Here is a 115343-nt window from a genome sequence, read left to right as displayed (position 1 = left end):
GCGGTGCAGATAATTACCGTCCGGGCCGAAGTGGTTGTATACCACGTCGAGAAACACCATCAGGCCGAGACCGTGCGCGGCGTCGATCAGCGCCTTCAACTCGTCGGGGCGGCCGTAGGCGGAATCGGGCGCGTAGGGCAGCACGCCGTCGTAGCCCCAGTTGTGGCGGCCGGGGAAATCGTTCACCGGCATCAGCTCGATTGCGGTGACGCCGAGCGCGGCAAGTGCCGCGAGGCGCTTCTGCACGCCCGCATAGCCGCCCATGGCGCCGACGTGCAATTCGTACAGCACCGTTTCCTCCCAGGGCCGGCCGTGCCAGCCGGTGTGCTCCCAGCGATACGCGCGCGGGTCGATCACTTCGCTCGGTCCATGCACGTCCTGCGGCTGGAAACGCGAGGCCGGATCGGGCACGACCTGGCCGTCGTCGAGCCGGAAGCGGTACAGCGTGCCCGCGCCGCTCTCGACACTCGCCTCGAACCAGCCGTTGCCGGCCGGCGTCATGTCGTGCGCGCCCTGCGCGGGACCGTTTTCGATCAGCACCTGGGCGCTTTTGCACGACGGCGCCCAGAAACGGAAACGCGTGCGCGGCCTGGCGCCCGTCGCGCCGATCAGCTGCGCGCTGAACGGCAGGCAATGCGCGTGATGATGCGCATGAGGATCAATCGGACTTTCGGACATGATTCTTCACCCTTCGAGAATCGGCTATCGAACTGTCTTGCAACGTGTTTGCCGCAGTGGTCGCCGGTTAGGGCGACACATCGCCTTCCGGCGCTTCCGCGCCGGCCTCGCCGCCGGCGCGAGGATCGGGCGGCAGCGCGCTCAGCAGCCGCGAGCCGTGCCGCGCGCCGGCTTTCCAGCCGGCCTGCCAGTCCGCCTCGCCGCTCGGCTGCGCGGCCAGCATCACGAGCGTGTGCGCGCCGACTTCGACTTCGGCCGTGGCGAGCCGCCGCGGCGCGTCGTCCGGGGCCGCCGTGTCCAACAGCACGTGCCATTCCAGATGCGGGGCGGGCGGAACGAACTGCCGCGGCTCCTCGTGCGCGTTGAGCATCAGTAACAATACTTCCGTTTCGCCATTCAGGCCCGGACCCGCGCGGCGCAACGTGAACGCGCGGCCTTCCGGGTCTTCCCAGGCTTCGATCGTGAGCGGGTCGCCGTGCTCGTCGAACCAGCCGACGTCGAACAGGCCCGGCAGCACCTCGCGGTCACCGAACAGAAAACGCGTTTCGCGCAGCAGCGGATGGCGCTTGCGCAACGCGACCATGCGCGCAACGAACTCGGTCATACGCCGGCCTTCCGGCGAATCCGCGAGCGGCCAGTCGAGCCACGATATTTCGTTGTCCTGGCAATACGCGTTGTTGTTGCCGAACTGCGTGCGCAGTGCTTCGTCGCCGGCCAGCAGCATCGGCGTGCCGAGCGCGACCAGCAGCGTCGCGATCAGCGAACGCGACACACGCCGGCGCGTGGCGAGAATCGCGGGGTCGTCGCTCGGGCCTTCCACGCCCCAGTTGCGGCTGCAATTCTCGTTGTGGCCGTCGTTGTTGTCTTCCTGATTCGCCTCGTTGTGCTTCTGCTCGTAAGCGGTGACATCGGCCAACGTAAAGCCGTCGTGTGACGTGATGAAGTTGATCGACGCCCACGGTTTGCGGTGCCGCCGGTTGAACAGATCGGCCGAGCCCGTCAGGCGCGCGGCGAGATCGGGCCGCAGGCCCGCGTCGCCGCGCCAGAAGCGCCGCACGGTGTCGCGAAAACGATCGTTCCATTCGCTGAAACCGGGCGGATGATTGCCGAGCTGATAGCCGCCGGGGCCGATGTCCCACGGCTCGGAAATCAGCTTGCGCTGCGACAGGAGCGGGTCCTGGCGCAACGCGTCGAAGAGGCCCGAGCCCGGATCGAAGCCGTGGCTCTCGCGCCCGAGCGTCACGCCGAGATCGAAGCGAAAGCCGTCGATGTTGAACGCACTCGACCAGTAGCGCAGCGAATCCATCACCATTTGCAGCACGCGCGGATGCGCGAGGTTCAGCGTGTTGCCGCAGCCGGTGTCGTTGATGTGGTGGCGCTCGTCGCCGGGAATCAGCCGGTAGTAGCTCGCGTTGTCGAGCCCGCGCCACGAGATCGTCGGTCCCATTTCGTTGCTTTCGCAGGTGTGGTTGTAGACCACGTCGAGCATCACCTCGATGCCGGCCGCGTGCAACTGCCGCACCGCGATGCGCATTTCGTCGAGCCGGTGCGAACTCAGATACGACGGCTCCGGCGCGAAGAACGCGGCGGTGTTGTAGCCCCAGTAGTTGCGCAGCCCGCGCTCGACCAGAAAGCGGTCGTTCAGAAACGCATGCACGGGCAGCAGTTCGACCGCGGTCACGCCGAGCTTCAGCAGATGCTCGATGAACTCGGGCGAGGCCAGCGCGGCGAAGGTGCCGCGTTCGTGCTGGCGCAGGTTGGCGCGCAGCATCGAGGTGCCGCGCAGGTGCGTTTCGTAGATCACGGTGTCGCCCCACGGCACGTCCGGGCGCCGGTCGTGCGAGGCGTCGAATGCCTCGTCGATCACGACGCACTTCGGCATCGCGGGCGCCGAGTCGCGCCGGTCGATCGACAGGTCCGCGCGATTCGAATGCATGCGAAAGCCGAACAGGGCATCGGACCAGCGGAATTGCCCGACGAGCTTGCGCGCATACGGATCGAGCAGCAGCTTGTGCGGATTGAAGCGATGCCCGTATTGCGGCTGATACGGCCCGTGCGCGCGAAAGCCGTACGCGGTGCCCGGATGCGCGTTCGGCAGATAGCCGTGCCAGATTTCGTCGGTGCATTCGGGCAGCGCGAAGCGGCGTATCTCCTTGCGGCCGGTGGGATCGAACAGGCAAAGCTCGATTTTCTGCGCGTTCGCGGAGAACACCGCGAAATTCACGCCGAGGCCGTCCCAACTCGCTCCGAGCGGATACGGCGCGCCGGGCAGCAGCCGGTCGGGCATGGCATGCGACATGGTTCCCCTTTCCTGTTCTGACTTATGAGCGCGAAGCCCGGGTTTTCATGCCACGGGCGCGTGGCGCATGTGTCGGCGAGTCCTCGCGAACCGCGCGCCCGTGGTGCGGCAGCTTCGTCAATCCGCGCGCAATACGATCGTCGCGAGCGGCGGCAGCGTCAGCGCGGCCGAGTACGGGCGGCCGTGGCTCGGCACATGGTCGACGTGAATCCGGCCGCCGTTGCCCATGTTCGAGCCGCCGTACACGCTCGCGTCGGTGTTCAGCACTTCGCTCCAGTGTCCGCCGCGCGGCATGCCGAGCCGATAGCCGAGACGCGGTACCGGCGTCATGTTGCACAGCACGACGCACTCCGCGCCCGCGCCGTCGGTGCGGCGATACGCGAACACGCTGTTCGCGCTGTCGTCGCCGATCAGCCATTCGAAGCCGCCCGGTTCGCTGTCGAGCCGATGCAGCGCGGACTCGTCGCGGTACAGGCGGTTCAGATCGCGCACCAGCAGCTGCACGCCGTGATGCAGCGTATCGTCGAGCAGATGCCAGTGCGGCGAGCCGTCGTGATCGAACTCGGCCATCTGGCCGAATTCGCCGCCCATGAACAGCAGCTTCTTGCCCGGATGCGTCCACATGAAACCGAAATACGCGCGCAGATTCGCGAAACGCTGCCAGCGGTCGCCGGGCATCTTGCCGAGCAGCGAGCCCTTGCCGTGCACCACCTCGTCGTGCGAGAGCGGCAGCACGAAGCGCTCCGAGTACGCGTACACCATGCCGAACGTCATGTCGTGATGATGGTATTGGCGATACACCGGGTCTTCGTGCAGGTAGTGCAGCGTGTCGTGCATCCAGCCCATGTTCCACTTGAAGTCGAAGCCGAGGCCGCCGTCGTCGAGGCGCGCGGTCACGCCGGGCCAAGCGGTCGATTCCTCGGCAACCGTGATCGCGCCGGGCACGCCCGGCACGTAGCGGACTTCGTGATTGAGGCGCTTGAGGAACGCGATCGATTCGAGATTCTCGCGGCCGCCGTGGATGTTCGGCACCCACTCGCCGGCCGCGCGCGAATAGTCGCGATAGAGCATCGAGGCCACCGCGTCGACGCGCAGGCCGTCGACGTGATAGCGCTTGAGCCACGCGAGACCCGAGGCGATCAGGAACGCGCTGACCTCGTTGCGGCCGAGGTTGTAGATCATCGTGTTCCAGTCCTGGTGGTAGCCCTCGCGCGGATCGGCATGCTCGTAGAGCGGCGTGCCGTCGAAGTCGACGAGACCGTGCGCGTCGTTCGGAAAATGCGCGGGCACCCAGTCGAGAAGCACGCCGAGCCCGGCTTCGTGTGCGCGATCGACGAAGCGCGCGAACTGCTCGGGCCTGCCGAAGCGCGCGGACGGCGCGAACTGCCCGAGCGGCTGATAACCCCACGAGCCGCCGAACGGATGCTCGGCAATCGGCATGAACTCGAGGTGCGTAAAGCCCATGCTCGTCACGTAGGGAATCAGCCGCTCGGCGAGTTCGTCCCAGTCGAGGCCGCGCTGGCCTTGTTCGGCGATGCGCAGCCACGATTCGGCGTGCACTTCGTAGATCGTGAGCGGCGCGCTCGCGGTCTGCCGGTCGGCGCGGGCTTGAAGCCAGTCGTGGTCGGTCCACGGAAACTGCTCGACCTCGTCGACGTACGCGACGACCGATGCCGTGCCCGGCGGTCTTTCGGTCTGCATCGCGCAGGGGTCGGCCTTCAGCGGCAGCGGATGACCGTCGCGCGACAGCAGTTCGTACTTGTAGCGCGCGCCCGGCCCCACGCGCGGCACGAACAGTTCCCACACGCCGGCCTGATGGCGTAGCCGCATCGGATGACGGCGGCCGTCCCATGCGTTGAAGTCGCCGACCACCGACACGCGCCGCGCGTTCGGCGCCCACACCGCGAAGCGCACGCCGGGCACGCCGTCCATGTCGATCGGCCGCGCGCCGAGACAGTCGAGCACCGCATACGGATCGCCGCGCGCGAGACGTTCGAGCGGTTCGTCGCCGAGCACGGGACCGAACGAGTAGGTGTCCTCGACTTCCTGCACGACGCCATGCCAGTCGATCCGCAAGCGGTACGGTTGCGCGGACGCGACGCGGCCCGCGAACAATCCCCCGCGCAACGGTTCGAGTTCGCCGAGCGTCGCGCCGTCGGCGCGCGCAATCACGCTGACCTGCGCGGCGTTCGGCAGCAGTGCGCGCACGACCGGTCCGGCGTCCGTGCGATGCGGGCCGAGTTGCGAGAACGGATCGGGATGGCGCGCTTCGACGAGCGCGTCGATATCGACCGGTTGCAGGCCAGCGGCCGGATCATGCTCATTCATAGTCGCCCTCGGCCGGGTTAGGCGGCGCGGCGTCGCGCGGTGCCTCGCTGGATGGATTCGACGGATCGTGACCCGGCGGCGTGCCGGGGGTGCCGAGCAGGCGGTCCGCGAGCGCCGCGAGGCCGCGCACCGGCAGGCTGAGCCACGTCGGCCGGTTGGCCGCTTCGTAGCGGATCTCGTAGGCGGCCTTCTCGATCAGGAACAGGTCGAGCAGCGCCTGCTCGGATTCGGGCGCGACGAGCGGTGTCGGCGCCTGTTCGACGATCGCGCGGTACTCGGCGAGGAACGTTTCCGTGGCTTGCACGCGGAAGCGTTCGAACAGCGCGCGCTTGCGGTCCGCGGTCTGTTGCGGCGCGCTCTCGGTGGTCGATTGCGCGGCCGCGCTCGCATACGACAGCGAACGCATGAGACCGGCCACGTCGCGCAGCGGGCTCGATTTCTGCCGACGCTCTTCGAGCGAACGCGCGGGCTCGCCCTCGAAGTCGATCAGATACGCGTCGCCCTGCGCGACCAGCACCTGGCCCAGATGGAAGTCGCCGTGAATGCGGATGCGCAACGCGCCCGCCGCGCCGGACACGAGCCCGCCGACCGCCGCGACGAGCCGCTTGCGCCGGTCGAGCAGGCTTTGCGCGAGCGCCTTGGTGTCGGCATCGAGCATGTCGGCAATGCGCGGCGCGAGCAGATCGAGCGCGCTCGCGAGCATCGCCTGCGTTGCGTTGACCCATGCCTTGACGTGTTCGGCGCTGGCTGGTTCCGGCGCGAATGCGGGGTCGTCGGTCGGGCTCGCGAGCGCGACGTGCAGCTCGCCGAGCCGTTTGCCGATGATGCCGGCGAGTTCGCCGTAACCGTCCAGCAGGATCGCCTCGTTGTCGCGATCGGGCGCGGTTTGCGTATCGGTGTCGATCGCGATCGCGAGTTCGTCGACCGAGCGGCGCAGATAATCGAGCGACCAGTTCCACGCGTCGCCCTGATTGTCGATATAGCCTTGCAGGATCGCGAGCGTATGCGGCACGCCCTCGGGATCGACGCGCACCACTTCGCCATACAGCGGCGCCGTGTTCGCATAACCGAGCTGCGTCAGATAGCGGCTGATTTCCGCTTCCGGATGAATGCCGCTGACGAGCCGGCGCACGAGCTTCAGCACGGCGGCATCGGCGACGATCAGCGAGCTGTTGCTCTGCTCGGCCGCGAGCCAGCGAATCTCGGGCCGCTCGCCGAGAGCGTCGAGTTCGGCGAAGCGCCCGGTCGGCAGGAATTGGATCTCGCTCTTCTGCACGGTCGGCACGACCGCGCGTTCGCGCAGCTTGCGCAGCACGTTGTGCGCGAAGATCGGCAGCGAGAACGCGTCGGTCAGATAGCCGACGTTACGGCCGCGCCGCACGCGCGCGAGCGCCAGTTGCAGGAACAGCGGCGTGGTGGTTTCGCCGCCCCACGTGAGCGCGATCGGCACCACATAGCGCTCGGTATGGGCGCCGACGTCCACTTCGATTTCGGTGAACGCGAAGCCGCCGTTCGGAATCGTGGTCAACGCGGCGAGCCGCACCGCGTGCATCTTCTGATCCTTCGAGGCGAACCAGCGGCGCCGGCTCAGCCATGACGGCAACACTTCCGATTCGAGCAGGCGCACGTTCTCGGGCGTCGGGCCGGTTTGCCCTTCGCGGATCACGATCGTGACGAACTCGGGCAGCGGCTCGGAATGCGCCTGCGCCCACGTCGGACGCTGGCTGCCCTCGCAGAGCAGGAACCACAGGAAGCCGTACGGCGGGAACGTCAGCAGATAGGTGAGCTGGCCGATCGCGGGGAACACCGAATCGGCGGTCATTTCGATCGGCACGGTGCCGTTGAATTCGGACAGGTCGAGTTCGACCGCCTGCGGCGCGCGCGAGAGATTGGCGACGCACAGGATCGGCGGCTCGCCCGGCATCTCGCGCAGATACGCGAGAATCTTGCGGTTCTCCGGCTTCAGGAAGCGGATCGTGCCGCGCCCGAAGGTCTGCTTCGCGCGCCGCGTCGCGAGCATGCGGCGCGTCCAGTTCAGCAGCGAATGCGGGTCGCGGCTTTGCGCTTCGACGTTGACGGCGTCGAAGCCGTAGAGCGAGCCCATCACGGGCGGCAGCACCAGCTGCTCGGGGTCGGCGCGCGAGAAGCCGCCGTTGCGGTCCGACGACCATTGCATCGGCGTGCGCACGCCGTCGCGGTCGCCGAGATGGATGTTGTCGCCCATGCCGAGTTCGTCGCCGTAATAGATGACCGGCGTGCCCGGCATCGACAGCAGCAGCGAATTGATGAGCTCGATGCGGCGGCGGTCGCGCTCCATCAGCGGCGCGAGGCGGCGGCGAATGCCGAGATTGAGGCGCGCGCGGCGATCGCTCGCATAGGTGTTCCACAGATAATCGCGCTCGGAGTCGGTGACCATTTCGAGCGTGAGTTCGTCGTGATTGCGCAGGAAGATCGCCCACTGGTTCGATTCGGCGAGGTCCGGCGTCTGCTTCATGATGTCGGTGATCGGAAAGCGGTCCTCGCTCGCAATCGACATGTAGATGCGCGGCATTAGCGGAAAGTGGAACGCCATATGGCATTCGTCTTCGTTGCCGAAGTACTCTTTCACGTCTTCGGGCCACTGGTTCGCTTCGGCGAGCAGCATCCGGTTCGGGTACTCGGCGTCGATGGTCGCGCGAATCTTCTTGAGGATCGCATGCGTTTCCGGCAGGTTCTCGTTGTTGGTGCCTTCGCGTTCGACGAGGTACGGCACCGCGTCGAGCCGCAGCCCGTCGATGCCCATGTCGAGCCAGAAGCGCATCACCTGCAGCACTTCCTTCATGACCGCCGGGTTGTCGAAGTTCAGGTCGGGCTGGTGCGAATAGAAGCGATGCCAGAAATACGCGCCCGCGACCGGATCGTGGGTCCAGTTCGACGGCTCCGAGTCGATGAAGATGATGCGCGTATCGAGGTACTTCTGATCGGTATCGGACCACACGTAGTAGTTGCGATAGTTCGAGCCGGCCTTCGCGCGGCGCGCACGCTGGAACCACGGGTGCTGGTCGGACGTATGGTTGATGACCAGCTCGGTAATCACGCGGATGCCGCGTGCGTGCGCCTCCTGAATGAAGTGCCGCACGTCGGAGAGGTGCCCGTAGTCGGGATGCACGTTGCGGTAATCGGCGATGTCGTAGCCGTCGTCGCGGCGCGGCGACGGATAGAACGGCAGCAGCCAGATCGCGTTGACACCGAGTTCGGCGATGTAGTCGAGCTTGGCGATGAGGCCGGGGAAATCGCCGACGCCGTCGTTGTTCGCATCGAAGAACGACTTGATGTGCACCTGGTAGATGATCGCGTCCTTGTACCAGAGCGGATCGTCGCTCAGCGTGGCCGGCTTGCCGCGCCGGCGTGCATGGGGGTGCGCCTTGGCGCTACTGGCGGCCGCGGCCGTATGCGCCTCGTGCGCGGTTTGGGCGGGATCGTCACGCTTCATGTTCCACCTTCCATCCAGGTTGGGTTGCCAGCGTCTGCGTGAGATGCGCTGTCCGGATCGGGGTCGGTCTCCTGCGGACGCTCGGCGGGCAGGCCGCCGAGCGGTGCGATGCGCCAGATCGAGAACGGCTGCCCCGAGCGGAGCCGCACGTGCTGCCAGCGTCCGTGCCATTCGAAGCGCGCGCCGCTCATCTGGTCGGTGACGTCGAGCGCGCCGTGATCGTGCAGATGCCAGCGCTGGAACGTGTCCCACGACAACTCGACATCGGCGCCCTGTTCGTTGAACGGATCGAGATTGATCGCGACGACGATCACGTTGTCGCGTGCCTCGGTGGCCTTCTCGAAGAACAGGATATGGTCGTTGTGCGCGGTGAGGAACGTGAGGCCGAGATGCGATTGCAGCGCCGGATTGGCGCGGCGAATCCGGTTCAATGCCGTGATCTCGCCGACGATGTTGCCGGGCCGCTGCCAGTCCCATGCGCGCAACTGATACTTTTCGGAATCCAGATATTCTTCGCTGTTCGGCAACGCGGCGGCTTCGCACAGTTCGAAGCCGCTATACACGCCCCACAAGCCGGCCAGCGTCGCGGCGAGCGCCGCGCGAATCAGAAAGCCCGTGCGTCCCTGCGCCTGCAGATGGCGCGGGTTGATGTCGGGCGTGTTGACGAAGAAGTTCGGCCGGTAGAAATCGCGCGCGCCCGTTTGCGTGAGTTCGGTCATGTACTCGATGAAATCGCGCTTCGACTCGCGCCACGTGAAGTACGTGTACGACTGCGAGAAGCCGATCTTGCCGAGCCGGTTCATCATGCGCGGCCGCGTGAACGCTTCGGCGAGAAAGATCGCGTCGGGGTAGCGCGCGCGCACGTCGCCGATCATCCACTCCCAGAACGGCAGCGGCTTCGTGTGCGGATTGTCGACGCGGAAGATGCGCACGCCCGCCTCGATCCAGAACAGGATCACGTCGCGCAGCGCGAGCCACAGGCCGGGCTTCGCGTCGCGCGCATAGAAGTCGGGATTGACGATGTCCTGATACTTCTTCGGCGGATTCTCGGCATAGCGCAGCGTGCCGTCGGGACGCCACGCGAACCATGTCGGATGCTCCTTCAGCCAGGGGTGATCGGGCGAGCATTGAATCGCGAAGTCGAGTGCGATTTCGAGGCCGTGCCCGTGCGCGGCGGCGAGCATCGCCTTGAAGTCGTCGAGCGTGCCGAGCTGCGGATGCACGGCGGTATGGCCGCCTTCGGCCGCGCCGATCGCATACGGACTGCCCACATCTCCGGGCTGCGCGGTCAGCGTGTTGTTGCGGCCCTTGCGGTTCGCAAGCCCGATCGGATGGATCGGCGGGAAGTACAGCACGTCGAAGCCCATCTCGCGGATGCGCGGCAGTTTCGCCGTGACGTCGGCGAAGGTGCCGTGGCGCGCTTCGTCGTCGCTCATCGAACGCGGGAAGATTTCGTACCAGCTTGCGAAGCGCGCGGCGGTGCGTTCTGCGTCGATCCTGTAGATCACCGGGGCGCGGCTCAGGAACGGACGATGGCGCGCGGCCGTCATCGCCTGCGCGGTGGCCGGCGCCAGGATCAGCGCGAGCTTCTGTTCGGCGCCGGCCTTCGTGAAGTCGCGCACGATCCGTTCGAGCGCTTGCTTCTGCGCGCCGTCGGCTGTTTCGACTTCGGCGAGCACGAGCGCGAACAGATGCGCGGCTTCGTCGATTTCGATCTCGACGGTCTGCCCCGCCTTCAGCTTCTTCTCGATGTGCTCGACGAGCGAGGCGAAGTCGTCGCGCCAGGCGATCACGGTGAACTCGTAGCGGCCGATCCGTTCGAGCGGAATGCGTGCGCTCCACAAGTCGAGCCCGGCCGGCGGCGCGGGCGACATGAGCGTTTCGTGCCACGCGGTTTCGTCGGCGGCGCGCCAGAGCACGGCGGCCGCAATCTTGTCGTGCCCCTCGGCGAAAATCGCCGCGCCGATCTCGGCGCGCTCGCCGACGCTGCGCTTCGCCGCGAAGCGGCCCTGCTCGACCGACGGCGAGACGCTTTCGATCGCGACGCGCGGCGCGTCGATTGCTTCGAGCACGGTCTTGTGGCCGCTGTGCTGGCTGTTCGGTTTGTCGATCGGCGGCGCGAGACAGATCGGCTGCTCGGCGAACGCGCGCCAGAGCCGCACGGCGCCAGGCGCGAGCGCGAACGGTGCGAGCGCCGCGGGTTGACTCTCCTGTTGCGCCTCGGTATGCGCAGCGGGAGCGTCGACAGGTGGTGCAACAGGTGGTGCAAAAAGCGGCGCAAAGCGCGTGAAGCCGCCCGGCACGCCCGCGAGGAAGCGCGCGGGATCGACGCGCAGCGGCGCGCCGAGTTCGGGATTGACGACGATCAGCATGGCCTCGCTCGCATCACGCAGATCGGCCTGCTCGGCGCGCAGCAGCACCGCGGCCGGCGCGTCGGGCCCGGAGAGCGGGCGCAATTCACCGTTCGCGTGCAGCACGGGCGTATGGCGCGCGATGTCGTTGGCCTGCGTGATCGCGGCTGTCAGGTCGAAGCGCCGCGCCTGCGCCGCGAGCGCGAACTGTGCGGCATCGCCCCGTGTTTGCGACAACGGTTCGGTAAGGCCGTACTCGAAGCCCATCGGCATCATCCAGCCGCTGCCGATCGCTACTGACGTGAACAGCGCGCGCCGGTACGCGCGCTCGACGAGCGCGGCGTCGTGCGCGTCGCCGAATTCGGCGGCGAGGCGCGTGCCGTACGGCGCTTCGGGAAACGCGATCGGCGTGCCGATCCGCGCGAGCGCCGCGTGTTCCTCGGCCATCCAGCTTGCCCGAAAGTCCCACCAGCGCACCGAGGAAAACACGCTGTCGAAGCCGGCTGGTTCGAGCGCGGGCAGATCGCCGCGCGCGAGGCCCGGCGTCGCGGCGAGAAAGCGCACGTGCGTATGCTTCGCGCGCACCGCCTCGCCGAGATGCCGCCATACGCCGGCCGGCACGCGATGCGGCGAGTCGCAACGGAAGCCGGCGACGCCGGCATCGGCGAGCGCGAGCAACTGCTGCGCCCACCAGACGGTTAGCGCGGCGCTCGTCGCCGGGTCGTCGAAGTTCGCGTAGGCGACGTTGTCCTCACGATGCGCGTGACGCGGATCGAGCCGCGCTTCAGCGGATTCGCGCGCGTGGAACCACTCCGGATGGTCGGCGTAAAGCGCGCCGTCGGCGGCCATGCGGTCGATCACGAGATCGACGAGCAACGCGAGGCCGTTGCGGCGCGCGGCATCGGCGAGCCAGCGCAGCGCGTCGTGAGCCGGCTGCTTCGCCTCGAACACCGGATGCAGCCGCGCATGATTGCCGACCACCTGCCCATGACCGGCCTGGCCTGGCTCGAACAGGCCGCCGATCAACGCATGATCGAAGCTCAGCGCGGCCGCGTGAGCGAACTGCGCGGGCCAGGCATCGAGCGGCCCGACGAGAAGCGAATGGAAAAAATAAATCCGTGGCGCGTACCCGTTTGGAGATTCCATCGGTCGTTTCCAGAGTTGTCCTGCTGCGGTGTGGATGCAATGGCATGCGATCACAGCGCTCATCGGGCTTCCCGGGCGGATACCACGCAGGCGTCAGCGAGGGCGCGTACTGGTCAAATGTAGTGCATAGATCGTCACGCCGCTGGCCAGTCGCGGGTGTTTCGACGCCAGATGCCGGTTGCACGAGGCTGCTCAGCACTCGTGGCGGAAGGGAGCAAGCGTTGTGCCAATGAGGGCCTCGCGAGGACGAGGCAGCGGCGGGGGCGAGTGTCGAGGGGAGGTGCGCGGGAGTCCGCACGGGATTGCGCGCAAGCCGGTCGCGTGCGATGAAGCGCGCATGGCATGCGTAGCGCGCCGGCTGCCAGCGTGTAAAACGGGCGGGTGCCGTGCGGGTTTTACACGCAGCGGATCAATGCTTCGGCGCGTGCTGCAAAAAGCGGAGTGTTCGGACTGTGTGGCACGCATGTGGCGTTCGCATGAAGTTCATGCGAACGCCACATGCAAACCCATGCAGACCGTCTCACGAACCGAGCAGGCCTGCCGCGATGTTCACGCACAAGCCCAGCACGGCGACGTTGAAATAGAACGACAGGATCGATTGCGCGAGCGTGGCCCGGCGAATCGAACGCGAGCGCAGCACCACGTCGGAGGTTTGCGACGCGACCGCGATCGTGAACGAGTAGTACAGGAAGTCCCAGTAGTTCGGCGTGAGCTTGTGATCGGGAAACAGCAGCGCGGTTTCGTGCGCGTCGGTGTCGTAGTAGAGCCGCGCGTAGTGCAGCGTGAAGATCGTCGGAATCAGAAACCATGCGCCGAACATCGTCAGACCCGTCAGCAGATAGTGCCAGGCGGTCGACGCGCCCGCCGTGCCCTTTGCCGAGGCGAGTTCGAGCACGATTGCGGCAATGCTCGCGACTGTCGCGAGGCAGATCACGAACAGCACGACGCCCGCGTTTTCGTCGTCGCTCAACGCGCGTTCGCGCACGCGGTTCTCGTCGGCGAGGGCCATGTGCAGCCAGATCATCAGCAGGTAGCTCCAGACGGCCGCGTCCCAGCCGATCAGTGCGCGCGCCATCGAACTCGTATGCGCGGGCACGAGAAGCGCAACGACGATGCCGATGAAAAGACCGATGACCGTACGCGGACGATTGCGAAGAACCTGCGGATAGTATTTCATGAACATGTGGTCGGGATGAATGACGGTTGCTGTCGCGGATTTTACTCGCGCGGCGCAGATCATTTGTCGAATCGGCGGATCACAGGCTATAGTCTTTCGCAGTGGCCTTGCACGCCGCTTTCAGTTGAAAGGCGATTGGCAGACACCGCCACGCGGTTGCCGTCGCGATATCGCATGCAGCGCGGCGCGCAAGATGCTGCATGCGGTGCGTGCGAACGTCACGCGCAAACACGAGACCGCTCGAGCGGCGCAAAGACCAGGTTTGGGGAAGAGAGCAACCGAAGCAGCACGCGAGCGGCACCCTGCCATCGCCTCGCTGCTCGTTGAGAATGACTCATCATCTGGAGCCCCCAATGACAGATGCTGCTGAGAATAACGATGCGCACCGCGACGTGACGCCTCGGCCTCGCGCACCATCGTATCGCAACGTGATACATCCGCCGGGCGGGCCAGGGCCGTCGTCGGCTGGACGCCGGACCTGGGTGCTCGGCTCGTGCACGGCGGCCGCGGCGCTCGCGTTTGCGGGCGCGAACCGCTCGCTGTCGTGGATCGCCCCCGCTTTCGCCGATGCCGCCAGTGCCGCCGCTGCGCCTTCCGCCGGCGGCGGGCTCGATGCCTTCCTCGCGCTCTCGCGGCACCTCACGGGCCGCAGCGGCTTCGATGCCGTGCTCGGCCAACGCGTCTACGACGCACTCGCCCAATCCGACAACCAGTTCGCGCAGAACGTCGCCGCGCTCAATACGTGGCTGCAGGCTCATGGCGGCGTGCCGTCCGATACCGTGACGCAGGTGTTGCAAAGCGACCAGCCCGCGCTCGCGAAGTCGGTCGGCGCGATCATGCGCGCGTGGTATCTCGGTCTCGTCGGCGAGATGCCGCATGTCGAGGTGGTCGCCTATGAAAAGGCGCTGATGTTCGAGCCGGTCAAGGACGTGCTCACGATTCCGTCCTATTGCCGAGACGTGCCGTTCTACTGGACGCAGAAGCCGGCGTCCGCCTGAGCGGCGTTGCGCGCGCGGAGCAAGGAAAAAAGCGAAGAAAAGCGCCGCAGCAAGGGCGCTGAAGAGGGCAACGATGGCAAACACACATTCCGCCGATATCGTCGTAGTCGGCTCGGGCGTCGCCGGTAGTCTGGTCGCGCATCAACTCGCGCTCGCCGGTGCCTCGGTGATTCTGCTCGAAGCCGGGCCGCGCATTCCGCGCTGGCAGATCGTCGAGAACTTCCGCAATTCGCCGGCCAAGTCCGACTTCGCGACGCCGTATCCGTCGACGCCTTATGCGCCGCATCCCGAGTACTCGCCCGCGAACGGCTATCTGATCCAGAAGGGCGATTATCCGTACAACTCACAATATGTGCGGCTGGTCGGCGGCACCACGTGGCACTGGGCCGCGGCCGCGTGGCGGCTGCTGCCCTCGGACTTCCAGTTGCACAAGCGCTATGGCGTCGGGCGCGACTGGCCGTATCCGTACGAAACGCTCGAACCGTGGTACGTGGCGGCCGAAGTGCAGCTCGGCGTGTCCGGGCCCGACAGTTCGATCGATCTCGGTTCGCCGCGCTCGAAGCCGTATCCGATGCAGCAGTTGCCGCTCTCGTACATGGACCAGCGCTTCAGCGACGTGCTCAACGCGCAGGGCTTCAAGGTCGTGCCCGAACCGGTCGCGCGCAACAGCCGCCCCTACGATGCGCGGCCGACCTGCTGCGGCAACAACAACTGCATGCCGATCTGTCCGATCGCGGCGATGTACAACGGCGTGATCCACGCGGAAAAGGCCGAGCAGGCCGGCGCGAAACTGATTCCCGAGGCGGTCGCGTATCGCGTCGAGGCGGACGACAAAGGGCTCATCACCGCGGTCCACTACAAGGACCCGAACGGCAACAGCACGCGCGTGACGGGCAAGCTGTTCGTGCTCGCGGCGAACGGCATCGAAACGCCGAAGCTGATGCTGATGTCGAGCTCCGATAAATTCGCGCACGGCATCGGCAACAGCTCCGACCAGGTGGGCCGCAACCTCATGGATCACCCCGGCACCGGGGTCACGTTCCTCGCCAACGAACCCTTGTGGCCCGGCCGCGGACCGATGGAGATGACCTCGATCGTCAACTTCCGCGATGGCGCGTTCCGTTCCGACTACGCGTCGAAGAAGCTGCATCTGTCGAACGGCGTGCCGACCATGAGCGTGACCGCCGACCTGCTGAAAAAAGGCCTGACCGGCGCGGAGCTCGACCGGCAGATTCGCGACCGCGCCGCGCGCACGCTCAACATCAACAGCTTTCACGAACATCTCGCGGAGCCGCAGAACCGCATCGTGCCGTCGGCCGATCACAAGGACGCGCTCGGCATTCCGCAGCCCGAGATCTACTACTCGATCAACGACTACGTGAAGAAGAGCGCGGCCAACACGCATGAACTCTATGCGCGGATCGCGGCGCTGTTCGGCGGCACCGAAATCTCGTTCGACGATACCTTCGCACCGAACAATCACATCATGGGTACGACGATCATGGGCAGCGATCCGGCGACTTCGGTCGTCGACGCGGACTGCCGCACGCACGATCACCCGAATCTGTTCATTGCCAGCAGCGGCGTGATGCCCACCGCGGCCTCGGTGAACTGCACGCTGACGATCGCGGCCTTGTCGCTGAAGCTGGCCGACAAACTCAAGCGCGAAATCTGAGCCCCGACCGGAGAGCCACCATGCTGAAGAACCTCTCTCTCGCGCGGCCGGACCCTGCGCACAGACATGCGGCGCGGCGCCGCCGCTTTGGCGCCGCGCTGGCGGTCGCGTTCCTGCTGTTCGCGTTGTCGATGGCGTGGCGCGAGGTGTCCGGCCAGGGCGAGCCATTGAGCGACGAATTGCCGATCACCCAGGCCCATGCCGACGACGCCATGCAAGCGTCCGATGCCGGGGCCGTCGCGCTCGCCGGCTCCGCCGCCAACGGCGATCTCGTCAAACGCGGCGAGTACCTGACGCGCGCCGCCGATTGCGCGGCCTGCCACACCGCGGACAAGTCGCGTCCGTTCGCGGGCGGCCTGCCGATCAGCACGCCGTTCGGCACGATCGTCACGCCGAACATCACGCCCGACCCCGACACCGGCATCGGCCAATGGAGCGACGCCGACTTCATGCGCGCGATGCACGAAGGCATCGGCAAGGGCGGCGAGCGGCTGTACCCGGCGTTTCCCTACACGGCCTATACGCGCGTGACCGATCAGGACGTGCTCGCGATTCGCGCGTACCTGAACACGCTCACGCCGATTCACTACACGCCGCCCGCCAACAGCCTCAAGTTCCCGTTCAACCAGCGCTGGCTCATGGTGTTCTGGAACCTGTTCAACTTCAACGAGGGCCGCTTCGTTCCCGATCCGAAGCAGAGCGCCGAATGGAATCGCGGCGCGTATCTCGTCGAAGGGCTCGCGCATTGCGAGGAGTGCCATACGCCGCGCAATTTCATGCAGGGGCTGCAGACGAGCGCGCGCTTCTCGGGTGCGGTGCAGGCAGGCTGGCACGCGTTCAACATCACGCCGGACAAAGTGAGCGGCGTGGGCGACTGGCACGACGACGAACTCGCCGCGTATCTGTCGACGGGTGCGGTGCCGGGCCGCGCGAATGCGGCTGGACCGATGGGCGAAGTGGTCGCGAACAGCACGCAGTATCTGACGCCGGTGGACCTGCGCTCGATCGTCGTCTATCTGCGCTCGCTACCGGCCGTGAGCGGCGGCGAGACGCGCGGGCGCCACCAGTGGGGCATGCCCGCCGCCGACGTCACCGCGTTGCGCGGGGCGAAGATCACTGGCGCGAGCGGCGAGGTGAGCGGCGCGCAGCTGTTCATCGGCAATTGCGCGACCTGTCACAGCTGGACCGGCGAGGGCGTGGGCGCGAGCGCGCCGGGCGCGTATCCGTCGCTGATCCACAATTCGACGGTCGGCGCGAGCGATGCGAACAATCTCGCACTGGTGATCCTGTACGGTGTGAGCCGCACCACCTCGCACGCGGACGTGCTGATGCCCGCGTTCGGCGGCCATCTCGACGACGAGCAGATCGCCGCCATCACGAACTACGTGACGAAGCAGTTCGGCAATCCGCAGGCGACCATGACGGCAGCCGGGGTCGCGAAGCTGCGCGCGCAGCAGTGACACGGCGAGACGATGGCGTTGCGATGACGCCGTGGCTGCGTGGTCGTGTCGAGGTCCACGGGCGAAGGTGCCGGGCCGATGCCGGTCTTGTATCGTTTTGTGACAATTTCGCGCGTTCGGACACAACGATACGATGGGCGCCGCGCATACGATACCGCGTCCGCCGCATTATCATGAACAGATGGATTCCACACCCGCCAACGTCGTTCAGCATCACGCAGCCAACGAGCTTGGCCGCGATTTCGTGGTCGGCGATTTGCATGGCTGCGTCGATGCGCTCCGTTATCTGCTGTGCCAGATCGCGTTCGATCCGGCGCGCGACCGGCTGTTTTCCGTCGGCGATCTCGTCGATCGCGGCGAGCATTCCGAGCAGGCGCTCGCACTGCTCGCGAAGCCGTGGTTCTTCGCCGTGCTCGGCAATCACGAGGACACGCTGTGCGCGGTCGCCGATGGCCGTTTGCGGCGGCAGTGGTGGTACGGCATCGGCGGCGCCTGGGCCGCGGACGTGCCCGACGAGCGCCTGCGCCACTACGCGCAGCATCTGCGCACGCTGCCGCTCGCGCGCACGATCGGCAGCGGCAAGGACCGCTTCAACGTTCTGCATGCCGAATTTTTCGGCTCGGACGCCGATCTCGACGCGGGGAATTTCTCCGCCGAAAAGCGCCAGCAGTTGCTATGGGGGCGTGAGCTCGCGCTCGGCAACAGCGACCCGCTGCGGCAACGCGGCTTGTCGCTGACCTACTGCGGCCATACGCCGATGCGCGACATCACGCAGATCGGCTCGCAGGTGTTTATCGACACCGGCGCGTTCGGGCCCGACGGCAAGCTCACGATCGTGCAGCCGCTGGCGTTGCGGCGCTGGTCGATCTCGGTCGAAGAAGCGCGGGCGGACGGGGCGGCGGCGCTGGCACTGCCTTGAGCATGCCGTCTTCCGCCGCACGGCGTTGCGTTTGCCGTGCGGCTTGCCGCTTGCTTCGGCCCGCGGTTCGTCGTTACCCCACCTGATTGAGCTCGAACACCATATCCACGCTCGTGCCGTTCCAGTTGTATTCCAGATACGCCGCGTGATGGCAGTCGCGCAGCAGCGTCGTGCGAAACGCGGCGAGGCATTCGCCCGCGCCGTCGCGCACCGACGGATAGGCGATGCCCGGCGCGCCCGCCTGTCGCACTGCCCGGCCGAGCGCCTGGCCGGCCAGGTAGTCGTGCGGCGAGAGCACGGCGGGATCGAGCGCGGCATCGTGGCGCAGATCGACGACCGTGCCTTGCGCGACCACGGTGTAGAGACGCATCTGCTGACGTAGCGGCGGTTCGGCGGTCGCGGCGAGGAATTTCCCCGTGTGATAGCGCGTTTCGGCGATCGCCGTCGCGCGCGAGCGGGCGCAGTAGAACACGCCGTAGGTGCCGTCCGAAAAGCGGCTGCCGAGCGGATTCAGATGCGTGAGCGCAGCCATGATCGGCCCGTAGCCGGGCCCGAAGCGGCGCTCCTCGCGCGGCACGAGATCGAGTTCGCCGACTTCGGTACGCAGACGGTCGTTGGTCATTGCTTCGAGCGCATAGAGCGCGTCGAAATCTTCGGGGGAAGCGACCCGGTCGAACAGATTGACGGCCGGAAAGCGGGTTGGAATGACGCGATACGCGGGCGACCAGTCGAGCGCGGCGCTGGTCCAGCGGTCCTGCCAGTTCGCTTGTGTCACGCCCAGCCGCCTCGCATTGCGTCGAGATACTGGCGCACGGCCACGAGATCGCTGATATTGCCCGCCAGCATGCGGTCCAGCGCGCGCCGGCCGCCGAACGGCGGCGCGCTGTTGGGGCGCTTGATCCAGGTATCGGCGGCGCTCGGTTGCGGCAGCAGAATCTGCAATGCCTTGTAGATGCCGAGCAGAAGCGACAGGCGCTCCAGCGTGTCGCGCCCGAGGCGCGCCGTTTCGGGCGACGCCTTCCATTTGAAGAACGTCGAGCGGCCCGGCGAGCCGAGCAGGACGATCTGCTCGTCGGCGTTCAGGTCCCAGTCGCGCGCGATGTTGAAGAACGCGCGCAGCCCCGCAGCCGACATTTGCGTGAGCGTGGGTTCCGGGGCGGGCCGTCGTAACGGCGACTCGGGCGGAGTGAGGCGGGCAGCGTGAGCCATGATCGGGTGAGTCCCTATATGTACTTTGAATGGATATTAGTCCATAAATGGATTTTTGCAAGAGAATATAATCGCGGCTCGTTTTTGCAGTCGTCGATCAGGAGAAGCAGGAGATGCGGGTTCGAGCAGTAGCAGCGGCGCTGGCCGTGTGGTGTGTGTCGGAAGCGGCCATGGCGGCGGGTTATACGGAAACGTGGAATCCGCCCGAGGCGAGCGGGCATGTCGTCAGCGGACATGTCACGAAAGCGGTGCGGCAAAAGCCGGGTGGGGCGAAGGGTAAGGTGGCCGAGGCCAAGGCCGGTGGGAAGCGCGGCGGCGCGCATGGGAAGCAGGTGGCGAGCGTTCGGCACGGGGCGGCGCATGGCGCGGCGGGTGGCGGCGTTCACAGCAGCAAGCTCGCGGCGCATGGCGCTGGCGCGAAAAAGGTGGCGGCGAGCGGGGCTGCGAAGGGCGGCATGAAGTTGGCGGCCTTGGGTAGGGGCCGAGCGCATGCGGGCGTGAGCGCGCAGGCCGTGAAGCAGCGTACACAGCCACATGAGCAGCCACATGCGCAGCTTGCGCGTGCGAAATCGACGCAGGGCAAGGTGATGCACGCGGACTTTGCGCCGGGGCATACGGTTCGCCCGCATGTCGCGAAGGTCGCGGCGAAGCCGGTGGCGGCGAGCACGAATCCGGTCGCGCCGGCCGTGCAGACTGCGCCGACCGCGTCCGTGAACGTTGGCGACATCGCGCCGATGGGCACTGCGCCTAATCCGGCGACCGCTCGCAGCGGCTCGTTGCCGCCGATTATTCACTGAGCGTTATTTTAGCGGGGACGTGTTGCGGCCGACGCGTTGTGCCGTCGCCCATCCGATCTGTTTGACGGCAAACGGGGCGTGTGCCGGGCGCGAAGCGCGTACTTGCGAACGCAGTGTTACCCCGTCGCTAACCCATTCGCCAGCAACCGCAGCGTTTCCGCCGAGCGCGGATCGCGCACGCGCGAATGCAGCGTCACGCGCGATTCCGGCAGCTCCGGCAAGCCGAGCCGCGCACCGACGTCGACGAGACCGCGCGGCGCAACCCGGCGCGCGAGCGGCGAGACGGCGAGCCCTGCCGCCACCGCCGCGCCCACCGCGGCCATGCCGCCGCCGACAAACACTTCCTGCCACGCAACCCCCGCCGCCGTCAGCGCGCGCAGCGCGACGTCGCGCACCTTGCACGGCGGGCTCAGCAATGCCAGCGCGAGGGGCTCGCCAACGCGCGGCAGCCACGCGGGCGAGGCGAGCCAGCCGAGCGGTTCGCTGAAGAGCGTCTGCGCATCGTCGCGCGGCGGCTCGTCCGCGCCATAGCGGATGATCGCCGCGTCGAGCCGGCGCTCGTCGAATTGCGTGAGCAGTGCCGCCGACGTCCCCATATGCAGCTCGATCACGAGCCCCGGATCGTGCGCATTGAGCCGCCTGAGCAACTGCGGCAGATCGGGACCCGCGACATGCTCGCTGAGCCCGAGCGCGAGCCGGCGCCGTTCCACCGACAGCGCGCCCAATGCGCGCTCGTGCGCATTCAGCAGTTCGCGCGCCGCGCCGAGAAACGCGTTGCCATCGGCGGACAGGCGCACGAGGCGCGGCGTGCGTTCGAGCAACGGCTTGCCGAGATGCGCTTCGAGCCGCTTCAGCTTGAGGCTGACGGCCGATTGCGTGGTGTCGAGCGCGTCGGCGGCGCGCGTGAAGCTGCGCAGATCGGCGACGAGCACGAATGCCCGCACCGCATCGAGATCGAGCACTTTCATTTCCAATGAATATGGATGAAATAGGCGAAGATATCTGTTTATTATGACTGAGCGTGCCTAAGCTGTGTTTAACCCAACACCGCAACAGGAGTCGATCATGCCGCTCACCCGAATCTCACTGCGCGCCGGCAAGCCGGCCGAATACCGCGAAGCGCTGACCGCGGGCATCCAGCGCTCGCTGGTGGACACGTTCAACGTGCCGCCCGACGACATGTTCATGCTGATTACGGAGCACACGCCGGGCAACCTGATCTATGACCGGCAGTATCAGAACATCGAGCGTGGCGACGATTTCGTCGTGATCCAGTTGACCGTGAGCAACACGCGCACGATCGAGCAGAAGAAGGCGCTGTACCGGCGGATCGTCGATGAACTGGCGAAATCGCCGGGCGTGCGGCGCGAGGATGTGTTCATCAACCTCGTCGAGGTGGAGAAGGAGAACTGGTCGTTTGGGAATGGGGGGGCGCAGTATGCGACGTAGGCGCGTGCGGGGCAGAGCATCTTCGATGCTCCGCCCCTGCGATTATCCGGTTCAAGCCCCTCAAGCCATTTGAGGCTCAAACGGAAACTGCTCGATCTCCCCGCCGCGCGCCACCACCACCGTGCTCTCCGGAATTTCCTCCCACCAGTCCGGCAAATCGGAGAGCGGTTCCGACAGGACCAGAAACGCATCTTCACCGACCATCGCGATGCGCGGATCGTCGGGATACAACTCGTGCAGATGATGGAACGACGTGCTGTGATACAGCGAGCGTGATTGCTGTTCACTCGAATAACGCACCGCCACGATCTGCTCGCCGTCGGTTGCGCAGACGGTCATGTTCAGCGGTTGATCCACGCCGTGGCGGCGGCCGGTTTCCTCGACGAACGCCACCATGCGCCTGAGCGCGGTGACGGGCGCCAGTTCGAGACCGAACGTGAGCGCGAGGAAGAACAGCACTTCGGAATCGGTCGATCCCTCGACCGACGGGAACAGTTCCGGGTCGATCGCGACCATCAGATCGCGACGCAGCGCCGGATAGTTGCGCACGAGGCCGTTGTGCGCGAACAGCCACCGGCCGTGGCGAAACGGATGACAGTTGGTTTCCTGCGAAGGCGTGCCGGTCGCCGCGCGTATGTGCGCGACGAACATCGGCGCGCGAATCGCGCGCGCGGCTTCACGCAGATTGCGATCGCTCCACGCCGGCTGAATGCAGCGATAGCGGAACGGAATGTCGGTCGGATGGCCGTACCAGCCGATTCCGAAGCCGTCACCGTTGGTGGTCGTGTTGCCGAGCCGCGAATGCAGGCTCTGATCGATCAGCGAATGCTTGGCGTTGAACAGCACCGTTTCGAGCTGAAGCGGTTTGCCGGAATAAGCGAGCCAGCGGCACATGAAATGTCTCCTGTCGAATACGCTTCTATCTGGCGGCCGGTTGCAGCGTCGTGATCGTGATCCGCACACCGATGCGCGGCAGCAGCGACGACGATACACGGATTACCGCCCCGGCACCTTTCAAGCCGAAATAATGGGCAAAAATTTCCACGCGGCGGCGGATCGGCATGCCGTAAGCGCTACTCATGGTCGACAAAGACCGTGTCGTTATAATGATTCGCGGTCCTTTCCGGACCCTAGCCCTCGCCCCGGCCCTTCAACTTCTCCCGCCATGCCCACCGACCGCACCGATCCCCCTCGCGAATCCCTCGAACTCGGCGGCTCCGTCTGGTTTCAAGCCGGCACGCAGACGCTCGGCGGCGCGGCGCGCATCGCGCTGCTCGCGGCGATCGGCGAAACCGGCTCGATCACGAGCGCGGCGAAGGCGGTCGGCATCAGCTACAAAGGCGCGTGGGACGCCATCGACACGATGAACAACCTCGCGGGCGAACCGCTCGTCGTGCGGATGACGGGCGGCAAGGGCGGTGGCGGCACCACGCTCACGCCGCGCGCGGTGAAGCTGATCGCGACGTTTCGCGCGGTCGAGCGCGAGCATCGGCGTTTTCTCGAACGCGCGGGTGCGGCGATCGAAGGTTTCGCGACGGACTGGGACCTGATCGGCCGCATCGGCGTGAAGACCAGCGCGCGCAACCAGTTCTACGGCACCGTTTCGGCGATTACGCGCGGCAGCGTCAACGACGAAGTCACGCTCGCGCTGCCCGGCGGCCAGGCGATTGTCGCCGTGCTCACGCACGAGAGCACCGAGGCGCTGGGGCTCGTCGAGGGCGCGGCGGCGTTCGCGCTGATCAAGGCGTCGTGGGTCGTGCTGCTCGTCGATGGCGCAGACGGCGCGCCGCTCAGGCTGTCGGCGCGCAATCAGTTGCGCGGCGCCGTGCAGAGCGTGAAGCGCGGTGCGGTGAGCGCGGAAGTGTCGCTGGCGCTCGACGGCGGCACGGTCATGACCGCGGTCGTCACCAACGAAAGCGCCAACGCACTCGGTTTGCAGGAAGGCGCGAGCGCGGTGGCCGCGTTCAAGGCGTCGAGCGTGATACTCGGCGTGAAGGACTGAGCGGTGGCAGGGACGGCGAGACCGCGCCCTTACGACTCGCTGCGCACATACCCCGCGAACGGATGGTCTTCGCGCACGCGGCCATCGTTGACCTGCACGACCTGATCGCCGAATGCCGCGACGTCGTCGGGATCGTGCGTAATCAGCACCATCGGAATATAGAGCCGCGTTTGCAGGTCCGACAGTTCGCGCCGCATGCGCTGGCGCAGCGCGCTGTCGAGCGCGGAAAACGGCTCGTCGAGCAACAGCAGGCGCGGCTGCGCGACCAGCGCCCGCGCCAGCGCGACGCGCTGCTTCTGCCCGCCGGACAGCTGCACCGGGTGATTGCCCGCGACGCCCCTCAACTCCAGCGCCTCGAGCCAGTAATCGACCTGCGGATGCGAGCCGCGCGCGCGCGGATTGAACCAGCCCCGGCGCAGCCCGAAGCCGATGTTCTGCCGCACGTTGAGATGCGGGAACAGCGCGTAGTCCTGAAACAGATACGCGATCTTGCGCGCCTGTGGTTTCTGATCGACGCCGCTCGCGCTGTCGAACAGCGTGGTGCCGTGCAGCGTGATCGATCCCTCGTCGGGGCGCAGCAAACCGGCAATCGCCTGCAGCGTCAGGCTCTTGCCCGCGCCGGACGGGCCGAACAGCACGAGCCGCTGGGTGTTCGCGCGGAACGAAACGTCGAGCGTGAAGCGGCGCTCGGCGGTCTCGAAGGTCTTGCGGATGGCGACGTCGAGCGGCATGTCAGCGAGACCTCAGAAGCGTGTGCTGCGGCACGAGCCGCCCCGCGAGCAGCAGGATCGTGACGCACGTCACCGAGGTTACGAGCACGAGGAAGTTCGCGGTGCTGTCGTCGCCGGCCTGCACGGCCGAGTAGACCGCGACCGAGAGCGTCTGCGTGCGGCCCGGCAGATTGCCGGCGATCATCAGCGTCGCGCCGAATTCGCCGAGCGCGCGCGCGAACGCGAGCAGGCCGCCGGCGAGAATGCCGCGCGCGGCAAGCGGCAGCGTCACGCGAAAGAAGATCGCCGCTTCGCTGACGCCGAGCGTGCGCGCCGCGCGCTCCAACTGCGGATCGACGCCCTCGAAGGCGGCGCGCGCCGACTTCAGCACGAGCGGAAACGCCACCACTGTCGAGGCGATCACCGCGCCCTGCCATGTGAACACGAGCTGGATGTCGAAGCGGTCGAGCCACGCGCCGATCACGCCGCGCCGGCCGAGCAGCACAAGCAGGTAGTAGCCGAGCACGGTCGGCGGCAGCACGAGCGGCAGCATCAGCAGCGAGTCGATCACGTCGCGCGCGCCGGAGCGCCAGCGCGACAGACCGAGCCCCGCCGCGACGCCGAGCACGAGATTCAGCGCGGTGGCCCAGCCCGCCACCTTCAGCGACAGCAGCAGCGGAACCCAGGCCTGTTGCATGACGTGTGCTTTCCCGTCGATCAGTGCGCGGGCTTGAAGCCGTACTTCGCGAGCACGGCCTGGCCGGCCGGCGACAGCACGAAGTCGATGAACGCCTGGGCGTCGGCCGCGTGATGGCTGCCGTCGACCTGCGCGATCGGATAGGTGATCGGCGTTTGCGTCGGCAGGCTCAGCGCGACCTTGACCTTGTCGGGCATGATCGCGGCGTCGGTGCCGAACACGAAGCCCGCGTCGACTTCGCCGCGCGCGACGTAGTCGAGGCTCTGGCGCACGTTCGCCGCGAGCACGGCCTTCGCGTTGACCGCGTCCCACACGCCGGCGGCCTTCAGCGCGCCCTGCGTATAGCGGCCGACCGGCACCGAAGCCGGATCGCCGAACGCGACGCGCTTCACGTTCGCGGTCGTCAGATCGTTGAGGCTCGCCGGGGCGAAGTGGCTGTCGTTCGGCACGATCAGCACCAGCGAATTGGCCGCGAAGTCGCGCCGCGTGGACGGCACGATCACTTTTTGCGAGGCGGCCATGTCCATCGCCTTCTGGTCCGCCGAGGCGAACACGTCGGCCGGCGCGCCCTTGACGATCTGCTGCATCAGCACGTCGGACGCGCCGAAGTTCAGCAGAACCTTGGTGCCCGGATGCTGCTGCTGGAACGCGTCGCCGACTGCCTTGAACGCGTTGGTCAGGCTGGCGGCGGCGGAGACCACGAGTTCGTCGGCGTGGGCGTTTACGCTGACCACAACGGAGACGGCGCTTGCGACGCAAAGCGCGTATTTCTTCAGATGGCGGGAGAGTGTCATGAAGGACCTGAAAGTCTGACGTGGACGGGAAGCAGCGGTTTAAAAACGCTATCGTAATATATGCGCGGTTATAGCGGTGTGCGCATGACCGGCGATCGAGGCTGACGCTTCATTTTCGGCGTGCAGCGCTCGTGGATCGGGACAGGATCGGCGGGGAACCGGGAACTGCGAGGAACGCTCGCAGCAAACCCGAAGAGAGCGGCGCCGTGCCGCTCAGACGTGAGACGCGTGCTGCGGCGCGAGCGTATTGAGCGTTTGCGACAGCGGCAGGCTGGCCGGACGAATCTCGCGCGCGGCCTTCCACTTGGCGCGGATGAACGGCCGGTCGTGGCCGGACACCTTCAGCGCGATATGCGTGACCCAGCGCTGCGTCGGCACATGCACGTCGTGCATCGCGATGGCGAGCACCATCATGCTGACGGCGACCGGCAGCGCTGCGAGGCGCCCCGGCTCGGCATTCCACGCGATGCGCACGAACAGCAGCGCCGCGAGCGCGCCGACGATGCAGCCGGTGACCGCTTCGGACGGCGAATGCGCGCTCAGCACGACGCGCGACAAACCCACCGCGATGCCGGCGGCCAGCCCCGCCAGCACGCCGAGCAGACGGATGGCGGGCCGCGCGGGCAACAGCATCAGGAACATCGCGACCGGGTAGACCGCCGTGGACAGCGTCGCGTGGCCGCTGACGCCAGTGAAATCGAGTTCCCGCACGCCGACGCCCCAGCCGAGGAAGGCCAGCTTGGTCACCGTCACGATGCCGATGGCCGCGCCGAGCAGCAGCAGCCAGCCGGCCGCGAGCCGCCACGAGTAGCCGACCGCCAGCCAGAGTGCGATGGCGAACGCGAGCGGCAGCGTGAGGCCGGCGCCGCCGAGGCTGGTAATCGAATACCACAGGTGGATCGGTAAGTCGGGCATGGCTAAAGTGCGACGTGGGCCGCGTGAAATGAGGTGGGTGGGTAGCCGAACCGGCGCGCGGCCGGCACGGACGCCGCTTTCGCCCGGGTCGGGACCTTCGGCATTAACCGCCAGTATAGACGGGTGTCGCTCGCCGGTCTTGCCGCGCACCGCGCATTTACGCGCCAAATGTTGGCTGGCGAACGGGACGTCGTGCCAGCTTGCGCGGTGCTTACCGGGTGCCTGTCGTGGACGTCGACGAGCAGCGGTTAGGGTTCGACGGCAGGATGGCAACAAGGTTCGCCGGAGAGAAAATCGGACTCGGCATGATTGTCAGTCCTCGGCAACGCATGAAAAATGATGTTATTGTGCATTGCACAACTTCGTGTGAACTCGCGTTTTGCGCCGGTTTGCACTGTCCCTTTTTGCGAGGTTATCGCCGATGGCAAAAAGCCTGTCGAAAATCTGGCTGCGCGGTTTGAAGCGCCTGCTCGCGATTCAAACCGAACATGCGCAAAAGTCCACCCGACGCGCACCGGCGCGACCCGTGCGCGCCGCCGCCAACAAACCGTCGAGCAAGGCTCGTCCGCTCAAGCCGGCCGACGCGCTGCGCACGCCCGTGAAGCGCGAGTCGCGCGTGCGGCCGCGCGCGGCCGCGTGGGCGAGCGGCTCGTGGACGCGCTCGTTCCACTCCGCGCCGGTGGCGCCGGGGCGGCTCGTCAATCATCTGCAGTACGGGCTGTATGTGCCGTCGGGCCATGCGCTGGAAGCGATGCCGCTCGTCGTGATGCTGCACGGCTGCACGCAATCCATCGACGAATTCGCCGAGGGCACGCGCATGAATCTGCTCGCCGATCGCTACGGCTTTGCGGTGGTGTACCCGGAGCAGTCGAAGCACGCGCACTCGCACCGCTGCTGGCACTGGTACGACGCCAGCGACAGCGCGGGCGGCGCCGAGGCGCGCGCGGTGGTGTCGCTCGTCGACGAGCTCGTCGCGCAGCATGGTTTCGACCGGGAGCGCGTCTACGTGGCCGGGATTTCCGCGGGCGCGGGCCTGACGGCGCTGCTGGCGCTCAACTATCCGGATCGTTTCGCCGCGGTCGCGCTGCATTCCGGCCCCGCAATCGGCGAGGCCCGCTCGGGCATCGCCGCCATGGACGTGATGCGGCGCGGCGTGCGCCGCGAACCGGCCGAGCTCGTCGACGAAATGACGGACGTTGCGCAATATCCGGGCATGCCGGCGCTCATCATCCACGGCGACGCCGATCACGTGGTCGCGCCCGTCAACGCGGACCAGCTGGCGGCGCAGTTCCTGCGTCTGAACCGTCTCGTCGACGCCGACGGCGCACGCCGGGCCGGCGAAATGCGCGAAGACCGCAAGGGCGGCGTAGTGATGCGCGACTATCTGCGCGGCGGCCGGCGCGTGGTGCGGGTGTGCCGTGTGCAGGGGCTCGGCCACGCATGGGCGGGCGGCGACGACGCATTGCCGTTCCATTCCGCCAAAGGTCCGGACGCGAGCGCCATGCTGTGGGAGTTTCTCAGGCATCAGCGCCGCACGGATGCGGGACGTGCCGTGGAAGGCCTGGCGGCGTCGTCGGCCGGGAGATGACACCGGAAGCGCGCCTCGAAAATGAGCAGTAGCGCGGAACTAGGGTTTTCCCTATAATACGGGTTATCCCTTAGTTGTAACGCACAGCCTTCATTTCCGAGGTCGACCATGTATCTGCTTAGCCGTCTGTTCCTGTTTCTGACCAAATCGCCGGACCAACTCGCAAAAGAGCGCGCCGACGACTACCTCTCCGAAGCGACCGATCTCTACGATCTCGAATTCCGCATGCGCAAACTGGACCGCGAAGGCAGCGTGCGCCAGCCGTCGTGGATGAGCCAGCACTACGGCTAAGCAGGCGCGAGCGTCGCGATAGTCGGAAAAACATCGGCGTGTGGTGAGGCGCCGATGTGCGGGGCGAGCCGCTCAGGTATCGCGAACCGCCACGGGTTTTTCAGCGTAGTTGCCGCCGGGCAGCCTGCGCGCCCAACGCCCAACCAATCGGCTCCGCGTCAAGCAGCCGGATTCAACTGCCAGAGCGCGTAATTCAGTAGCGCCGCGTACGCGACCCAGATCACGTACGGCATCAGCATCACACCGGCCAGGCGGTCCCGTCGCCAGAAGACGCCGGTCAGCATAACGATCAGCACCAGCAGAATCACGATATCGGTTAATGCCATTTCCGGCCGATGCAGACCGAAGAATAGCCACATCCACGCGGCGTTGAACACCAACTGAACCACCCACAGGACGATTGCCGCGCTCAGGCCATCGCGCTTCCATACGCGCCACGCGGAAAACGCCATCAGCACGTAGAGTACGCTCCAGACCGGCGGGAAGACCCAGTTCGGCGGATTGAACGCGGGCTTTGCAGTCCCGCGTACCAGGCCTCCGGCAAGGACAGGCTCGCGGCCCAGCCGGCCGCAAGCGTCAGAATCAGAAACACGAGCAGCGACGGCAGACGGCGCATCTTCATCCCTCCAGGCGTTTTTCTTCAATGATGTAAGCGGGCACTCACTTTCCGAAACGGGCCAGTGTACGCAGGCGCGCCTGCGCATGATCGACGATCGGCTCGGGATAATTCCCGCCCAGCACCACGCCGAATTCCGCCAGCCGTTCCGCGCCCGCCAGCCACGGCGCGTGAATCCATTTTGCCGGCAGCTTCGTAAGCTGCGGGAGATAGCGTTGGATAAAGCGCCCGTCCGGGTCGAATTTTTCGGATTGCGTGACCGGGTTGAAGATGCGGAAGTACGGCTGCGCGTCGCAGCCCGTTGATGCCGCCCACTGCCAGCCGCCATTGTTCGCGGAGAAATCGAAGTCGTTGAGCCGATCGGCGAAATAGCGTTCGCCGCGGCGCCAGTCCACGCCGAGATCCTTCGTGAGGAAACTCGCCGTCACCATTCGCAAGCGGTTGTGCATGTAGCCGGTGCGGTTCAGTTGCAGCATGGCCGCGTCGACGAGCGGATAGCCGGTGCGGCCGTCGCACCACGCGGCGAATGCGGCGTCGGCTGCGGGGCCTTGTTCCCAGCGCAACTGCTCGTATTCCGGCTTGAACGAGGCGCCCTTTGCGAGGCGCGGATGATGCGCGAGGATCATGAAATAGAAATCGCGCCAGATCAGTTCGGAGAGCCACGTCGCCGCGCCTTGTCCGTCGGGCTGTAGCGACGTTTCGTAGGCGAGCCGCGCGAGCGTGCGGATCGACACCGTGCCGAAGCGCAGATGCACTGACAGATAGCTCGGCCCCTTCGCGGCGGGAAAATCGCGCCGCTCGGCATAGCTGTCGATGCGCGTCAGGAAGTCGTCGAGCAAATGCCGGGCGCCGCTCATGCCGGCAGGCAGCTTCAGGTCTGCGAGATTGCTCGGTGCGAAACCGAGCTGGCCGAGCGTGGGCAACTGCCGGTCGAGCTTGCGCGGCAGCGCCGCGAGATGCTTCGCGTAGGTTTCCACGGGGTACGGCTTCAGGTCGAACGCATCGAGTTGTTTGAGCCACGCGTTCCTGTACGGCGTGAACACCGTGAACGGTTTGTGCTGGCCGGTCAGCAGTTCGTCGCGCTCGAAAATCACCTGATCCTTGAACGTTAGCCACCGACGCCCCGCTTGCGCGAGGCGCACGCGCACGGTTTCGTCGCGTTCGAGCGCGACCGGTTCGTAGTCGTGATTCGCGAATACGGCATCGACGCGCAGTTCCGCGGCGAGCTTCGGCACCTGCTCGGCCGGATCGCCGTACAGCACGACGAGACCGCCGCCGTGTGCGCGCAACGCGTCGCCAAGCTCGCGCAATGACTCGAGAATGAAGTCGATGCGACGATCCGGAGCCCGCTCGCCCGGATGGCGCGCCTGCCACGCGTCGATCAACGGTTGCAGGATCGTCGTGTCGAACACGAATACGCACCAGACGCGCTCGCAATGCTTGAGCGCGTAGTACAGCGCCGCGTGGTCCGTGCTGCGCAGGTCGCGGCGGAACCAGACGAGGCCGGTATCGAAGATGTCGTTCAGGCGGCGGGCGAGTGTCATCGAGCGCGTCGGTCGGAATGAAGGGGGCTCGAAAGCCAGTGCAGCAGATTGCGTGCCCCGTGCGCCCAATGCGTCAGCGCCCGCCCCTATTGTGCAGGGGCGGGCGCTGTTCGCGAGCGCGCGAGGGTGTTGCGCCGGCGGCGCTCATTGGCGGCGTGCTTATCAGCACCATCGCCTATGCTGCCATGAGCAAAGGCCGCCGCAACGCGCAACGACTAACGCAGCGGCGAACCCAGCTTAAGCGACGTGCAGACGCACCGCGACGTTGTTGCGCGTGGCGTTCGAGTACGGGCAGACCTGGTGCGCGGCATCGACCAGTTCCTGCGCCGCATCCGCGGCGAGGCCGGGCAGCGAGATTCGCAGATCGATGTCGAGCGCGAAGCCGCCCTTGTCGTTCGGGCCGATGCCGACCTCGGCCGAGACCTGCGTGTCGGCCGGCAATGCCTGCTTGCGCTGGCCGGCGACGAACTTCATCGCGCTCAGGAAACAGGCCGAGTAGCCGGCTGCGAAGAGTTGTTCGGGGTTCGTGCCCGCTGCGCCGTTGCCGCCCAGTTCACGCGGTGCTGCCAGCTTCACGTCCAATGCATTGTCCGACGATACTGCGCGGCCGTCGCGGCCACCGGTGCTCGTTGCGCTTGCCTTGTAGAGGATGTTCATGGTGCTGCTCCTTAGCTGGGTTGTCAGGGTTTGCATGCTTGCCGCTTCGTGTTGCTTTCCGGTCCGGCCGGGTGGTTGCGAGGTAGTTACGAAGCGGCATGTCGTTAAGATAGTACACAAATGATTTGTGTGCAAATTAAATTTGAGCGGATACCGGAACAAGTCTTTTGCTGTGATTGCACTACTGGTCCATGTAATCGTTGAGCGTCGTGCGCAAGCGCGTCAGGTCGTCGCGCAGACGCAGCAGAAAGTCCGGCGTCTGCTGGGTCGCGCAGAGAATTTCGGCAGGCACCTCGCGTGCCTGGCGCTTGAGCGCCTTGCCCGCGCTGCTGAGGCGGATATAGACGATGCGTTCATCGTCGACGCCGCGCACGCGCTCGACGAGGCCTTGCGCTTCGAGGCGCTTGAGCAGCGGTGTGACGGTGGCCGGATCGAGATTCAGGCGCGCGGCCATGTCCTTGACCGCGACGTCGTCGGCTTCCCATAGCACGAGCATGGCCAGATATTGCGGATACGTGAGTCCGAGCTTGTCGAGCAGCGGCTTGTACGCTTTCGTCATCGCAAGCGAGGTCGAGTAGAGCGCGAAGCAGAGTTGCTCGTCGAGCGTGAAAGGCAGGATGGGGCGCTGTGTCATGGTGCATCTCGGCTGAAAGAGCGTACGAATGAATTGCACGCAAACCATTGTGCCGCAAATCGATGCGGGCCGGTGAGCACAGGCAGAGGCACGGGCGGGGAGCGGCGGGTAGCGCGAAAGGCGGCCGCTAAAGCAGGAAAGCGAAGGAAAGCCGCGCGAAGAAAACGCGGGCATCCCGACGATGCCCGCATGCAAGCGGTCGATCAGGCCGCCGGTTTGGTCGGCAGATCCGGCGTTTGCGGTGTCTGCACGCCGAAGCAGCCGCGGTAGGTCGCGTAGAACGAGCAGTACAGCATGGTCGTGACGATCATCGTCGCGGGCATCAGGACCGCGAACGCGAAGTCGGCGGCGCCGAGCGCCTGCATCACCGCGGACAGACCGAACGACACCAGCGTCGCGACCGCGAACCACAGCGCCACGAACACGACGAAAGCACCGCGATTGCGCCAGCAACTGACGACGCTGAAGAACATCGCCTTGACGGGCGGCACGTCGTGCCAGGCGGCGAGAATCGGCGAGAACCAGAACAGCATCGCAACCGGCACATAGAACGCGAGCGCCGTGAGCACCGCGAGCGGGATGTTGCTGTTGACGATCGCGTCCTGATCCAGCTGCGCGCCGCCGAGCATCACCTTCAGCAGCATGCCGCCGTCGGCGAGCGCGGAGCCGGCCAGCACAAGCGCCATCGCGACGACATACAGCGCGCCGAGCACGAGCAGCCGCCGCGCGACCACCGGGCCGTACGAATGAAAGCCATCCACGAGGATGGTCGGGAACACCGGCTTGCCCGCGATCGTGTTGCGGCACGCGGCCATGAAGCCGACCGCGACGCCGGGAATGAACAGCAGCGGCAACACGCCGCCGATCACCGGAATCTGCGAGACGAGCGTCATCACCAGCACATAGGTGAAGAACAGCGTCAGGAACGCGAGCGGATTCTTACGGAACAGCCAGATACCTTGCCGGAACCATACATAGCCGGTTTTCGCGGGGACTTCGATCAGTTGCATGAGGTAGGGATGCCTGGATGCGCGACGCCGGCGAGGCGTTCGCGCAGAATGCGTTCGAAATGGCCGGGATCGTGCGGCTTGAGCAGCTCGGCCGCGCGCGGCAGGTGAAAATCATACAGGCGCGAGACCCAGAAACGGTACGCACCCGCTCGCAGCATGTCGCCCCAGTGGCGGTTTTCCTCGGCGGTGAACGGCCGCACCGTCTGGTACGCGCGCAACAGCGCTTCGGTGCGCGCGGCGTCGAGCTTGCCGGTCGCGAGGTCGACGCACCAGTCGTTGACGGTCACCGCGACGTCGAACAGCCACTTGTCGCAACCGGCGAAATAGAAGTCGAAGAAGCCGCCGAGCCGCACTTCGTGGCCCGTATCGGGCGCCGCATGCGCGAACATCGCATTGTCGCGGAACAGGTCGGCATGGCACGGGCCTGCGGGCAGCGCCGCGTAATCGGCCGAGGCGAAGAACGCTTCCTGATGCGCGAGCTCGGACGCCAGCAACTCGCGCGGCTCGCCTTCGAGAAACGGCAGGATGGTCGGCACGGTCTCGCGCCACCACGGCAGGCTGCGCAGATTCGGCTGATAGCGCGGATAGTCGCGGCCCGCGAGGTGCATGCGCGCGAGCATCTGCCCGACTTCGACGCAGTGCTCGACGCCCGGCGCGAGTTCCGGCTTGCCTTCGAGCTTCGTCACGATGGTCGCGGGCTTGCCGAGCAGCATGCCGAACAGCGCGCCGTCGAGGCGCGGCATCGGGTCCGGCACCGGCACGCGGTGCGCGGCGAGGTGGCGCATCAGGTCCAGATAGAAGGGCAACTGCTCGGCGGTCAGCTTTTCGAAAATCGTCAGCACGTATTCGCCGCGCGTCGTCGTCAGGAAGAAGTTGCTGTTTTCAATACCGGACGAGATGCCGCGAAGCTCGACGACATCGCCGAGATCGTAGTGACGCATCCATTCTGCGAGTTGGGATTCGTTGACAGCGGTGAAGACAGCCATGCGGGAAACGTCGGATCAGGTTGCTCGGGCTGGCGCGATGCGGCCAGTGCGAAGTGTGGCGAATGGATGTTGCGAATACGGTGTCGAACGATGCGGCGGGACGCGGGCGATTCCGGCTGGACTCGCCGGCAAACAGGACAAGCGCGACGGGCGCATTGCCGCATGTAGCGCCGGAGCAACCCGCCAGCCACCGGAATCAGGCGCGGCGGCCCACGACAGCCGCGCCCACGCGCATCGGCTCAATAGTGCAGATTCACCGAAGGCAAGCGCGTACTCGGACGGCCGCTGTCGTGGACAGTGGGCGAGGTGTCGAGCGGCGAGCTCATCTGATAGCGCGTGCCGAAATTCGAGTGCACGTTGATTTCGACCGGCTTGCCCTTGTCGCGGTATTCGGTAATTTCGGTGCCGTTCGGGCTGACTTCGTGGAAGCTCGGCGTGCGCGGAACGTTGATGTCGACCTTCGAGCTGACCTCGGCGCCCGGACGGTTGATCTTGTCCAGGTCGGGCAGACCGGCCCGTTCATTGGCGGACTGGGGCGCGTCGGCGGGCGGCGGTTCGTCGACGGGCTGGGCAGCCATCGCGGCGTTGCCGAAGGCGAGGGCCAGCGCAACGGCGACGGGAAGGAGCGGCTTCATGGTGATTCTCCGATGGGATGCGCCGATTCTAGCAAATCCGGCCTCGCGTACGGTCGCGAAGCCTTATTTTGCGCCGCTTTCGCGCGCCGCGCGCGAACCGTGCCGGGAACGCCGCGAGGCCATGTGGCGCGCGCGTGTTCCGTGGTAATGTCGTCTCATCAATAGGGGTGAACGATGATGAACAACGATATCAATCAGCGCGCGCTGCAGACGCCCGCCAACAGCTTCCCGACCGAAGGCTTCGACGACGCGGCCGAGGCCGTCACCCGCCTCGCCGCGATCTACGAGGCGAACACGTCGTTTCTGCGCGATGCGTTCGCGCGTTATCGCCGCAACGAACTGTTCGAGCGCCGCGTGCGCGCGTGCTATCCGTTCGTGCGCGTGCGCACCGAGGTCAACACGCACGTCGATTCGCGCCGCTCGTACGGCTTCGTCGCCGGGCCGGGCGTGTTCGAGACGACGGTCACGCGTCCCGATCTGTTCGGCGACTACTATCGCGAGCAGTTACGCCTGCTCGCGAAGAACCATCATGTGCAGATCGAGGTCGGCGTGTCGGACCAGCCGATTCCGATTCACTTCGCGTTCGCCGAGGGCATTCACCTCGAAGGCGATCTGGACCGCGAGCGTCTGTTCCTGATGCGCGACATCTTCGACACGCCGGACCTCGCGCTGCTCGACGACCGCATCGTCAACGGCACGTACGAGCCGATGCCGGGCGAGCCGCATCCGCTCGCGCTTTTCACGGCGGCGCGCGTCGACTTCTCGCTGCATCGGCTGAAGCACTACACGGCGACCTCGCCGACGCACGTGCAGAACTACGTGCTGTACACGAACTACCAGTTCTATATCGACGAGTTCGTCAAGTTAGGCCGCACGATGATGGCCCGTACCGACGACGAGCAACTGCGCGCCCATCGCAGCGAATACACGTCGTTCGTCGAGCCCGGCGACGTGATTACCTATAACGAGAATCTCGGCGAGCAGGCGCAGGAAGGCGCGCCGCCGCCGCGTCTGCCGCAGATGCCCGCGTATCACCTGAAGCGCGCGGACGGCAGCGGCATCACGATGGTCAACATCGGGGTCGGGCCGTCGAATGCGAAGACCATTACCGATCACATCGCGGTGCTGCGTCCGCATGCGTGGATCATGCTCGGCCACTGCGCGGGTCTGCGCAACACGCAGCGTCTCGGCGACTACGTGCTCGCGCACGGCTATGTGCGCGAAGACCATGTGCTCGATGCCGATCTGCCGCTATGGGTGCCGATCCCGGCGCTCGCCGAAGTGCAGGTCGCGCTCGAGCGCGCGGTCGCGCAGGTTACGCAGCTCGACGGCGTCGAGTTGAAGCGCGTGATGCGCACGGGCACGGTGGCGAGCGTCGACAACCGCAACTGGGAACTGCGCGATCATCGCGAGCCGGTGCAGCGGCTGTCGCAGAGCCGCGCGATCGCGCTCGACATGGAAAGCGCGACGATCGCCGCGAACGGCTTCCGCTTCCGCGTGCCTTACGGCACCTTGCTGTGCGTCTCGGACAAGCCCTTGCATGGCGAACTGAAGCTGCCCGGCATGGCAGATCAGTTCTATCGCGCGCAGGTCGATCAGCATTTGCAGATCGGCGTGATGGCGATGGAGATCTTGCGCACGAACGGGCTGCACCGCCTGCATAGCCGCAAGCTGCGCAGTTTCGCCGAGGTGGCGTTTCAGTAGGCCAAGGGCGAGCGGGTTGCGTCGGCCCGCTCGCGCTGCGCGAGCGTTGCCTCAGTCTCGCATCACACCTGCCCGAAGCCGGTCAGCCCGATCAGGCTGCCGGCCGCCAGCAGCCAGAGCGGATGAATGCGCGTCTTCGTCGCCAGCACGGCGGTGAACGCGGTGATGGCCCATGCGATCGCGTTCGGGTTCGATGCTTTCGCGATCAGCGCCGCGCTGGCCGCGACGATGCCGGCCGTCACCGGCACGAGCCCGAGTTGCGCATAGCGCCGCCACGGGCGGTCCTTGAAGCGATCCCACGCATGCAGCGCGAGGACCGTTACGAGCGACGACGGTCCGAACTTCGCGATCGACGTCACGAGCATGCCGGCCCAGCCGGCCACATGCCAGCCGATCAGCGTCACGATCATCAGGTTCGGCCCCGGCGCGGCCTGCGCCAGCGCGAACAGCGCGCTGAATTCGCTGGCCGGCATCCAGTGATGCACCTCGACCACCTGCCGCTGCATTTCCGGAAGAATCGTATTGCCGCCGCCGAATGCGAGCAGCGAAAGCTGGCTGAAGATGATGGCGAGAGAAACGAGCGTGTCGTTCATCGTGCGTTCCTCGCTGCGAGATAGATGCTGATCGGCGTGAGCACGAGCATTGTCGGCAGAAGCGGAACGCGCAGGATCGCAATCGCGATGAAGCCGAGTACCGCGATCAGCGCGGCCAGCGGCTGGTTGCGCAACGGCAGCACGATCTTGATCGCCATCGCGATCAGCAATCCCGAGGCCGCGGCCGCGAGTCCCGCGAACAGATGGCGCACGTGCGGATCGTTCTGCGTGTGCTCGTAAAGCACGCCGAGCCCGATCACGACGAGCGAGGGCCCGGCGATGAGTCCGAGCAGGCCCGCGAGCGCGCCGGGCACGCCGCGAAAGCGCATGCCGAGCGCGACCGCGAGATTGATGACGTTGCCGCCCGGCAGGAATTGACAGAGGCCGAGCAGATCGGTGAATTCGTCGGCGCTGAGCCAGCGGCGCTGTTCGACGATCGCGCGGCGCGCGAGCGGCAGGGCGCCGCCGAATGAAATCAGCCCGAGGCCGAGAAAGCCGCCGAAGATTTCCCGCGATGTCGGCGTGGGCGCGAGCGCGGGTTCGGACGAGGTGAGTTCGTGGTTCATATCGCGAGGCTTCGAGTAGAAGCTCAGCAGGTTAGCGCCGAACCGGCGGCCCGCAAAACGATTTTTACGCGAACGAGTCGTTCGCGCGCGCGAGCCGCCTATAACCCGCCCATAACCGTAAGCGCGCCGCAAACTGCCCTGCAAAACGAAAGCGGGCGGCCCGAAGGCCGCCCGCCAGATGCGTGGCGATGCGCGTGATCTCACGCGCAAGGCTCAGGCTATTCGCGTGGCATCACGCGATTACAGATAGAACATCCTGTCCTCATCCGACTTGGCCGGATGCGCCTCGCCTTCCTCGCGGTCTTCGTAGAACTTCAGCACCGCTTCGAGCACCTGGTCCGGATCGTCGATCACCTGCATCAGATCGATGTCGGTCGGATTGATGAGGCCCATCGGGATCAGCGAGCTCTTGAACCACCCGAGCAGTCCTTCCCAGAACTCGGCGCCGACCAGGATGATCGGCACGTGGCGCGACTTCTTGGTTTGAATCAGCGTGAGTACTTCGGCCAGTTCGTCGAGCGTGCCGAAGCCGCCCGGCATTACGATGACCGCGTCGGAGTTCTTCACGAACGTGACCTTGCGCGTGAAGAAGTGGCGAAAGCGCAGCGAGATGTCCTGCCATTGATTGCCCGACTGCTCGTGCGGCAACTCGATGTTCAGACCGACCGACGGCGCCTTGCCCGCATGTGCGCCCTTGTTGGCCGCTTCCATGATGCCGGGGCCGCCGCCGGAGATCACCGCGAAGCCTGCGTCCGACAGTTTGCGGGCGATCTGCGTGGTGAGTTTGTAGTAGGGCGAGTTCGGTTTGAGGCGTGCCGAACCGTAGATGCTGACTGCCGGGCGGATCTCCGAGAGGTATTCGGTCGCCTCGATAAACTCTGCCATAATCGTGAACATCTGCCACGATGCGCGGGCTTTTTTGGCCGTTGCGCGCTCTTGATCTGCGAGCGATCGCAGACTCGGAATCACTTTTCTCTTAGTCATAATGCCTGAAGAACGAAGCCTTGAAGGTAAGACCCTGCTGTTGGTCGACGGTTCGAGTTATCTGTACCGGGCCTACCATGCGATGCCTGATCTGCGCGGTCCCGATGGTGGCCCGACGGGTGCGCTCTACGGGATCATCAACATGCTGCGGCGCATGCGCAAGGAAGTCACGGCAGAGTATAGCGCGTGCGTGTTCGACGCCAAGGGCAAAACGTTTCGCGACGACTGGTATCCCGACTATAAGGCGAACCGTCCGTCGATGCCCGATGATCTCTCGCGCCAGATCGAGCCGATTCACGTCGCGGTGCGCGCGCTCGGCTGGCCGCTGCTGATGCTCGAAGGCGTCGAGGCCGACGACGTGATCGGCACGCTCTCCACCGCGGCGGAAAAGCTCGGCATGAACGTGATCGTCTCGACCGGCGACAAAGACCTCGCGCAACTCGTGTCGGAGCGCGTCACGCTCGTCAATACGATGACCAACGAAACGCTCGATCGCGACGGCGTGGTTGCGAAGTTCGGCGTGCCGCCGGAGCGCATCGTCGACTATCTGTCGCTGATCGGCGACACAGTGGATAACGTGCCGGGCGTCGAGAAGTGCGGCCCGAAAACGGCCGTCAAGTGGCTCACGCAATACGACTCGCTCGACGGCATCGTCGAGCATGCGAGCGAGATCAAGGGCGCGGTCGGCGACAATCTGCGCCGCGCGCTCGACTTCCTGCCGATGGCGCGCAAGCTCGTGACCGTCGAGCGTCATTGCGATCTCACCGGCCATCTCGAGTCGATCGAGGAAAGCTTGCCGAGCCTTCCCGAGTCGCGCGAAGAATTGCGCGACGTCTTCACGCGCCACGGCTTCAAGACGTGGCTGCGCGAAGTCGAAACCGCCGCCGAAGAGGGGCCGGCAACCGACGCGCCGCCCGCGCTCGCGGTGGATCAGGAGCGCCACTACGACACCGTGCAGACGTGGGAGCAGTTCGACGCGTGGCTCGAAAAAATCGACGCGGCCGCACTGACTTCGTTCGATACCGAAACCACCTCGCTCGATCCGATGATCGCGCAGATCGTCGGCCTGTCGCTCTCGGTCGAAGCGGGCAGCGCCGCCTATGTGCCGCTCGCGCATCGCGGGCCCGACGCACCCGTGCAACTGCCGCGCGACGAAGTGCTCGCGAAGCTCAAGCCGTGGCTCGAAAGCGCGCAGCACAAGAAGGTCGGCCAGCATCTGAAGTACGACGAACAGGTGCTCGCGAACTACGGCATCGAAATGCGCGGCGTCGAGCACGACACGCTGCTCGAATCGTACGTGCTCGAATCGCATCGCACGCACGACATGGACAGCCTCGCGCTGCGTCATCTCGGCGTAAAGACGATCAAGTACGAAGAGGTCGCGGGCAAGGGCGCGCAGCAGATCGGCTTCGACGAAGTCGCGCTCGAGCAGGCCGCCGAATACGCGGCCGAAGACGCCGACATCACCTTGCGTCTGCATCAGGCGATGTATCCGCAGATCGCCGCCGATAAATCGCTCGAACGCGTGTATCGCGAGATCGAGGTGCCGACCTCGCGCGTGCTGCGCAAGATGGAGCGCACGGGCGTGCTGATCGACGCGGAGAAGCTGCGTCAGCAAAGCAGCGAGATCGCCACGCGGCTGATCGAACTCGAAGGCGAGGCGTACGAACTCGCGGGCGGCGAGTTCAACCTCGGTTCGCCGAAGCAGATCGGCCAGATCTTCTTCGAGAAGCTCGAGTTGCCGGTGGTCAAGAAGACGCCGAGCGGCGCGCCGTCCACCGACGAAGAAGTGTTGCAGAAGCTCGCTGAAGACTATCCGCTGCCGAAGATCCTGCTCGAACATCGCGGCCTCTCGAAGCTGAAGTCGACCTATACCGACAAACTGCCGCGCATGGTCAACCCGCAAACGGGCCGCGTGCACACCAACTATGCGCAGGCCGTCGCGGTGACGGGGCGGCTCGCATCGAACGATCCGAACCTGCAGAATATTCCGGTGCGGACCGGCGAAGGCCGCCGCATCCGCGAGGCGTTTATCGCGCCGCCGGGCCACAAGCTCGTGTCCGCCGATTATTCGCAGATCGAATTGCGCATCATGGCGCACATCTCCGGCGACGAATCGCTGATGCGCGCGTTCTCGCAGGGTGAGGACATTCACCGCGCCACCGCCTCGGAAATCTTCGGCGTGACGCCGCTCGAAGTGTCGAGCGACCAGCGGCGCGTCGCGAAGGTCATCAACTTCGGCCTGATCTACGGCATGAGCGCGTTCGGCCTCGCGTCGAACCTCGGCATCACGCGCGACGCGGCAAAGATGTATATCGACCGCTACTTCGCGCGCTATCCGGGCGTCGCGCGCTACATGGACGAGACGCGCACGAGCGCCAAGGCAAAGGGCTACGTCGAAACCGTGTTCGGTCGCCGCCTGTGGCTGCCCGAGATCAACGGCGGCAACGGTCCGCGCCGCCAGGCGGCCGAGCGTGCCGCGATCAATGCACCGATGCAGGGCACCGCCGCCGACCTCATCAAGATGTCGATGATCGCCGTGCAGAAGTGGATCGAAGACTCGAACATCGGCACGCGCATGATTATGCAGGTACACGACGAACTGATTCTCGAAGTGCCCGACGCCGAGTTGTCCGAGGTCCGCAAACGTCTGCCCGAACTGATGTGCGGCGTCGCCGCGCTGAAGGTGCCGCTCGTGGCCGAGGTCGGCGCGGGCCTGAACTGGGAGGAAGCGCATTGACATGCCTGTGACACAGGTACGATGAGTGCACGATAACGTCGTGCGCATGTCACACATGGGTTTTGGCGACTTGTGGCATCCCGTGAGGGTCGAGGACAATCGGGTCAGGACGGCGCATTCATGCGCAGCGTCGCGACAGATAATTCATCGGCTACACGGAGAAGTGCAATGCATCGATTTATCGTCGTTGGCGGAGGTGCGGGCGGACTGGAACTGGCGACACGCCTGGGTGATCGCTATGGCGCCGGCAAAAGAGGGAGCAGCGCGCGGGCCGTGGTCACGCTGGTCGACCGCAATCCGACGCATATCTGGAAGCCGCTGCTGCACGAGGTGGCGGCCGGCAGCATGGATCCGTTCACGCAGGAACTCGAATACGCGGCGCAGGCGCGCTGGCACGGCTTCGAGTTCCAGCAGGGCGAGCTGACCGGACTCGACCGCGCGAACCGGCGCATCACGCTCGGCACCGTGCTCGACGACGACGGCGCCGAACTGCTGCCCGAACGCCAGCTCGAGTACGACACGCTGGTCATCGCGATCGGCAGTACCACGGCTTTCTTCGGCGTGAAGGGCGCGGCCGAATTCTCCCTTGCACTCGATACCGTCGGCCAGGCCGAGCGCTTCCGCAAGCGGCTGATCGCCGCGTGCATGCGCGCCGAGCATCAGGCGTACGAGCCCGTCGAGTCGCGGCCGGGGCCCGGCACCTCGACGTCGAGCGAGCCGCGCATCCAGGTGGCGATCGTCGGCGGCGGCGCGACCGGTGTCGAGTTGTCGGCGGAGTTGCGCAATACGGCGCAGGTGCTGTCCGCGTATGGCTTGCACAAGCTCGATCCGCGGCACGACGTCGGCATCGTGCTGATCGAGGCCGGGCCGCGCATTCTGCCCGCCTTGCAGGAGCGCGTTTCGACGGCCACCGCCGAATTGCTGACCAAGCTCGGCGTCAAGCTGATGATCGGCGAAACGGTGGCCGAGGTCGCGCCCGGCTATATCCGCACCGCGAGCGGGCACACCGTGCGCGCCGATCTGACCGTGTGGGCGGCGGGCATCAAGGCGCCGGCGGTGCTGAGCCAGCTCGACGGGCTACCGGTCAACCGGCTCGGCCAGCTCAACGTGCGCCGCACGCTGCAAACCGAAATCGACGACAACATCTTCGCGCTCGGCGATTGCGCCACCTGCCAGTGGCCCGGCAACGAGCGCAACGTGCCGCCGCGCGCGCAGGCCGCGCATCAGCAGGCGGCCTTTTTGCTGAAGGCGCTGGCGGCGCGGCTCGACAACAATCCGCTGCCGGAATTCACCTATCGCGATTTCGGTTCGCTCGTGTCGCTCGGCCACTTCAGCGCGGTCGGCAATCTGATGGGCGGGGTGATCGGCGGCAACATGCTGATCGAGGGGCTGTTCGCGCGCTTCATGTACATGTCGCTGTACCGGTTGCACATCGCCGCGCTGCACGGCTATCCGCGCATGGTGCTCGACACCTTCGCGCATTGGCTGCGCCGTACCACGCTGCCGCGCGTCAAGCTGCACTGACGACTGCCCCGACGCGGGCGGACGTTCTCCTCAGTCGAATCTGCAACGGGATGCGCCCAGGGCGTATCCTGTTGCTTCCCACCCTTCATCGAGGAGCGCCGCATGCTGAAACCCGAAGTCGACGCCCTGGTCCCGCACGTTCCCTTCAACCGGCGTACCTTCATCAAGACCGCGCTCGGCAGTGGTTTCGCGGCGGCCGTGCTGCCGGTCTCGGCGCAAACCATCCATACCGACAGCGACGGCCTCGAAGCCGGCGAAGTCGCGTTTCATTCGCAAGGCACGCTGATCCCGGCCTATCGCGCGCGGCCATTGGGCAAGACGCATCTGCCGGTGATCCTTGTCGTGCATGAGATCTTCGGCGTGCACGAGCATATCGCCGACGTTTGCCGGCGCTTCGCGAAACAGGGCTATCTGGCGATCGCGCCGAACCTGTACGAGCGCGAGGGCGATCCGACCGTCTACACGAGCATGCAGCAACTCAACGAGCAACTGGTCAGCAAGGTGCCCGACGAGCAGGTGCTGGCCGACCTCGACGCGGCCGCCGCGTGGGCCGGCGAGAACGGCGGCGACCTGAAGCGGCTCGGCGTGAACGGCTTCTGCTGGGGCGGGCGCATCGCGTGGCTGTATGCCGAGCATAATCCGCGCGTGAAGGCGGGCGTCGCCTGGTATGGCCGCGTGACCGGCGCGAAGAATGCGATGACGCCGGCCAATCCACTCGATCTCGTCGCCGATCTGCATGCGCCGGTGCTCGGCCTGTATGGGCGCGAGGACCCGAGCATTCCGCAGGACACGCTCGCGCAGATGAAACAGGCCATCGCGCAAGGTCCGCAGGCGGGGCGCGGTTCGCAGTTCGTCGTCTATGACGACGCGGGCCACGCGTTTTTCGCCGATTACCGGCCGAGCTACAGGAAGGCCGATGCCGAGGACGGCTGGCGTCGCACGCTCGTGTGGTTCAGGCAGCACGGGGTGGTTTGAGGCACATGGTGCTGTCAGGCGGTAACGACGGGGTTGACGCAGTCCTCGTGCCTCGTTGATCCGATAAGTCGGACGAAAAGGAAAAGGCCATGGCCGCGTTGAGACGGCAATGGCCTTTTTAGTCGGCTTTCCTGGCAGGGCTAATGCATTGGACTAACGCGTGCCTCACTGTGGCTGCGCCCGCCCATCGCGGCTTGCTTGCCCGCAAGCTCGGCTCAGCTCAGCTCAAGGATTCGGCCCCGTCGCGACCGGCCGCTTCGGGTCCGAACTCCATTCGCTCCACGACCCTGCGTATAGCGCGGAGCCATGCATGCCGGCGATTTCCATCGCGAGCGAGTTCACGCAGGCGGTCACGCCCGAGCCGCATTGCAGCACCACGTGTTCCGGCGGCGTGTCGCCGAGCAGCGCGTGGAATTCCTCGCGCAGCGTGTGCGCCGGCTTGAAGCGGCCGTCGGCGGTGAGGTTGTCCTTGAAGAAGCGGTTGAGTGCGCCGGGGATATGGCCGCCGACGCGATCGAGCGTTTCGTTCTCGCCGCGATAACGGTCGGCCGCGCGTGCGTCGACCACGACGCGCTCCTTCGAGCCGAGGTTGCGCTCGACCGTCTGCGCGTCGACGGTTACGGCGAGCGGCGCGGCCGCGCTGAAGTCGCCGGTGTTCTGCGCCGGCACGTCCGGCGTCAACGGTTGGCCCGCGGCCTGCCAGGCTTGCAGGCCGCCGTCGAGTAGCGCGACCGCATCGTGCCCGAGCCAGCGCAGCAGCCACCAGATGCGCGCGGCGTACATGCCGCCATGCGCGTCATACGCGACGACCTGCTGGCCTTGCTTGAGTCCGCGCGATTCCAGTGTCTCGACGAGCCGTGCGCGGTCCGGCAGCGGATGCCTGCCGTTCGAGCCGGTCTTCGGCCCAGACAGGTCGCGGTCGAGATGCAGATAATGCGCGCCCGGCAGATGGCCGGCGAGATACGCTTTCTCGCCCGCTTCGGTATCGGCGAGGTCGAACCGGCAGTCGACCACGAACACGCTGCCCGGCGCGGCGGCGAGCCGCTCGGCAAGATTGGTCGCGGAGATCAGGGTGGTGTAGTGGGTGTGGGGCATGACGTTTCCTCGATACGTGCGATGGTGGCTCCGGTTGCGCGGTGGGGCGCAGCGGGCGGAGAGCCGGTCTATGTCGGTAGTCTAAACAAAAAAAGACGGGCCGCAGCCCGTCTTTCCTTGTCTTGCCCATTGTGCCAACGAGTGGCGCTGCTTGCAGCGAATCAGACCGTGCCGAGTTCGCGACGCAGGAACTCGTGGAAGTGCTGCATACCGTCTTCCATCGGGCTCTGATACGGACCCACCTGCGATTCGCCGCGTTCCATCAGCGCGCGGCGGCCGGCGTCCATGCGCTCGGCGATCTCGTCGTCTTCGCGGGCCGTTTCCATATAGGCGGCGCGCTCGGCTTCGACGAAGTCGCGTTCGAACAGCGCGATTTCCTCGGGGTAATAGAACTCGACCACGTTGGTGGTTTTCTGCGGACCATGCGGAATCAGCCACGACACCACGAGCACGTGCGGATACCACTCGATCATGATGCCCGGGTAGTACACCATCCAGATCGCGCCGAACTCGGGCGGGTTGCCGCCGCGAAAGCGCAGCACTTCGTCGTGCCATTTGCGGTACGTCGGGCTGCCCGGCTGCTCCAGATCCTTGTGCACGCCGACCGTCTGCACGCTGTACCAGTCGCCGAACTCCCACGTCAGGTCGTCGCAATTGACGAAGCTGCCGAGGCCCGGATGGAACGGCGCGACGTGATAGTCCTCCAGATAGACCTCGATGAAGGTCTTCCAGTTGTAGTTGCACTCGTGGACTTCGACGTGATCGAACATGAAGCCCGAGAAGTCGAAATGCCGCTTCGTGCCGAGACGTGCAAGGTCTTTCGCGACGTCGCGGCCCTGTGCCTCGAACAGCAGGCCCTGCCAGTTCTGCAGCGGCGTCGCGCCGAGGTTCAGGCACGGGTTGTCGGCGAAATGGGGCGCGCCGAGCAGTTCGCCCTTCAGGTCGTACGTCCAGCGATGCAGCGGACAGACGATGTTCTGCGTCTGGCCGCGGCCGTTAAGCATGATGGCCTGGCGGTGGCGGCACACGTTCGACAGCAGTTCGACCTGCGACTGCTGGTTGCGGACGAGCACCCGCCCCTCGCGTTCGCTGGGCAAGGCAAAATAATCCCCCGCTTCGGGCACCATGAGATCGTGGCCGATGTAGCGAGGACCTTTCTTGAAAAGGGTGTCGATTTCGCGCGTAAGAAGCGCTTCGTCAAAGTAAGCCGTGACTGGCAGCTGGCTGTGAACAGACCGCAACTGCAATGCATTGCTCAGATTGGACATTCCCACTCCCGATGAAGACGTGAAAGCAGTGAACAACCCAACCATCGAAGATTCGATTTAGGGAGCCGGAGATTATACCAGTTTCTCGCTGTCAGGGGCACTTAAGTGACTGATTTGGGTCAAAAATGTCCGATTGGTTCGGCATTTTCGCCGCAGATTCAGCGGTTTTTTTCTGCGAGACTTCAGGCTCGAAGCCGCTGCAAAGCAGGGTCGAAGCGGGGTAGGGCGGCGAGGCGAAGGGGGCGAGCGGATCGGAAACGCCGCTTTTGCCGTAGAATGTCCGACTTGTTTTAATTTTGCGACTATTCATGGCGAAGACCGCATCGAAAGATACTGCCGCCGCGTCGGCCGAAAGCGGCGATACCACGCCGCTGCCCGGCAACTATGAGGCCGCGCAGGCCGAACTGGAAGAGCTGGTGGCGCGCATGGAAGGCGGCAGCCTGAGTCTCGAGGAGTCGTTGGCTGCCTACCGGCGCGGGGCCGCGCTTGTCGCGTTCTGCCAGCAGCAGCTCGAAAAGGTCGAGCAGCAGGTGCGCGTGCTCGACGGCGAAACGCTGAAACCACTGCCCATGAATACCGCAGGCACAGCCGCTGAAAGCGGGGACGATCTATGACATTCGAACAATGGACGCGCTCGGTGCTCGAACGCGTCGAAACGGCGCTGGAACATTACCTGCCGGCTGACACGACCACATCCGCCAATCTGCACGAGGCGATGCGCTATGCGGTGCTCGGCGGCGGCAAGCGCGTGCGGCCGCTCCTGTGCCACGCGGCCGGCGAGCTGACCGGCGCGCACGCCGAATGCCTCGACGCGGCGGCAGCGGCGCTCGAAATGATCCACGTGTATTCGCTCGTGCACGACGACATGCCGTGCATGGACGACGACGCATTGCGCCGCGGCAAGCCGACGGTTCACGTCAAATACGACGAAGCGACCGCGCTGCTGGTCGGCGACGCGCTGCAATCGCAGGCATTCGTCACGCTCACTTCCGACGTGCTGGCCCCGCCGCAGCAGGCCTCGCTCGTGCGCGAACTCGCGCTCGCGAGCGGCTCGCTCGGCATGTGCGGCGGGCAGGCCATCGATCTGGCGAGCACCGGCCTGACGCTGGCGCGCCCGCAACTCGAAACGATGCACCGTATGAAGACCGGCGCGCTGCTGCGCGCGGCCGTGCGCATGGGTGCGCTGGCCGGCGAAACGCCGGACGCGCAGGCTCTGGCGTCGCTCGACGCCTACGCCGCCGCGATCGGCCTCGCGTTTCAGGTTGTCGACGACATTCTCGATGTCACGACCGACTCCGCAACGCTCGGCAAGACCGCCGGCAAAGACGCGAAGCTCGGCAAGTCGACCTACGTGTCGATTATCGGGCTCGACGCGTCGCGCGCGCTTGCGGCGCAACTGCGCAGCGACGCCCACGCCTCGCTCGCGCCGTTCGGCGCGCGCGCGCAGCGTCTTGCCGAATTGGCCGACCTGGTGGTGAACCGGGTCAGCTAAACGCGAAAGCCCGCCGCCGCGCACCTTCTGTCCCCGGGGTGCATGTATGAAGTGCGGGCGCGTAAGTTTTCCTACAATGGAACGACGATGTACGACTTGCTGAAAACCATCGACGACCCGGCGGCCCTGCGCCGCCTCGATCGCCGCCAATTGCAACCGCTTGCAGACGAGTTGCGTGCCTTTGTGCTCGACAGCGTATCGCAGACGGGCGGCCATCTTTCGTCCAATCTCGGCACGGTCGAGTTGACCATCGCGCTGCACTATGTGTTCGATACGCCGCATGACCGGATCGTCTGGGACGTCGGTCATCAGACCTATCCGCACAAGATCCTGACCGGCCGCCGCGAGCAGATGCACACGCTGCGCCAACTGGGCGGCATCTCTGGCTTCCCGAAACGCGACGAATCCGAATACGACACCTTCGGCACCGCGCATTCGAGCACGTCGATTTCGGCGGCGCTCGGCATGGCGGTCGCGAGCAAGCTGCAGGGCGACAACCGCATGGGCATCGCCGTGATCGGCGACGGCGCGATGACGGCCGGCATGGCCTTCGAGGCGATGAACAACGCGGGCGTCGAAGACGACGTGCCGCTGCTCGTGATCCTCAACGACAACGACATGTCGATCTCGCCGCCGGTCGGCGCGCTCAATCGCCATCTCGCGCGCCTGATGTCGGGCCGCTTCTACGCGGCCGCGCGCGCGGGCGTTGAACGCGTGCTGCGCGTCGCGCCGCCGGTGCTCGATCTCGCGCGCAAGCTCGAAGAGCACGCGAAGGGCATGATCGTGCCGGCCACGCTGTTCGAGGAATTCGGCTTCAACTACATCGGGCCGATCGACGGCCACGATCTCGACTCGCTGATCCCGACGCTGCAGAACATCAAGGAACTGCGCGGTCCGCAATTCCTGCACGTCGTCACGAAGAAGGGCCAAGGCTACAAGCTGGCTGAGGCCGATCCGGTGCTGTACCACGGCCCGGGCAAGTTCAACCCGGCCGAGGGCATCAAGCCGGCCGCGACGCCGTCGAAGAAGACCTACACGCAGGTGTTCGGCGAATGGCTGTGCGATGCCGCGGAGCTCGATTCGCGTGTGATCGGCATTACCCCGGCGATGCGCGAGGGCTCGGGCCTCGTCGAATTCGAACGGCGCTTCCCGGACCGTTACTTCGACGTCGGCATCGCCGAGCAGCATGCGGTGACGTTCGCGGGCGGCCTCGCCGCGGACGGCATGAAGCCGGTCGTCGCGATCTACTCGACGTTCCTGCAACGCGCGTATGACCAACTGATCCACGACGTCGCGCTGCAAAACCTGCCGGTCGTGTTCGCGATCGACCGCGCGGGTCTCGTCGGCGCGGACGGCGCCACGCACGCGGGTGCCTACGACCTCGCGTTCATGCGCTGCATCCCGAACATGACCGTGATGGCGCCGTCGGACGAAAACGAATGCCGCCAGATGCTGTACACGGCGTTGCAGCAGCCGAATCCGACGGCCGTGCGCTATCCGCGCGGCGCGGGCACCGGCGTTGCAACGGTCAAGCAGATGGCCGCGCTGCCGCTCGGCAAGGGCGAAGTGCGCCGCGAAACCTCGGCGCCGGCCGGCAAGCGCATCGCGATTCTCGCGTTCGGCACGATGGTCGCGCCGTCGCTCGCGGCAGCCGAGCAACTCGATGCCACGGTCGCGAACATGCGTTTCGTGAAGCCGCTCGACGCCGAGCTCGTGCGCCAGCTGGCTGAAACGCACGACGCGATCGTCACCGTCGAGGAAGGCTGCATCATGGGCGGCGCGGGTTCGGCCTGCGTCGAAGCCCTGCTCGAGAGTGGGGTTATGCGACCCGTACTACAATTGGGCCTCCCCGACCAGTTCATCGATCACGGGGACCCGGCCAAGCTGCTCGCCGCGTGCGGTCTCGACGCCGCGGGCATCGCCCGGTCGATCCGCGAGCGTTTCCTCGCAAGCGGCACGGTCGGCGGTCAGTCGTCGGTGAAGCGCGTCGCGTAAAGCGCTGCCGCGCGTCAGGCCGCTCCGCTGTCGTTTTTCATGCGGTGGCGGCCGCGACAATCTCCTGTTTGAGCTGACGGGCGTAACGGCCCGTCTTCCAACGCCGGCGGAAGCCGGCGTTCGCCGTTGCGCGTGCTGATCCGCGCGGCCGCCGGGCGTTTCGAAGTCGTCGCGTGACAGTTTCCGATGCGGCGAACCGGGAGCGGCCCGGCGCTTTCCAGAAAGGACAAAAAATGAATCAGATGAACCCCGCCTTTGTGATGCCCGACGTGCAAAGCACGCCCGACACGCGCCAGATCCCGATTCAGCGGGTCGGCGTCAAGGGCGTGCGTCATCCGCTGACGGTGCGCACGCAAGGCGGCGAAGTGCAGCCGACGGTCGGCACGTGGAATCTCGATGTGCATCTGCCGGCCGATCAGAAGGGCACGCATATGTCGCGCTTCGTCGCGCTGCTCGAAGAGAACAAGGCGCCGCTCGAGCCGGCCGCGTTCCGCTCGATGCTCGCGGTGATGCTCGAAAAGCTGGAAGCCGAGGCGGGCCGTATCGAGGTGTCGTTTCCGTACTTCGTGAACAAGACCGCGCCGGTGTCGGGCGTGCAAAGCCTGCTCGACTACGAGGTCACGCTGACGGGCGAGACCCGCAACGGCGCGACGCGGCTGTTCCTGAAGGTGCTGGTGCCGGTCACGAGCCTGTGCCCGTGCTCGAAGAAGATTTCGCAATACGGCGCGCACAACCAGCGCTCGCATGTGACGATCGACGCCGAGCTGGCTGGCGACGTCGCCGTGGAAGAGCTGATCCGCATCGCCGAGGAAGAGGCGTCGTGCGAACTGTGGGGGTTGCTCAAGCGCCCGGACGAGAAGTTCGTCACCGAGCGCGCGTATGAGAATCCGAAGTTCGTCGAGGACCTCGTGCGCGACGTCGCGCAGCGCCTCAATACCGACGAGCGCATCGTTGCCTATGTGCTCGAGGCCGAGAACTTCGAGTCGATTCACAACCACAGCGCCTATGCGGTGATCGAGCAGGACAAACGCCTCGCTTGATCGCTTCTGCGACGGTCCGCCCCGTTTCGTTGCGGGCGCATTGACGCAAAAAAGCCGCTTTAAAGCGGCTTTTTTTATCGCCCCGGGATTCGCGGCATTCGCTTCCGGCGACTCAGCGCGCGAGCGAAGTCAGGTCCCAGCGCGGCTTCACCGTGAACGCGTAGTCGTTGCCGGCCTGCTCGGGCCAGCGCTGCAAGCGCAGCGCGCCGGCCAGCGCGATCATCGCGCCGTTGTCCGTGCATAGCGACAGGTCCGGGTAGTGCACGTAGAAATTGCGTTTCTTCGCGGCGGCCGAAAGTGCTTCGCGCAGTTGCCGGTTCGCGCCGACACCGCCCGCGACCACCAGCCGGTTCAGCTTCGTGCGCTTGAGCGCCGCGAGCGACTTGGCCGCCAGTACGTCGACGGCGGCATCGACGAAACCGCGCGCGAGGTCGGCCTTCGCCTGCTCGCAGATATTCGCGCCGCCGAGCCGGTTCGCGTGTGTGAGGACCGCGGTTTTCAGCCCGCTGAAGCTGAAGTCGAGATCGCCGGAATGCAGCATCGGACGCGGCAGCACGACCGCGCCGGGCGTGCCGAATTCGGCCATGCGCGAGACTTCCGGGCCGCCCGGATAGCCGAGGCCGAGCAGTTTTGCGGTTTTGTCGAAGGCTTCGCCGGCGGCATCGTCGAGCGTTTCGCCGAGCGTCTCGTAGACGCCGACGTCGGTGACGCGCATCAGTTGCGTATGACCGCCGGACACGAGCAGCGCGACGAACGGAAACGGCGGCGGTTCATCGACGAGCAGCGGCGACAGCAGGTGCCCTTCGAGATGGTGAATGCCGACGGTCGGCTTGTCCCAGGCCATTGCCAGCGAATTGGCGATGCTCGCGCCCACGAGCAGCGCGCCTGCCAGCCCCGGCCCTTGCGTGTAGGCGATCGCATCGATGTCGCCGCGCGCGACGACCGCGTGTTCCATCACCTCTTCGAGCAGCGGCAGCGCGCGGCGAATATGGTCGCGCGACGCGAGTTCCGGCACGACGCCACCGTACTCCCGGTGCATGGCGATCTGCGAATGTAAGGCGTGCGCGAGCAGGCCGCGCTCGGTGTCGTAGAGCGCGAGTCCGGTTTCGTCGCAGGAGCTTTCGATGCCGAGAACGAGCATGATGAATCGCTTGAAGGCGGGCACACGTAACGCGGGCCCAACAGTGAAAGGTAAGCCTAAAAGTATAGCAGCGCGGGCAAGCAGGCGCTGCTACTGGCGGCCTTCGGGGCTCGGCCACGAACGCGCGGACCCGGCAGGTACAATGCGGCCCCATGGAATCTTTCGATATCGCGGTGATCGGCGCGGGCGCGGCCGGCATGATGTGTGCGGCCGTGGCCGGACAACTCGGCCGGCGCGTGGCGTTGATCGACCACTCGCAGCGTCTCGCGGAAAAAATCCGCATTTCCGGCGGCGGCCGTTGCAACTTTACGAATCTGTACGCGGGGCCGGCCAACTATCTGTCGGCGAATCCGCACTTTTGCCGTTCCGCGCTCGCGCGCTACACGCCGCGCGACTTCATGGCGCTGCTCAAGCGCCATCGCGTGACATGGCACGAAAAGCACAAGGGGCAACTGTTCTGCGACCAGTCGAGCGACGCGATCATCGACGTGCTCAGGAACGAATGCGACGCGGGTGCGGTGGCGTGGCGCGCGCCGCTGTCCGTCGAAGCAGTGAGCCACGACGGGCAGCGTCAGTTCACGCTCGGCACGCCGGCGGGGACGATCGCCGCCCGCGCGCTCGTGATCGCGACGGGCGGCCTGTCGATTCCGAAGATCGGCGCGACCGACTTTGCCTACCGGCTTGCCAAACAGTTCGGCCACAAGCTGATCGACACGCGTCCCGCACTGGTGCCGCTGACCTTCGCGCCGGCCGACTGGGAGCCGTTCGCGGCGTTGTCGGGCGTGTCGCTCGAAGTGCAACTCGCGACCGGCAGCAAAAAGACCGGTGCCGAATTCACCGAAGATCTGCTGCTCACGCACCGCGGCCTGTCGGGTCCCGGCATCCTGCAGATTTCGAGCTACTGGCAGCCCGGCGAGCCGGTCCACATCGATCTGCTGCCGGAGCGCGATGCCGCGGCCGCGTTGCTGGAGGCGAAAAGCGGCACGAAGCGCCAGATCGCGAATCTGCTCTCGGAGTGGGTGCCGCAGCGGCTCGCGCACGTCTGGCTGGAGACTCACCAGATTCCCGCCGAGGCGCGCGTCGCCGATTTGCCGGACAGGACGCTGCGGCGCATCGGTGAGGCGCTGTCGCGCTGGACGCTCACCCCGAACGGCACCGAGGGCTACCGCAAGGCCGAGGTGACGCGCGGCGGCGTCGATACGCGCGGCCTGTCGTCGACGACGATGATGAGCGCGCGCGTGCCGGGCCTCTATTTCATCGGCGAAGCGGTCGACGTGACCGGCTGGCTCGGCGGCTACAATTTCCAGTGGGCGTGGGCTTCGGGGGTGGCGGCCGGTCAGGCCGCCACCGACTATGCACGAGGGGCTTGACGGCGCCATCGCTTTGTGAGAAAGCTCTGCTATACTCATCAACCTTTACAAAGTTCCGTTATTGAAAAATGACGACCATCCGCGTAAAAGACAATGAGCCGTTTGAAGTTGCCATGCGCCGTTTCAAGCGCACCATGGAGAAAAACGGCTTACTGACGGAACTTCGCGCTCGCGAGTTTTACGAGAAGCCCACGGCCGAACGTAAGCGCAAGAAAGCGGCGGCGGTGAAGCGTCATTTCAAGCGTCTGCGTGGCCAGATGCTCCCGAAGAAGCTCTACTGATTCTGGCGTTGCCGCGCTCCGCTTCACACGCGGTGCGGCAGCATCCAAGCCGATGGTGGCACGACAGGTGCCGTCACGGAAAACCCGGCCCATCGGGCCAGCCGGCAGGGTCGCATCCACCAAACATATTGCGCCAACCCGCTTGAGGAAGAGGTCCCAAGCGGGTATTCGTGTTGATGCCGCGGTATGGCCGCCATCGACCCGCCGGTTTTTCAACTTTCAACGCATTCAGGTGAGTGATGAGTCTCAAAGACCGGATCAACGACGATATGAAAGCTGCCATGCGGGCGCGCGAGACCGAGCGTCTCGGCGCGATCCGCCTGCTGCTCGCGGCGATCAAGCAGCGTGAAGTCGATGAGCGCGTCACGCTCGACGAAGCCGGCGTGACTGCCGTTGTCGACAAGATGATCAAGCAGCGCAAGGATTCGATCAGCCAGTTCGAGGCTGCCGGCCGCACGGATCTGGCCGACAAGGAAAAGGCCGAACTGGCCATCCTGTCCGCTTACATGCCGGCGCAGATGTCCGAAGCGGAAATCGTTGCCGAAGTGCAGGCCGCGGTCGCGCAAACCGGCGCGGCCGGTCCGCAGGACATGGGCAAGGTGATGGGCGTGCTCAAGCCGAAGCTCGCCGGCCGGGCCGACATGACGGCCGTCTCGGCGCAGGTCAAGGCCGCGCTCGCGAAGTAATTCCTGTGGTTTGCCCGGACCGCGCGCGCCGTGTTCGAAAGCGGGCGCGGCGCCGGGTTGCGGTGTCGAGCCTGAGTACCCGTACCGGGCTTGGATTTTGAAGCTTTCCTGGCAGCGTCATTTACTGTGATCCCACCGTCATTCCTGCAGGACCTGCTCAACCGCGTCGATATCGTCGACGTGGTCGGCCGGTACGTGCAGCTGAAAAAGGGCGGCGCAAACTTCATGGGGCTTTGTCCGTTTCACAACGAGAAGAGCCCTTCGTTTACGGTTAGTCCGACTAAACAGTTTTATCACTGCTTCGGTTGCGGCGCGCATGGCACGGCCATCGGTTTCCTGATGGAGCACGTGGGCGCGTCGTTCCCCGAGGCGGTCAACGAGCTCGCGCAGTCGGTTGGCCTGACCGTGCCGAACGAGCCTTCGCCGGGTTACGGCGGCGGCGGTTCGGGCGGCGGCTATGCGCCGGCGGCGTCGAAGGCCGTCACCACGGCGCTCTCCGACCTCATGCAGACTGCCTGCGACTTTTATCGCAAGCAGCTGCGCGGCGCGACGGGTGCGATCCAGTACCTGAAAAAGCGCGGCTTGACCGGCGAGATCGCCGCGCGTTTCGGCCTCGGCTATGCGCCGGACGGCTGGCAGAACCTCGAGGCGGCCTTCCCGAACTATCGCGACGACGGGCTCGTCGAGGCGGGTCTCGTGATCGTTAGCGAAAAGTCCGACGGGCAGGGGCAGAACCGCCGCTACGACCGTTTCCGCGAGCGGATCATGTTCCCGATCCGCAACGTGAAGGGGCAGGTGATCGGCTTTGGCGGGCGCGTGCTCGACGGCGGCGAGCCGAAATATTTGAATTCGCCCGAAACGCCTTTATTTAACAAAGGCAGCGAGCTGTACGGCCTGTTCGAGGCGCGTCTCGCGATCCGCGAGCAGCATTACGTGCTGGTCGTCGAGGGCTATATGGACGTGGTCGCGCTGGCCCAGCTCGGTTTCCAGAACGCGGTCGCGACCCTTGGCACGGCCTGCACGCCGATTCATGTGCAGAAACTGATGCGGCAGACCGATACGGTCATCTTCAGCTTCGACGGCGATTCGGCCGGCCGGCGCGCCGCGCGCCGCGCGCTCGATGCCTGCCTGCCGCACGCCGCGGACAACCGCACGATCCGCTTCCTGTTCCTGCCGGCCGAGCACGACCCGGACAGCTACGTGCGCGAGTTCGGCACCGAGGCATTCGCGGAGCAGGTCGAGCGCGCGATGCCGCTGTCGCAATTCATGCTCAACGAGGTGCTGACCGGCAAGGAGCTCGATCAGCCGGAAGGCCGGGCCCGCGCGCTGTTCGACGCGAAGCCGCTCTTGCAGGCGCTGCCGGCCAACGCCCTGCGCGCGCAGATCATGCACATGTTCGCGGACCGGCTCGACGTGCCGTTCAACGAAGTCGCGGCGCTCTGCGAGGTCGATGCGCGGATCGCGGCCGCGGCGCGCGAGGCGCCGGCCCGCAAGGACCGCCGCAGCGTGACCGGGATCGAGGAGAAGACGCTGCGCAATCTGGTGATGTATCCGCGCACGGTCGCGATGCTCGACAGCGAGGCCGAAGAGGCGCTGCTCACGGTGACGCGGCATGGGGAACTGTTCGGGGAAGTGACCACGCATGCGCGCGCGCTCGGCGATTCGGCGGAATTCCAGTTGTTGTCCGATCTCTTGCGAAATGGCGCGAACGCCCCAACTTTCGAGGAAATCTTTCGCAAAATTCTAGACTATGATGAAAACGTCCGGGATTTGCTGCTGAAAGACCCACAGGACTCGGCCGTCATCGAGGAACGGCGCGAACAGGAGCGGATCGTCGGCGAGGAGCTGAAGGCTGCGATTCTGAAGATGCGGTATGACGCTTATTGCGATCGTCTCGAGCAGCTTTCGCGACAATCCCGGCATTCGCCTGAGGAATTCGCCGAGCTCTCGGAACTCAACCGGAAACGGGCTGACATGAAGCGTCAGCTCGGGCTCTAACGGAGAGGCCGAAAGCTCGGGTGGTATAATAAAAAGTTTCTAGCGGTTTGTTTTTCAAGGGTTTTCCTAGCAAAGGCGAAAGGCGATGCGATGGCAAAGACGACAGGCGGAAATCAGGCAGCAGGCACACGCTCGCAGGAGCGCACCGCGAAGGTTACCGAGGCCAGGCTGACTTCATCCGCCAGAAAATCGTCTGCTGTCAGCGTTGCGCCGGCCGGGAAAAAATCGTCGACCACTGCGGCCGCGCAGGCGGCTTCGGTAAGGGCGGCGAAAGCTGTACCACCGTCGGCTGCGAGGCGGCCGGGTGTCGGAAGCGCAAGGGAAGCGGCTGCCGCTGATGACGATGCGGTAGCGCGCGTGACTCCAGTATCCACGGTTCAACCGGCTGTTGTCCAACAGCCGGAGGTCGAGATTACAGCCGGTACGACGAACTCCATGACGAAAAAGCTGAACGAAGTATCTGTCGACGACGATGCAACCCAAGCCGAAGAAACCGCTGCCGCCGCGCCGGGCAAGACGGAGAAGGTCAGGGCTCGCGACCGTCGTGCAAAGGAAAAAGCGCTGCTGAAGGATGCGTTCGCGTCGTCGCAGCCGGGCACGGTGGAGGAACTCGAAGAGCGCCGCTCGAAACTGCGCGCGCTGATCAAGCTCGGCAAGGAGCGCGGCTTCCTCACGTACGCTGAAATCAACGATCACCTGCCGGACAACTTCACCGAGACCGAGGCGATCGAGGGCATCATCAGCACGTTCAATGACATGGGTGTGGCGGTCTACGAACAGGCCCCCGACGCCGAAACGCTGCTGCTCAACGACAACGCACCGGCCGCTTCGTCGGACGACGAAGTCGAAGAGGAAGCTGAAGTCGCGCTGTCCACCGTCGATTCCGAATTCGGCCGCACCACCGACCCGGTCCGCATGTACATGCGCGAAATGGGCACGGTCGAGCTGCTCACGCGCGAAGGCGAAATCGAAATCGCCAAGCGCATCGAAGACGGCCTCAAGCACATGGTGATGGCGATCTCCGCGTGCCCGACCACGATCGCCGACATCCTCGCGATGGCCGAGCGCGTCGCCAACGACGAAGTGCGCATCGACGAACTCGTCGACGGTCTGATCGACGCCGACGCGGAAGACGCCGACGGCTTCTCCGCGCAGGAAGCGGAAGCGATCGAGAACGAAGACGAGGAAGCCGAGGAAGAAGACGAAGAGGACGAGGAAGAAGACGATGGCGCGGCGCAAGCCACGGCCAACGCCGCGCAGCTCGAAGCGCTGCGGCGTGCGTCGCTCGAAAAATTCGCGCTCATCAGCGAGTGGTTCGACAAGATGCGTCGCGCGTTCGAGAAGGAAGGCTACAAGTCCAGGTCGTATCTGAAGGCGCAGGAAACCATCCAGAACGAGCTGATGACGATCCGCTTCACCGCGCGTACTGTGGAGCGTCTGTGCGACACGCTGCGCGCGCAGGTGGATGAGGTGCGCCAGGTCGAGCGTCAGATCCTGCACACGGTCGTCGACAAATGCGGCATGCCGCGCGCGGAATTCATCGCGCGTTTCCCGGGCAGCGAGACGGACCTCGAATGGTCCGACAAGATCGTCGCCGAGGGGCACGCGTATAGCGCGATCCTCACGCGCAACATTCCGGCGATTCGCGAACAGCAGCAACGTCTGCTCGATCTGCAGGCGCGCGTGGTGCTGCCGCTGAAGGACCTGAAGGAAACCAACCGGCAGATGGCGGCCGGCGAACTGAAGGCACGCCAGGCGAAGCGCGAGATGACCGAGGCGAACCTGCGTCTCGTGATCTCGATCGCGAAGAAGTACACGAACCGCGGTCTGCAGTTCCTCGACCTGATCCAGGAAGGCAACATTGGCCTGATGAAGGCGGTGGACAAGTTCGAATACCGTCGCGGCTACAAGTTCTCCACCTATGCGACGTGGTGGATTCGCCAGGCCATTACGCGTTCGATCGCCGACCAGGCGCGCACGATCCGGATTCCGGTTCACATGATCGAAACGATCAACAAGATGAACCGCATCTCGCGGCAGATTCTGCAGGAAACCGGCCTCGAGCCGGACCCGGCAACGCTGGCCGAGAAGATGGAAATGCCGGAAGACAAGATCCGCAAGATCATGAAGATCGCGAAAGAGCCGATCTCGATGGAAACGCCGATCGGCGACGACGACGATTCGCATCTGGGCGACTTCATCGAAGATACGAACACGGTCGCGCCGGCGGATGCCGCATTGCATGCGAGCATGCGCGATGTCGTGAAGGACGTGCTCGACTCGCTGACGCCGCGCGAGGCGAAGGTGTTGCGCATGCGCTTCGGTATCGAGATGAGCACGGATCACACGCTCGAAGAGGTCGGCAAGCAGTTCGACGTGACGCGCGAGCGGATTCGTCAGATCGAGGCGAAGGCGCTGCGCAAGCTGCGTCACCCGAGCCGTTCGGACAAGCTGAAGTCGTTCCTCGAAGGGAATTGAGCGTAGCGGGCTTCGAGAGGTAATCAGTGATGTAGTTTGAGGGGCCTCCTTGTCGTTTCGCATAGGCGAAGCGGTCACGGCGGCCCCTTTTTCGTGTAGTATGTCGGCCAATCGACGAAACAGGCCCGGCCTTCACGACCGGGTCTTTTTCTTCTTGGGCTGGACGCCGTGTTGGTTGCAGGCAGTGGACTCATAATCCACCTCCGAAAGGACACCGTGGGTTCGAACCCCACCCGGCCCACCATTTACTCTTCCGCTGGACTCCCGGGCGTTCCGCCTGATTCTCCGAGGCCCATGCCGGACAGGCATTCTGGGCAGTCTTCAGCTCCTTGGTCTACCGTGTTGGTTCATTGACTTCCGACATTCTCTGAGGGTAGTTTTGGGGGTACGCTGTTCTTCGCGACAGGAGATACCCCCATGCCCCTCTCCGACGCAACAATCCGCAGTGCCAAGCCCAGCATCAGACCGATCAAGCTTTATCGATGTGCTGTCGACTGCAACGACGCCTTTTCGCGGCGGCAGTATCGCGTTCAACAGCTATGAGGCGAACGTGCGATACGATCTGACTGCCGCACTGACGCTGGCAGCCTCTTACAATTACACGGATGCCGGGTAGAACGAGGCGGTTCCTCCTGTTGATATCACTATCAGAATACTGCCCATCGCTGTCCTATAGATACAGCGCGGCTAGCTACCGCGCCTGTGACTGCCGCAAATAAACGCTCCCTGTCGTGTGACGTGAAAATCGTCCAGGCGATGCGTGCAAGCTTGTTGGGCAAACCGAGCTTGTAGGGCAGGTACCAGCGCACACAAAGAACAATGATTCCACGATCAAAACACCGATCATCGAACAATCCTTTCACACCTTTGCGCTTGCGGATCATCGCCTGCCGAGTCATTGAGCGGGCTGCGTTAGCTGATTCCAACGACTTATTTGCACCAGGTACTTCTGTGCTGTGGGCGATCGTCGCACATTGTTCGTGCTTCTTAATTATTGGACGATGATGAGCCAGTTATGCTCACACGCGTTGTGTCGTTGTGGTAACTGACGAATTTTTCAAGCAGGCGCAGAAATTGTTCGCTTTCTTTATTGGTGAACGGTTCAAGTAGCGTCTTCATTTCATATTCCGCCAATTTTTGCGCCTCTCGGAATATTTTTTTTCCTTCATTCGTAAGCTGTATCTCGATCTTTCGAGCATCCTCCGTGCTTTGTGTTTTGGTCAGCAGTCCGCGATCCGTGAGCAGCTTGACAACGAGTGCCGTCGTAGAACGATCCAGACCAATCAGGCGTGATATGCCGATCTGACTGAGTGAGCCGAGGGTATTCACGATGTATAGCACTCCGTACTGACTCGGTGTGATGTTCACCGGCAGGCAAGCCTGGACGAACAGATCAATGGCGATCTGATGTGCACGTCGGAGCATAAAACCTGGTCGGGAATAAAGCTCGGTGAGCATGGCACCTTCAGCATGCTTATCGGGATTAGGTTTGGTCATTTTTAAAATTGATCGCGTAGGTAGCGCGCCTCATTCTAACTGACCTCGGCGCCATCCACGGCCGCAAGTAGGTACATACCCCAGGGTGATAGGAATTTGACTTGCATCAAAGTCTCTTAGTACTATTCGGCAGACGTCTGTCGTTTTTGGGGCGACAAATCTTGAGGTGAGGAAAGCTGCATGAACAAGGAATGTGAAGTCGCGATCATCGGCGCGGGCAATGGCGGGTTGACCCTCGCGCTGGCCCTGCATGAAGCCGGTATCAACTGCCGTGTCTACGAATCGGTCCCGGAACTCAAACCGCTCGGCGTAGGTATCAACATCCTGCCGCACGCGACCGGCGTGCTCGGACGCCTGGGCGCGAATGAGGCGCTTTCGAAGATTTCGATTTCGACGCAGAACGCGTCGTTCTTCAACCAGTACGGCCAGCACATCTATACCGAAGCACTCGGCACGAACGCCGGGTATGCCACGCCGCAATTCTCGATTCATCGGGGCGAACTGCAATTGGCGCTGTTGAAGATCGTCGAGGAGCGGCTAGGGGCGGATTCCGTGGTTATGGATCGCCGCTGCATCGGCGCAACTACCGTGGGCGATGAAGCACATGTGCAATTCGAGAACGTAGCGGGTGAGAAATTCACGGTGAAAGCCAGCGTCGTGATTTCCTGCGACGGCTTGCATTCGGCGTTGCGCAAGCAGTTCTACCCGGATGAAGGTGCTCCGCACTATACGGGCGTGAACATGTGGCGCGGCGCGCTGAACTGGTCGCCGTTTCTCGATGGCGCGACGTTCGCACGTGCCGGTGCGCTGACGGCCGACACCGGCAAGATGGTGATCTACCCGATCCTGAGCAATCCGGACGGCACGCAACTGATGAACTGGGTCGCGGAAACCGTTTCGCCGCAGCCTGCAATGCGCGACTGGAACAGGCAGGGCAGCCTGGACGACTTCTTTCCGGTCTTCAAGGACTGGCATTTCGACTGGCTCGACGTGGCAAAGATGATCGAGTCGACCCAAAACGTTCTCGTGTTCCCGATGGTGGATCAGGAGCCGCTGCCGCGCTGGACGCATGGGCGTGTGACGCTGCTGGGCGACGCCGCACACCCGATGGTACCGCGTGGTTCGAACGGCGCCGGTCAGGCAATCATGGATGCGGAATATCTGACGGCGCAATTCGTCAAGTTCGGCATCGGTACTGAAGCGCTGGAAGCGTACGACCGCGAACGTGTCACGGCGACGGGCAACGTCGTACTGGCGAACCGCAAGGCACCGCCCGACAAGATTCTCCAGGTCGTGCACGAGCGCACGGGCGGCAAGCCGTTCGCGTCGATCACCGACGTAATCAGCCTGGATGAGCTGCGCGAAATCACGAGCAGCTACAAGGCAGTCGCCGGGTACACGCTCGAAGGTCTGGCGAACAAGGCCGCGTAACAGGAGATGACGAAATGACAGACGTTAAAGCAGACCGTGCCGCGTATTACGGCCAGATCAAACATAGAAATATGGCCCCGTTGTGGGAGTCGCTGCACAACCTGGTGCCGCCGCAACCGCGCCCGCAAGCACGGCCAGCGATCTGGAAATACGCGGAAGTTCGTGATCTGGTGATGCAGTCGGGCGGCTTGATTACAGCTGAGGAAGCGGTGCGCCGTGTACTGTTCTTGGAGAATCCGGGCCTGCCCGACAAGGCCAGCATTACGCCCGCGCTGTACGCCGGGCTGCAATTGATCCTGCCCGGTGAAATCGCGCCGAGCCATCGTCATACGCAATCGGCGTTGCGCTTCATTCTGGAAGGCTCGACCGCCTATACGGCCGTCGATGGCGAACGTGTACCGATGCAACCGGGTGATTTCATTATCACGCCGTCGTGGACGTGGCACGACCATGGCAACAAGACTGAAGAAGACGGCGGCGAACCCGTTATCTGGCTCGACGGCCTGGATATTCCGATTGTCTACCAACTCGATCAGGGGTTCGCAGAGAACTATCCCGGCAAGGTCCAACCGGTGCAACGCGAATCTGGCGATAGCGCCGCGCGTTACGCCCAGAACATGCTGCCGGTGCGTCATGTCGCGAGCAACCCGACCTCGCCGTTGTTCAGCTATCCATACGACCGTACGCGTGAAGCGCTCGATACGCTCTATCGCCATGGCGAGGTGGATCAATGGGATGGCGTGAAGCTGAAATTCATTAATCCTGCCACCGGTAGCTGGCCGATGCCGACCATGGCGACTTTCATGCAGTTCCTGCCTGCCCGGTTTCGTGGCCGCCAGTACCGCACGACCGATGCGACCGTGTATTCGGTTGTGGAAGGTTCCGGCGTCGCGAAGGTCGGTGACAGGACGTTTGAATTCGCGGCGAAGGATATTTTTGTCGTGCCGTCCTGGGTGACGGTGAGTCTCGATGCTGACGTCGATTCCGTGATCTTCAGCTATTCGGATCGCCCGATCGTCAGCGCTCTCAATCTGCTGCGCGAAGAGCGGATTTAGAGCTCGCTTTACATTCATAAGGAAACAAGATGGCGTTTATTTTCCCCCCTGAAGTGCACGTTGCCGTTCCCGTTTTCGGAACGGAAGATAGCGTTGCTGTACGCCGCGTCTACTGCGTCGGTCGTAACTACGCGGCACACGCCCGCGAAATGGGCTTCGATCCGGATCGCGAACCGCCGTTCTTCTTCTGCAAGCCGGACAATGCCATCGTACCGGCCGCATATGGCGAAACGCTGGAACTCGCGTATCCGGCGCAGACGCAGAACTACCATTACGAAGCGGAACTGGTCGCCGTAATCGGTAAGAGCGGTGTGAACATTGCCGTTGAAGATGCGTTGTCTTATGTGTACGGCTACGCAGTTGGCCTCGACATGACGCGCCGCGATCTCCAGATGAAGATGCGCGAAATGGGCCGCCCGTGGGAACTCGGCAAAGCCTTCGACCGCTCCGCGCCGATCGGCCCGATCCACCGTGCGAGCGAAGTCGGTCACTTCGAGCAGGCGGGTATCTGGTTGACCGTGAACGGTGAAACGAAGCAGAAGAGCGATGTCACGCACCTGATCTGGTCGGTTGCCGAAACTGTTTCGTATCTGTCGCAATTCTTCCAGATCGAACCTGGCGATCTGATATACACGGGCACGCCGGAAGGTGTGGGTCCTGTCGTCGCGGACCAGACGATAAAGGTCGGCGTCGATCGCCTGGGCGAACTGACCGTGCTGGTTGTCTGATGGAACTACATAGCTTCTTCAACAGTTCGGCATCGTACCGCGTGCGGATTGCCCTCAATCTCAAGGGACTTCCGTACGAGTACGTACCGGTCAATATCCGCACCGGCGAGCATCGCGACCGGGAATACGTCGAGCGCATTAATCCGTCCGCGGGTGTGCCGGCGCTGGTCGATGGCGATTTCAGCCTCGGACAGTCTCTGGCAATTATCGACTGGCTGGATCAGATACATCCGGAGCCATTGCTGATTCCAGGTGAAATAGACGCGCGTGCTCGCGTTCTGGAATTAGCGACGCTCATCGCTTGTGATATTCACCCCGTGAACAACATGCGAATCCTGAAGTATCTGGACAGCGTATTGAAGGTCACACCGGAACAGAAAAACGCATGGTATAGGCACTGGATCGTGGAAGGCATGCAGGCAGTTGAACGTCTTCTGACTGATACAGGCGGCGACGACTGGTGCATTGGCGACGCACCTACGCTCGCGGATTGCTGCCTCATTCCTCAAATCGCGAACGCTGAACGCATGGGTTGTGACCTGACGCCATATTCGCGCAGCATGCGAATCTATCAGCGCGCGATGCAGCACCCGGCTTTTTTCACGGCAGCACCAAAACAACAACCTGACTATACGAACTAGTCGGTAGCAGAAGGAGACAAAACAATGAAAAACTCTAAAAAAGCAGTGCTTGCGTGCGCGGTAGCATTGTGCGCCGCCTCCGCGGGGGCCACGGAAGGCGGCAATTCCGCCTACGTGATTGGAGCGCAGACGATCTTTCCTGGTACTCTTGATCCTGGTATGCAATTCCAATCGTTCACGGTGATCTATAACTCCGGGAATTTCAAGGATTCGAACGGCAATAACAAGTTCAAGCAGTTCTCGTCCAACGTTCAGGTGCAGGCGTTCCGCTTCCAGTATGTGCTGCCGGAAGAATTTCACGGCTTCCGCTTCGGCATGGCCGCGCTGTTGCCGTTCTTTCACATCAACACTTATCGTCAGCCGCCCGGCGGTGCGATGATTCACGGCAACGACACGGGCCTGTCAGATCCGCTGATTACTCCCGTCATGATCGGCAATAGCTTCAATGCGCCGTTTCTCGGACATGTGAATCAGGCAGTGCGATTGACGGTGAACGTGCCGATTGGCAATTACGCGGCGAGCCAGCCGTTCAACGTCGGTCACCATTACTGGGCGTTTTTGCCCAGCTACGGCATCGATGTACATCCCGACGACAAAACGACAATCGGGATGAACTTCACGTACATCTGGAATGGTCGCAATCTCAACGATGGGTACCGCAGCGGTCAGGAAACCGTGACGGAATTCGTTGCCATGCGCAAGGTGACGCCGAAACTGTCGTTGGGCTTGAACGGGTATTACTACAAGCAGATTTCCGGTGACGTACAGAAAAACGGAACTCCATTTAACGGTGATGGCTTTTACGGCCGCGCTGTCGCCATTGGGCCTCAGATCCAGTATCAGTTCACCAAGAAAACGGCTGTGACGGTGAAGTGGCAGCACGAAATGCTGGTGCAGAACCGTCCGCAAGGCGAGCGCATCTGGATGCAGTGGTCCTTTAAGCTCTGATGTAGCGCGCCGCCTCTCTTGTGGAGCGGTATGTCATTCGAGCATGGTAAAAACAAGCAGGTGTAAATGAAACGTTTGATAGTAGGTATCACTGGGGCTTCCGGTGCGATTTACGGCGTCAGGACCCTCGAAATCCTGCGTGGGCAAGCGGATGTCGAAACGCATCTGGTCGTTTCGCCGTCAGGCTTGCGGACGCTTGAAGAGGAAACCGGTCTTGGACTGGCACGTTTGCGTGAGCTTGCGGACGCAACGCACAGTTACAAGGACATTGGCGCTTCACTTTCCAGTGGTTCATTTCGCACTTGCGGCATGCTGGTTGCGCCGTGCTCGATTCGTGCATTGAGCGGCATCGCCAATTGCTATGACGCGGACCTCATCACACGCGCGGCTGATGTTTGCCTGAAAGAACGTCGTCGCGTCGTGCTGATGCTTCGCGAGACGCCTTTTCACGCCGGGCATATCGAACTGATGGCACAGGCGACGCGCAACGGGGCAATCATCATGCCACCGGTTCCTGCGTTTTACGCACAACCGAAGACACTTGACGATATGGTCAATCAGACTGTCTCGCGTGCACTGGATCTGTTCGATATCGATGTCGGTATCGCGAAGCGCTGGAACGGCGGACAAAAATTCAAGGTGCAACAGGAAGTCGAAAAAGTACAGAACGTCGGAGACAGAACATGAGCACAACGAGTATGAATGCAGCACCGATCACGGTGGAAGACTGGCTGGCAACGCGGCGCGTCAACGTGTTCCAGATTTTTACGACGGTGTTGTGCGGCCTCGCGGTGTTTCTCGACGGCATCAGTACGCAGATTATCGGATATACCGCACCTGCCATTCATAACGCGCTGCATCTGGATCATCAGCAGATGGGCACAATTTTCTCCACGGGCCTTTTGGGCTTGCTTATCGGAGGCTTCAGTTGCAGTGTGCTGGCGGACCTATACGGTCGCCGCCGTATGCTGATTGCCTGCACGATAATTTTCGGTATTTTCACGGTAGCAACCGGTATGGCTACATCGCCATCTGAAATGCTCGCGTGGCGTTTCATCGCCGGTCTGGGCCTCGGTGGCGCGATGCCCACTGCAATCACGCTGACGGCAGAAATCGCCCCGGCCCGCGCACGCAGCGTTATGGTGATGTCCATGTTCTGCGGTTTTCCCGCTGGTGGCGCAATTGCTGGAGTACTGGTTTCGTCCATTTTGCCGCGTTACGGCTGGGAAGCGGTGTTCTACACCGCCGGCGCCGTTTCGCTGATCGTCGCGCTCGCACTCATCATGTGGTTGCCCGAGTCGCTGGTGTTTCTCGTGAATCGCAATGCGGATGCAGCACGTATCGAGCAGGCGAAGCAGCGCATTTCGCCGCTGAGCGATATTGTCGAATTTACGCGCGATGAGAAGAGAAGCAGCACGCCGGTCGCTGGACTGTTCCAGGAGGGGCGAGCACCCGGCACACTTATCCTGTGGGTGATTTATTTCATTAGCCTCCTGGAAATTTATTTCCTGGCCTCGTGGCTCCCGACCGTGCTCAACAGTGATGGCCGTTCGCTTGCGAATGCTGCATTGGGTACGTCGCTGATGCAGTTTGGTGGCGTTGCCGGTACGTTTGTCTTTGGCCGCTTCATGGATCGCCTGAATCCGCACCGCGTGCTGATGGCTTGCTATCTCCTGGGTTGTTTCTTCATCGGCTCCATCGGCTTCCTGTACAAGAGCAGCATCATCCTGCCGACGCTGTTTCTCGGAGGCATGTTTCTGATCGGCGCTCAATCTGGCCTGAGCGCTGTATCTTCAGTGTTTTATCCGACGAGTGCTCGTGCCACCGGGGTAGGCTGGAATCTGGGCGTGGGTCGTATCGGCTCGATCTGCGGCCCTATGGTTGGCGCGTTACTGCTCAGCAAGAATTTCAGCGTGCAGTCGATGTTCATCTGGATTGCGGTGCCGATGTTTATCGCTGCTATCTTCTCGATGGTTCTGCAATACGTTCGCCCCAAAAACTCCTGAACGGAATCTGTCCGTGCTTTCGTATGGACAACACAAGGAATACATGATGACAAACCACACTCCGCACGCCGATCTGCGTGAATTTCTCGAACGTTGCGACGCCGCGGGCGAACTCGTGCACATGAAGGGCGTACATTGGGATCTGGAAATGGGGGCGATTGCGGAAATCGTCAATCACAAGCGCGCCGAAGCACCCGCGATCCTGTTCGAAGACATCCCGGATTATCCCGGTATGCGCGTGCTGTCGGGCGCAACGAATTCATCGAAGCGACTGGCAATCACACTGGGTTTTCCGGAACCGGCACACCCGATGGATGTGGTGCAGGCGTACCGCAATCGCATGAAGACATTCCAGCCGATTCCGCCGCGAGAAGTCGAAACCGGCTCGATCTTTGACGTTGTCGACCGCGATGACGATGTAAACGTGCTCAAATTCCCGGTGCCGAAGTTGCATGAACTGGACGGCGGGCGCTACATCGGCACGCATGACCAGGTCATCATGCGCGATCCGGATGAAGGCTGGATCAACCTCGGCACCTACCGCGTGATGGTGCACGATGAAAAGAGCGTCGGTCTATGGATGTCGCCAGGCAAACAGGGCCGTCAGATTCGCCAGAAATACACAGATCGAGGCCAGCCTACGCCGGTCCTGATTTGCGTTGGCATGGACCCGCTGATGTTCCTCGCGTCGGGCAACGAACTGAAATGGGGGTTGTCCGAATACGATTACGCTGGCGGTCACCGTGGCGCGCCGTTCGAAACGGTCAGGAGCGAACTGTATGGCCTGCCGATGCCGGCGCATGCGGAAATCGTGCTCGAAGGCGAAATCATGCCGGGCGACGACAAGATCGAAGGCCCGTTCGGTGAGTTCACCGGCTACTATGCGAACCATCCGAGCGAACAGCCGGTGGTGCGTGTGCGTCGTGTCTATCATCGCAAGAATCCGATCTTGACGATGGCATCTCCGATGCGCCCGCCTTCGGATTTCAACTTCTCGAAGTGCGTCATGAAGTCCGGCATGATCTGGGATGAAATCGAAAGTGCCGGCCTGGCTGGTGTGAAGGGCGTGTGGGTTCACGAGGCCGGAGCCGCGCGCATGTTCAATGTGATTTCCATCAAGCAGGCGTTTGCCGGTCACGCCAAGCAGGCGGGGCTGCTGGCCGCGGGTTGTCAATCGGGTTCGTATATGGGCCGCTACGTTGTGGTCGTGGATGATGATGTAGATCCGAGCGACATGTTTGACGTGATGTGGGCGATCTGCACGCGCGCTGATCCGGCGCAGGACATCGACATCATTCGCCGTGCGTGGAGCGGCCCGCTCGATCCGATTTACGATTCGGCTTCGTCCACGAACTCGCGTGCGATCATCGACGCGTGCCGTCCGTTCGAACGCATCAAGAACGGTAGCTTCCCGCCTGTTGCGCGGGGGTCGAAGGAGCTGATCGCGCAGGTGGAGGCGAAATTCGCAGATGTGCTGAAGAAAATCTAAGCTTTCCTGTGCATTAGAACAACACGTCTGTTGAATTTGAAATGCGCCCCAAAGGTTGGACACTAACCTAACCTTTGGGGTGACCAGGGGCCTTGAACAGTCTGGTCGACGAGGACGAAGCGGCGCGGCGCATCGACGTCCACAAACCGGTCGCGGAGGAGGCTGCTGGTGCCTGTACCGTGTTCGGGATGAGCGATGTCTACCTGGAGGTTTGCGACGCATCATATTCTCAGGTCGAGTGGTGCCTGCTTGCCTTCCTGATCGGGTTCCCTGCATTCGTGGTGAACCGATATGGCCGGAGGACGTCGAGGCTGCTGCAACAATGCTCAGCCAGCCGGGGTAACGGAAGTTTGACGGGTTCCAGGGCCGTCTCGTGCAGCGACCTGACAAGTTGCTTGCGAAACGTCCGGTATCTGGCCCGCCGTCGCGCACCGACAGGTTTTCACATATGTTCCGTATATAAGAACGTGTTTCCTTTATAGTTAACACACGGTAAGTAAAAACCCGTATAATGGTTTCCACGGGTTGCCTTGGTGCGCCACCCACGAATCGCTACGGGACTCTCACATGAAATCGCTCATCAATATTGCCTTCGCAGTTGCCCTTATCGCTCCGGTGCTGTCGCATGCCGCTGAGCCGCTTACGCACGCGCAGGTACGCGCGGAACTGATTCAACTGGAAGACGCGGGCTACGACCCTGCCGACGTCAACGGCTACCCGAAGAACCTGAAGCACGCGCAGACCATCCTGGCGCAACAGAACGAAGCCAATACCGCGTACGGTTCGGATATTGCTGGTGCGTCGCAATCCAGTGGCATGAAGCAATCCATCGCAAAGTAAAAAAGCTGCCTTGAACCGAGGCAGCTTTTTATCGAAGGAATGCGGAGCCTAGCTCAGAAACAGGTGGTTAAAGAGGTTGTTCCATTTGGTGCGCTCGGCTGCTGACATTGCAGGATCGACAGGCGTTATCTGGCTATTCTGGAAAGGTGACGCGATATTCCGATGCGTCGGAACATAGTCCATGTTCGCCAGAATTTTTTGCGCCTCCAGCGAGAGCATGTAATCGTAGAGCAATATGCCCGCAGCCGGATGCGGTGCATGTTTGAACAGGGCAATGCCATTCGCTCGCGCCACCGCTGGCTGCAACAGGAACCAGTCGATAGCCGCATTTTTACGCTTCGCCTGCATGGGCATGTAGTTGTACGTCTCGAGCGCGAGTGGCACTTCGCCTGAGGCAACCATATTGTTCAGCAATGAGTTGCCGTTGCGGACAGACACACCATTAGTGGCGATCAACTCCTTGAAGAAGGCAATGCCTTTTTCGGTGCCCATCTGCTGACAAATGGTTGCAAACCAGTCGGAGCTCTTCGACTCGATGCCGAGTTTGCCTTTCCATTTCCGCAACAGCAGATCGTCAAAGGAAGAGGGCAGGTCTTCTTTCCTGATGGTGTTCGTGTTGTAGGACTGAACCCAGACAGAGAGCAGTGTCGAAGCCCACATGCGATGTTCCGGCACCGATCCTGGAATCAGGTCTGCGAACATGGGCGAGGCGACAGGCTGCAACAGGTTCTCCTGTCGCAGATTATTCAGGAATGAAGAGCCGACATGCACATTGTCGGGCATGAAACGGCCGGCTCGCGCTTCTGAAACGGCGCGTTGCACGACTTGCTCATCTCCTGCACGCCAGGTATTGACCTTGACGCCGTATTTTTTCTCAAACGGATTGAACAATGGTTCGAGGTCCGATTTTGCGATCGTGGTGTAGAAGTTCACTTGCCCTTCTTTCTTTGCCGCTGCGAGAATCCGGGCTGCGCGATCCGATCCGGCATAGTTTGCCAGCGCAAGATTCGACGAATTTTCCTCGGCCGATCTGGCATGGAACGGCACGAATGCCGCGCTCGATGCGAGGCCCAAACTGGCTTTCAAAATGGTACGTCGAGTAGTCATCCTGTCTCCATGTTTGAAATAAAACGCCCCGAATGTGGCAGCATTCAGGGCTGTAGTTGGCGCGTGCCCGTGTATCGCGCGATTCGCGCACCTGCATCAATTCGGTCTGCATAGTTTCATGCATCTGCGCATCGAGCGCAGAAAACGGCTGGTCCATCAACAGTACTTCGGGCTCTACTGCTAGTGCGCCTGCGAGGCTCGGGTGTTCGCGCATGCCACGGAATAACTGACGTGGTTAGGTTTCTTGAATCCATCGGGTCCGATTCGTTACAACAATGCGCGCACGGCATGGTTCGACATCGTTGGTACGACCGGCAATTTTGCTCGCTGCCCGCATTCGGGAACGATCTGCGTTGAATTAATTGGTAATCAATCCCGTCATGTGTAAATTAGTAATTTCCCCATGGCGGTCCTATAATAATGAGATAGTGATCTGACAAATCAGACGTCCACACCCCAGAGGTAAGGCCATGAAACTCCTGATCAATGCTGTTTGCGCTGCTGCCATCCTTGTTCCAATGTTGTCGCATGCTGCTGAGCCCATCACGCACGCCCAGGTGGTCAAGGAACTTGAGCAACTGGAAGCGGCGGGCTACAACCCCGGTGTCGCCGACGACAGCTATCCGGAGAATCTGGAGCAGGCGAAGGCCGTCCTCGAGCAGCAACAGAACGCAGCGACTTCCTGGGGGCCGGACATGCACGGCACAACGCAATCGGGTCATTAAACGGCCTCGCGCGAACAAAGCCGTTTCAGACCTGCTGGCGTTCAGAGTCGGCGCCACACGCCAGGCATCGCGACTACCTGTCCTGTGCCGTGTCAGGATCGCCAGTACCATTGGGATCAGGCTGAGGCGCCTGCCTTGACTGCGGCACGCTTCGGATCACGCTGTTCCGGATACACGTATGGCCCGAGACACATGATCGAGACGACGGCGATCGAAATAAATCCCGAGAACGTCCAGAGGGCAATCGTGTAGGAGTGCGTGAGGTCGAACGAGAGTCCGGATGCGAAGATCATGATGCCCGCACCCCATCCCCACGCCATCCACATCGCACCACATACCCGGCCAAACAGGCGCAGATCGAAGTAGCGGCTTACGATGAACGTAATGATGTCCGCTTCTGCGCCAATTGAAACGCCAATCAGTCCGGCGGCAATCATTGCGGTGTAACCGGTCGCGCCCGTTGCGAGAATGAGCACGCCAATGAGCGTTAGCGAGAACGACATCGCAGCACAATAGGGCGCATGAATCCGGTCCATCAACCAGCCAGCGAGCAGACGGCCGAGCGCTGATGTCAAACCGGCGATCGACAGCATCGTTGCGGCAGCCGACACTGTTTCGCCGCGATCGCTCATCATGGGTACGAGTTGCGAAAGCAACGCGAGCAGCACGCCGGACACACAGAAGATCGAAAGGCCCAGCAGGCGGAAAGTCCGATCCTTGAGGAATAGCGACCAGAGCGATGGTAGTTCGCGTCTCGCTTCATGCGCTTTACGCACGAGTTCTTCGTCGACGCCCGGCGGCATTTTGACGAGGAAGTAAAGCGCGGGAACGGAGAACATGGCCATCAACGCAGCGACGCCGAAATAGCCGGCACGCCAGCCAAAGTGTTTCAGCAGGTAACCCGCATAGTGCGGCATGAACATCGCGCCCACTGCCGTGCCGCCAACCATCAAGCCCAGTGCCAGGCCACGCTGGCGGTCGAAGCGAGCGCAGATTACTTTCGCATAAGGCAGTGCATTCGTACTGGGTGCGAACAGGCCGACCGCAACGAATGCCAGTGCGAATATCCATGGAGACGCCGGCAACACACCTACGAGAGCCGTCGATGCCGCAAACAGGATCAGAAATAACAGGGTGGGGCGGCGCACACCCATTTTGTCGATGAGCGAGCCGAGGAGGATGGTGCCGGGTCCCATCGAAAATTCGAAGACGGTCAAGCCGAGCGAAACCTGTGCACGGCTCCAGTGATTCTCCGCGGCGATCGCCTTGATGAACATGCCGAACATGAATGCCGACAATACCCCCGCGCCGACGGAAACACAGACTGCGCCGCCGAGTACTGTCCACCATCGATTGATGTCGCGCTGCAAAATATTCTCCTTGTTACGCGCCGAGTGCGGAAAGCAGGTCGTCCAGATAACCGGCCTTCGTCGGAAGAACCATCATCGTGCTGTAAGGACGCAACATATCGGCCGTGCTGTTCGATTTCCTGTCGGAAGGACTGATTACGACGGATACGGTGACGCCATGCATGCGATACGTCCTTGCCGCGATTGCCATCGCTCGGGCATCGTCACCGTCGCGGCCCGAAATGACGACCGTATCGGGCGTGCCGAGCCATTCGCTTAGCACCTCGGAGTCCAGGTCAGCACTTGTATCAGAGCTTTGCGAAAGCGCGGCGAGATCGCTCGCCATCGCAAACTCCACATCGGCGTATGTGCGGCAGCTTGCGACTTCGGGGTCGTTATCCGTCAGTGCGATTACGCGAATGCGCCGAGGAGAAGAATTCGGCGTCTGAATTCTGTAACGCACTTCGGATGGGGTCTGGTAATCAGGCATAGCTTACTTCCACGGATCGATCGTCATGTGAATCGCACCGCTGACACCTTCGCCCTGCAAGGTGCGCAACGCCAGGTCCGTGTCGTCGAGACCGAACGTGTGCGTGCTCATCTGCGTGACGTCGTGGCGGTTCGCGGCGATCAATTGCAATGCGAGTTCTACGGACTGGTAACTGTGACCGCGCATGCCTTTCACCGTGAGAAAGCGCGCGATGATCATGTCGCTGTTGAATTCGGGAATCGGCACGCGCTTTTGCCCACCGAGTACGACCGTTCCGCGCTTTCGCGCAAGCTGGATTGCGGAGACGACGGTGGCCGGACCACCCGATGCGCAATCGATCACGAGATCGGCCATCGAGCCGCCCGTGAGGTCGGCTACGCGTTCGAGCACGTCTTCCTGATCGACCTCGATCGTGTGATCCGCGCCGAGCCGTTTTGCCAGTGCAAGACGTTCGCGGTCGGTGTCCGTCGACAGTCCCGTGACGATGATTTTTTCGGCACCCGCTTCGCGCGCTGCAACGACGCACGACAAGCCTTGTTGTCCAGGACCCTGGATGACGACTGCCTGGCCCGGACCTGCACCGCCCTGCAAATAAGCCCATTCGATGCCGTTACCAAGAGGCAAGGCAAGTGCCGCGTGTTTCGGTGCGACGCTCGAGGGGACGCGGTGAAATACGGTGTTCAGCTGCAGGTACTGGTATTGGCTGAAGCCACCCCAGAAAGACGGTGCGGTCTTCAGACCGGTTGCGCCATAACGCAGACCGTTCAGGCGCCAATCCGTTGCGTTGCACAGGCGGAATTCGTTCGACAGGCAATATTCGCAATGACCGCACGGAACGTATTCTTCGAGCGCGACGTAATCGCCTTCTTTAAGCCCCCAACGTGTGCTGGCAAGCTCGCCTGCTTCTTCGATATGGCCGACTGTCTCGTGCCCGAGAATCAGCGGCCCGCGGCTTTGAGGAAGTTGCTGGTAATAAGGGCCATCGCTGCCGCATACGCCCGTAATCGCAACGCGAAGCAATCCGGTAGACGGCGTAATTGCCGGGCGCTCGAATGTCTGAATCTCCGTGCGTGATGGTTCGACAGCAACAGCCGCCTTGAAGTGACGTGGGGTGAGTTGGATCGTGTCGTTCATACGTAGTGCGCGTGCGAAATTTCCGAAATAACGCGAGGCTCCATGCAACAGAGCCTCGCACGTCCATCAACCGGTTTTAGAAGCGATGCCGAAGAAGGAGCTTGACTGCAACCTGCGTGGGCGTTGAAGAGCTGCCGAGCGAGCCGATCGTTGCGACCGCGGACTTGCCGGTCGAATCGATACCGGAGGCGAGTTGCCATACGCCGCTCAATTGAATGTCGGTGCGTTTGGAGAGGAAATAATCCGGTCCGGCATTGACCTGGTGATAGTGCGCCGCCCTGCCCTGCGCGCGCACGGTCGTGTAGTCATACGCTGCCGCAAGCAGCAGTGTCGGCATCACGCGGTAGCGAATGTTGCCTTCGTAGCTGTTGAACGTCGCCGACCCGGTATTCGGCGTCGTTTTCGTTGGCAACATATTGCTGAAGACGGTTCGCGTGTACACGAAGCTGACCTGGCCGCCGGTGCCGAATTTGTAGCCGACACCTGCTGCGAAGATGGCTTGCGTGTCTGCGGACAGGAAGCCGCTGAACGATGGCGACTTGCCGGGCGACGAGAAGGCCGACGTGCCGGGTGCAGCAGCACTGTCGTAAACCGACACCGCCGGATTGTTCAGATTCTCGTACGCGATTGCGCCGATAATCGGGCCGGAATCGTATGTCGCCGCAGCCTGATAACGACGGTTGGTGGCGAAGCTACCCGGTGCGCCGCCCGGTGCGAATAACAGATCGAGCTTGACGCCGGCATACGTCGGCGAGATATAGCGGATCGAGCCATCCATCCGGAAATTGGCGTTCAGGTTGTCGAAGTCGCCCACGTGACTGCCGATCCACGCCCATATTCCGGTCGAGGACAGGCGCTCGCCGACATCGTCGTGCATGGCATCGTATTGACGACCGAACGTGAGCCTGCCGTACGGCGTTTGCAGACCCATCCATGCCGAGCGGCCAAAAAGACGGCCGCCTTGCGAGAGCGTGCCGGCAGAACCGTCGAAACCGTTCTCCAGGTCGAAGACGGCTTTCAGGCCGCCGCCAAGATCTTCCGTACCGCGCAGACCCCAGCGACTACCATTGGTCTGACCTTTGATGAGGCCAACCACGGCGCCACCGCCCTGATTGTTGATGTAGTTGATCCCCTCGTTCACAATGCCGTACAACGTAACCGAACTTTGTGCGTGGGCAACGCTTGCAATACTTGCAAGAGCGGGGAAGGACATCAGTGCGAGTATTTTTTTATTCATGAGTCTCCGACCTTGATTTAATAAAAATTCAGTGTGGATCGACAGATATCTGCATGCAGAAATGCCGCAATTTGTAGAAATAAGTATACCTAATGAAAAAGGATATACTTTGCGATCTGGTACAAACCCCTGCTGGAACGCGGCACTAAATGCACTGCCTATCCCGTGTTAAATGAAACACACGCATAAGATTCCATGACGGATAAAGATTATCCGCGTGGAAAGCAGTCCTTATAATAATAATGATACTTTTGGCCTGCCTGAAAGAAGAGGTGCGTGGACCAGACGCACCTCTTTCTGATCGGGACTTAATTCATGCCGTTGAATACGGTATTGAACAGCGCCTGGTTTTTCGCTTGGTTGTCGATGATGTCCTTGTTCGAGATGATCTGCATCGCCACGCTCGGCAGCTTGTGCTTGACCGTCGTATTCGTCACAGCCATATCGTGATCGGCATACATGGCCTGGCCTTCGGTCAGCAGGAAATCATAAAACAGCACGGCCGCGTTCGGATGCCTCAGCATGTGCGCGACACCGACGCCGTTCGGCTGGGTGATGGCCGATCCAATCGAAAACCAGTCGATGGAAGCGCCGGCCTCCTTCATGGACTGGACCTTGTAGTTGTAGATGCCGAAAGCCATCGGCACGTCACCCGAGGCGACCAGATTCGCCAGCAGCGTATGGCCGCGACGCACGGACACGCCGTTTTTGGCAACGATCTGCTTGAACAGGTCGATACCCGGCTGACCACCGAGTTCCTGCACCGTGCCTGCGAACCACGGGATCGAATCCTGGCCTTCCACGCCGAGCTTGCCTTTCCATTTCGGGTCGAGCAGATCCTTGTACGTCTTTGGCAGGTCTGCCTTCTTGATCAGGTTCGTGTTGTACGCGACGGTGAACACGTTCAGGCGCGTCGCCGTCCAGGCGTTGTTGTCCTGAATCGCTTCGGGAATCAGCGATTTCAGAACCGGCGAGTTGATCGGCTGCAACAGTTTTTCGCGGTACATCGCTTCGAGCTGCGGGCCGTTGGTTTCGAACACGTCCGCTTCGTAGCGGCCGGCACGGCCTTCCGAAATGGCGCGTTGCAGAATGCCCGAAGCGCTTGAACGCCAGACAGTCACGTGTACGCCGTATTTCTTTTCGAAGGCCTGCACGACCGGATTGAAATCGTCAGGCGGCAGCGACGCATATACCGTCAGTTTGCCTTCTTCCTTCGCCCCGGCGATCAACTTTTGCATGCGATCCGCGCCGTTGTATTGCGCGACGGATTCGCTCGATACATAACCGGCTGCGAAAGCGGGACTGGAACCCATGAACGTCAGCGCGGCACCCAGAAGCCCAGCAATGGCTGCGAGGCGGAAATTACTCTTCATCAAGAGTCTCCGATGTGTTTATTTTCGGCAGGGGCACATCGGCCTGATGTACCCCACACCTTTAGCCGTACCGGATTAGCGGTTCAGCGGCAGGAATTCAAACCGCGAGCGGCGGCAGCGTTTCCAGTTCCTTCGTGTATGCGCCATCCATCTGCATCGAGAGGCCGATCTTTTCCAGTTCCGACGAGAACGTCGAACGGATGACCGGGTTTTCGTCCGCATAGTCGATCTGGCAACCGCCGATGCGACGCGAAATCCAGGCCTTCGGCACGCCTTGCGAATTGCGCTGCGATACGACTTCGTGCTTGAGCGCGAGGTAACGCGACGGATTCGGGTTCGTGTTGAAGTGCTGGTGGAACTCGCCGTTGGACGGCGTGATGAGCGAACCGGTTTGCCAGTCGTAACGCTTCGGCTCTTCGCCTTCGCGCCACATCATCGAGTAACCCGAACCGCTCATGATGATGACGTGCGCGCCGGGACCATGCGAGTGCGCTTTCTTGTACGTCGAGGTCGGGAATTGCGAAATGTGGCTGTTCTGCGAGCCGCGCGCCATGCTGAAGCGGATGTGACCGCCGCCGGCACCACGTTCGGCGGCGCTGATCAGCGGCAGGTTCACCGCATCGGCGACGAAATTCGTGTCCATCAGCAGGCCTTTCTGTTCGCCGCCGTTGGCGAAGTAATCGGGCTCGCCATTGAAACGGTTCTTGAAATCGTACGCCGTGCCGAAGATGAAATCGATGTCTTCGAGCGCGTTGATCGTAGGCGGACCGTTCGTGACCGCGACGAAACGCGCGGCGTCCTTGCCGGACGTATTGTAGTGCGTGTGCCAGCAGTTCAGCGGGATCGCGAAGAGGGCCCCGGCTTGCCATTCGAACGTGACTTCCGCGCCGGCTTCATTGCGAACGGTAGTCGATCCCCGACCACTCAGAACGTAGATCATTTCTTCGAACAACTGACGCTGCGGCGCAAGCGATTTGCCCGGCGGAATTTCGCAGACGTAGCAGTCGTTCGACGTGCGCGACGCTTCGTGGTTGATGTAGACGCCCTTGCCGCCGCGACGCGCCCAATCCTTCAGATCGACCGTACGCAGGTCCTGGATGTAATGACCGTCGATAATGTCCAGGCCTTGCTGGGCAACCCAGCGCGTATACGCGGTTTCCTTTTCGGAAGCGAATTTCTTCGCCATGTCCTCGGAAACGACTGCGTTCTTGCTCATTTACTTCTCCATTCAATGCGGGTTGCGTATACAACAAGTTAGCTCGCAGACCTGCAAGCTAACCGATCCGGGTACGCCTTAGACGGTCGCCGTATTCTTCAGGTACTCGCGAATCTTCTCGGCCGTGAGCGTCACGCTCGGGTCGTATTCCGGCGCGTCTTCGAGCTGTTGGAGATCGTTGAGGCCGCACTTCCAGAAAATGCGGTTGATCGCGGAGATCAGGCGTACGGGGCGCTCCGGGTCCGCGTTGAAATGCTGATGCGCGGTGCCGGGCGGAATATAGATCACGTCGCCGGCTTCCCACTCGAAGCGCTTGAGTTCGCCGACCGGCTTCCACGCGTACTGATCGACGATTTCGACATCGTAGTCCTGGTGCAGGTCATAGCCGCGACCTTCGAGCACGTACAGGCACTCTTCGGCCAGGTGACGGTGTTTGCCCGACTTGCTGCCCGGCGGAATGATCTGCATGTACGCGTCGACCGTCTCCATGCGCGTGTTCATGCCTTCGTTCAGCAGGTGCTTGAGCAGGCCTTGACGCGACATTTCCCACGGCATGTTTTCCGGCCGCACGATCTTTGCGCGCTTGGCGTTGCGCTCCGGAGCCTGTTCGGCGTTTTCCAGCAGGCCCTTGTAAAGCGCGCTATTTTCCTTGCCTGCCAGCCAGTTTCCCGATTCGGTCCATGCCATGATCAGTAGCCTCCTTCCGGATGATTGAAATCAGTTTCTTCCATGCGCGCGACGAAACCAACGCCGGTCGGCGACGGCTCGTCAGGGCGAGGTTCGACGGTCTTCTGGAACAGCATGTTCATGAACATGAACATCGGCTTCGTCTTGATGACGAGCGCACGCGCGGGCTTGTCCAGGCTGCGGTTGAAGTGCTGGTGCACGCAGTTGTTGTGGACGATCGCGATGTCGCCGGCTTCCCAGTCGTAGCGGATGCCGTCGTGTACTTCGTAGCCGATGCCGTCGAGAATGTAGAACGCCGCTTCGTTCACGTGGCCGTGCTTCTGCGAGTGACCGCCCGGCGAGTACTCCTCGATATGAAGGTGGAACGTTTGCGTGATTCCGTTCTTCGGCTGCACGTAGTGGCGGCTGAAGGTTTGCGGTCCCTTGCTGAACTTGACTTCCTTGCCTTTGCGCACGCGCGGAACCGAACGCAGACGCTCCAGTTCCGTGCTCAGGCTGTACGCCCCTTCGATACCGCGCACGAAAATGCGATTCTTCACATTGCCAGCGGTGCTGTGATGCGATTCCTCAGCGCGCTGATCTTCCTCATACATCGTGTTTGTGTCGATGTTTGCTTCAGACATAGTGCCTCCTTGTTGGTACAGCGAATTTACTGCGGGTTCAGCGCGACACAGCGGGCTGGATCAATGGTGACCCAGATCTTCGAGCCGACCGGCTGGCGATGCGACGGATGCGCACGCGCGAGCAAAATCTGTTCACCGACCTTGATCTGCAAATCAAGCGTTTCGCCAAGGAATACTTTGGAATAGACGGTGCCTTCGAACACGTTGCCGTGTTCGAGCGTCGGCTTGCTATCGAAGATTTCCAGGTTCTCCGGGCGCAACGACACGACGGCTTTTGCGCCGGCATTCATGCCGTCGCCGTGAGCCACTGTGATCGGGCCGATGCTCGAATGAACGGTCAGCTTCTGACCGTCCGTGTCCCGGACCGTGCCATCGACAAAGGTCGTCGTGCCGATGAAATCCGCCACGAACCGGTTGGCCGGCTGTTCGTAGATATCGCGAGGCCGCGCCTTCTGAACGATGTGGCCGTCCTTCATGATCGCGATTTCGTGCGACATCGCGAGCGCTTCTTCCTGGTCGTGCGTCACGTAGATCGTCGTGACGTTCAGCTCGCGCTGCAGACGCTTCAGCTCGAAACGCATCTTGTCGCGCAGCTTCGCGTCGAGATTCGACAGCGGCTCGTCGAGCAGCAGCAGTTTCGGCTCCATCACGATTGCACGGGCGAGGGCCAGACGTTGCTGCTGGCCGCCGGACATCTTCGTTGCATCGCGATCGGCAGCATGATCGAGGCCGACCGCGGTGAGTGCGCGCATGACCTTGTCGGCAATCTGCTGTTTCGTGAATTTCTTCGTGCCGACTTCAAGCGGAAAGCTGCAATTCTTGAAAACGGTCATGTGCGGCCAGATCGCGTACGACTGAAACACCATGCCGAACTGACGTTTATTGGGCGGCACGAAGGTCTTGCGATCCGCGTCGAAGACGGTTACGCCGCTCGCCGTGATTTTTCCGCCATCGGGTTTTTCGAGGCCCGCAATCGAGCGCAGGGTCGTGGACTTACCGCAGCCGCTCGGGCCGAGCAACGTGAACAGCTTGCCTTCAGGCACCTCGAAACTCACGTTTTCAATGCCCGCGACTTTCACGCCGTGACTGTCGAAATACGCCATGTTCAGATTCTGAATGTTTAGCATTGTCGTCTCAATAGTTTCTGTTATGGCGGGTTCAGACCGATTTCACGCCGAATTTGCTGCCCACCCACTGCGCGAGCGATACCAGCGCGAGCAAGCCAATCGCGAACATCACGCTTAACGCCGACAGTTCGACGTATTGCCCGTTTTGCCACAGTTCCCACACCACGACGGAAATCGTTTCGCTACCGGGGCTGTACAGCAGGATCGAAGCGGACAATTCGCGGATCGATACGATGAACACATAAATCCAGCCGCCCATCAGACCCGGTTTGAGCAGCGGCAAAACGATACGAAAGAACGTCGTGCCCCAGCCGGAACCGCACATCTCCGCCGATTCTTCCAGTTCCTTCGACAACTGAACCATCGAGGTCTGCGTATAACGCATGCCGTACGGCATGAATCGCGTGATGTATGCGATCAGGAGAATCCACAACGTGCCGTAGATGCCGACGTTGACGTTCAGGAAGAAGATCATGAATGCCAGGCCCAATACGAGGCCCGGAAACACCATCGGAAGCGATGCGAGGTTATCGAGCAGCCAGCGGCCCCGAATCTTCGTTTTGATCACGATCCAGCACACGATTGCGGAAAGCAGCATCACGCCCGTTGCGCAGGAAAACCCGAGAATCAGGCTGTTGCCGACGGCTTCCTTAAGTTCCGGATAGCTGAATATGTAGCGGTACGAGTCGAGCGTCAGGTGGCGCAGCGCTTCCATCGACGGCGGCGCATAGAACTTCTGGAACGACGACCATAGCAGAACGAGCAGAGGCAGCACCACGATCACAAGCGCATACAGCACGAAGATTGCCGCGGTGAGATAGCGCCATGCGCCAAGGTCGATGGTGCGTGCGCGGAACGCTTTGCCGGTGACCGTCGTGAATTTGCCGCCCTTGGCCAGCAGGCGGCTCTGGACGAAGATGCCGACCGACGTGATGAGCAGCAGGATGGTGGAATAGGAAGAGGCCAGCCCGGTCGGTGTCGGATATTGCTGCAGTGCTTCGTAAATCGACGACGTGAGTACCTGAATTTTTACCGGCAGGCCGATCAGCGCAGGCACTTCGAACGATTCGACCGCGCGCACGAACAGGATCAGCACCGTCGAAACGATGGCCGGCACTGCGAGGCGAAACGTGATGCTGAACGTCGTCCTGAACAGGCTTGCGCCGCTCATGATGGCGGATTCTTCCAGCGACGGGTCCATGCCGCGAAACGCTGCCGACATCAGCAGGAACGCCATGGGCGAGTATTGCAAGCCGTCGATCCAGATCATCCCGCCCATACTGTAGATATTGAGCGGCGGATGCGAAAGGCCGAGCCAGTGCATCAGCGCAACGTTCAGCACGCCGATCTTCGGGCTGGCAAGCAGAATCCAGGCAATCGTGAAGAGGATCGCCGGATTGATGAGCGGAACGATCGTCACGATCGAAAAAAAACGCCGCAAGGGCGTATTGGTACGCTCGTTGATCCAGGCAAGACCCGAGCCGACAACGAACGAAACGAGTGCGGCACCAATGGCGAATTCCACCGAATTTGCGAAAGCCGACCAGGAGTCCGCGCTACCGAATGCAATCCGGTAATTGTCGAGGGTAAATACCGATGACGTATCCGCTCCCTGCGGCGTCATGAAGCTCTGCCATAACAGGAAACAAAGGGGAATCAACGCCAGCACCGCGACGATGAAGATTGCGCTGCCGATCACCAGCCATTTCGAGTCGAACCGCTTCCAGAACCGGGGCGGCGTATTGGTGACATCAAGTTGAAGCTCCACCAACTGTCTCCTTAGATAACTTCATTTCCGTTGTTCCTTTATATAGAACACCGTTTCTATATGAAGGTGCAGTTGCCGTATTGGGCGCGTCTGCTTGATTTTTGTCAAGATGTAAGGGGATCGGGTTAGCCCTAGTGTGGGCGGTTCTATTGATTGCTGCGCCGCGTTTTTTGCCGCGCAGCCAATAAGCGATGCCGGTATTTAAAGGGGAACAATTCTTTTATGCGGAGAGTCGTTCCATTTTCAGCTACTACCGTTCCATAAGCTACGGTATGATCGCTGTACAAATGCCCTACAAACCGGAGACGCCCCATGCCGAACGATGCAAACGTTCATTCGCTTGACGATCACCTGTACGGTTACGACCCTAACCACGAGCACGGTGACGATGCCGATCATGATCACGACCACGATTTCGCCGAGTCCGAAACGAATCAGGAGGCCATGTGGCTGCTCGATAACGTCGTGCTCAATAGCGTCGGTATCGATATCGGTTCGTCGGGCACGCAACTCGTGTTCTCGCGTATTCATATGCGGCGCATTGCTGAAGAACTCTCGAGCCGTTACATCATCGTGGGGCGCGAACCGATTTATCAGAGCCCGATTTCGCTCACGCCGTATCTGAGCGAAACGCAGATGGATACGCAGGCGCTCGAACGCATCGTGGCCGCGGCCTACAAGGAAGCCAATCTCGGTCCGGACGACATCGATACCGGTGCCGTGATCCTCACCGGTGAAGCGCTGCGTCGCGAGAACAGCGAAGGCATTGCGGATATGCTCGCGGAACAGGGCGGCGAATTCGTCTGCGCGGCTGCCGGGCACCACATGGAAGCCATGCTGGCCGTGTATGGTTCGGGCGCGGCCAGGTATTCTCACGAGCACAAAAAGCGCGTGCTCAATGTCGACATCGGCGGCGGCACGACCAAGCTGGGTCTGGTCGATTCCGGCAACGTGATCGGCACGGCCGCGGTTCATCTCGGCGGACGATTGATCGTGACGGACCAGCAAGGGCGCATCACGCGTCTCGATCCGGCAGGCAAGGAACATGCGCGGGCGGCCGGATTTGCCTGGGAAATCGGCACGCAGACGACGCGCGAGCAACTTGCGCAGGTTGCCGACTGGATGGCGCAGACGCTTATGCGTGTGCTGAGCGAGCGCTTCACCGCGGAAGATCTGAATTCACTGTTCCTGACCGATCCGATTGCCGATTTGGACAAGCTGGATGGTCTGATCTTCTCGGGTGGTGTCGGCGAATATGTCTACGAGCGCGAAACGCGGGACTTCCTCGATCTCGGGAAACTTTTCGGTTCCGCCGTGCGTCGGCGCCTGCTTGCCAATGAAGTGCCGTGGACGCTGCTGCCGGCCATCGAGTGCATTCGCGCGACTGTTCTCGGCGCGTCCGAATACAGCATCCAGCTGAGCGGCAACACGACTTTCATTTCGAATCCGCGCAATCTGCTGCCGCGCAAGAATATGCCGGTCGTGCCGATCGAAGAGCGCATGCACGAAGTGATCGACCCGGCGGCGATCGTCGAGTCGCTGCGCAAGAGCTTCCAGCGCTACGACCTGAAAGAGGGGGAACGCGACGTGGCAATCGTGGTGCGCTGGGCGGGGCCGCCGGAATATTCGCGGCTGTCGGCACTCGCGCGCGGGCTGATCGACGCAAATCCGTCGACCATCGCTGCCGGCAAGCCGCTCTACGTTATCGCCGATGGCGACATTGCCAATTCGCTCGGCAACTTGCTGCGCGAAGCACTGGACGGAAACGACCTGTTCGTGATCGATGGCGTTTCGCTGCGAGGGCTCGATTACGTCGATCTGGGCCGCATCCGCATGCCGTCACGCACCGTTCCCGTCACGGTCAAATCGCTGGTGTTCAGCGAAGACCCGAGCCTGCACGGTAAATCCGATGCGTCCGAATGGCATGCGCACGAGGATGGCACCGTACATCGTCACCACCACCCTGTAACCGCCGGCAAGCATCAACATCACGATCATGCACACGCACACGGCCATCACCATCATCACGATCATGATCATAGCCACGGCGCTGATCACGGGCATCACCACCATGGGGATCACGCGCATGACCACTCGCACGGCCACCCGCACAAGCACGACTAACGGCTAAAGCAACCCACGCCGTCACACGTGCAGATGCTCGTGTGACGGCGCACTCTCTCCCATCAGCGGCATCAGATGCAGGTTGCTGTTGCGCACGCCACGCTGCGACGCAAGCGACCATGCGAATTGCTGAATCGTACCCACTTCACCGCGTAGCACGATCGTTTCCAGGCAATTGTCGTGGTCGAGATAGATGCGATTGCTGCTGACGATCAGCGCGTGCCGTTCGTGATACGCATCCGACAGGCGCTGCGCGAGTTCGCGTACGCCGTGCTCGAACACGATCGTCAACGTGCCGATACATTGCACGTGGGCGTCAGCCAACAACTCCTTTGAACGATGGGCACGCAGGATGTCGCGCAGCGCTTCCGAGCGGCTGTTGTAGGCGTGCCGCTTCATCGTGTCGTCGAGCATCGCGAGCAGGAAATCGTCAATCGTAATCGTGATGCGTTGCATGTCGGCTATCCATTTCGCGCCAATTGCGTCTTGACACCACCATAGCATAGCCCGCATTATTCTCGCAAAGCGTTCCAGATAAAGATTCGATGTTCTTTTATAAGGAACGACTGGATGTGGTCGGGAGTATGAGGATTCTTTAGAAAAGTATGAGCGATGTGCGATCCGCGCATGGCGATCTTTCGGTGGAGACGTGAATGATTCGATTTCTGAAATTCCTGTTCAACGATGCCGGCCCGAATATTCGAGGCCGTATTGCCGCGATGTATGCGCTTCTCGCGGTATTCAATCTCGGCGCATGGGCGTGGGCATTCATTGCGTTTCATGGGCAGCCGGTGCTGCTCGGCACGGCCTTTCTCGCCTACAGCTTCGGGCTGCGTCACGCGGTCGACGCCGACCATATCGCCGCTATCGACAATTCGACGCGCAAGCTCATGCAGGAAGGGCAGCGGCCGGTGACGGTGGGTTTCATGTTCTCGCTGGGTCATTCGACTATCGTGATCGCCGCAACCGCTGCGATTGCGGCGACGGCCATGACGCTGCAACACCGCTTCGAGGCATTTCATGAAATTGGCGGCGTGATCGGCACGCTGGTGTCGGCCGTCTTCCTGTTCGTGATCGCCGCGATCAATCTCATCGTGCTGAAATCCGTGGTCGCTACCTTTATGCGCGTGCGCCGGGGCGAGCGTTACGATGAAGAAGATCTCAATCTGCTGCTCGCCAATCGCGGCCTGCTCGCGCGCATTTTCAAACCGATGTTCCGGCTGATTACGCGCGGCTGGCATATGTACCCGCTCGGCGTGCTCTTCGGGCTCGGCTTCGATACGGCATCCGAAATCGGCTTGCTCAGTGTTTCGGCGACCCAGGCATCACATGGCGTGCCTATCTGGTCGATCATGGTGTTCCCGGCGCTGTTCACGGCAGGCATGTCGCTTATCGATGCGACGGACAGCATCCTGATGCTGGGCGCGTACGGCTGGGCGTTCATGAAGCCGATCCGCAAGCTCTACTACAACATGACGATTACGTTGGTATCGGCGGTTGTCGCAATCGGCGTTGGCGGAGTAGAAGCACTCGGGCTGATCGCCGATAAGCTGCATCTGAGCGGCGCGTTCTGGGATGAAATCGGCGCGATCGGCGACAACTTCGGGATGGTCGGCTACGCGATCATCGGATTGTGCGCGTTTATCTGGCTGGCCTCGACCCTCGTCTACAAATGGCGGCGTTTCGACGAAGTGGAGGTGTAAGCACGATGGCAGAACGACACAATAAATATCGTCCCCAAAGCATCGCCCGCCTTGGCCTGATGGCGGCACTTGCCGCGGCCGGCTCGAACGCATTGGCTCAAAGCAGCGTGACGCTGTACGGTGAAATCGATGCTAGCGCCGTTTGGCTGAACCATGTCGATGGCGGGCATCAATTCAAGCTGGCATCGGGTCTGATCGACGGCAGTTTTTGGGGCCTGCAGGGTTCTGAAGACCTGGGCGGCGGTAATCGGGCCATCTTTCGTCTCGAACATGGTTTCAGCGTCACGACCGGTGCCGATCAGAACGACCATCCGTATTACGTGGGCCTCGAGAACGACGGATATGGCACGCTGACGCTCGGGCATCAATACGATTCCATCCACGACTACCTTGCCCCGTTCACGCTGACGGGCGGCAATGGCGGTACGGCGTTCGCGCATCCATTCGACAACGACAACGCGAATAATTCATGGCTCGCGCGCAACTCGATCAAATACGCCAGCTCATCGTTTGGCGGACTGAGTTTCGGCGGGATGTATGCGTTCTCCAATGCGGCGGGGCGGTTTGCCGACAATCGCGCCTACAGCATCGGCGCGAATTATGGCAGCGGCGATTTCAACGCCGGTGCGGCCTGGCTGCATGCGAACGGGCGGGGCAACACGGAAAGCGGCGCTTACGATGCAGTAACGTTGCCGGGCGCGAATCGCAGTACGTTCGATGCTGCTGTGCAGGCACAAAACACTTTCGGTGTCGGTGCCAGCCAGGCGTTCGGTCCGGTCACGCTGGCAGCATCCTGGACGCGCTCGATTTATAGCGGCATAACCGACACGGAAACGGGGCAAGCCGCGCGATCCGTCGCCTTCGGCAACTACGAGATCAACGGAACGTGGCAAGCAAGCGCCGCGTTGTCGCTCAGCGGCATGTACACGTATACGAAGGGTACGGGCGCACATTGGAATCAGGGCGCGCTGCAGGCCGATTACATCCTGTCGAAGCGTACCGATACCTACGTCGAAGCAATCTATCAGCGTGCTTCGGCTGACGCGCCGGCCGTCATCAACTCGATGATGCCTTCGGGCGGAAGCAGCCAGTTATTGCTCGCGGCGGGTATTCGTCATCGCTTCTGAAGCGGCGTTCCTGGTGCGCGTTCCCGGTGCTTAACCCGGGAAGCTGGGCGGTTCAGGAATCCCGGTCGGTTCAATGAAAAAACCCCGGGAGTCGGATCGATGTCCGACTCCCGGGGTTTCAGTTTATCCGCCGTCTGTTCGGTTCTATTAGAGCGGCACGTAGAACACGGCTACGTAGATTAGCGCTACGGCCGACATCAGAATGTACGGATTGAGCTTGGTGAAGTAGACGACGCAGGCTGCAATAGCCGTTGTTGCCCACGCGAGCGTGGTTGCGTGCATGGATTCCATCACGGCCACGGCCCCGGCGAAAATCAGACCGACCGCCACCGGTGCCAGCCCGCGCTCGATGGCGCGACGCCAACGCGTGCCTTCGCTCTTATGCCAGAACAGCGTGACGACCACGAATACCACCGATGACGGGATATACATCGCGAGCGTCGCCACGATCGCGCCTGTAAAGCCCTCCAGATGCCAGCCGATCAACGCGGAAATCAGGGTGGTCGGCCCGGGAGAGACGCGGGAGATAGCGAAGAGGTCCGCGAATTCCTGACCCGACAGCCAGTGGTAGACCGACACACTTTGATGCTGGACATCGGCAATGATGGTTTGGCCGCCGCCGAACGACAACGCGGAAAGCGGCGCGAACAGAAGAACGATTCTTAGCAGGACGTTAGCCATTTAGTTTTCCATAGCAGCGCAAATGATACTGAGCGGGACGAGTACGAGCACGACAGGCACGGTAGGCCAATGCAGCACGCCGACGGTGACGAAGGCGACCATGGCAAACACATAGCGGAGCAGTTTGCGCTCGACGCGCACCGCAACCTTGGCACCCATCGAGAACGTCGCGCCAACGCCGGCAGCGGCAATGCCGAGCAGCAGAAAGTGGGTGAGCGGATAGCCCGAGAGACGCGTATAGAGCACTGCCAATACGAGCACGACGACAAGAGCAGGCAAGATCATGCCGATCGCGCCAACGAGCGCACCGAGCGGCCCACGCAGACGCTGGCCGACATAAAGCGAGACATTGACCGGGTTTGCGCCGGGCATGACTTGCGAGAGGGTCATGCCCGCGACGAAGGCATCGTTATCCATCCATTTGCGCTCCTCCACGACGGCTCGATAGGCCCATGCGGCAGTGCTGCCGCCGAACGACATCACGCTGATGCGCACGAAGGCGGTGAATATGTCCCATAACGCGACGTTTTGAGCCGCGGGTGCGGCAGCGGATTCTTCGAGGGTAGACATGGCATGAAGTGGACAGAGGGTTGATGTATGTTCCGTATAAGGGAACTTCGTTCCTATTTAATTGCTATTTTTAGCACGCTGACGATTTGCCGGGCAACCAGGTTTTACGCGACGTCGGCGCCCGTCGTGTTACGGAAAATAAAAAAGCGCTGTGTCCATCGGAGCACAGCGCTTTGAGCGGCGGAGCTATAGGGGCTCAGATCGATTGCTGCTTCTTGCCTTCTTCCGCGACCATCGCATCGTGTGCGCCTTCGCTGAACGGCGTTTCACGCTTCAGCAGAATCGCGACCGAGCGAACCTTCTGCGACTCCGGATCGCGGCCCGGCGGCAGCGTGCCGTTCTCGGCGAGTGCGCGCGCCGACTTCATGATCCGGCTGCGCATCATGATGATGCCGTTGTCGGTGCCTACGAGGTTTTCCCTCGTGCGATCCTGAATCGGTCCCATGCTTTCCTGCAGCGAGGCATCCTGCATGGCGATGCCTTCGACACCGCTGTACGCGGTGCCTGCCCTTTGCGCCGCACGGTCCATCAGGTAGTTGTTCGTCTTGTTCTGCTCGGGAACGTAGTTGCTGCCTGGCACATAGCGCACGTGGATGCCCTTGCCTTCCTTCATCGCCCGCACTTCGCCTTCCGTCAGCGCGCGCGTCGGATGGTAATCGAAGCTCCATGCCCAGCAGTGGTGATCGTCGATCGGCACCCAGAAGTGGCCGTGCATCGGGTGATCGCCGCGCGGCGGAACCATCGTGAAGCAAGGCATGACCCACGGCGTGATACGCCAGTAATACTGATCGTCCTCGGCATTGCGACGCACGCCGATTGAGAGACCGCCCGACGCTTCGACTACCTCGAACACCGGAGCCAGGTCGTTCAGGTTGTACTGGTTGCCCTTCGAGCCCTTGAACAGCGGGTCGGAGTTGAGGCTGCCGCTATGCAGGAACGACACGTGGCTCGAATCGATGCCGCCTTCGAGCGCCTGCAACCAGTTGCATTCCTGAATCCGCTTGCTCATGAACGACTGGCGTGCCGGCACGGTCGAGAATTCCCATGCGGGCAGGGGCGGCTGCTGATCGGCCGGTCCCATGTAGACCCAGATGACGCCGCCCTGTTCGACGAGCGGATACGACTTCAGTTTGATTCTCTGCGCGTAGCCGCTTTCCTGCGCTTCGGACGGTACCTCGACGCACTGACCGGTCACGTCGTATTTCCAGCCGTGATACGGGCAGCGAATGCCGCCTTCCTCGTTGCGGCCGAACCACAGCGACACGCCACGGTGTGCGCAGAATTCATCGATCAGGCCCAGCTTGCCTTCCGAATCGCGGAACGCAAGCATGCGTTCCGAAAGCAATTGCAGGCGAACCGGTTCGCCGCCAGGTTGCTCGAGTTCTTCCGACAGAAGCGCCGGCAGCCAGTAACGGCGGAACAGTTCGCCCATCGGCGTGCCGGGGCCGGTTTGTGTGACGAGATCGTTTTGTTCTTTTCTCAACATGGTAGGAGCCTCAGGGTTGCTGTTGTTGCGCGACGCAGTTTGGTACGGTTAGCAAGCTACTTGTTTTTTGTTCCTTTATAAGGAACGCTGTTCAAAACTTGAGAACAAAGTTATCATCGGACCCACAACATGTCAACGATGGAGATTCCCTATGAGTCACGCTTGCGCATTTGCTCACCTCTGCCACGCTGGAGACGTTGCCGAGGGTAAAGCGATCAAGGTCGAGAAGAACGGCCTGACGCTCGCCGTATTCAATATCCAGGGCGAATATTTCGTCACGGATGACACCTGTACGCATGGTCCGGGCTCGTTGTCGGAGGGCTATATCGATGGCGATACGGTGGAATGCGATTTCCACAACGGCTCGTTCAATATCAAGACCGGCGAGGTGGTCGCGCCGCCCTGCATGATTCCGCTCAAGACGTACAAGACGCGCGTTGAAGACGGCGTGGTCGTGATCGAAACGGATGGCGAATGAAATCGATGCGCCAGGCGTGTTTAAAAATACCTGGCGCATACCTTCATGCTGCGTTCGAGCGTTCGTGAGTACACAGCTCCTAATTTCTCTTCACGATCAAGGTCAGGCCGCTTTTCACGCCTGCCATATTTGATGTCGCCTCGGTAATCTGCGCGAACCGGTCGCCCAGCACGAATTGCACGATGACGGGTGAACGGCCATTTTTCAGGCGCACACAGCCCTTCAGGCGCAAAAGCGATTTGTCGTACTGCGAGGTGAGTTCGCGCAGGCGTGCACACAGCGCGCCGCTATCCGGCACGTCGTCCATTGCAACGAACCGCGTAATCGCCCCGTGCGTACGGGTCAAGCGCGAAAGAGGCACACCCGGAACGGTGATGCGTTCGGCGCGCTTCACAGGCCGCGAAGGCGGCGTAAGCGCCTCATGTAGCCGGAGATTGCCGTTAGCGGAACGAAGAATGTGCGAACCCGCGTAATAGTTGCCTATGAGCGATTCCGCAGCGTCGATTTCCGGCGGCTCGGCAATATCCGTGTGAGTGAGGATCACCGTGTCGGCGCCTTGCAGCTGCGCACGCGCCTCGTCGAAGCGTGCGAGCGTATTGGCCGCGTGATGCGCCGCAATCGTCGTGAACGTACCGGCGATGCGGTAGCGCTCTTTCACGAGCGAATTCAGACTCAGAGCTGCAATCAGCGGACCCGGATCGGCAAGCCCGGTCGTTTCGATCACGACCATGCCGAAGCGGGGGATGCTGCGATGCAGGCGTGCCCAGAATAGCGTTTCAAGCGCTTCGTTCAGCGCCGGCAGCCCGTTGCAACATACGCACGCGTCCGCGAGCAGCGTCGAGGTATCGCCTGCAAATCCCAGCGTCGCATGATCGAGGCCGATTTCACCAATCTCGTTGACGATAAGTGCCGCGTTCGAAAACGGCGTTTCCTTCATCCAGCGGGCGAGCAGCGTCGACTTGCCGCTGCCGAGAAAGCCGGTCATGACATAGATGGGTATGCGTTCGTGATGCATGTTCGACGGCCGGATTCCGTTACGCGCGGAGCTTGCCGGCGTGGTAGTCCCACACTTTTTGCAGCAGGTTCGGTTTCCACAGATTGCGGCTGATCGTTTCGACCTGTTCGGGAGAAAGAACTATCGGTTCGCCGATTTGCTGCGCAAGATACTGACGATGCGCGTTCTCTTCGAGATAGAACGCGAGCACGAACGTTTCCAGAATGCCTTCGGCCGCAATGACCGCGCCGTGCGATTTGAGCATGGCGACGCGGTGTGCGCCGAGGCATTCCGCGAGTTCTTCACCGAGCGGCTTTTTGTTGATCGAAGCCGTTTTCGGGAACTGCTGAATCTCGCCGAGCACCGACGCCTGCATGATGACCGGTTGAACGACATGGCCGGTCATGCTGAAGAGGGTGGACCAGGTCGGGTGCGTATGCACGACCGAATGGACGTCGGGGCGTTTGCGATAGATTTCCGAGTGAATGTGAAACTCCATCGGCGGGACGGCATCGCCTTCAATCAGGTTGCCGTCGAAATCGATCGTGACGATATCGTCCACAGTCAGTGCGCTACGCACCGATGCGCCCGAATTGATCAACATGTGATCCAGGCCTGGCACGCGCCAGCTGAAGTGACCGTTGAAGTCGATCACTTCGGCGCGTTCGAGCATCAGGATCGCGTCAACGAGCATGTGCTTCTGTTGCGTGTATTGACTCATCGCGTTCACTTCCAGGGAATCAGCTTGCGTTCAATTTCGTTCAGCAGCAGGGAAATGCCATAGCCAAGGATCGCAATGACAATCAGGCCGACATACATCTGCTCGACCGAAAGCAATTCCCAGGCATTCCAGATCATGTAGCCAAGACCGCTCTTCGAGCCGATCATTTCGGCAATGGCAATCAGCATCAGGCCCAGACCAAAACCAAGCTTGATGCCGCTCATGATGTGAGGCACGGCGCCGGGCAATGCGATAGTGCGAAATACCTGCCATGGATTCGCGCGAAAATTGCGGCCCACGTCCAGATAGATCCTGTTGATTTCGAGCACGCCCGTCGTCGTATTGATGAGCATCGGATAAAACACGCCGATTGCGACCATCGCGATTTTCGACGCTTCGCCAAGGCCGCAAATCAGCATCAGCAGCGGAAAGATCGCACTCTTCGGAACCGGATAGGTTGCCGCAATCAGCGGTTCGAATACGGCGTGCAACGGTTTCGACAGACCGGTTGCAACGCCTAGCAGCAAGGCGGGAATGCCGCCGATCAGTCCGCCCCACAGAAGGCGCAGCAGCGTTGCCGAGGTGTTGTCCCATAGCGAGCCGTCCTTGACGAGCGCGCCGAAGGTACTGAAGATCTGCGTGGGTGCGGGGAAAAAGCGCACGTCGATAAGACCCGTCTGCGCCGCACCCTGCCATAGCAGCAGTAACAGAACGGGCGACGCAATGCTGATCATGCGATCGCGTTGCCCTTTGCTTATCTTGCGTCTCTTCGACGGCGTGGTGCCCAATAAAGTACTCATACTTTTTCACCGAGGTCGCGGGAACGCACGCGCTCGACTTCCTCGCGCAATTGGCCCCAGATGGAATAGACAAATTCGCCGTATTCCGGCTGTGCGCGCAGTTCGAGCACCGAGCGCGGGCGCTGGAACGGAACGTCGATTACGCGTTTCACGCAACCGGGCTGCGCCGTCATGATCATGATGCGATCGCCCAAGGTCGCCGCTTCGTCCACGCTGTGCGTGATGAACAACACCGTCTTGCGCGTTTCGTCCCAGATGCGCAGCAACTCTTCCTGCAGCAGCAGCTTGTTCTGTTCGTCGAGCGCCGAGAATGGCTCATCCATCAACAGGATGTCCGGATCGTTCGCGAATGCACGGACGATGGAAACGCGTTGTCGCATACCGCCCGAGAGTTGATGAGGGTAGGCCTTCGCAAAACGCGTGAGGCCGGTGCGATCGAGGTAGTAGCCGACCGTCTCGCGAATTTGCGCTTTCGGCACACCGCGAAGCGCCAGCCCATAAGCTGCATTGTTGAACACCGTCATCCACGGAAACAGCGAATCGCCCTGAAAGACCATCGAATTCCCCGGCCGATTCTGCGCGGGCGAGGTGATTTCGACCGTGCCGCTCGTTGGCGCTTCGAGATTCGCGAGGATGCGCAGCAGCGTCGTCTTGCCGCAACCGGATGGCCCGACGATCATGAAAAAGCAGCCGGTCGGGATATCGAGCGAAACATTGTCGAGCGCCGTGACCTTGCCGCCTGCCGTCTCGAACGATTTCGTGAGATTCCTGAGCCGGATTTTCACGGAGGTGTCTTGCATCGTGCGTGAAGCTCCCGTTATTTCGCGCGCGGCCGGTACGGGCCCAGCGCTGTGTCTGCGGCTTCCGCAAACGACGTATCGACAACCTGGGCAACGGTGACATTGCCCTTCACGTCGCCGTGACTCTTGAAGTACGCCAGATCATTCTCGAGACTCGCGATGTTGAGCTTGCCGTCGGGATTCGTACCTTGAGGAACGATCTCGCGATAGAGCGAGGCATCCTTGATCGACGTGTACTGAGTCAGAATCGAAATCACCTCGTCCGCGTTCGGGCCGGCGATCCTGCCGTCCTTGAGCGCATCGTTGTAATCGCGCGCGGCGCGCAGATAGGCGCGCATGAATGCTCTTGCCGTGTCCGGATGCGCATGGATGAAGGTGTCCGAATAGAGCAGGACGGCGAGCTGATGATTCAGGTAAATCTGGTCGTCGCCCATCACGCGGATCGCGGCACCGCTGCGAACCGCTTGAGTCGCGGAAGGCTCGGTTGTCAACGATGCATCAACGGCCTTGTTTTCGAGCGCCATCACGTGCTGCGGAAAGCCCAGATAGACGCGCTCGACGTCGCTCGGCTTGAGGCCGGCTTTCTTGAGCGCTTCGTTCATCGTGGACGTAGAAGCGCTGCCGGTTGCACTGCCGGCAATCTTCATGCCTTTCAGGTCTGCAAGCGTTTTGTAACGACCGCTCTTAACGAGATCCGTGCGCACGAGCAACGGCTGATAACCGTAGCCCGACGGCGTCGATCCCTTGTCCGCCACAACCTTGATGCCGATGCCGCGCATGACGGCGTTATAGAGCCCCGCGGACGGCGAACCGCCCGCGACTTCCAGTTGCCCGGAGCCGAGCGGCGCAACCATTTTCGCGCCGGAATCGAACGGAATGAATTTCGCGTCGATGCCTTCGGCGCGGAAATAGCCTTTCTTGTCGGCAATGAAGAACACGACATCACTGCTTGCATCCGCAATGCCCACATGAACGGTCTGCAAGCCCGCAGCCACTGCCGCGGCCGGGCCCAGCATGAAACACATGGCCAGCGCCGCGCCCATCATCCTGATGCCTTTCACTGCCTGTCTCCTTGATTTGATCTTTGCGGCGCTCGGGTGGACTACCTCAGTTTCGATCTCCGGCGCAAGTGGTGCTCCCTTCGCTGCAACACAAAAAATTGTTCTTATATGTGGAACTATGTATGTTATAATGGAACGATTGAAGTTTCCCTTTGAACAGATGAGAAAGTCAAGGTAAACGAAAGAGACCTGGGGTTAGTCCGCATGTGTCGAGAGAGGCGGGCACCGGAACATGCGTGGTCGTGGCTATAAATAGAAGATTGCGTTCCGTGACCAGGGGGCGCTAAATTGAACGAGGATTGATAAATTGGACGCGAAGATCATGCGGAACAATGAAACGGGAATAGAAGAAGCAGAGGTGGAACAGGATGGCCCGCGCAGGCTGTCGTCGGTAACGGCGGCATTGCGGCTACTCAAGATCTTTTCGGAAGAGGAGCCCGAGCTGGGCATCAGCGCATTGTCGAAGCGCATGGGTGTCGCAAAGAGCACGGTGCATCGTCTGTGCGCTGCGCTGCTTGCCGAAGGATTGCTGGAACAGAACCCGGATAACGGCCGTTATCGGCTCGGCGTCCAGTTGTTCACGCTCGGCGCGCTCGTGCGCCGACGCTTCGACGTAACGAAACAGGCGCTGCCGTTCCTGCACGTGTTGCGCAAACAGACGGACGAAACCGTACAACTCGCGATTCTCGACGACACGAGCGTCGTTTACATGTTCAACCTCGAAAGCGAACAGGCGATCCGCATGCGCTCGTATATCGGTGTGCGCAAACCCGCCTGCTATACCGCGGAAGGGCATGTACTGCTCGCCTCCAGCACGCCGGACGTCGTTTCGCGCGCGCTCAAGCAAGGACTCGTTGCCCGCACGCCCAAGACGAACACGGATACGCAGGTGTTTCTGAAAACGCTCGAGGACGTGCGTCGAGAGGGTTATGCGATCGATGATGAGGAGTCTGAAGTAGGCATGCGCGGTATTGCCGCGCCCGTGCGTGACACGACGGGCCATGTCGTTGCGGCGATCGGCTTCGGCGGCCCCGTACAACGTCTCACGAAAAAGGCGCTGCGCGCGGCGGTGCCGCATTTGATCGCCGCCGCCGAAGGCATTTCCGCAACTCTCGGCTATCACCCTTGAGATAGCCCATCAGGACATGGAAGAGACACTTGTGAATAACCATAAACATCGCATCACACTCGCGGGCACGGAGCAGTCTTTCGAATGCGGTAGCGATGACGTGCTGTTGCGAGCGGCCCTGCGTAATGACATCGCGTTCCCGTACGAGTGCAACGTAGGCGCGTGCGGCAATTGCAAATTCGAACTGATCGAAGGCGACGTCGACGCCCGGTGGCCCGAGGCACCGGGGTGGACCGCGAAGGATCGCGAACGCCGTCGTTATCTCGGCTGCCAGAGCATGCCGCGCGGCGATTGCACGATCAAGATGCGCCCGAGTCAGCACTACGCGCCTATTCATCAACCGAAACGCGTCACGGGCACGTTCACGTCGTGCCGTCCGGTCACGCACGATATCGGCGAATTCCGTTTCGAGCTTGCGGACGAGATGCGCTTCGAGCCGGGGCAATACGCATTGCTCACGCTACCCGGCGTCAACGGGCAGCGGGCCTATTCGATGAGCAACATCGTGCAAGGCCCGAATGCCAAGGTGCTCGATTTTCAGGTGCGCCGCGTACCGAACGGCCAGGGCAGCAACGCGCTGTTCGACATGCTGGCGAAGGGCGAACAGATCGAGATCGACGGTCCCTACGGCATGGCCTATCTGCGCCGGGACGTGAAGCGCGACATTCTGTGTCTTGCGGGCGGTTCGGGCCTTGCCCCGATGATTTCCATCGCGCGCGGCGTTGCGGCAGACCCGGACATGCAGGGCGTCAAACTGCACTTCCTGTACGGCGGCCGCACGCCACGCGACGTGTGCGGACGCGACATGCTCGAAGTACTCGAAAATTTCGGCAAGCACCTTCATTTCGACGCGGCCGTTTCGGATGCGGGCGGCGAGCAGTGGGGCGGCCATACCGGCTTTGTGCATGAGCTGGCCGAGTCGATGTTCGGTGACGGCCTGCGCGAGATGGAAATCTATTTTGCGGGTCCGCCTGCGATGGGGCAGGCGATCCAGAAAATGCTGCTGGCACGCAAGGTGCCGTTTGGGCAGGTGCATTTCGATCAGTTCTATTAATTTTCTTCAGTCCATAAAGGAGTCGGTGTGAGCAAGTTGCAGCTTTCAGTTGCGGTCGGTCCCTACGACCGTATGCGCCCCCTGGTCGATGGTGAAGTGCAGATCGAGGGCGTCGATCCGACGTTCATGTTGCAGGAACCGGAAGAAATCTTCTTTCGCGCGCTGCGTCATGCGGACTACGACATCTGCGAACTGTCGTTGAGCAGCTATTCGGTCAAGACGGCCGCGGGTACGTCGGCTTACGTTGCCATTCCGGTATTTCCGTCGCGCGCGTTTCGCCATACGTCGGTGTATGTGAACGCGAACGCGGGCATTCGCAAGCCGGAAGATCTGAAGGGCAAGCGCATCGGCGTGCCGGAATACCAGTTGACGGCAAACGTGTGGGTGCGCCTGTTCCTCGAAGAGGAGTACGGCATCAAGGCGTCGGACGTCACGTGGGTACGCGGCGGTTATGAAGACCCGACGCGCGTCGAAAAGATCAGCCTGAATCTGCCCAAGGATGTGGAACTGGTGAACGCACCCGAAGGCAAAACGATTTCCGGCATGCTCGAAGCCGGCGAAATCGATGCGCTGATCGGCCCGCGCGCACCGTCGTGTTTCGATCGCGGTTCTCCGAACGTGAAGTACCTGTTCGATGATCCGCAGGCGGAAGCCGCGGCGTGGTATCGCAAAACGAAGCTGTTCCCGATCATGCACACGCTCGGCATCCGGCGCACGCTCGTTGAGCAGCATCCGTGGCTGCCGATGTCGGTGATGAAAGCCTTCGAGAAATCGAAAGCGATCGCGCTGCACCGTCTGACCGATACGTCTGCGACGAAGGTGACGCTGCCGTTTGTCGATACCCAGCTTCGCGCCGCGCGCGAATTGATGGGCGAGGATTTCTGGCCGTATGGTTTCGCCGCGAACGAACATACGCTCAACCGGTTCCTCGCGCAGCATCACGCGGAAGGGCTGTCGAGCCGCCTGCTGGAAGCGAAGGATCTCTTCCATCCGGCGAGCCTCGAAAGCTTCAGCATTTAATCGGTCATCAGGCAACGCTGGGGGAATCCCCGGCGTTGCTGTTTTGGATCGCGTCAAAATATCATCATGCAACAGATCGCAATAGAGCAGGGCGGTTTGGCAACGAAGGAAGACGGGCTGAGCGGCAGCAAGCTGATATTCGGTGTACTGGCAATATCGCTTGCGACTGCGCTCAGTATGCTCGATAGCGTGATTGCCAACATAGCGTTGCCCACCATCACCAAGACATTGAATATCAGCCCGTCGGATTCGGTGTGGATCGTCAATGCTTACCAGCTTTCGATCATCATGACGTTGTTGCCGCTGTCGTCACTGGGTGATCGGGTCGGCTATGCGCGCATCTACATAGCCGGGCTCGTACTCTTCACGTTCGCATCGCTGATGTGCGCGATGTCGCAATCGCTCGACATGCTGATTATTTCGCGTGTCTTGCAGGGGCTAGGCGCCGCCGGCATTGGCAGCGTCAACACCGCCATCATCAAAATGATTTATCCATCGCGGCTGCTCGGGCGCGGCGTCAGTATTCATGCATCGGTCGTGTCCATTTCGACCGCCGCCGGGCCGACCATCGCGGCGGCGATCCTCTCCATTGCTACATGGCCGTGGCTGTTTGCGATCAACGTGCCGCTCGGCATTGTCACGTTCTTCGTCGGATTCAAGGCGCTGCCGCGTCCGCAGGTCTCGAAAGCATCCTATGATTATTTCAGCGCACTGCTGAATGCGGCGATGTTCGGGCTGCTCGTGATCGGCGTCGACCGGATGGGCCACAGCAACGGTATCAACGCAAGCATCGTCATCCAGCTATCCGCGGCTGCAATCTGTGCGTGGTTGCTGGTGCGTCGCGAGCGGCATCGAGCCAAGCCGCTCCTGCCGGTCGACCTGCTGCTTAAACCGGCATTTCTGCTGGCCGTCCTGACATCCGTCTGTTCGTTCACCGCGCAAATGCTCGCGTTCGTATCGCTGCCGTTCATGCTGCAGGATGCGCTCGGACGCAGTGCGATGGAAACCGGCGCGCTCATTACACCGTGGCCGATTGCGGTCCTTTGTATTGCACCTCTGGCCGGTTCATTGTCGAATCGCATCAATGCGGGGGCGCTCGGCGGCGTCGGGCTGGCTATTCTTGCAACAGGCCTGTCGCTGCTCGCGCTATTGCCCGCACATCCCGCTTCGTTCGATATCGGCTGGCGCATGGCGGTGTGCGGGATCGGCTTCGGGCTGTTCCAGCCGCCGAATAACCGGTCGCTTCTCGCCCTTGCGCCGCCGGGACGCACCGGCAATGCCAGCGGCATGATTAGCGTGGCGCGCGTGCTCGGACAAACGTTCGGTGCCGTGCTGACAGCGTTTATATTGCTGATCGAGCCTCATCATGCAGGCGTGGTTGCGTTGATCACGGGTGCGAGTTTCGCGGCGGTTGCCGCGTGCGTCAGTCTGACTCGCCTCATATAGGCGAGTGGCTATAGAAGCGCGTTTGACGGGTCTGTGAGGGTGTTTTCTATCGCCTTCATTTTTGTTCTAGTGTCGATGGCGTTGCTTTGAGAGAAATTGATGAACACAAAAGATTTGACGCACGCATCCGCAACGGCAGACATCGAAGTACCGGTGCGGCAGAGTGATACCAGCATGGTCTGGTCGGATGCACGGCTGCTGGGCTTCACGCCGATGGACGATGTGCACGAGGAATTCTATGCGGTCGCGCTACGGCTCGTGACCTGTACCGATACCACGGCGCTCGCCGCGATCGAGGACTTCGAGAAGCACGCCGTCAGTCATTTCGAGCAGGAAGACGAATGGATGCGCACGACGAATTTTCCGCCGCGTGATTGCCATATTGAAGAGCATGCGGCCGTTTTGAAATCGGTGGGCGAGGTCAAGGCGGCCGTCGCGGCGGGGCAGGCCAACGCCGAGGTCGTGCGTGATCTGGGTATGCACCTGTTTGGCTGGTTTCCCGGCCATGCGGACTATCTGGATTCCGCGCTGGCAGCGTGGATGACGAAACAGACAATGGGTGGAAAGCCTGTTGTGCTGCGGCGGACTATCTAGTCTGCAAGACCAAAGAAATGAAATGGAGCGGCGCGGCGATCGTCGGAATATGAAACGCCGCCGCCGCAATCATGCGTTGCATGTGCAACCAGAGCTGATCCGCCCCGGCCGCAGGCCTGCATGCAGGCATGCATTCAAGGCAGCGAGATCGTCAGATTGGCCGACTGCGGCCCGAGCTTGATGAGCTGCGTATACGGGGCGAGCATATGCACCGTGTTATCGCGCAGCCAGGTGCTGAGGCCGAGCCAGGCAAGCAGGCCCGCCAGTGCGAATACGGTGCCGATCGACCAGAGCGGCACTTCGCGCTTGAGGCGGTGCGCGACCTGATCGGGCAGCGGCCAATGCGGCGCGAAAGGCGCGCGCTTGCCCTTGATGTGAGCGATCTCGTCGCCGAGTCGTGCCGTGAGATAGGCCAGCTTTTCCGGTCCTTCCAGAATGTACTTGCCCTGGAAGCCGAGCAGCAGGCACATATGAAAAACCTCGAGCGACTGTAGCCGCGGTGCGCCTTGCGCGCGGCACTCCTCGAGATACTGGAAGAACTTCTCGCCCGCGAGCTGCTCGCCGAACAGCGCAAGCTGCAACGGACGCCGTTCCCATTCGGTACGAATGCGGAACGACGACGCAAGCACCGATTCATCGAGGGCGGCACAGAACGCAAACTTTGCCGCGTACACGTCTTCGGCCGCGACGTTCAGCTTCTTCGCGCCGCGCTCGAAGTCGCCGAGAAACTGCTGCACGCGCGCGCCGAATTCGGGAGCGTCACCCGGTTCACGGCCGTTCTTCAGCAGGAACAGCATGAAGAAGCCGTCGTACAGCAGATCGAGCAGCGAGCGCACCTGGTAAGCCGGCTCGGCGTGAGGAGCAGGGTGATTCACGGCCGGCGCCGCGCTGCCGAAAAGAGAAGGGGCGTTGCTCATGACGTCACCGCGATCAGTTCGAGTTTGAGATCGTTAATGCCCGAAGGCGCATAGACCATGGCCGACTGCGACTGCACCATGCGCTCGAAGAGCGCGCTGCGTGCTTCCAGCGCGAAATAGCACGCGCCGGGCCGCACCGGAATGGCGGGCGGAACCTGTGGGGTGTAGACGAGCCGCACGCCCGGCATGGCCGAGAGCACGAGTTTGTCGACGTCGTCGGGGGCGCCGACCTTGAAGCGTGCCGGTACGGCCTCGACGAGATCGACCGCGGGCATGTCGGCCGACACGGCGAGATAGAACGTGGTCTTGTCGTCGATCTTGCCCGAGTCCAGGCGGCCGATATGGAACGAGGGGCGTACCTCTTCGAGCGCGATCGCGAAGTACTGCGTCGAGATGACCGTTTCGAGCAGATCGCGCAGAATCGTATCGAGGCGCGCGAAGCCGGGGCCGGGATCGTCGTGGCGATACGCGGGCAGGTCGGCGAGCGCGTAGCCCTTGGAGAACGTCATGAGCTGGCCGGCGAGGCGCAGCAGTTCGTGAAAGAGCCGCTCGGGATGCAGCGTCGCATGCTGATACAGATGCGCGAGCGTGGCGAACGCGCCGCTTGCCGTATGCAGCAGCCAGAACGAAGCGATGTCGCCCGAACGGAACTCGATGATGTTCTTGGTCGGCTCGCGATGAAAGCCATAGAGCGCATTGACCTTGGCCTGCAGCGCGTCGATGAGGCGGCGCAGCCGCTGGTGCAGCAGCGGGGAAGCCTCGATGGCGAGACTCGGCGGCACGAAGCTCTCGTCGACTTCGAAGCCCGAGGTCGCGGTGCGCCGCACGCGCACGATGGGCACCGAGAGCAACTGGTCGCGCGGCTCGCTGTGCGCGATCAGCTTGACGTTCGTCTTCAGGAACGTCACGTCGGCTTGCGCCGCGTCGGTGTAGTGATCGGCCACGCTCGCCTGCTCGCTCACATAGCGCGCGACGAAGCCGGCATCGCGGTCCGGTGCGTAGTTCGCGCCGGTTTCGCGCAACTGGTGCAGCGCCAGGTAGAACGTGAATTCGTTCATGCCTTCGGGCAGCGTGTCGAGCGCGACGGGCGGCGGCAGGTCGTCGGCCTGCGGTGCGCTGTAGAGCGTGCCGTCCGGAAACACGAGCGAGAGTTCGCTCAGGCGCAGCATGTTGCTGCCCAACGCGTCGTGATCGATTCGTGCCGTACGCACGCCCCAGTTATACGGTGCGACGGCCTGAATCGATTCGAACAGGCGCGCTTCGTGATAAGCGTCCTGCCGCTGGAAGTGCTGAGGCCTAAGGAAAAGGCCTTCTCCCCAAAGCACTTTCGAGGAATAACTCATGTTAAATCGGCTATATGCGTGATTCAGCCTATTCCGCTCGCGGCAGCGATTGAGAGACTGAAATTGTTAAATATTCCGTTTGCCCGTTATTCACCCGCAAGTCACCGACGAAAGCAGATTCAGCGGCTGCGACGGTAATCCTTGCTGAGGCGGGATCACTGTGCCGTTCGTGACGGTCATCGCGCAGTTATGCAGGCCGACCATTATGCCGGATTTCTCGGATTTGGCAGGATCGAAGGCGAATTTCCAGCGCTGCATGGCCGGGTCGCGGAATAGCGCGACAACCCCGAATGCCTGTGCTTCCCGCGAAACCTTTTCGGTGGCGTTATATCGCTGCCCCGGGATCAGCGTCACCTCGCGCACGCCGAGCAGGTCGCTACCCAGCGCGCTCTTTTCCTTCGCCGGGTCGGTAAACGTATCGAAAGGCGCTTGTTGGAATGACGTAGGGTCCTTCAGCACGTAGAGCCGCACCACCAGCGCGAGCGGCTTGTTGTCGGTCGCCGCGTTGAGATTGGGGGCCGCCAGCAGGGTGATGCCGAGATTGCGCGGCGGTTTCTGGCTGTCCGGCACATCGGGCTTGCCGATGCCCGCGAGCTGCAAGGCTGCCGACGCTGCGCTGCCGAGTGCCGGCACGGCCGCCGCGCAGCCTGCCAGCTGAATGCTGGCGAGAAGAATCGATGCGAAACGAATAACGCGCGCATTCATTTTTATTGCGCCGGGCGCGAATGCCCGGGACCCCTTGAGTGGTGAACTGCGACCTGGATTATGCCGACCGCATAACCAAGCGTTTAACCCCGTGTTGCGCCAATAATTACGCGGTTATGTCATGCGGCAATCTTTGCCGACTCGCTCATCAATACATTTGATTGAAAAAGAAATTATTTCCAGTGCCAATTTCTTGCCGCTGCACACTCCCGGCTTCAAAGAAACTAATTAGAGTGTGCACCGATCATTCAGAAGTTGAATTATCAAAAATTGGCCTGTACTATACCCGCGCACTGGAGCTAAAGCAAAGCTCTGATTTCCCTTCCATCGAATTAAAAACTACACGTTGGTGAAACCACAATGATAAACCGGGTCATTACAGGGCTCTTCGGGGTGGTGTTGGCATGCGGGGTGATCGCGGGCTGCGCTACGCAGGACAACAACCTTGCGGCTTCACCGGACGCATTCAACAAGGCGTTGGCCGATGCCGACGCCGCAGCGAAGGGCGGCGACCAGGACCACGCGATCGCGCAGTACCAGAAGCTCGCCGCCGCCGATCCCACACGCGAGGAACCGTGGTCGCGCATCGCGCAGATCCAGTTCCAGCAGCAGCACTACGGACAAGCCATCGTCGCCGCGCAGGAAGCGCTGCAGCGCGACCAGAGCGACCGCGACGCGAAGAGCGTGCTGGCGGTGGCCGGCCTGCGCGTCGCCACCCAATCGCTCGGCGAACTGCGCCAGGACGCCTCGCTGCAAGGCGACGCGAAATCCGATGCGCAGGCGCTCGCGAAGCAGTTGCGCGACACGCTCGGCGAGGACTCGCTGTTCCCGCCCGAGCAGGCGGCCGAGAAGCCCGCGCCGAGGAAGCGCCGCATCGTGCGGCACGTGCAGAAGCCGGTGGCGAAGCCCGCCGAGGCGACCGAAGCGGCGGTGGCCGCGCCGTCCGCACCCGCCGTTCCGGCTCCGGCCGTCCCAGCCGTTCCGGCAGCGCCCGCGGCCAAGGCCGCGAAGAGCGGCGCGGCCGATCCGTTCAGCGCGCTGCGCTGACGGCCTCGCGGTGAATGGTCGACAACAGGCTTGAACGACTCGAACAGGGGAGCCCTCGATGGCAAAGAAAGAAAGTATCCAGAAGCGCTTGCAGAAAGTGCGGCCGCCGCGCGTTCAACTGACCTACGAGGTCGAACTCGGCGATGCGATCGAGGTGAAGGAGTTGCCGTTCGTGGTCGGCGTGATGGGCGATCTCGCGGGGCAGTCGGAAGTCGAGCAGCCGCGTTTGCGTGACCGCAAGTTCGTCAATATCGACCGCGATAATTTCGACGACGTGATGAAAGGCATCGAGCCGCGCGCCGCGTTCCAGGTCGAGAACCGGCTCAGCGAAGCGGGCGGCAAGTTCGCCGTGGACCTGCGCTTTCGCTCGATGGCCGATTTCAATCCCGACGAAGTCGTCGAGCAGATCGAGCCGCTGCGCCGCCTGCTCGAGGCGCGCTCGAAGCTCGCGGACCTGCGCAACAAGCTCGCCGGCAACGACAAGCTCGAAGACCTGCTGAGCGAAGTGCTCGCCAACACGCAGCAGTTGCAGGCGCTCGCGGGTGGCGCGAACGAGGCGGCAGGCGATGCGGGCAAAGAACCCAGCGACGGCGGCGATCAATAAGCGCCGGGGGAGATCGACATGAATCAGCAAACTGGCGCGGTTCGCACCGCCGCCGTGGAAGAAAACCAGGCCACGTCTTCGCTGCTCGACGAGATCGTCGAGAAGAGCAAGGTTGCGAAATCCGAGTCCGAGCATGCGCGCGCGAAAGACCTGATCGGCGAACTCGTGCATCAGGTGCTGGACGGCACCGTGGTCGTCTCGAACAATCTCTCGGCGACCATCGACGCCCGCGTGGCCGAACTCGACCGCCTGATCTCGACCCAGTTGAGCGCCGTGATGCACGCGCAGGAATTCCAGCGCCTCGAAAGCACGTGGCGCGGTCTCGAGTATCTGTGCAAGGAAAGCAATACCGGCTCGACTATCAAGATCAAGGCGTTGCATGCGCCGAAGCGCGACGTCGTGCGCGACTTCAAGACCGCGGTTGAATTCGACCAGAGCGCGCTCTTCAAGAAGATCTACGAGGAAGAGTTCGGCACCTTCGGCGGTGCGCCGTTCGGCGCCCTGATCGGCGATTACGAGGTGACGCGCCAGCCGGAAGACATGTATTTCATCGAGCAGATGTCGCACGTCGCGGCGGCGGCGCACGCGCCGTTCATCGCGTCGGCCTCGCCGGAACTGCTCGGGCTCGAATCGTTCGCCGACCTCGGCAAGCCGCGCGATCTCGGCAAGGTGTTCGACACCGTCGAATACACGAAGTGGAAGTCGTTCCGCGACGCGGAGGATTCGCGCTACGTGGGCCTCACGTTGCCGCGCTTTCTCGGCCGCCTGCCGTTCAATCCGAAAGACGGCGCGACGGCGGAAGGCTTCAATTTCGTCGAAGACGTCGACGGCACCGATCACGCCAAATACCTCTGGTGTAACGCGGCATGGGCCTTCGCGGCACGCCTGACGGCGGCGTTCGACGACTTCGGCTGGTGCGCGGCGATTCGCGGCGTGGAAGGCGGCGGTCTCGTCGAAGACCTGCCGACGCATACGTTCAAGACCGACGACGGCGAAATCGCGCTGAAATGCCCGACCGAAATCGCCATCACCGACCGGCGCGAAAAGGAACTGAGCGACCTCGGCTTCATTCCGCTCGTCCATTGCAAGAACTCGGACTACGCGGCGTTCTTTGCCGCGCAATCGGTGCAGAAGCCGAAGAAATACAGTACCGACAACGCGAACGCGAATGCCGTGCTGTCCGCGCAGTTGCAGTACATCTTCTCGGTGTCGCGCGTTGCGCACTATCTGAAGGCGATGATGCGCGACAAGATCGGCAGCTTCGCGTCCGCGCAGAACGTCGAAGTATTCCTGAATCGCTGGATTTCGCAGTATGTCCTGCTCGACGACAACGCCTCGCAGGAGCAGAAGGCGCAGTTTCCGTTGCGCGAGGCATCGATTCAGGTCAGCGAGATTCCGGGCAAGCCGGGCTCGTACCGGTCGGTCGCTTTCCTGCGGCCGCATTTCCAGCTCGACGAGCTGTCGATTTCGCTGCGGCTCGTGGCGGATCTACCGAAACCGGCCAATTCGTAATGGCGCGAACGGGCTGAACCGGGATGAGTGGACCGTCGTCCGGCGGCTCACTCCGACACGTGACCCGGGGCATCAAGCCCGGGGCACGTAAAAACTACCGCAAACCACCTTTCTGGGGAGTCGAGGAATTATGAAGGATATCTATCTAAAATTCGGAAATCCCGCGATCAAGGGCGAGTCGCAGGATAAGGACCACGCAGGCTGGATCGAGATCGATTCGTGGAGTCACTCGATCCTGCAACCGCGTTCGGCAACGGCCTCGACGGCGGGCGGCCACACCGCCGAGCGTTGCGAGCACTCCGACATGCGCTTCACGAAGGACATCGACGTGGTCAGCCCGCTGATTTATCAGCACGCGTCGGGCGGCACGACCTTCGACGAAGTGACGATCGACTTCATGCGCTCGGACGGCGAGGGCAACCGCATCAAGTACCTCGAAATCAAACTCAAGTACGTGATCATCTCCAGCATCACGCCGGAAGTCATCGGCGAAGGGCTGCCCACGGAGCAGTTCTCGCTCAAGTATGCGGCCGTGCAGTGGAAGTACACGCAGCAGAAGATCGGCGGCAACCAGGGCGGCAATGCGCAAGGCGCATGGAGCCTCACGAAGAACGACAAGACCTACGCGGTCTGACGCAAGCCGGCGTCACGCAGGGCAGGCGAGGGCGGTGCGCATTGGCGCGGGCCGCCTGCCTGCGTTTGTGCCTGCGCCCTATTGCTGACTGACATTACTTGAACCGATGAAGCGTTTCGAGCCAGGTTTGCTCGACAAGCTCTTCGACGATGATCCGCACTCGCTGGCACCGGCGGCGGTGCGGCAGTTGTCGATCGAAGAACTCAAGGGGACCGTTGCGCGCGATCTGGAGTCGATCCTGAACTCGCGCATCGTGTTTACGGAGTCCGACCTCGCGATGTTGCCCGAGTGCCGCCGTTCGATCCTGACTTACGGGCTGAACGACTTCGCGGGGCTCAGTCTCGCGAGCCATTACGATCGGGCCTTCATCTGCAAGTCGATCCAGCAGGCGATCGAGCGCCACGAACCGCGCCTGCAACGCGTGTCGGTGACGCTTGAACTGAACGAGCGCTCGACCAACGCGCTGTACTTCGGGATTCAGGCGATGCTGGTGGTGCATCCGGCGCAGGAGCCGGTGAATTTCGACGCGCTGCTGCAGCCCTCGACGCTGCAGTATTCGGTCACGCGCGCACGCGCGAAGTCCTGACGCCGGCGGCCATGGGCCGCATCGCGCGAGATAACAGGACGTAAAGGAAGTTTCGGGGAAGTTTCGGGGGCGGGAGAGTCATAGATGGAAGAGCTGTTGCCGTATTACGAACGCGAACTGTCGTTCCTGCGGCGTTATTCGCGCGAATTCGCACAGCGCTATCCGAAGATCGCGGCCCGCCTTGCGATGACGGGGGAGCACTGCGAGGACCCGCACGTCGAACGGATGATCGAATCGTTCGCGCTGCTCGGCGCTCGCATCAACAAGCGTCTCGACGACGATTATCCCGAGTTCACCGAGGCGCTGCTCGAAGTTCTGTACCCGCATTATCTGCGTCCGTTTCCGGCGTGCTCGATCGCGCAGCTCGGCGTCGCGGGCTCGTTCGGCAACCTCACCGAGCCGGCGGTGATCGAGCGCGGCACGGAACTCAAGTCGCGGCCGATCCGCGGCGTGCAATGCCGCTTTCGCACCGCCTACGACGTGACGCTCGCGCCGATCCGCATTTCCGAGGCGCGTTACGTGCCGGCGGCAACTGCGCCGAGCGCGACCGTTCTGCCGCCGAACGCGACGGGCGTGTTGTCGATCACGTTCGAATCCACTTCGCCGCAATTCGATCTCTCCGCGTGGAAGAGCGGTGCGCTGCGCACTTACCTGCATGGCGAGCAGTCGTTCATCGCGGCGCTCGGCGACTGCCTGTTCGTGCATGCGATCGCCGCCTACGCGGAACCCGAACGCAACGGCCGCTGGCGCGCGCTTTCCGCGCTGCCGTTCGCGCAAGTCGGTTTCGACGAGGCCGACGCGCTGATCGACTATCCGGCGAAATCGCATCCGGCCTATCGGCTCCTCACCGAGTATTTCGCGTTTCCCGACAAGTTCGATTTCGTCGACTTCGACCTCGCCGTGATGACCGCGGCGGCGGGCCGCTGTCAGCGGCTCACGCTTCACATCGTGCTCAAGGAAGTGCGCGGCGACTCGCACGTCGCGCGGCTGCTGGACACGCTCGCGGCGCATCATCTGCGGCTCTTCTGCACGCCCGTGGTGAACCTCTTCAAGCAGCACGGCGAGCCGATCCGCCTCGATCATCAGGCGGCATCGTATCCGGTCGTGGCAGAGGGGCGGCGCGCATTCGCCTACGAAGTCTATTCGATCGACTCCGTGCAGCTGGTGCGGCAGCGCGCGCACGAGGAATCGGTCATCGAGTTCCGGCCGTTTTATTCGCTGCGTCATGGCGAGACGATGCGCGCCGGCCACTACTGGTTTGCGCGGCGCGACGAGTGGGTCGCGCAAAAGAGCCCGGGCTACGAAACCGAAATTTCGATTGTCGATATCGACTTCGACATGGCCGAGCAGCAGAACGAAACATTGAGCCTCGAACTGACCTGTACCAACCGAGATCTGCCCACGAGCCTCGCGACCGGGATCGAAGGGGGCGACCTGTTTCTGGAAGGCGGCACGATCACGAGCAGCATCTCGCTGCTGATGCGTCCGACGCCGTGCGTGCGTTTCGAGCGCCGCCAGGCTGCGCACTGGCGGCTCATTTCGCATCTCGCGCTGAACCACGTCTCGCTCGCGAGTCAGGGCGCCACCACGCTCAAGGAAATGCTCGCGCTCTACGACCTGCGCCGCACGGCGGTGTCGGCGCGGCATATCGACGGCATCGTCGACGTCGAGCAGCGCGCGGCGGTGCAATGGCTGCCCGGCAAGCCGTTCGCGACCTTCGTGCGCGGCCTTGAGATACGGCTCACCGTCGACGAAGACCACTTCGTCGGCACGAGCCTCGGAACGTTCGTGCGCGTGATCGACGTATTCTTCGGGCTTTACGTGCATATCAACAGCTTCGTACAACTGGTCGTCGTGTCGCGACGCACCGGCGAGGAGATCATGCGATGCAGTCCCCGCAGCGGCGAATCGATTCTGGCGTAATCGGGCGCCTGCTCGACGAGCCGCACCGCTTTGCGTTTTTCCAGGCGGTGCGCCTGCTCGAACGCTGGTTCGTCGAGAACAGCGACGCACGGCAGCGCGACGTGCTCCCTCAGCGCATCGGCTTTCGCAACACGCTGTCGCTCGCGTTTCCGCCCAGCGAAATCGCGGACGCCGTGTCGTACGACGCGGCCGGCGCGCCGCTGGCCGACGCGCGCGAGCGGGCGGACGCGCTCGATGCCGGCGAACTCGAACGCGTGGATCTCACGCCCGCGTTCTTCGGACTGCTCGGCGGTCAAGGCGCGCTGCCGCTGCACTATACCGAGCAGATCGTCGCGCGCGAGCAATTGCGGCGCGACCGCGCCGCGCGCGAATTCTTCGACGTGTTCTCGAATCGCGCCACGGCGCTGTTCTATTCGGCGTGGAAGAAATACCGCCTGCCGTTCCATTACGAACTCGACCGCGACGAGCGCTACCTGCCGCTCCTGCTCGCGCTGGCGGGCGTCGCCAGCGACGGGCCGCGCGCGAGTCTGCAGGACGGCACGGGCGCGCTGTTCGACGAGGCGATAGCGGGCCATGCCGTGGCCGCGCGTCATCAGCCGGTTTCCGCCGCGTATCTGCGTCATACGCTCTCCGACTATTTCGGCGTGCCCGTGCGCGTCGAGCAGTTCGTCGGCAAGTGGTACGACGTGCCGCCCGACCAGCTGTCCATGCTCGGCCAGCGCAACGCGATGCTCGGCGCCACGGCGCTCGCGGGCCAGCGCGTTTGGCAACGCGACATGCGCGCGCGTCTCGTCATCGGGCCGCTGTCGAAGGCCGATTACGAGGCCTTCCTGCCGGGCGCCGAACACGCGGTCGCGCTCGAACGCATGCTCACGCTGCTCGCGCGCGTGACGCTCGAATACGAGGTGCTGCTCGTGCTGCGCCGCGAAGACGTGGGGCCTAGCCATCTCGGCGCCGGCGCGCGGCTCGGCTGGGACGCCTTTCTTTGCACGCACGAAGCCGACCGCGATCGCCGCGACGCACGCTACGAACTGCACGTCATCCATTGAACACAAGAGCCCCGAGGCCGGACCGCACATCATGAGCACGCCCCTTAAAACCCTGATCGCCAAGCTGAACACGACATGCCGGCTCGCCGCGGAGCGCGCCGCGAGCGTGTGTCTGTCGCGCGGGCACTATGAAGTCGATCTGGAGCATCTGCTGCTCGCGCTGCTCGAAGAGCCCGCGAGCGATCTCGCGTGCGTGCTGCGCACGGCGCGTGTCGACGCGCATGCGTTGCGCGCGGATCTCGAACGCGAATTGCAGCGGTTCAAGACCGGCAATACACGTACGCCGGTCTTCTCGCCGCATCTGATTGCACTGTTCGAGCAGGCCTGGCTGATCGCCTCGCTCGACTCGCAGATCGGGCGCATCCGTTCCGGCCATCTGCTGCTCGCGTTGTTGAGCGCGCCTGATCTCGCGCAGTTCGCGCAGCGCATGTCGGCGCGTTTCGCGGACGTGCCCGTCGCGGAACTCAAGCATCGCTTCGACGAGGTCACGCAAGGATCGGTCGAGGCCGCGCCGCGCGAGTCCGCGAGCGAGGCCGATGCCGGCGCCGGGCCCGTCGCGCACGATGCACCCGGCGCGCCGTCGAAAACGCCCGCGCTCGACACGTATACGACCGACCTGACCCAGCGCGCGCGCGACGGCCATGTCGACCCCGTGATCGGCCGCGAAGCGGAGATTCGCCAGGCGATCGACATCCTGATGCGCCGCCGGCAGAACAATCCGATCCTGACCGGCGAGCCGGGTGTCGGCAAGACGGCGGTCGTGGAAGGGCTCGCGTTGCGCATCGCCGCGGGCGACGTGCCGGAGCCGCTGCGCGGCGTGGCGTTGCGCGTGCTGGACATGGGGCTGCTGCAGGCCGGCGCGAGCGTGAAGGGCGAGTTCGAGAACCGCCTGAAGAGCGTGATCGACGAAGTGAAGAAAAGCCCGCAGCCGATCGTGCTGTTCATCGACGAGGCGCACACGATCATCGGCGCGGGCGGGCAGGCGGGCCAGAACGACGCGGCGAACCTGCTCAAGCCCGCGCTCGCGCGCGGCGAGTTGCGCACGATTGCCGCGACGACATGGACCGAATACAAGCGCTACTTCGAGAAAGACGCGGCGCTCGCGCGGCGCTTCCAGGTGGTGAAGATCGAGGAGCCCGACGAAACGCTCGCGGCCGCCATGCTGCGCGGCATGGTGAATCTCATGGAGCGCCACTTCCACGTGCGCATTCTCGACGAGGCGATTACCGAGGCCGTGCGGCTGTCGCATCGCTACATCAGCGCGCGGCAATTGCCCGACAAGGCCGTGAGCGTGCTCGATACCGCCTGCGCCAAGGTGGCGCTCGCGCAGGGCGCGACGCCGGGCGCGATCGACGACGGTAAGAAGCACATCGAGCGCATCGAGGCGGAGATCGCCTCGCTCGAACGGGAGACCGTGCACGGCGCCGCGCACGATGAGCGGCTCGCCGCGCTGCGTGAGCAGCGCGATGCCGCCGCCCGCGAACTGGCCGACAACGAGGTGCGCCATGTCGAGGAGCGCGAACTCGTGGCGCGGATCACGGAACTGCGCGGCCAGATCGACGCGGCGCGCGAGGACAATACGTCATCCGAACGAATGCAGGCAGCCGATGCGGCGCGCGAGGCGCTGCCGCCGCTGATCGAGCGCCTGCACGCCTTGCAGTCCGAGGCGCCGATGGTCCCGTTGCAGGTCGATGCGCACGTGGTGGCCGAAATCGTCGCGTCCTGGACCGGCATTCCGCTCGGCCGCATGGTGAAAGACGAGATCGATACCGTTCTGAAGCTCGATTCGCTGCTGGCCGCGCGCGTCATCGGGCAGGACCATGCGCTCGAAGCGATTGCGCAGCGCGTGCGCACGGCGGGCGCGAATCTCGAAGACCCGAACAAGCCGCGCGGCGTCTTCATGTTCGTGGGGCCGTCCGGCGTGGGCAAGACCGAGACGGCGCTCGCGCTTGCCGACATTCTCTACGGCGGCGAGCGCAAGCTCGTCACGATCAACATGAGCGAGTATCAGGAAGCGCACAGCGTGTCGGGTCTGAAAGGCTCGCCGCCCGGCTACGTCGGTTATGGCGAGGGCGGTGTGCTGACCGAGGCCGTGCGCCGCAATCCGTATTCGGTCGTGCTGCTCGACGAAGTGGAAAAGGCCCATCCCGACGTGCTGGAAATGTTCTTCCAGGTCTTCGACAAAGGCACGATGGACGACGCCGAGGGCCGCGCGATCGACTTCCGCAATACGCTCATCATCCTCACGTCGAACGTGGGTTCGACCGCCGTCATGCAGGCGTGCCTGAACAAGTCCGCCGAAGAACTGCCGGATGCGCAGGCGCTTGCCGAGCTGTTGCGCCCGCAGTTGTACAAGACCTTCAAGCCGGCCTTCCTCGGCCGCATGAAGGTCGTGCCGTATTACCCGATTTCCGACGACGTGCTGGCGGAGATCATCGAGCTGAAGCTGGAGCGCATTCGCCGCCGTATCGAAGCGAACCACGGCGCCACGTTCGAATGGGACGAGTCGCTCGTCGACGCCGTGCTCGCGCGTTGCACCGAGGTCGACTCGGGCGCGCGCAACGTCGACCACATTCTGAACGGCACGCTCCTGCCGGAACTCGCGCAGCAGATCCTGGAGCGTATCGCGCAGGGCACGTCGCTCGCGCGCGTGAGCGTGCGCGCGGACGAGGCTGGCGAGTTCGAGTACACGGTGGAATGACATGACGGATATGACCGCGCTGCTCGCGCCCATCAACGAAGCGTCGCCATGCGGCGACGATCTGCTGTTTTCGTCGGACTTCGATGCGATCCAGCATGCGCGCCGTTTCGACGACGCCTCGCTCGATCAGGGCGAATGGATCACCGACATCAAGGAAGCCGACTGGCCCTTCGTCGTCGAGCGTTGCACGGCCCTGCTGGGCACGCAGACGAAGGACCTGCGCCTCGCCGTGTGGCTGACCGAGGCGCTGGCGATTCAGGACGGCGTGCCGGGACTCGCGCAGGGCTACACGCTGCTGACCGGACTCGTCGAACGGTATTGGGAGCAGGTGCATCCGCTGCCCGAAGGCGACGACACCGAGTATCGCCTCGGCAACGTCGCATGGCTGGCGGGTCGCTCGGCGGAGTTGCTGCGCTCGGTGCCGCTGACGCAATCGGGCGTCGCGTTCAGCGCGCTCGACTGGGATGTCGCGATGCACGTCGCGCAGGCGGTCAAGCGCGATCCCGATCACGCAGACGACATCGCGCGCGGCAAGCCGTCGGTGGAGCAGATCGACGCCTCGAAGCGTGCCACGCCGGCCGCGTTCTATCGCACGCTGCTCGCGCAACTGAAGGCCTTCGAGGGCGTGCTCGCGGGGCTCGACCAGGCGCTCGACTCGCGCGCCGGGGATGCCGCGCCCAGTTTCCGCCAGGCGCGCGACGCTTGCGAGAGCGTTTATCGACTCGCGGAGCGGTTTGCGCGCGACGTGGGCGTGAATCCGCACGAGGCCGAGCAGCAGCAAGAACAGGAACAAGGGCAGGCCGTGCCGCCCGCCGGCGTATCCGCGGCGAACGAGCGCGCGGAGCCGAGCTTCAGGACACCTTTGCCGGTCGAGGACACCATGGCGAACCCGATTCGAATGCCGGTCCGCACGCACGCGGGCATCCAGAGCCGCGCCGAGGCCGTTGCGCAATTGCGCGCGGTCGCCGTTTTCTTTCGCGAGACCGAGCCGCACAGCCCCGCCGCCTATCTCGCGGACAAAGCCGCCGAGTGGGCGGAAATGCCGCTGCATCAGTGGCTCTCGACGGTGGTGAAAGACGACGGCACGCTCGCGCATATTCGCGAGATGCTGGGCGTGAAGACGGATGATGCGGGCTAGGCGCGTTTATCGATGAGACGTGCGGTTTGGGTATCGCTTGCGCTCGGCATGCCCACGCCGAGCAAACCACACAAGTCACGCAAACCGCGCGAAGCAGGCCGATAAGGCGCCCGCTCCCGCGCGGACCGTGCTCACAGCCCCACGCGGAACTCGATGCGCCGGTTGCGCGCGCGTCCGTCGCTCGTATCGTTCGACGCGATCGGCTGGTCAGGGCCCACGCCCGTCGTCGTCACCTGTTGCGGCGAAATACCCTTCGTTACGAGATAGCCCTTCACCGCATCGGCGCGCGCCTGGCTCAACGCAATGTTCGACGTGCGATTGCCGGCGTTGTCCGTGTGCCCGATGATGTCCACCGTGCGCGTATTCAGCTTCGCGAGCACGGCCGCCATCTGGTCGAGAATCGCGCGGCCTTGCGGCGTGAGCGTCGCGCTGCCCGTTTCGAACTCGATCGTGCGGTTCGCGAGCGTCTGGTCGAGCAGGCCCTGCTCGGAAGCGCTCACGTGCAGTCCGTTGCGAATCGTGTAAGTCGGATTGAGCGCGGTAGCCATGTCGCTCGCGATCTGCTGGCGCATGGCCTCGTTGCCGACCTCGCCGCGCACGTCGATCTGCGTGCCGTCGATCTTCAGCTGTCCTTTGTGGATCTGCTTGAGTTGCGGGCTGAGCAGCTTCTGCACGTTGGCCGACCAGTTCGGCGGTGTGGCGACGTCGCCCACTTCGATCTGATCGACCACGTTGGCCGCGCCGTAGGTCTCGCGCAGACGCGCGAGCACGGCCGCGTGCGTGGCTTCGTCGGGCACTTTGCCGCCCGCCACGACCTGGCCCGGCGTGGCATTGACGGGCGCCGGCGTCGAGGTGGCGCCCGCGCGGGGCAACGACGCAGCAAGCGGGGCCGGCGCGGCCGAGGCATTGGTGGCCGGCGGCAGCACCGTGGTCTGGACCTGCGCGCCGCTGTTGTCGA

General features: G+C 62.8%; 105 protein-coding genes and 1 tRNA gene (1 of these 106 running past the window's edge). 51 read left to right on the top strand and 55 right to left on the bottom strand.

Annotated features, from left to right (window positions below):
- From treZ to F3J20_RS14080, 6 genes are all read right to left on the bottom strand, one after another.
- A protein-coding gene (treZ, locus tag F3J20_RS14105) for a malto-oligosyltrehalose trehalohydrolase (protein ID WP_167283646.1) crosses the window boundary here: on the bottom strand, positions 1 to 678 show its 5' portion. 1251 nt of this gene lie to the left of the window's left edge; 678 of the gene's 1929 nt are visible here — the first part of the coding sequence; it begins with the start codon at positions 676 to 678; the stop codon falls past the left edge of the window.
- Positions 679 to 745: 67 nt separating this feature from the next.
- The gene (gene glgX, locus F3J20_RS14100) at positions 746 to 2977 is read right to left on the bottom strand and encodes a glycogen debranching protein GlgX (RefSeq protein WP_167283645.1); all 2232 of its coding nucleotides are present in this window, start codon (positions 2975 to 2977) and stop codon (positions 746 to 748) included.
- 117 nt (positions 2978 to 3094) lie between these two features.
- Positions 3095 to 5305, bottom strand: a complete 2211-nt coding sequence (gene glgB, locus F3J20_RS14095) for a 1,4-alpha-glucan branching protein GlgB (RefSeq protein WP_167283644.1) — start codon at positions 5303 to 5305, stop codon at positions 3095 to 3097.
- Positions 5298 to 8777 (bottom strand): maltose alpha-D-glucosyltransferase, encoded by a 3480-nt coding sequence (treS, locus tag F3J20_RS14090; RefSeq protein WP_167283643.1) that lies wholly within the window; start codon positions 8775 to 8777, stop codon positions 5298 to 5300. Before treS ends, glgB begins: the two co-directional genes overlap by 8 nt.
- Positions 8774 to 12274, bottom strand: coding sequence for a maltotransferase domain-containing protein (locus tag F3J20_RS14085; protein WP_167283642.1), 3501 nt, complete (start codon positions 12272 to 12274; stop codon positions 8774 to 8776). Before F3J20_RS14085 ends, treS begins: the two co-directional genes overlap by 4 nt.
- Positions 12275 to 12794: 520 nt before the next feature.
- Positions 12795 to 13457 (bottom strand): DUF1345 domain-containing protein, encoded by a 663-nt coding sequence (locus tag F3J20_RS14080; protein ID WP_167039140.1) that lies wholly within the window; start codon positions 13455 to 13457, stop codon positions 12795 to 12797.
- Between the two features lie 347 nt (positions 13458 to 13804).
- Here F3J20_RS14080 and F3J20_RS14075 point away from each other — a divergent pair, with 347 nt between their 5' ends.
- The 4 genes from F3J20_RS14075 to F3J20_RS14060 all read left to right on the top strand — a co-directional run bounded on the left by F3J20_RS14075 (position 13805) and on the right by F3J20_RS14060 (position 18503).
- Positions 13805 to 14449, top strand: a complete 645-nt coding sequence (locus tag F3J20_RS14075) for a sugar dehydrogenase complex small subunit (protein ID WP_167283641.1) — start codon at positions 13805 to 13807, stop codon at positions 14447 to 14449.
- A 73-nt stretch (positions 14450 to 14522) separates the two neighbouring features.
- Complete coding sequence (locus F3J20_RS14070; RefSeq protein WP_167283640.1) at positions 14523 to 16124, top strand: GMC family oxidoreductase; 1602 nt, start codon at positions 14523 to 14525, stop codon at positions 16122 to 16124.
- 20 nt (positions 16125 to 16144) lie between these two features.
- The gene (locus F3J20_RS14065; protein ID WP_167283639.1) at positions 16145 to 17584 is read left to right on the top strand and encodes a cytochrome c; all 1440 of its coding nucleotides are present in this window, start codon (positions 16145 to 16147) and stop codon (positions 17582 to 17584) included.
- Between the two features lie 181 nt (positions 17585 to 17765).
- Entirely contained in the window at positions 17766 to 18503 is a 738-nt protein-coding gene (locus F3J20_RS14060) for a metallophosphoesterase (RefSeq protein ID WP_167283638.1), read from the top strand.
- Between the two features lie 73 nt (positions 18504 to 18576).
- Here F3J20_RS14060 and F3J20_RS14055 read toward each other — a convergent pair whose 3' ends face one another.
- Together F3J20_RS14055 and F3J20_RS14050 are read right to left on the bottom strand one after the other, a co-directional pair.
- Entirely contained in the window at positions 18577 to 19278 is a 702-nt protein-coding gene (locus F3J20_RS14055; RefSeq protein WP_167039150.1) for an RES family NAD+ phosphorylase, read from the bottom strand.
- Positions 19275 to 19712: an MbcA/ParS/Xre antitoxin family protein gene (locus F3J20_RS14050; RefSeq protein ID WP_167039152.1), complete on the bottom strand. Its 438-nt coding sequence runs from the start codon at positions 19710 to 19712 to the stop codon at positions 19275 to 19277. The genes F3J20_RS14055 and F3J20_RS14050 overlap by 4 nt, the downstream gene beginning before the upstream one ends.
- A gap of 113 nt (positions 19713 to 19825) precedes the next feature.
- Between F3J20_RS14050 and F3J20_RS14045 the strand changes: the two genes are divergently transcribed.
- Positions 19826 to 20509, top strand: coding sequence for a hypothetical protein (locus F3J20_RS14045; protein WP_167283637.1), 684 nt, complete (start codon positions 19826 to 19828; stop codon positions 20507 to 20509).
- Between the two features lie 116 nt (positions 20510 to 20625).
- Here the strand turns inward: F3J20_RS14045 and F3J20_RS14040 are convergent, their stop codons facing one another.
- Positions 20626 to 21477 (bottom strand): LysR substrate-binding domain-containing protein, encoded by an 852-nt coding sequence (locus F3J20_RS14040; protein WP_167283636.1) that lies wholly within the window; start codon positions 21475 to 21477, stop codon positions 20626 to 20628.
- Positions 21478 to 21574: 97 nt separating this feature from the next.
- Between F3J20_RS14040 and F3J20_RS14035 the strand changes: the two genes are divergently transcribed.
- Positions 21575 to 21958, top strand: coding sequence for a tautomerase family protein (locus F3J20_RS14035; RefSeq protein WP_167283635.1), 384 nt, complete (start codon positions 21575 to 21577; stop codon positions 21956 to 21958).
- Positions 21959 to 22018: 60 nt separating this feature from the next.
- Here the strand turns inward: F3J20_RS14035 and F3J20_RS14030 are convergent, their stop codons facing one another.
- Both F3J20_RS14030 and F3J20_RS14025 read right to left on the bottom strand, forming a co-directional pair.
- Entirely contained in the window at positions 22019 to 22852 is an 834-nt protein-coding gene (locus tag F3J20_RS14030) for a class II glutamine amidotransferase (protein ID WP_167039160.1), read from the bottom strand.
- A 25-nt stretch (positions 22853 to 22877) separates the two neighbouring features.
- Positions 22878 to 23021 (bottom strand): hypothetical protein, encoded by a 144-nt coding sequence (locus F3J20_RS14025; RefSeq protein ID WP_167283634.1) that lies wholly within the window; start codon positions 23019 to 23021, stop codon positions 22878 to 22880.
- A gap of 102 nt (positions 23022 to 23123) precedes the next feature.
- On the opposite strand from F3J20_RS14025, the gene F3J20_RS14020 reads away from it, so the two are divergent.
- The gene (locus F3J20_RS14020) at positions 23124 to 23960 is read left to right on the top strand and encodes a TOBE domain-containing protein (RefSeq protein WP_167283633.1); all 837 of its coding nucleotides are present in this window, start codon (positions 23124 to 23126) and stop codon (positions 23958 to 23960) included.
- 29 nt (positions 23961 to 23989) lie between these two features.
- On the opposite strand, the gene F3J20_RS14015 is transcribed toward F3J20_RS14020, so the two are convergent.
- The 4 genes from F3J20_RS14015 to F3J20_RS14000 all read right to left on the bottom strand — a co-directional run bounded on the left by F3J20_RS14015 (position 23990) and on the right by F3J20_RS14000 (position 27076).
- Positions 23990 to 24691, bottom strand: coding sequence for an ATP-binding cassette domain-containing protein (locus F3J20_RS14015; protein WP_167283632.1), 702 nt, complete (start codon positions 24689 to 24691; stop codon positions 23990 to 23992).
- A gap of 1 nt (position 24692) precedes the next feature.
- A complete protein-coding gene (gene modB / locus F3J20_RS14010) occupies positions 24693 to 25367 on the bottom strand; it encodes a molybdate ABC transporter permease subunit (protein ID WP_167039166.1) in 675 nt (224 codons plus the stop codon).
- Positions 25368 to 25387: 20 nt separating this feature from the next.
- Positions 25388 to 26161, bottom strand: coding sequence for a molybdate ABC transporter substrate-binding protein (gene modA, locus F3J20_RS14005; protein ID WP_167039168.1), 774 nt, complete (start codon positions 26159 to 26161; stop codon positions 25388 to 25390).
- A 213-nt stretch (positions 26162 to 26374) separates the two neighbouring features.
- Complete coding sequence (locus F3J20_RS14000) at positions 26375 to 27076, bottom strand: phosphatase PAP2 family protein (RefSeq protein WP_167039170.1); 702 nt, start codon at positions 27074 to 27076, stop codon at positions 26375 to 26377.
- Between the two features lie 421 nt (positions 27077 to 27497).
- Between F3J20_RS14000 and F3J20_RS13995 the strand changes: the two genes are divergently transcribed.
- Positions 27498 to 28664: a PHB depolymerase family esterase gene (locus F3J20_RS13995; RefSeq protein WP_167283631.1), complete on the top strand. Its 1167-nt coding sequence runs from the start codon at positions 27498 to 27500 to the stop codon at positions 28662 to 28664.
- A gap of 108 nt (positions 28665 to 28772) precedes the next feature.
- Positions 28773 to 28955 (top strand): DUF3563 family protein, encoded by a 183-nt coding sequence (locus F3J20_RS13990; RefSeq protein ID WP_167039175.1) that lies wholly within the window; start codon positions 28773 to 28775, stop codon positions 28953 to 28955.
- Between the two features lie 158 nt (positions 28956 to 29113).
- Here the strand turns inward: F3J20_RS13990 and F3J20_RS13985 are convergent, their stop codons facing one another.
- The 7 genes from F3J20_RS13985 to F3J20_RS13955 form a co-directional block, all read right to left on the bottom strand.
- Entirely contained in the window at positions 29114 to 29599 is a 486-nt protein-coding gene (locus tag F3J20_RS13985; protein ID WP_240162795.1) for a TspO/MBR family protein, read from the bottom strand.
- A gap of 16 nt (positions 29600 to 29615) precedes the next feature.
- Positions 29616 to 31115 (bottom strand): deoxyribodipyrimidine photo-lyase, encoded by a 1500-nt coding sequence (locus tag F3J20_RS13980; RefSeq protein WP_167283630.1) that lies wholly within the window; start codon positions 31113 to 31115, stop codon positions 29616 to 29618.
- Between the two features lie 237 nt (positions 31116 to 31352).
- The gene (locus tag F3J20_RS13975) at positions 31353 to 31772 is read right to left on the bottom strand and encodes an organic hydroperoxide resistance protein (RefSeq protein WP_167039179.1); all 420 of its coding nucleotides are present in this window, start codon (positions 31770 to 31772) and stop codon (positions 31353 to 31355) included.
- A gap of 181 nt (positions 31773 to 31953) precedes the next feature.
- Positions 31954 to 32406 (bottom strand): MarR family transcriptional regulator, encoded by a 453-nt coding sequence (locus F3J20_RS13970; protein WP_167039181.1) that lies wholly within the window; start codon positions 32404 to 32406, stop codon positions 31954 to 31956.
- 203 nt (positions 32407 to 32609) lie between these two features.
- Positions 32610 to 33416: a BPSS1780 family membrane protein gene (locus F3J20_RS13965; protein ID WP_167039183.1), complete on the bottom strand. Its 807-nt coding sequence runs from the start codon at positions 33414 to 33416 to the stop codon at positions 32610 to 32612.
- Positions 33407 to 34402 carry a homoserine kinase gene (locus tag F3J20_RS13960; protein ID WP_167039185.1) on the bottom strand — a complete coding sequence of 332 codons (996 nt, stop codon included), beginning with the start codon at positions 34400 to 34402 and terminating at the stop codon, positions 33407 to 33409. The genes F3J20_RS13965 and F3J20_RS13960 overlap by 10 nt, the downstream gene beginning before the upstream one ends.
- Positions 34403 to 34641: 239 nt before the next feature.
- Positions 34642 to 35037 carry a hypothetical protein gene (locus F3J20_RS13955; RefSeq protein WP_167283629.1) on the bottom strand — a complete coding sequence of 132 codons (396 nt, stop codon included), beginning with the start codon at positions 35035 to 35037 and terminating at the stop codon, positions 34642 to 34644.
- Between the two features lie 177 nt (positions 35038 to 35214).
- Here F3J20_RS13955 and F3J20_RS13950 point away from each other — a divergent pair, with 177 nt between their 5' ends.
- Positions 35215 to 36741 carry an AMP nucleosidase gene (locus F3J20_RS13950; RefSeq protein ID WP_167283651.1) on the top strand — a complete coding sequence of 509 codons (1527 nt, stop codon included), beginning with the start codon at positions 35215 to 35217 and terminating at the stop codon, positions 36739 to 36741.
- A 62-nt stretch (positions 36742 to 36803) separates the two neighbouring features.
- On the opposite strand, the gene F3J20_RS13945 is transcribed toward F3J20_RS13950, so the two are convergent.
- The 3 genes from F3J20_RS13945 to F3J20_RS13935 all read right to left on the bottom strand — a co-directional run bounded on the left by F3J20_RS13945 (position 36804) and on the right by F3J20_RS13935 (position 38884).
- On the bottom strand, positions 36804 to 37334 hold the full coding sequence (locus F3J20_RS13945) for a chromate transporter (protein ID WP_167039189.1): 531 nt from the start codon (positions 37332 to 37334) through the stop codon (positions 36804 to 36806).
- Positions 37331 to 37900, bottom strand: coding sequence for a chromate transporter (locus F3J20_RS13940; RefSeq protein ID WP_167039191.1), 570 nt, complete (start codon positions 37898 to 37900; stop codon positions 37331 to 37333). Before F3J20_RS13940 ends, F3J20_RS13945 begins: the two co-directional genes overlap by 4 nt.
- Positions 37901 to 38140: 240 nt before the next feature.
- Positions 38141 to 38884 carry a TIGR00730 family Rossman fold protein gene (locus F3J20_RS13935; protein WP_167039193.1) on the bottom strand — a complete coding sequence of 248 codons (744 nt, stop codon included), beginning with the start codon at positions 38882 to 38884 and terminating at the stop codon, positions 38141 to 38143.
- 1 nt (position 38885) lies between these two features.
- Here F3J20_RS13935 and polA point away from each other — a divergent pair, with 1 nt between their 5' ends.
- The 3 genes from polA (at position 38886) to F3J20_RS13920 (ending at position 44123) form a co-directional block, all read left to right on the top strand.
- Positions 38886 to 41624: a DNA polymerase I gene (gene polA, locus F3J20_RS13930; protein ID WP_167283628.1), complete on the top strand. Its 2739-nt coding sequence runs from the start codon at positions 38886 to 38888 to the stop codon at positions 41622 to 41624.
- Between the two features lie 168 nt (positions 41625 to 41792).
- A complete protein-coding gene (locus F3J20_RS13925; RefSeq protein WP_167283627.1) occupies positions 41793 to 43148 on the top strand; it encodes an NAD(P)/FAD-dependent oxidoreductase in 1356 nt (451 codons plus the stop codon).
- 102 nt (positions 43149 to 43250) lie between these two features.
- Entirely contained in the window at positions 43251 to 44123 is an 873-nt protein-coding gene (locus F3J20_RS13920; RefSeq protein WP_167283626.1) for a dienelactone hydrolase family protein, read from the top strand.
- Positions 44124 to 44348: 225 nt separating this feature from the next.
- Here F3J20_RS13920 and F3J20_RS13915 read toward each other — a convergent pair whose 3' ends face one another.
- From F3J20_RS13915 to F3J20_RS13905, 3 genes are all read right to left on the bottom strand, one after another.
- Entirely contained in the window at positions 44349 to 45218 is an 870-nt protein-coding gene (locus tag F3J20_RS13915; RefSeq protein ID WP_167039201.1) for a sulfurtransferase, read from the bottom strand.
- A gap of 161 nt (positions 45219 to 45379) precedes the next feature.
- A complete protein-coding gene (locus F3J20_RS13910) occupies positions 45380 to 46486 on the bottom strand; it encodes an aromatic ring-hydroxylating dioxygenase subunit alpha (protein WP_167283625.1) in 1107 nt (368 codons plus the stop codon).
- Positions 46487 to 46577: 91 nt separating this feature from the next.
- Positions 46578 to 46796 carry a hypothetical protein gene (locus F3J20_RS13905; protein WP_167039205.1) on the bottom strand — a complete coding sequence of 73 codons (219 nt, stop codon included), beginning with the start codon at positions 46794 to 46796 and terminating at the stop codon, positions 46578 to 46580.
- On the opposite strand from F3J20_RS13905, the gene F3J20_RS13900 reads away from it, so the two are divergent.
- From F3J20_RS13900 to folE2, 4 genes are all read left to right on the top strand, one after another.
- On the top strand, positions 46795 to 47100 hold the full coding sequence (locus F3J20_RS13900) for an exodeoxyribonuclease VII small subunit (protein WP_167039207.1): 306 nt from the start codon (positions 46795 to 46797) through the stop codon (positions 47098 to 47100). The two genes, F3J20_RS13905 and F3J20_RS13900, sit on opposite strands and share 2 nt — an antisense overlap.
- Positions 47097 to 47978: a farnesyl diphosphate synthase gene (locus F3J20_RS13895; RefSeq protein ID WP_167039209.1), complete on the top strand. Its 882-nt coding sequence runs from the start codon at positions 47097 to 47099 to the stop codon at positions 47976 to 47978. Before F3J20_RS13900 ends, F3J20_RS13895 begins: the two co-directional genes overlap by 4 nt.
- Positions 47979 to 48065: 87 nt before the next feature.
- Entirely contained in the window at positions 48066 to 49973 is a 1908-nt protein-coding gene (gene dxs, locus F3J20_RS13890; protein ID WP_167039210.1) for a 1-deoxy-D-xylulose-5-phosphate synthase, read from the top strand.
- Between the two features lie 233 nt (positions 49974 to 50206).
- Entirely contained in the window at positions 50207 to 51013 is an 807-nt protein-coding gene (folE2, locus tag F3J20_RS13885; protein WP_167283624.1) for a GTP cyclohydrolase FolE2, read from the top strand.
- 112 nt (positions 51014 to 51125) lie between these two features.
- On the opposite strand, the gene tsaD is transcribed toward folE2, so the two are convergent.
- Positions 51126 to 52154, bottom strand: coding sequence for a tRNA (adenosine(37)-N6)-threonylcarbamoyltransferase complex transferase subunit TsaD (gene tsaD / locus F3J20_RS13880; RefSeq protein WP_167283623.1), 1029 nt, complete (start codon positions 52152 to 52154; stop codon positions 51126 to 51128).
- A gap of 152 nt (positions 52155 to 52306) precedes the next feature.
- On the opposite strand from tsaD, the gene F3J20_RS13875 reads away from it, so the two are divergent.
- The 6 genes from F3J20_RS13875 (at position 52307) to F3J20_RS13850 (ending at position 59211) form a co-directional block, all read left to right on the top strand.
- Positions 52307 to 53524, top strand: a complete 1218-nt coding sequence (locus F3J20_RS13875; protein ID WP_167283622.1) for an NAD(P)/FAD-dependent oxidoreductase — start codon at positions 52307 to 52309, stop codon at positions 53522 to 53524.
- 68 nt (positions 53525 to 53592) lie between these two features.
- The gene (gene rpsU / locus F3J20_RS13870) at positions 53593 to 53805 is read left to right on the top strand and encodes a 30S ribosomal protein S21 (protein ID WP_008919901.1); all 213 of its coding nucleotides are present in this window, start codon (positions 53593 to 53595) and stop codon (positions 53803 to 53805) included.
- 239 nt (positions 53806 to 54044) lie between these two features.
- Complete coding sequence (locus F3J20_RS13865) at positions 54045 to 54491, top strand: GatB/YqeY domain-containing protein (RefSeq protein ID WP_167039219.1); 447 nt, start codon at positions 54045 to 54047, stop codon at positions 54489 to 54491.
- A gap of 126 nt (positions 54492 to 54617) precedes the next feature.
- Positions 54618 to 56489 (top strand): DNA primase, encoded by a 1872-nt coding sequence (dnaG, locus tag F3J20_RS13860; RefSeq protein WP_167283621.1) that lies wholly within the window; start codon positions 54618 to 54620, stop codon positions 56487 to 56489.
- A gap of 90 nt (positions 56490 to 56579) precedes the next feature.
- On the top strand, positions 56580 to 58967 hold the full coding sequence (gene rpoD, locus F3J20_RS13855; RefSeq protein WP_167283620.1) for an RNA polymerase sigma factor RpoD: 2388 nt from the start codon (positions 56580 to 56582) through the stop codon (positions 58965 to 58967).
- A gap of 156 nt (positions 58968 to 59123) precedes the next feature.
- Positions 59124 to 59211 (top strand) — tRNA-Ile (locus F3J20_RS13850).
- A gap of 403 nt (positions 59212 to 59614) precedes the next feature.
- Here the strand turns inward: F3J20_RS13850 and F3J20_RS13845 are convergent.
- Positions 59615 to 59866: a hypothetical protein gene (locus tag F3J20_RS13845; protein ID WP_167039225.1), complete on the bottom strand. Its 252-nt coding sequence runs from the start codon at positions 59864 to 59866 to the stop codon at positions 59615 to 59617.
- 88 nt (positions 59867 to 59954) lie between these two features.
- A complete protein-coding gene (locus F3J20_RS13840) occupies positions 59955 to 60464 on the bottom strand; it encodes a MarR family transcriptional regulator (protein WP_167039227.1) in 510 nt (169 codons plus the stop codon).
- 180 nt (positions 60465 to 60644) lie between these two features.
- Here F3J20_RS13840 and F3J20_RS13835 point away from each other — a divergent pair, with 180 nt between their 5' ends.
- The 9 genes from F3J20_RS13835 (at position 60645) to F3J20_RS13800 (ending at position 69602) form a co-directional block, all read left to right on the top strand.
- Positions 60645 to 61895 carry a flavin-dependent oxidoreductase gene (locus F3J20_RS13835; RefSeq protein WP_167283619.1) on the top strand — a complete coding sequence of 417 codons (1251 nt, stop codon included), beginning with the start codon at positions 60645 to 60647 and terminating at the stop codon, positions 61893 to 61895.
- Between the two features lie 14 nt (positions 61896 to 61909).
- The gene (gtdA, locus tag F3J20_RS13830) at positions 61910 to 62950 is read left to right on the top strand and encodes a gentisate 1,2-dioxygenase (protein ID WP_167283618.1); all 1041 of its coding nucleotides are present in this window, start codon (positions 61910 to 61912) and stop codon (positions 62948 to 62950) included.
- A 29-nt stretch (positions 62951 to 62979) separates the two neighbouring features.
- Positions 62980 to 63678: a fumarylacetoacetate hydrolase family protein gene (locus tag F3J20_RS13825; protein WP_167283617.1), complete on the top strand. Its 699-nt coding sequence runs from the start codon at positions 62980 to 62982 to the stop codon at positions 63676 to 63678.
- Positions 63678 to 64319, top strand: a complete 642-nt coding sequence (gene maiA / locus F3J20_RS13820) for a maleylacetoacetate isomerase (RefSeq protein WP_167283616.1) — start codon at positions 63678 to 63680, stop codon at positions 64317 to 64319. The genes F3J20_RS13825 and maiA overlap by 1 nt, the downstream gene beginning before the upstream one ends.
- A 24-nt stretch (positions 64320 to 64343) precedes the next feature.
- Positions 64344 to 65267, top strand: coding sequence for a transporter (locus F3J20_RS13815; RefSeq protein WP_167039237.1), 924 nt, complete (start codon positions 64344 to 64346; stop codon positions 65265 to 65267).
- Positions 65268 to 65333: 66 nt separating this feature from the next.
- The gene (locus F3J20_RS13810) at positions 65334 to 65954 is read left to right on the top strand and encodes a UbiX family flavin prenyltransferase (protein ID WP_167283615.1); all 621 of its coding nucleotides are present in this window, start codon (positions 65334 to 65336) and stop codon (positions 65952 to 65954) included.
- Positions 65951 to 67273: an MFS transporter gene (locus F3J20_RS32125; protein ID WP_240158780.1), complete on the top strand. Its 1323-nt coding sequence runs from the start codon at positions 65951 to 65953 to the stop codon at positions 67271 to 67273. The genes F3J20_RS13810 and F3J20_RS32125 overlap by 4 nt, the downstream gene beginning before the upstream one ends.
- Positions 67274 to 67316: 43 nt before the next feature.
- Positions 67317 to 68762, top strand: coding sequence for a UbiD family decarboxylase (locus tag F3J20_RS13805; protein WP_345889882.1), 1446 nt, complete (start codon positions 67317 to 67319; stop codon positions 68760 to 68762).
- A gap of 567 nt (positions 68763 to 69329) precedes the next feature.
- Positions 69330 to 69602 (top strand): DUF4148 domain-containing protein, encoded by a 273-nt coding sequence (locus tag F3J20_RS13800; RefSeq protein WP_167283614.1) that lies wholly within the window; start codon positions 69330 to 69332, stop codon positions 69600 to 69602.
- A 48-nt stretch (positions 69603 to 69650) separates the two neighbouring features.
- Here F3J20_RS13800 and F3J20_RS13795 read toward each other — a convergent pair whose 3' ends face one another.
- Positions 69651 to 70709 (bottom strand): extracellular solute-binding protein, encoded by a 1059-nt coding sequence (locus tag F3J20_RS13795; RefSeq protein WP_167283613.1) that lies wholly within the window; start codon positions 70707 to 70709, stop codon positions 69651 to 69653.
- 470 nt (positions 70710 to 71179) lie between these two features.
- Between F3J20_RS13795 and F3J20_RS13790 the strand changes: the two genes are divergently transcribed.
- Complete coding sequence (locus tag F3J20_RS13790; RefSeq protein WP_167039246.1) at positions 71180 to 71434, top strand: DUF4148 domain-containing protein; 255 nt, start codon at positions 71180 to 71182, stop codon at positions 71432 to 71434.
- A 116-nt stretch (positions 71435 to 71550) separates the two neighbouring features.
- On the opposite strand, the gene F3J20_RS13785 is transcribed toward F3J20_RS13790, so the two are convergent.
- The 10 genes from F3J20_RS13785 to F3J20_RS13740 all read right to left on the bottom strand — a co-directional run bounded on the left by F3J20_RS13785 (position 71551) and on the right by F3J20_RS13740 (position 82438).
- Complete coding sequence (locus F3J20_RS13785) at positions 71551 to 72804, bottom strand: MFS transporter (RefSeq protein ID WP_167039248.1); 1254 nt, start codon at positions 72802 to 72804, stop codon at positions 71551 to 71553.
- A 13-nt stretch (positions 72805 to 72817) separates the two neighbouring features.
- Positions 72818 to 73273, bottom strand: a complete 456-nt coding sequence (locus tag F3J20_RS13780; protein WP_167039250.1) for a hypothetical protein — start codon at positions 73271 to 73273, stop codon at positions 72818 to 72820.
- Between the two features lie 3 nt (positions 73274 to 73276).
- Positions 73277 to 74407, bottom strand: coding sequence for a zinc-binding dehydrogenase (locus tag F3J20_RS13775; RefSeq protein ID WP_167039252.1), 1131 nt, complete (start codon positions 74405 to 74407; stop codon positions 73277 to 73279).
- 76 nt (positions 74408 to 74483) lie between these two features.
- Positions 74484 to 75644, bottom strand: coding sequence for a porin (locus F3J20_RS13770; protein WP_167039254.1), 1161 nt, complete (start codon positions 75642 to 75644; stop codon positions 74484 to 74486).
- Between the two features lie 308 nt (positions 75645 to 75952).
- The gene (locus tag F3J20_RS13765) at positions 75953 to 77017 is read right to left on the bottom strand and encodes an extracellular solute-binding protein (RefSeq protein ID WP_205192628.1); all 1065 of its coding nucleotides are present in this window, start codon (positions 77015 to 77017) and stop codon (positions 75953 to 75955) included.
- Between the two features lie 97 nt (positions 77018 to 77114).
- Positions 77115 to 78233: a cupin domain-containing protein gene (locus F3J20_RS13760; protein WP_167039256.1), complete on the bottom strand. Its 1119-nt coding sequence runs from the start codon at positions 78231 to 78233 to the stop codon at positions 77115 to 77117.
- A gap of 78 nt (positions 78234 to 78311) precedes the next feature.
- The gene (locus tag F3J20_RS13755; protein WP_167039258.1) at positions 78312 to 78920 is read right to left on the bottom strand and encodes a cupin domain-containing protein; all 609 of its coding nucleotides are present in this window, start codon (positions 78918 to 78920) and stop codon (positions 78312 to 78314) included.
- Positions 78921 to 78922: 2 nt separating this feature from the next.
- On the bottom strand, positions 78923 to 79543 hold the full coding sequence (locus F3J20_RS13750) for a cupin domain-containing protein (RefSeq protein ID WP_167039260.1): 621 nt from the start codon (positions 79541 to 79543) through the stop codon (positions 78923 to 78925).
- Between the two features lie 26 nt (positions 79544 to 79569).
- Positions 79570 to 80670 carry an ABC transporter ATP-binding protein gene (locus F3J20_RS13745; protein ID WP_167283612.1) on the bottom strand — a complete coding sequence of 367 codons (1101 nt, stop codon included), beginning with the start codon at positions 80668 to 80670 and terminating at the stop codon, positions 79570 to 79572.
- Between the two features lie 31 nt (positions 80671 to 80701).
- Positions 80702 to 82438: an iron ABC transporter permease gene (locus F3J20_RS13740; protein ID WP_345889881.1), complete on the bottom strand. Its 1737-nt coding sequence runs from the start codon at positions 82436 to 82438 to the stop codon at positions 80702 to 80704.
- Positions 82439 to 82750: 312 nt separating this feature from the next.
- Here F3J20_RS13740 and F3J20_RS13735 point away from each other — a divergent pair, with 312 nt between their 5' ends.
- On the top strand, positions 82751 to 84562 hold the full coding sequence (locus F3J20_RS13735) for an ethanolamine ammonia-lyase reactivating factor EutA (RefSeq protein ID WP_167283611.1): 1812 nt from the start codon (positions 82751 to 82753) through the stop codon (positions 84560 to 84562).
- Between the two features lie 21 nt (positions 84563 to 84583).
- Here F3J20_RS13735 and nikR read toward each other — a convergent pair whose 3' ends face one another.
- Positions 84584 to 85018, bottom strand: a complete 435-nt coding sequence (nikR, locus tag F3J20_RS13730) for a nickel-responsive transcriptional regulator NikR (protein ID WP_167039266.1) — start codon at positions 85016 to 85018, stop codon at positions 84584 to 84586.
- Positions 85019 to 85215: 197 nt separating this feature from the next.
- Between nikR and F3J20_RS13725 the strand changes: the two genes are divergently transcribed.
- A complete protein-coding gene (locus F3J20_RS13725) occupies positions 85216 to 86265 on the top strand; it encodes a HoxN/HupN/NixA family nickel/cobalt transporter (protein WP_167039268.1) in 1050 nt (349 codons plus the stop codon).
- A 59-nt stretch (positions 86266 to 86324) separates the two neighbouring features.
- The gene (locus F3J20_RS13720) at positions 86325 to 87392 is read left to right on the top strand and encodes a porin (RefSeq protein WP_167283649.1); all 1068 of its coding nucleotides are present in this window, start codon (positions 86325 to 86327) and stop codon (positions 87390 to 87392) included.
- Positions 87393 to 87539: 147 nt separating this feature from the next.
- Here F3J20_RS13720 and F3J20_RS13715 read toward each other — a convergent pair whose 3' ends face one another.
- The 3 genes from F3J20_RS13715 to F3J20_RS13705 form a co-directional block, all read right to left on the bottom strand.
- Positions 87540 to 88073, bottom strand: a complete 534-nt coding sequence (locus tag F3J20_RS13715; RefSeq protein ID WP_167039270.1) for a chromate transporter — start codon at positions 88071 to 88073, stop codon at positions 87540 to 87542.
- On the bottom strand, positions 88074 to 88643 hold the full coding sequence (locus F3J20_RS13710) for a chromate transporter (protein WP_167283610.1): 570 nt from the start codon (positions 88641 to 88643) through the stop codon (positions 88074 to 88076).
- Between the two features lie 196 nt (positions 88644 to 88839).
- On the bottom strand, positions 88840 to 90129 hold the full coding sequence (locus F3J20_RS13705; RefSeq protein WP_167283609.1) for an aromatic ring-hydroxylating dioxygenase subunit alpha: 1290 nt from the start codon (positions 90127 to 90129) through the stop codon (positions 88840 to 88842).
- A 151-nt stretch (positions 90130 to 90280) separates the two neighbouring features.
- Here F3J20_RS13705 and F3J20_RS13700 point away from each other — a divergent pair, with 151 nt between their 5' ends.
- Entirely contained in the window at positions 90281 to 90607 is a 327-nt protein-coding gene (locus F3J20_RS13700; RefSeq protein ID WP_167039276.1) for a non-heme iron oxygenase ferredoxin subunit, read from the top strand.
- A gap of 79 nt (positions 90608 to 90686) precedes the next feature.
- Here F3J20_RS13700 and F3J20_RS13695 read toward each other — a convergent pair whose 3' ends face one another.
- From F3J20_RS13695 to F3J20_RS13675, 5 genes are all read right to left on the bottom strand, one after another.
- Complete coding sequence (locus F3J20_RS13695; protein ID WP_167039278.1) at positions 90687 to 91622, bottom strand: GTP-binding protein; 936 nt, start codon at positions 91620 to 91622, stop codon at positions 90687 to 90689.
- 19 nt (positions 91623 to 91641) lie between these two features.
- Positions 91642 to 92322, bottom strand: coding sequence for a class II aldolase/adducin family protein (locus F3J20_RS13690; protein WP_167283608.1), 681 nt, complete (start codon positions 92320 to 92322; stop codon positions 91642 to 91644).
- A 5-nt stretch (positions 92323 to 92327) separates the two neighbouring features.
- Positions 92328 to 93056, bottom strand: a complete 729-nt coding sequence (locus F3J20_RS13685; protein WP_240162794.1) for an ABC transporter permease — start codon at positions 93054 to 93056, stop codon at positions 92328 to 92330.
- A gap of 62 nt (positions 93057 to 93118) precedes the next feature.
- Positions 93119 to 93922, bottom strand: coding sequence for an ABC transporter ATP-binding protein (locus F3J20_RS13680; RefSeq protein WP_167039282.1), 804 nt, complete (start codon positions 93920 to 93922; stop codon positions 93119 to 93121).
- A 17-nt stretch (positions 93923 to 93939) separates the two neighbouring features.
- Positions 93940 to 94983, bottom strand: a complete 1044-nt coding sequence (locus F3J20_RS13675) for an ABC transporter substrate-binding protein (protein ID WP_205998860.1) — start codon at positions 94981 to 94983, stop codon at positions 93940 to 93942.
- A gap of 322 nt (positions 94984 to 95305) precedes the next feature.
- Here F3J20_RS13675 and F3J20_RS13670 point away from each other — a divergent pair, with 322 nt between their 5' ends.
- The 5 genes from F3J20_RS13670 to F3J20_RS13650 all read left to right on the top strand — a co-directional run bounded on the left by F3J20_RS13670 (position 95306) and on the right by F3J20_RS13650 (position 100226).
- Positions 95306 to 96112, top strand: coding sequence for an IclR family transcriptional regulator (locus F3J20_RS13670; protein ID WP_167039284.1), 807 nt, complete (start codon positions 95306 to 95308; stop codon positions 96110 to 96112).
- A 31-nt stretch (positions 96113 to 96143) separates the two neighbouring features.
- On the top strand, positions 96144 to 97166 hold the full coding sequence (locus F3J20_RS13665) for a 2Fe-2S iron-sulfur cluster-binding protein (protein WP_345889880.1): 1023 nt from the start codon (positions 96144 to 96146) through the stop codon (positions 97164 to 97166).
- A 27-nt stretch (positions 97167 to 97193) separates the two neighbouring features.
- Positions 97194 to 98186: an ABC transporter substrate-binding protein gene (locus F3J20_RS13660; protein WP_167039288.1), complete on the top strand. Its 993-nt coding sequence runs from the start codon at positions 97194 to 97196 to the stop codon at positions 98184 to 98186.
- A gap of 66 nt (positions 98187 to 98252) precedes the next feature.
- A complete protein-coding gene (locus F3J20_RS13655) occupies positions 98253 to 99632 on the top strand; it encodes an MFS transporter (RefSeq protein ID WP_167039290.1) in 1380 nt (459 codons plus the stop codon).
- 174 nt (positions 99633 to 99806) lie between these two features.
- Positions 99807 to 100226 carry a hemerythrin domain-containing protein gene (locus F3J20_RS13650; protein WP_240158804.1) on the top strand — a complete coding sequence of 140 codons (420 nt, stop codon included), beginning with the start codon at positions 99807 to 99809 and terminating at the stop codon, positions 100224 to 100226.
- Between the two features lie 134 nt (positions 100227 to 100360).
- Here F3J20_RS13650 and F3J20_RS13645 read toward each other — a convergent pair whose 3' ends face one another.
- The 3 genes from F3J20_RS13645 to tssJ all read right to left on the bottom strand — a co-directional run bounded on the left by F3J20_RS13645 (position 100361) and on the right by tssJ (position 103191).
- The gene (locus F3J20_RS13645) at positions 100361 to 101143 is read right to left on the bottom strand and encodes a DotU family type IV/VI secretion system protein (protein ID WP_167039294.1); all 783 of its coding nucleotides are present in this window, start codon (positions 101141 to 101143) and stop codon (positions 100361 to 100363) included.
- Positions 101140 to 102486 (bottom strand): type VI secretion system baseplate subunit TssK, encoded by a 1347-nt coding sequence (gene tssK, locus F3J20_RS13640; RefSeq protein WP_167283605.1) that lies wholly within the window; start codon positions 102484 to 102486, stop codon positions 101140 to 101142. Before tssK ends, F3J20_RS13645 begins: the two co-directional genes overlap by 4 nt.
- Positions 102487 to 102576: 90 nt before the next feature.
- Complete coding sequence (gene tssJ / locus F3J20_RS13635; protein WP_167283604.1) at positions 102577 to 103191, bottom strand: type VI secretion system lipoprotein TssJ; 615 nt, start codon at positions 103189 to 103191, stop codon at positions 102577 to 102579.
- A 360-nt stretch (positions 103192 to 103551) separates the two neighbouring features.
- Between tssJ and F3J20_RS13630 the strand changes: the two genes are divergently transcribed.
- From F3J20_RS13630 to tssA, 9 genes are all read left to right on the top strand, one after another.
- Positions 103552 to 104238 carry a hypothetical protein gene (locus F3J20_RS13630; RefSeq protein WP_167283603.1) on the top strand — a complete coding sequence of 229 codons (687 nt, stop codon included), beginning with the start codon at positions 103552 to 103554 and terminating at the stop codon, positions 104236 to 104238.
- A gap of 58 nt (positions 104239 to 104296) precedes the next feature.
- Positions 104297 to 104842: a type VI secretion system contractile sheath small subunit gene (gene tssB / locus F3J20_RS13625; RefSeq protein WP_167039301.1), complete on the top strand. Its 546-nt coding sequence runs from the start codon at positions 104297 to 104299 to the stop codon at positions 104840 to 104842.
- A gap of 18 nt (positions 104843 to 104860) precedes the next feature.
- Positions 104861 to 106354, top strand: a complete 1494-nt coding sequence (tssC, locus tag F3J20_RS13620; protein ID WP_167039303.1) for a type VI secretion system contractile sheath large subunit — start codon at positions 104861 to 104863, stop codon at positions 106352 to 106354.
- Positions 106355 to 106484: 130 nt separating this feature from the next.
- Positions 106485 to 106988, top strand: a complete 504-nt coding sequence (locus tag F3J20_RS13615) for a type VI secretion system tube protein Hcp (RefSeq protein WP_167039305.1) — start codon at positions 106485 to 106487, stop codon at positions 106986 to 106988.
- Between the two features lie 106 nt (positions 106989 to 107094).
- Positions 107095 to 107574, top strand: coding sequence for a type VI secretion system baseplate subunit TssE (gene tssE / locus F3J20_RS13610; protein WP_167283602.1), 480 nt, complete (start codon positions 107095 to 107097; stop codon positions 107572 to 107574).
- A gap of 84 nt (positions 107575 to 107658) precedes the next feature.
- Positions 107659 to 109497, top strand: a complete 1839-nt coding sequence (tssF, locus tag F3J20_RS13605) for a type VI secretion system baseplate subunit TssF (RefSeq protein WP_167039309.1) — start codon at positions 107659 to 107661, stop codon at positions 109495 to 109497.
- On the top strand, positions 109461 to 110546 hold the full coding sequence (gene tssG / locus F3J20_RS13600) for a type VI secretion system baseplate subunit TssG (protein WP_167283601.1): 1086 nt from the start codon (positions 109461 to 109463) through the stop codon (positions 110544 to 110546). The genes tssF and tssG overlap by 37 nt, the downstream gene beginning before the upstream one ends.
- A gap of 31 nt (positions 110547 to 110577) precedes the next feature.
- Complete coding sequence (gene tssH / locus F3J20_RS13595; RefSeq protein ID WP_167283600.1) at positions 110578 to 113247, top strand: type VI secretion system ATPase TssH; 2670 nt, start codon at positions 110578 to 110580, stop codon at positions 113245 to 113247.
- 1 nt (position 113248) lies between these two features.
- Entirely contained in the window at positions 113249 to 114385 is a 1137-nt protein-coding gene (tssA, locus tag F3J20_RS13590; RefSeq protein ID WP_167283599.1) for a type VI secretion system protein TssA, read from the top strand.
- Positions 114386 to 114516: 131 nt separating this feature from the next.
- Here the strand turns inward: tssA and F3J20_RS13585 are convergent.
- On the bottom strand, positions 114517 to 115343 hold an 827-nt coding region (locus F3J20_RS13585), incomplete at its 5' end, for an OmpA family protein (protein ID WP_167283598.1).

The sequence above is a fragment of the Paraburkholderia sp. Cy-641 genome, from assembly GCF_011752945.1.
Classification (GTDB): Bacteria; Pseudomonadota; Gammaproteobacteria; order Burkholderiales; family Burkholderiaceae; genus Paraburkholderia.
This window is presented reverse-complemented; position numbering and strand designations above follow the sequence as displayed.

Coding starts and splice junctions, on each gene's coding strand:
- glgX (WP_167283645.1), bottom strand. CDS start 2,977: ATGTCGCATGCCATGCCCGACCGGCTGCTGCCCGGCGCGCCGTATCCG.
- glgB (WP_167283644.1), bottom strand. CDS start 5,305: ATGAATGAGCATGATCCGGCCGCTGGCCTGCAACCGGTCGATATCGAC.
- treS (WP_167283643.1), bottom strand. CDS start 8,777: ATGAAGCGTGACGATCCCGCCCAAACCGCGCACGAGGCGCATACGGCC.
- F3J20_RS14085 (WP_167283642.1), bottom strand. CDS start 12,274: ATGGAATCTCCAAACGGGTACGCGCCACGGATTTATTTTTTCCATTCG.
- F3J20_RS14080 (WP_167039140.1), bottom strand. CDS start 13,457: ATGTTCATGAAATACTATCCGCAGGTTCTTCGCAATCGTCCGCGTACG.
- F3J20_RS14075 (WP_167283641.1), top strand. CDS start 13,805: ATGACAGATGCTGCTGAGAATAACGATGCGCACCGCGACGTGACGCCT.
- F3J20_RS14070 (WP_167283640.1), top strand. CDS start 14,523: ATGGCAAACACACATTCCGCCGATATCGTCGTAGTCGGCTCGGGCGTC.
- F3J20_RS14065 (WP_167283639.1), top strand. CDS start 16,145: ATGCTGAAGAACCTCTCTCTCGCGCGGCCGGACCCTGCGCACAGACAT.
- F3J20_RS14060 (WP_167283638.1), top strand. CDS start 17,766: ATGGATTCCACACCCGCCAACGTCGTTCAGCATCACGCAGCCAACGAG.
- F3J20_RS14050 (WP_167039152.1), bottom strand. CDS start 19,712: ATGGCTCACGCTGCCCGCCTCACTCCGCCCGAGTCGCCGTTACGACGG.
- F3J20_RS14045 (WP_167283637.1), top strand. CDS start 19,826: ATGCGGGTTCGAGCAGTAGCAGCGGCGCTGGCCGTGTGGTGTGTGTCG.
- F3J20_RS14040 (WP_167283636.1), bottom strand. CDS start 21,477: ATGAAAGTGCTCGATCTCGATGCGGTGCGGGCATTCGTGCTCGTCGCC.
- F3J20_RS14035 (WP_167283635.1), top strand. CDS start 21,575: ATGCCGCTCACCCGAATCTCACTGCGCGCCGGCAAGCCGGCCGAATAC.
- F3J20_RS14030 (WP_167039160.1), bottom strand. CDS start 22,852: ATGTGCCGCTGGCTCGCTTATTCCGGCAAACCGCTTCAGCTCGAAACG.
- F3J20_RS14025 (WP_167283634.1), bottom strand. CDS start 23,021: ATGCCGATCCGCCGCCGCGTGGAAATTTTTGCCCATTATTTCGGCTTG.
- F3J20_RS14020 (WP_167283633.1), top strand. CDS start 23,124: ATGCCCACCGACCGCACCGATCCCCCTCGCGAATCCCTCGAACTCGGC.
- F3J20_RS14015 (WP_167283632.1), bottom strand. CDS start 24,691: ATGCCGCTCGACGTCGCCATCCGCAAGACCTTCGAGACCGCCGAGCGC.
- modB (WP_167039166.1), bottom strand. CDS start 25,367: ATGCAACAGGCCTGGGTTCCGCTGCTGCTGTCGCTGAAGGTGGCGGGC.
- modA (WP_167039168.1), bottom strand. CDS start 26,161: ATGACACTCTCCCGCCATCTGAAGAAATACGCGCTTTGCGTCGCAAGC.
- F3J20_RS14000 (WP_167039170.1), bottom strand. CDS start 27,076: ATGCCCGACTTACCGATCCACCTGTGGTATTCGATTACCAGCCTCGGC.
- F3J20_RS13995 (WP_167283631.1), top strand. CDS start 27,498: ATGGCAAAAAGCCTGTCGAAAATCTGGCTGCGCGGTTTGAAGCGCCTG.
- F3J20_RS13990 (WP_167039175.1), top strand. CDS start 28,773: ATGTATCTGCTTAGCCGTCTGTTCCTGTTTCTGACCAAATCGCCGGAC.
- F3J20_RS13980 (WP_167283630.1), bottom strand. CDS start 31,115: ATGACACTCGCCCGCCGCCTGAACGACATCTTCGATACCGGCCTCGTC.
- F3J20_RS13975 (WP_167039179.1), bottom strand. CDS start 31,772: ATGAACATCCTCTACAAGGCAAGCGCAACGAGCACCGGTGGCCGCGAC.
- F3J20_RS13970 (WP_167039181.1), bottom strand. CDS start 32,406: ATGACACAGCGCCCCATCCTGCCTTTCACGCTCGACGAGCAACTCTGC.
- F3J20_RS13965 (WP_167039183.1), bottom strand. CDS start 33,416: ATGCAACTGATCGAAGTCCCCGCGAAAACCGGCTATGTATGGTTCCGG.
- F3J20_RS13960 (WP_167039185.1), bottom strand. CDS start 34,402: ATGGCTGTCTTCACCGCTGTCAACGAATCCCAACTCGCAGAATGGATG.
- F3J20_RS13955 (WP_167283629.1), bottom strand. CDS start 35,037: ATGAAGCCGCTCCTTCCCGTCGCCGTTGCGCTGGCCCTCGCCTTCGGC.
- F3J20_RS13950 (WP_167283651.1), top strand. CDS start 35,215: ATGAACAACGATATCAATCAGCGCGCGCTGCAGACGCCCGCCAACAGC.
- F3J20_RS13945 (WP_167039189.1), bottom strand. CDS start 37,334: ATGAACGACACGCTCGTTTCTCTCGCCATCATCTTCAGCCAGCTTTCG.
- F3J20_RS13940 (WP_167039191.1), bottom strand. CDS start 37,900: ATGAACCACGAACTCACCTCGTCCGAACCCGCGCTCGCGCCCACGCCG.
- F3J20_RS13935 (WP_167039193.1), bottom strand. CDS start 38,884: ATGACTAAGAGAAAAGTGATTCCGAGTCTGCGATCGCTCGCAGATCAA.
- polA (WP_167283628.1), top strand. CDS start 38,886: ATGCCTGAAGAACGAAGCCTTGAAGGTAAGACCCTGCTGTTGGTCGAC.
- F3J20_RS13925 (WP_167283627.1), top strand. CDS start 41,793: ATGCATCGATTTATCGTCGTTGGCGGAGGTGCGGGCGGACTGGAACTG.
- F3J20_RS13920 (WP_167283626.1), top strand. CDS start 43,251: ATGCTGAAACCCGAAGTCGACGCCCTGGTCCCGCACGTTCCCTTCAAC.
- F3J20_RS13915 (WP_167039201.1), bottom strand. CDS start 45,218: ATGCCCCACACCCACTACACCACCCTGATCTCCGCGACCAATCTTGCC.
- F3J20_RS13910 (WP_167283625.1), bottom strand. CDS start 46,486: ATGTCCAATCTGAGCAATGCATTGCAGTTGCGGTCTGTTCACAGCCAG.
- F3J20_RS13900 (WP_167039207.1), top strand. CDS start 46,795: ATGGCGAAGACCGCATCGAAAGATACTGCCGCCGCGTCGGCCGAAAGC.
- F3J20_RS13905 (WP_167039205.1), bottom strand. CDS start 46,796: ATGAATAGTCGCAAAATTAAAACAAGTCGGACATTCTACGGCAAAAGC.
- F3J20_RS13895 (WP_167039209.1), top strand. CDS start 47,097: ATGACATTCGAACAATGGACGCGCTCGGTGCTCGAACGCGTCGAAACG.
- dxs (WP_167039210.1), top strand. CDS start 48,066: ATGTACGACTTGCTGAAAACCATCGACGACCCGGCGGCCCTGCGCCGC.
- folE2 (WP_167283624.1), top strand. CDS start 50,207: ATGAATCAGATGAACCCCGCCTTTGTGATGCCCGACGTGCAAAGCACG.
- tsaD (WP_167283623.1), bottom strand. CDS start 52,154: ATGCTCGTTCTCGGCATCGAAAGCTCCTGCGACGAAACCGGACTCGCG.
- F3J20_RS13875 (WP_167283622.1), top strand. CDS start 52,307: ATGGAATCTTTCGATATCGCGGTGATCGGCGCGGGCGCGGCCGGCATG.
- rpsU (WP_008919901.1), top strand. CDS start 53,593: ATGACGACCATCCGCGTAAAAGACAATGAGCCGTTTGAAGTTGCCATG.
- F3J20_RS13865 (WP_167039219.1), top strand. CDS start 54,045: ATGAGTCTCAAAGACCGGATCAACGACGATATGAAAGCTGCCATGCGG.
- rpoD (WP_167283620.1), top strand. CDS start 56,580: ATGGCAAAGACGACAGGCGGAAATCAGGCAGCAGGCACACGCTCGCAG.
- F3J20_RS13845 (WP_167039225.1), bottom strand. CDS start 59,866: ATGACTCGGCAGGCGATGATCCGCAAGCGCAAAGGTGTGAAAGGATTG.
- F3J20_RS13840 (WP_167039227.1), bottom strand. CDS start 60,464: ATGACCAAACCTAATCCCGATAAGCATGCTGAAGGTGCCATGCTCACC.
- F3J20_RS13835 (WP_167283619.1), top strand. CDS start 60,645: ATGAACAAGGAATGTGAAGTCGCGATCATCGGCGCGGGCAATGGCGGG.
- gtdA (WP_167283618.1), top strand. CDS start 61,910: ATGACAGACGTTAAAGCAGACCGTGCCGCGTATTACGGCCAGATCAAA.
- F3J20_RS13825 (WP_167283617.1), top strand. CDS start 62,980: ATGGCGTTTATTTTCCCCCCTGAAGTGCACGTTGCCGTTCCCGTTTTC.
- maiA (WP_167283616.1), top strand. CDS start 63,678: ATGGAACTACATAGCTTCTTCAACAGTTCGGCATCGTACCGCGTGCGG.
- F3J20_RS13815 (WP_167039237.1), top strand. CDS start 64,344: ATGAAAAACTCTAAAAAAGCAGTGCTTGCGTGCGCGGTAGCATTGTGC.
- F3J20_RS13810 (WP_167283615.1), top strand. CDS start 65,334: ATGAAACGTTTGATAGTAGGTATCACTGGGGCTTCCGGTGCGATTTAC.
- F3J20_RS32125 (WP_240158780.1), top strand. CDS start 65,951: ATGAGCACAACGAGTATGAATGCAGCACCGATCACGGTGGAAGACTGG.
- F3J20_RS13805 (WP_345889882.1), top strand. CDS start 67,317: ATGATGACAAACCACACTCCGCACGCCGATCTGCGTGAATTTCTCGAA.
- F3J20_RS13800 (WP_167283614.1), top strand. CDS start 69,330: ATGAAATCGCTCATCAATATTGCCTTCGCAGTTGCCCTTATCGCTCCG.
- F3J20_RS13795 (WP_167283613.1), bottom strand. CDS start 70,709: ATGACTACTCGACGTACCATTTTGAAAGCCAGTTTGGGCCTCGCATCG.
- F3J20_RS13790 (WP_167039246.1), top strand. CDS start 71,180: ATGAAACTCCTGATCAATGCTGTTTGCGCTGCTGCCATCCTTGTTCCA.
- F3J20_RS13780 (WP_167039250.1), bottom strand. CDS start 73,273: ATGCCTGATTACCAGACCCCATCCGAAGTGCGTTACAGAATTCAGACG.
- F3J20_RS13775 (WP_167039252.1), bottom strand. CDS start 74,407: ATGAACGACACGATCCAACTCACCCCACGTCACTTCAAGGCGGCTGTT.
- F3J20_RS13770 (WP_167039254.1), bottom strand. CDS start 75,644: ATGAATAAAAAAATACTCGCACTGATGTCCTTCCCCGCTCTTGCAAGT.
- F3J20_RS13765 (WP_205192628.1), bottom strand. CDS start 77,017: ATGAAGAGTAATTTCCGCCTCGCAGCCATTGCTGGGCTTCTGGGTGCC.
- F3J20_RS13760 (WP_167039256.1), bottom strand. CDS start 78,233: ATGAGCAAGAACGCAGTCGTTTCCGAGGACATGGCGAAGAAATTCGCT.
- F3J20_RS13755 (WP_167039258.1), bottom strand. CDS start 78,920: ATGGCATGGACCGAATCGGGAAACTGGCTGGCAGGCAAGGAAAATAGC.
- F3J20_RS13750 (WP_167039260.1), bottom strand. CDS start 79,543: ATGTCTGAAGCAAACATCGACACAAACACGATGTATGAGGAAGATCAG.
- F3J20_RS13745 (WP_167283612.1), bottom strand. CDS start 80,670: ATGCTAAACATTCAGAATCTGAACATGGCGTATTTCGACAGTCACGGC.
- F3J20_RS13735 (WP_167283611.1), top strand. CDS start 82,751: ATGCCGAACGATGCAAACGTTCATTCGCTTGACGATCACCTGTACGGT.
- nikR (WP_167039266.1), bottom strand. CDS start 85,018: ATGCAACGCATCACGATTACGATTGACGATTTCCTGCTCGCGATGCTC.
- F3J20_RS13725 (WP_167039268.1), top strand. CDS start 85,216: ATGATTCGATTTCTGAAATTCCTGTTCAACGATGCCGGCCCGAATATT.
- F3J20_RS13720 (WP_167283649.1), top strand. CDS start 86,325: ATGGCGGCACTTGCCGCGGCCGGCTCGAACGCATTGGCTCAAAGCAGC.
- F3J20_RS13715 (WP_167039270.1), bottom strand. CDS start 88,073: ATGGCTAACGTCCTGCTAAGAATCGTTCTTCTGTTCGCGCCGCTTTCC.
- F3J20_RS13710 (WP_167283610.1), bottom strand. CDS start 88,643: ATGTCTACCCTCGAAGAATCCGCTGCCGCACCCGCGGCTCAAAACGTC.
- F3J20_RS13705 (WP_167283609.1), bottom strand. CDS start 90,129: ATGTTGAGAAAAGAACAAAACGATCTCGTCACACAAACCGGCCCCGGC.
- F3J20_RS13700 (WP_167039276.1), top strand. CDS start 90,281: ATGAGTCACGCTTGCGCATTTGCTCACCTCTGCCACGCTGGAGACGTT.
- F3J20_RS13695 (WP_167039278.1), bottom strand. CDS start 91,622: ATGCATCACGAACGCATACCCATCTATGTCATGACCGGCTTTCTCGGC.
- F3J20_RS13690 (WP_167283608.1), bottom strand. CDS start 92,322: ATGAGTCAATACACGCAACAGAAGCACATGCTCGTTGACGCGATCCTG.
- F3J20_RS13685 (WP_240162794.1), bottom strand. CDS start 93,056: ATGATCAGCATTGCGTCGCCCGTTCTGTTACTGCTGCTATGGCAGGGT.
- F3J20_RS13680 (WP_167039282.1), bottom strand. CDS start 93,922: ATGCAAGACACCTCCGTGAAAATCCGGCTCAGGAATCTCACGAAATCG.
- F3J20_RS13670 (WP_167039284.1), top strand. CDS start 95,306: ATGCGGAACAATGAAACGGGAATAGAAGAAGCAGAGGTGGAACAGGAT.
- F3J20_RS13655 (WP_167039290.1), top strand. CDS start 98,253: ATGCAACAGATCGCAATAGAGCAGGGCGGTTTGGCAACGAAGGAAGAC.
- F3J20_RS13650 (WP_240158804.1), top strand. CDS start 99,807: ATGGTCTGGTCGGATGCACGGCTGCTGGGCTTCACGCCGATGGACGAT.
- F3J20_RS13645 (WP_167039294.1), bottom strand. CDS start 101,143: ATGAGCAACGCCCCTTCTCTTTTCGGCAGCGCGGCGCCGGCCGTGAAT.
- tssK (WP_167283605.1), bottom strand. CDS start 102,486: ATGAGTTATTCCTCGAAAGTGCTTTGGGGAGAAGGCCTTTTCCTTAGG.
- tssJ (WP_167283604.1), bottom strand. CDS start 103,191: ATGAATGCGCGCGTTATTCGTTTCGCATCGATTCTTCTCGCCAGCATT.
- F3J20_RS13630 (WP_167283603.1), top strand. CDS start 103,552: ATGATAAACCGGGTCATTACAGGGCTCTTCGGGGTGGTGTTGGCATGC.
- tssB (WP_167039301.1), top strand. CDS start 104,297: ATGGCAAAGAAAGAAAGTATCCAGAAGCGCTTGCAGAAAGTGCGGCCG.
- tssC (WP_167039303.1), top strand. CDS start 104,861: ATGAATCAGCAAACTGGCGCGGTTCGCACCGCCGCCGTGGAAGAAAAC.
- F3J20_RS13615 (WP_167039305.1), top strand. CDS start 106,485: ATGAAGGATATCTATCTAAAATTCGGAAATCCCGCGATCAAGGGCGAG.
- tssE (WP_167283602.1), top strand. CDS start 107,095: ATGAAGCGTTTCGAGCCAGGTTTGCTCGACAAGCTCTTCGACGATGAT.
- tssF (WP_167039309.1), top strand. CDS start 107,659: ATGGAAGAGCTGTTGCCGTATTACGAACGCGAACTGTCGTTCCTGCGG.
- tssG (WP_167283601.1), top strand. CDS start 109,461: ATGCAGTCCCCGCAGCGGCGAATCGATTCTGGCGTAATCGGGCGCCTG.
- tssH (WP_167283600.1), top strand. CDS start 110,578: ATGAGCACGCCCCTTAAAACCCTGATCGCCAAGCTGAACACGACATGC.
- tssA (WP_167283599.1), top strand. CDS start 113,249: ATGACGGATATGACCGCGCTGCTCGCGCCCATCAACGAAGCGTCGCCA.